Source organism: Bradyrhizobium sp. ma5 (assembly GCF_042258955.1).
GTDB lineage: Bacteria > Pseudomonadota > Alphaproteobacteria > Rhizobiales > Xanthobacteraceae > Bradyrhizobium.
In genome coordinates this window covers 2,785,737-2,901,079 of the sequence record NZ_CP170156.1, presented here as the reverse complement: position 1 = coordinate 2,901,079, position 115,343 = coordinate 2,785,737, and the positions used below count along the sequence as shown (strand labels likewise).

Sequence of the window (115,343 nt, the reverse complement as noted above, 5' to 3'; positions counted from 1 at the left end):
GAGCGCTTGCTGCGCTTCCGTTTGTTTGTGCCATACGACACTGTTGCCGCTGATCGGTCAACTGCGCGGCGCGCCCGGCGACATCGGCGCTCTTCTGCGCTGCGTCAATCCGTGGCAGCATGGAGGTTCCTGACCGCGAATCCAGGAGAGGACGCCCGTGACCACGCTCGCCCATCAGCCACCGCAGCTCGCCCGCGCCAATGGCATCGACATCTGCTACGAGGTTTTTGGCGATGCGAACGCCGAGCCGCTGCTCCTGATCATGGGCCTCGGCGCCCAGATGATCCATTGGGACGACGAGTTCTGCCGCCAGCTCGCGGCGCGCGGGTTTCGCGTGATCCGGTTCGACAACAGGGATATCGGCAAATCCTCCCGGATGAGCGGCGGCAAGCGGCTGACCGCGCTCGAGCTGCTCAAGCTGCGCTTCCTGAAGATCCCGGTCGCAGCGCCCTACCGGCTGGCCGACATGGCGCGCGACACCATCGGCTTGATGGACACGCTCGGCATCCGCACCGCGCATCTGGTCGGCGCCTCGATGGGCGGCATGATCGCGCAGGAGGTTGCGATCACCTTCCCCGAGCGCGTGCGATCGCTGACCTCGATCATGTCGACCACCGGCAATCCGAAGGTGCCGGGGCCGACCCGCGAGGCGACCGCGGTGCTGATGGCGCCGCCGCCGAAGAGCAAGGAGGAGTACTTCGTGCGCTTCGGCCAGACCTGGAAGGTGCTGCGCAACGGGTCGTTCCCCGAGGACGAGGCGCTCGACCCCGAGCGCGCGCGGCGCACCTTTGAGCGCGGTCTCAATCCGGAGGGCGTCGGCCGCCAGCTGCGCGCCATCCTCGCCTCCGGCAGCCGCAAGGAGCGGCTGCGCAGCGTCAAGGCACCGACGCTGGTGATCCACGGCACGGTCGATCCGCTGGTGCATCCGGAAGGCGGCAAGGACACCGCAGTCTCGATCCCCGGTGCAAAGCTCCTGATGGTCGAGGGCATGGGGCACGCATTGCCGATCCCGATGTGGCCGCAGATCATCGACGCGATCGACAAGCATGCGCATGGGGCGGCAGTGAAGGCGGCGTAAGGCAGGTATCTTCCGGTGACCATGTGAGCCAGGAGTGCGTTCTTCCGGGCACGACATGGAGGCTGTAGAGAGCGCTATCCACCGCGCGGGTCGCGCGCCATCAGCCTCGGAGTCCCCAGATGAAGACCATCCTCCGGCCGCGGACAGCGGTCGCCGCTCTCCTCCTCGCGCTTGCGTCTTCCGCCGCGATGGCCGCCACCAGCGACGCGCAGCAGGAAGCCAACCGCAAGGCGGTGCTGGCCTTCTACGAGAAGGGGCTGAACCAGAAGGATGCCGACGCGGCGCTCGCCTATGTCGGCAACCGCTATGTGCAGCACAATCCCGGCGCGGCCGATGGCCCCGAAGGCTTCCGCAAGTTCATCGGCTTCCTGCGCGAGAAGTTTCCGAACTCGCATAGCGAGATCAAGCGCTCCTTCGTCGATGGCGACTACGTGATCCTGCACGTCCACGCCGTGCGCGAGCCCGGCACCCGCGGCAATGCGATCGTCGACATCTTCAAGCTCGAGGATGGCAAGATCGTCGAGCATTGGGACGTGGTGCAGCCGGTGCCGGAAAATCCGGCGAACAGCAACACGATGTTCTGAGGCTCCAAGAGCACAGGCGCTAGCGAGACAAAAGTCCGACGTCGCCCTGGCGAAATCCAAAGACGACGCGTCGCCGTCAATCCCGTCATCCTTGTAAGTCTCGAATCGCCGGATCGGATAGAATGTCCGGTGCGGTAGCGGACGGGAGACCGCTTCATCCAAGGGCTTTGAAGCCCGTGCCTCAGCGCGGCGCCCCGTCCGTTGTTCCATTGAACCCGAACAGTCGCGAGGGCCGCCTGGCGAGCCCGGTTGCGCAAGGAGGGGTGCAGATGGACGCGATCTACGTTGGCATTGATGTGTCGAAGGACCGGCTGGACGTGCATGTGCGTCCGAGCGGGGAAGTCTTTGCCGTGGCGCGTGACGGCAAAGGCTTGGAAGAGCTCGTTGCGCGCTTGCAGGTGATCTCGCCGGCGCTGATTGCGGTGGAGGCAACCGGCGGCTTCGAGACCATCGTCGCTGCTGCGCTGGCGGGCGCCCAGCTGCCGCTGGTGGTGGTCAATCCGGCCCAGATCCGGCACTTCGCGCAGGCGGTTGGTCAGCGTGCCAAGACGGACCCGATCGATGCGGCAGTCATCGCGCGGTTTGTCGAGGCCGTAAAGCCGGAGCCACGTGCCATGCCGGATCAGGAAGCTCGGCTGCTGGCTGAACTGGTCAGTCGCCGACGGCAGATCATCGAGATGATCGTTGCCGAGCGTCAGCGCGAGGCGGGCCGAGAACGTCCGCGTCCGCAAGAGCCTTGCCCGCCATATCAAGGTCCTCGAGAAGGAGCTGCCGGAGATCGACAACGACATCGACACGCTGGTGCGCGGCTCGCCAGTCTGGCGCGCCAAGGAGGAACTGCTGGTCAGCTTTCCTGGCGTGAGCAACACCCTCGCGCGGACCTTCCTTGCCGAGGTGCCGGAGCTCGGCGCACTCAATCGGCGCCAGATCGCGAGCCTCGCCGGTCTTGCCCCGTTCACCCGCCAGTCGGGCCGCTGGAAGGGCAAGAGCATGATCGGCGGCGGAAGAGCCAAGCTGCGCGCCGGGCTCTACATGGCCGCTCTGTCGGCCAGCCGGTACCATCCGCAGCTCAAGGTCTTCTATCGGCGCCTGGTGACCGCTGGAAAGCCCAAGATGGTCGCCCTCATCGCCGTTGCGCGCAAAGTTCTCACCACCCTCAACGCCATGCTCAGGGACCAAAAACCATGGCAACCCGCTTGACGAAGAACACAGTCGCTGAGGAGCGCGAAGCGCGTCTCGAAGGATCGACGGCCCGGCTGGTGGCCGTCGACCCTTCGAGACGCGCGCAAGGGCGCGCTCCTCAGGGTGACGGTGTGAGGACGTGGGATCGCGGAGCCGGACCTACCGGCTGCGGCCGAGCCAGCGCTGTGTCGGGAATAGTTGCATCTGCCAGCGCCGCGCCGCGGCACCCCACACGCCCCTTGGCATGAACAGCATGATCAGGATGGCGAGCGTGCCGAGCACGACCAGATACAGGCTGCCATACTGGGCGAGATACGTAACGAGCCCCCACAGCAGGAGCACACCGACCATCGGGCCTTCGATGGTGCGCACCCCGCCGATCACGACGATGAAGATCACATAGGCGGTCCAGTCGGTGACGCTGAAGGCGGCGTCAGGCGAGATGCGCGCCTTCTGCAGATAGACCACCGCGCCGACCATGCCGGTAGCGAAGGCGACCGCGATCCAAAGAACATGGCGAATCCTAGCGGTCCGCACGCCAACGCTACGCGCCGCGGCCGCGTTGTCGCGGCTTGCCGCCAGCGCGAGGCCGTGGCGCGAACGGATGAAGGCGTAGATGCCGAGCGTGACCAGCACGGCGAGCAGCAGCGCCAGCCAGTAGACCAGCACGTCGCGCGCGGCCGCCGGACGCAATCCGAGCAGTGCCTGCACCGCCTTGAGCCCGAACATCTGCGACAATTCGCCCGGCGAGATCGACATCCCGGTGCCGCCGCCGAGCGACTTGAACTGGGCGCAGATCAGCCGCAGCGCTTCGGCCGCGACCCAGCTGCCGATGGCGAAATACGGCCCTTCCAGCCGGAACAGCAGCGGCCCGAGCACCGCCGCGATCAGTGCGGCGAACAGGCCGGCGAGCGGGATCGCCGCAACGGGATCGAGCCCGGCCATCACGATGCCGGCGAACAGCGCATAGGCGCCGAGCCCGACAAACGCCTGCTGCCCGACCGACACCAGCCCGCCCCAGCCGGCCAGCACGTTCCAGAGCTGCGCCAGCGTCAGCATGGTGAGGACGAAGATCAGATCCTGGATCAAATTGCGCGAAGCGATCGCCGGCAGCGCCGCAAGCACCACGACCAGCACGATGCCGGCGACGGCCGCACCGCGCGACAAGCGCGTGCCGACGCGAACTTGCCACACCGGCGCGCCCGCCGCGCGCTGCTCCCGGCTTGTCGGGATATCGATGCTCTCGACGCTCATGTCCGCCTCGCCGGAAACAGACCGCGCGGCCGCACCATCAGCACCGCAAGGAAGGCGAGATGGCCGGCCAGGATCTGCCACTCCGGATTGATCCGCCCGCCGATCGCCTGGGCGAGCCCGAGCACGATGCCGCCCGCCAGCGTCCCCCACAGGCTGCCGAGGCCGCCGATGATCACGGCCTCGAACGCATAGAGCAGCCGCGCCGGGCCGATCGACGGATCGAAGCTGGCGCGGATGCCGAACACGACAGCGGCGATCACCGACACCGCGAGCGAGAGCCCGACTGCAATCGCATAGACATTGCGCTCGTTGACGCCCATCAACTGCGCAATCGCGGGATTGTCGGCGGTTGCGCGGAAGGCGCGGCCGAGCGAGGTGCGATAGAAGATGAGCTGCAACAGCGCGACGGCGGCGATCGCCGTCACCAGTGCCGTCAGCGGCGCGAGGCCAACGCTCAGGCCGGGGACCAGCGTCACCGACGAGGATTCGAAGGCGCCTGCCTGCAGCCGGCGGCTGTCCGCGCCGTAGCCGAGCAGCAGTCCGTTCTGGATCACGATCGACAGGCCGAAGGTGACGAGCAGCGGCGGCAGGATGTCGTCGCCGAGCACCCGCTCCAGCACCAGCCGCTGCAACACGAAGCCGAGCACGAACATCGTTACGACCACCAGCAGGGCTGCGGCCGCAAGCGGCAAGCCGAGCGCCGTGGTCGCGCTCAGCACCAGATAGGCCGCAAGCAGGATCAGGTCGCCATGGGCCAGATTGACCAGGCGCATGATGCCGAAGATCAGCGACAGGCCGAGCGCGAACAGCGCATAGACGCCGCCGAGCAGCACACCTTCGATGATGGTATCGAACCCGCTCATGGCTCCCTCATGCTCCGAAATAGGCTGCGCGGATCGTGTTCTGATCCACATCCTTGGGCCGTCCGCCCAGCGTCACCCGACCCTCCTGCAAACAGTAGAACCGATCGGCGGCGCGCAGTGCGCGGGCGATGTCCTGCTCGACCAGCACGACCGCGGTGCCGCCCGAGCGAATCTGCGGCAGCATGCGGTAGATGTCCTCCACCACGATCGGCGCGAGGCCGAGGCTGATCTCGTCGCACAGCAGGACCTGTGGGTTCGACATCAGCGCGCGGCCGATCGCGACCATCTGTTGCTGACCGCCCGACAGCGCCGTGACGGCACCGCGCCGCCGCTCCTTCAGCACCGGGAACATCCGGTAGACCGCCGCGAGATCCCACGGAGTTGTTCGTTCGCCGCCATAGGCGCCGATCAGCAGGTTCTCCTCGACGCTCAGAGAAGGAAACAGCTGGCGGCCTTCGGGGACCAGCGCAAGGCCGAGCCGCACGATGCTGGCGGCGGATGCATCACCGATTGTCCGCCCGCCGAGGCGAATCGCATCGGAACGGTTCTTCACGAGCCCGGCTAGCGACTTCAGCATGGTCGACTTGCCGGCGCCGTTGGCGCCGATCACCGCGACCGCCTCGCCCTCCGCCAGTTCGAAATCGATGCCGAACAGCGCCTGGAAGTCGCCATAGAACGCATCGAGCGCGGTGACATTGAGCAGCGCGGTCATGCCGGCACTCCCATGTAGATGGTCTCGACCTCACGCGAGCGCATCACCTCTGATGGCACGCCTTGCGCGACGATCTTGCCGAAGTTCAGCACCACCAGCCGCTGCACCACCGCGAGCAGCGCATGCACCACATGCTCGATCCAGATGATGCCGACACCTTCGGCATGGATGGTGCGGATGGTCTCGACCAGTTCATGACATTCGGCATCGGTGAGACCGCCTGCGATCTCGTCGAGCAGCAGCGTGCGCGGCCTGGTGGCGAGCGCCCGCGCCAGCTCGAGCCGCTTGCGATCGAGCAGCGGCAGGCTTCCCGCCAGTCGATTGGCCTTGGCCTCGAGGCCGGTCAGATCAAGCATGCGGCCGCAATGCTGGATCGCATCGGCCTCCGAGAGGCCGCCGCCGAATTGGGCGGCGACCGCAAGGTTCTCGAACACCGAGAGGTGATCGAACGGTTGCGGGATCTGGAACGAGCGTCCGATGCCGGCGCGGCAGCGTGCCTCGGGCGAGAGAGCCGTGATGTCGACGCCATCGAGGACGATGCGGCCGGCATCCGGCCGCAGCAGTCCGGTGATCAGGTTGAACAGCGTCGATTTGCCGGCGCCGTTCGGCCCGATCACGCCCAGCGCCTCGCCGGAGGACAGCGTCAGATCGATCGCGTCGGCAACGACGATGGCGCCGAACCTCTTCGAGACGGCATGGAGTTCGAGCATGGTCGCTCACCGCATCCATTTGCTTCGAGGAGATGCGCGGGTGGCCCGCGCATCTCCGATGAACAATTCGTCCGGAACGCGCTTGCTAGCTCAGCGCCTGCATGTCGCCGCCGAGCGGGATCTGCGGCGCCAGCTTGTTGTCCGTGATCACCATGCTGTACTTGTCGCCGTTGAGCCGCCATTGGCCGCCGACCAGCGGCGTCTTGGCGATGTTCTTCGCCGCGAACGGCGGCACCGCGCTGGAGCCGAACGCGACCTGGCCCACGATGGTGTCGAGCTTGGTGGCGCCGATCGCTTTCGCCAGCGCCGCGCCATCGGCCGGATCGCCGGAGCGCTTGATCGCATCGATCGCGACCTCGAACAGCGAATGCACGAAGCCGATCGGCTGGGTCCATTGCTTGCCGGAGGCCTGCTCATATCCCTTGGCGAGATCGGCTGCGCTGACGCCGCTGAGACTCGATTTGTAGGGATGCGTCGGGGTCCACCACACCTCGGTCGAGATGTTGTTGCCGCCCTTGCCGAGCGCCTGCACCGATGCCGGGAACAGCAACGCCTTGGCGACCGAGACGACTTTCGGCTTCAGCCCCTTCTGCCGCGCCTGATTCCAGAACGTGGTGAAATCGGGCGGAATGATCACGCCGGTGATGATCTCGGCGTCGGCCCCTCGAAATGCAGCGATCTGCGAGCTGAAATCATCGGTGAGATTCTGGAAGCGGCCGGGATCGGTCAGCTTGAAGCCCTGCTTGGCCATGACCGGCGGGAAGCCGATCGTGGTGTCGCCCCATGCGTTGCCGTCGGCATCGTTCGGAAACAGCGCGCCGACCGATTTGTTGGTCGCGACCTGGCTCCACATGCTGGTGAAGACGCCGATCACGTCCTCTAGCCCCCAGAAATAGTGGAAGGTGTAGTCGAATGGCTTCCAGCTCTTCGGATCGCCCGGATTGGCCTGGCGGCCGATGAAATTGGTCTGCCACGGTGCGACGGTGGAGATGCACGGCACCTGCTCGAGTTCGCACTGCGTCGCCACGGGGTTGTTGGTCTCAGGCGTGGCGCCGACCACGATCAGGCTGACATTGTCGCGGGTGATCAGTTCCTTGGCGACTTCAGCGGCGCGGTTCGGATTCGACTGGCTGTCCTTGGTCACCACCTCGACCGGATAGGTCTGCGATCCGACCTTGACGCCATCCTTGATGAATTTTCGGAATTCGCCGAGCACGAAATCGTCGGCTTCGGCGAAGGCAGCCAATGGTCCGCTCTTGGGCGAGACATAGCCGATCCTGATCGGCTTGTTGGCCGCGCGCACGGCCGGCGCGAGCAACGTCGTCGTGCCTGCGGCAGCGAAACCGCCGGCGATGCCCTGCAGCACACGGCGGCGATCGCAAGACATGACGTTCAAATGGTCCTTGGTCATTTCCCCTCCCTTGAGGCAAGCCGGTTTCAAGCCGGCTGCCGTTCAGTCCATTTTTAGAAACTGCCGGCGTCGCGCCGCATCACCCGGCGGCGACGGACTTCGTCTGCGCCTTCGCGCTGCGGCCGAGGATCTGGCCGAACACGTCGAGCAGCACATCGGAGGCGTCAGCCGCCGCCTCCCTGGCGCGCCAGGCGACGTACATGTCGGGACGCACCAGCACGCAGCCGTCCTCGTCGACCTCGCTCTGGCGATACCAGTCGGCATAGATGTCGAGCGCATCGCAGCCTTGCGGGCCGATGGTGACGACGTCGACCGGCAAGCCGTAGGCCTTCTCGACCGCGGCGGCAGCCGCCTTCCAGCCGTCGCCGCCGATTCCGGTGAGCAGCGTGAAACGGCCCTTGCCGGTGAGATCGAGCGTCGACTTTCGCTCGCCCTGATGCTCGACCCAGACATGCGGCAAATGCGCACCGGGCCAGGTGGTGGCCTGATAATAGAGCTCGTGGTCGCGGGTGAACGCCGGCATCGGCGTGCCGTCGGACACCACGGCGGTCGAGCCGTAGCGCTGGTTCATCTCGACGCCGTGACAGTTGAACTCGTAGCTCTTGTTGGCGATGGCCTCATAGAGCTTCTTGCGGCGCGCCTTGCCCTCGGCGGTCGGCGCCTTGCGCGCGGCGATCGCCTTGCGTGCTTCGGCCGGATCGGTCGAGGCGACGAGGCCCACCGCCTCGAAGATCGGCGGGAAGTCGCCGATGCTCTCGTTGGCGCGGGTCACGATCTGCTTGCCGACCGGCTGGCGCTCGGCCGAATAGGTTTCGAGCAGCGACGGTGCCGCCTGACCTTCGAGCACCAGCTTCAGCTTCCAGCACAGATTGAAGGAATCCTGGATCGAGGTGTTGGAGCCGAGGCCGTTGGTCGGCGGATGGCGGTGCACGGCGTCGCCGACGCAGAACACGCGGCCCGACGCGTAGTGGCCGGCATACATCTCGTTCACTGTCCAGGTCGAGGTGGAGCGCACCTTGACCTCGAGCGTCTCGTCGCCGACCAGATTGCGGACGATCGAGATCGCCTCGTCATCAGAGAGCTTGCGCTCGCCCTGCTCGATGTCGTAGCCCCAGATGATCAGCCATTCGCTCCACGGCCGCACCATTCGGATCAGGCCGGCACCGATGCCGCCGATCTCGGCTCCGGGCTGCAGCACCCAGTACAGCACGCTCGGCCGGTGCGCGACGTACTTGCTCAAATCCGCCTGCACGATGATGTTCATGCTGCCGGCGCGGCCCATCTGGCCCTCCATCGGCAGCCCGATCACTTCGGCAACCCGGCTGCGGCCACCGTCGGCGCCGATCAGGTATTTGGCGCGGATCTGAGTGGTCTCACCGGACAGGCGATCCTTCACCGTCGCGGTGACGCCGTCGGCATCCTGCACCAGGTCGACGAACTCGGTGTTGAAGCACAGCGAGGTGCCGCGCTGGCCGGCGGCCTCGATCAGGATCGGCTCGAGGAAATTCTGCGGCAGATCGCAGATGCGCGCGGGACTGGCGAGATCGTAATCCGCCTTGCGCGAGGGATGATTGCCCCAGGAATACAGCCGGCCGAACTCCTCGCCGGCGAGGCTCTCGCAGAACACGTTGTTGGCCATCAGATGCTGCGGCACGGCCTGCGCCACGGCCTTCTCCTCGAGGCCGAGATCGCGCAGCACCTCCATCGCGCGCTGGTTGGTGATATGGGCGCGCGGCGTATCGGCCAGCCAGCTATATTTGGTCACCAGGATGTGCTTGACGCCGTACATGCCGAGCAGCGCCGCCGCCGTCGCGCCGGCCGGGCCACTGCCGACGACAAGGACGTCGGTCTCAATCGGTTTGCTGGTCATGGTCCTCTCCCTGGTCGTCTTGTCGGTTGCGATCGTCATTCCGCGGCCATCATCGGCTTCGGCACCAGGCCTGCGCCGGGCCGCATCTGGAAGTCGTAGGACATCAGGTGCCACGGGCCGGAGACCCGCTCGCCGTTGGGCAGCGCCGGCTCGCTGCGCGGCTCGACGCGCGCGATGAGCTCGTCCTTGACGCCGAACACCACGTCGCTGCGCAGATATTCGTCGCCATCGAGGAAGACGTGGGTGATCAGCGGCTCGTAGCCTTCGGCCTTGACCAGGAAGTGCACATGCGCCGGCCGCATCGGATGACGTTTCGTCGCGGCGATGAGATCGCCGACCGGGCCGTCGGTCGGGATCGGATAGCTGCACGGCAGAATGGTGCGGAACGAGAAGCGGCCGTCCGCATCCGTCACGAAACGCGCGCGCAGCGACGGGCCGTGCGCCGCATAGTCCGCCTTCTGCGAATCGTAGAAGCCGTCGTCGTCGGCGTGCCAGACATCGATCTCGGCACCGGCGAGCGGCTTGCCGGCCAAATCTGTCACGCGGCTCTGCACGAACATCACTTCGCCGTCGATGCCTTCCGAGATGTTGGCGTCGTGCGGCGTGACGCGGTGCTCGCCGACATAGAACGGGCCGAGCACCGTGGTCTCGGTGGCGCCCTCGCGCTCACGGTGATTGACCGCGTCGACCAGCATCGAAACGCCGAGCACGTCGGAGAGCAGGATGAATTCCTGGCGCCGCGGGGTGCAGGTCTGGCCGGTGCGGGTCAGGAATTCGATCGCCTGATTCCATTCCTCGAAAGTGAGCTCGGTGCGACGCACCAGATCGTGCAGCGACTTGACCGTCTCCTCGATGAGGAACTTGAGCCGCGTGTTCGGCGTGTTGGCGAAGCTGCTGATCACCTCGTCGGTGAGGTCGTGCTCGTTGAAATTGGCCATCGTGTTGTCCTTTGATTTGGAGATGTCAGTGCTGCACGGGCGCATCGCCGCGCCAGGCTGCCGCGATCAGGTCCTGGATTGCGGCGCGCTCCACAGGTCTTGGGTTGGCATAGGGGTTGCGCACCGCCATCTCGGCGGCGCGGGCGATGCCGTCCTCGGGCATCCCGATGTCGGAGAGCCGGCGCGGCAGCGCGAGCTGCCGGGCAAGATCAAATAGGCCCTGCGGGGCGTTGGCGCTGTGCAACGCTCGTGCGACACGGCTCATCGCTTCCGGCGCCGCGGCGGCGTTGTAGGCGGCCGCGTGGGGCAGCACGATCGCGTGGGTTTCGGCATGCGGCAGGTTGAACATGCCGCCGAGCACGTGGCAGAGCTTATGGTGCAGCGACATCCCGACCGCGCCGAGGCAGGCACCGCACAGCCAGGCGCCATAGAGCGCGTCGCGCCGAGCGCCGGGATCGTCCGGCACCGTCATGATGCGCGGCAGCGCGCGGGCGAGCGCGGCGATGCCGTCCTCCGCCATCAGCGAGGTCAGCGGATTGGCGTCGGGCGCATAGAGCGCCTCGACGGCGTGGGCGATCGCATTCATGCCGCTGGCGGCGGAGATGTGCGGCGGCAGGCTCACGGTGAGATCGACGTCGTAGATGACGGTGTCCGGCACCAGGTCCTGGGAATGCTGCGTGGTCTTTATGCCGTTGCTGGTCTCGCCAAGGATCGGCGTCATTTCGGAGCCGGCATAGGTGGTCGGCATCGCGATGTGCGGCAGCCCCGTGCGCAGCGACAGCGCCTTGCCGAGCCCGACTGTCGAGCCGCCGCCGATCGCGACCAGCCCGTCGATGTCGCGGGACTCGACGATGCGAAGCGCCTCGTTGGTGACCTCGACCGGCGTATGCATGCGTGCGCCGGAAAACAGCCCTGCGAGCCGGTCGCCGAGGCCTGCGCCGAGCCGTCGCCCGAGATCCTGCTGCTCGCTTGTGGTCAGCACCAGCGCCCGCTTGATACCAAGGCGCTCGCTCTCCTCGCCAAGCCGCGCCGAGGTGCCGGCGCCGAACACCACGCGATATTGCTGCGAGCAATAGGCAAATGTGCCGCTGCCGGCATCTCCGGCCGCCACGACGGGCGGGCGTACGGCATCAGGCACTGCGATGCTCATGGCATTTCTCCCAAGCCGGCGAACCGGCAGTCTCGTCTTGTTGGGAGAAAGCTAGCGGCGGGCGGCCCCGGCGGGCCTGCACGAAACCGGAGAAAATCTGCACGAAACCGGAAAAATTATCCGTAGGCTCGGGCTAGCGCCCCTGCCCGTCCGAACCGCCGGCCGCGCGCTAGTGGCTGCGGCGGTAGCGCCCCGGCGTCACGCCGGTGAAGCGGCGGAACATGCGGGTGAAATGCTCCTGATGGGAGAAGCCGCAGGCCAGCGCGATGTCGGCGAGGCTTTGCGTCTCGTCGGCGAGCAGCGCCCGGGCGCGCTCGATGCGCAGATTGAGCACGTACTGGTAGGGCGAGATGCCGCTGGTCGCCTTGAACAGGCGCACGAAATATTCGGTGCTGCGGCCGCATAGTTCTGCAAGCTGGTCGAGCCGGATATCGGTATCCAGGTTGGTGTCGACGAATTCGCGGATCCGGGCCATCTGCCGGTTGCTAAGCAGGTTCGGATGCTTGCCGGCCTCCACGCTCGGCTTGTGGAAATTGATTGCGACGAAGCGATTGGCGATCGCCTGCGCGATCGGATCGACGAACAGCGACGAGGCCGGCAGGCCGCTGGTGATGGTGTCGCCGATCGCCGCGGCGAGATGCTCCAGCACAGAATCCTGATCGCCCAGCATCGGCGCGAGCCCGCCGATCAGGCTCGGCGCCCCGTCCCGGCCCGCGAACAGGTCGGAGCGCAGATAGATATGCGTGGATTCCAGCGCCTCGCGCAGCACCACGTTGCAGGCGTGTCCCGCCGGCAGGAAGAACACCCCGCCGCGCGGAATCTGCCGGGCAACCGACTTGCCGTCCATCACATAGGTGATCTCGACCGGGCCACCCCGGTGCAGCACCATCAGATTGTCGGACAGCGCGTGGAAGTGCCCGTCAAACGGCCGCTCGCGCTGGACCGAGGCATACGCGGACGACCAGCCGAGCCCCTCGCTCGAGCCGCGGAATTCGGCCTGGAAGCGGTCCAGGATCCCGTGCGTCTCCTGCACCCCAAAATTCGACGTCGGCTGCATCAGACAGACCAAGGGCTCGAGGCTTCGGTGCCGCGAGTGAAACCCAACGGCACTCGCTTTTCAACACAATCGAACCGAATGGTGCTCCCGGCGGCCTTGCTGCGCCGCAATAGCGCCGCCTGCTAATCCTTGACCGCGATCCAGATCACGTGGCGCACGCCGCGGCCGCGGCCCGTGGCGCGGACGGCAATCTCGTTGACGGCGAACCCGGCGCGGGACAGCGATTTCGGGAACTTGGCATTTGGACCGGACGACCAGACGGCGAGCACGCCGCCGTGCCGCAAGGCGGCGTGTGCGATCCTGAGCCCGGAGATGTCATACAGCGCGTCATTGGCCTTGCGGGTCAGACCTTCCGGGCCGTTATCGACGTCGAGGAGAATGGCATCGTAGGTGCGCGGATTGCGCTCGATCACATCAGCGACATCCACCTCCTGGACGCTGACGCGCGGATCGTTCAGGCTGTCGCCGAAGATCTCCGCCATCGGACCCCTCGCCCATGCAACGACCGACGGCACCAGCTCGGCCACCACGATTTGTGCCTCGGCTCCAAGCACGGCGAGCGCGGCCCGCAGCGTAAAGCCCATGCCGAGGCCGCCGATCAGAAAACGCGGCCGTGTGACCTTCTCGATCTTCTTCGCGGCGAGCGTCGCCAGCGCAGCTTCCGAGCCCGACAGGCGGCTGTTCATCAGCTCGTTGGTGCCGAGCATGATCGAGAACTCGCGGCCGCGCCGCATCAGGCGCAATTCACCTTCGGTGCCGGGAATGCGCGCGGTATCGATCTTTTCCCAGGGAATCATGCGGCGGCTTGTAGCATGGCCCGCACCTTTGCCGAAGGCGCCGAGCCTACCCGCCGGCCCAGACGTCGAGCACGTAGCGGTTCCTGGTGCCCATCTCCTCGATCCAGCGCGCGGCGGCGTCAGCGTCGGCACCGCTGCGCTCGCGATAGATCGACATCAGGGTCGCCTTGACGTCGGGCTCCATCTTGCCGCCGTCGCCGCAGACATAGACGATCGCGCCCTTCTCGATCAGCTCCCAGACCCGATCCTTCTGCGCGGCGACGAGATGCTGCACATAGGTCTTCGGCCCGTCGGCGCGCGAGAAGGCGGTATGGAGTTCACTGACGCCATCGGCTGCAAACGCCTTCAGCTCATCCGCATAGATGAAGTCCTGCTCCGGATGGCGGCAGCCGAAGAACAGCATCGCGGGACCCAGCGTCGCGCCCTGGGCCTTGCGCGCGGCGCGCTCCTGCAGGAAGCCGCGGAACGGCGCGAGTCCGGTGCCCGGCCCGATCATGATGATCGGCACGGCGCTGTCGTCAGGCAGGCGGAAGCCGGCCTTGGTCTCCTTGATGGTGGCGTGGACGGTATCGCCGGCGCGGCGACGCGCCAGATAGTTCGAGCAGATCCCCTTGTAGATGCCGCGTCCCGAGCTCGCAGGCGCCTCCACCACGCCGACGGTGACGCTGCAACGCTGCGCCTCGCCGGCCGGAGACGACGAGATCGAGTAATAGCGCGGCGCCAGCAGCGACAGCATTTCGAGGTAGAGGTGGAACGGCAGCTCGCAGGCCGGATATTCCTCGAGCAGGTCGAACACCGATTTGCGCGTGGCCAGCACCTCGGTGCGGTAGCGCCCGGCGGAAGCCTCGTCGTCGCCGACATAGGCCATCAGCTTCGGCTTGGTCACCGGGCAGCGGGTGTGCTCGGCCATGATCTGGATCTGCTTGCGGGTCGCGACCTGCTGCAATTCGACGAACTCGGTGAGCAGCCGCCCGACCGACACCGCGTTGCCGACCGGCAGTTGCGCGCGGCGGCCTTCCGAGACCTGCAGCCGGATCTGATCGGCCGGCAGGAAGCCGAACCGGCGCGCTACGGAATCGACCAGGGTCGGATCGTTGCGCGGCACCACGCTGAGATGATCGCCGACGCGATATTTCAGGTTCGCCGGCAGCTCGACCTCGATGTGCCGGGTCGAGCGCTCCGACGGATGCGCTCCTTCCTTGTTCTGCAGCTCGTCGTTGGCGAGCACCTTCATCGGCACCGCGCCACCCTGCGTCACGATGGTGTTGACCGCACCCTGCGCCACCGGCTCGATCGCATAAAGCGGCTCGTCCTCGGCGGTGCGGGTGAAATTCCAGTCGATGCCGAATTCCTTGGTCGCGACCTTCGCAGCCTCCGGGAACCATTTCTGGAACTGGCCGTCGAGATCGCTGCGCGCATCGCCCTCGCCGCGCGGATAGACGGCGCGGGCGCCATGCTTGGTCAATTGCTCGTCGATGAAGCGCGGCACCGACTGGTAGGTCGCGGCCCAATCGCTGTTGCCGCAGCCGAACACCGCGTAGCGCACCTTGGCGAAGGCATCCTTCGGCAGATCGGTCTCAAGCCATTTGACGAACTGCGTCGCATTGTCGGGCGCCGCGCCGTTATAGGAGGCGCAGATGATCAGGACGCCGCCCTCCTCCGGCAGCTTGCCGACATAGTCGTCCAGCGGCCCAAGCCGCACCGAGAAGCCATTGATCTCCGACAGATCGGCCATCCGGGTCGCCAGCTCCTCGGCCGAGCCGAGGTTGGAGCCATACAGCACCAGCATCGGCGTGTTGTGGCCGGGGCGCGTGGTCGGCGCGCGCGGTGCCTTCGGCGCGGCCGCAACCGCGCCGGTGCTGCCGGCGAACGCGCCACGCTCCCTGTCGTCGCGCGGCCGCACCTTGATCCTGAAGCCGTCGGGCTTGACGGTCAGCGTCTCCTTCAGATGCATCTGGTAGCGATGCACGTCGAGCAGCTTGAAGCGTTGCAGGATCATCCCGATCGCGAGCGCCGCCTCGTGCATGGCAAAGCCGCGGCCGATGCAGGCGCGCTGGCCGTTGCCGAACGGCTTCCAGGCATTGATCGGGCGTTTGGCCTCCGCCTCGCGGCTGAAATTCTCGGGATCGAACACGTCGGGGTTGGGGCCCCAGACCGAGGGATCGCGATGCAGCGCCATCACCAGCACGGTGATGAAGGTGTTCTTCTTCAGCTTGTACTTGCCGCCGATCGTCTCGTCGTTGAGCGGCGCGATACCGTAGGCCGGCGCCGGCGGCCACAGTCGCAGCGCCTCCTTCAGACATTGGGTGATGTAGGTGAGCTGCGTCACCTGCTGATAGGTCGGCCGCGCATCGATGTCGGGACCAAGGACGCGGTCGACCTCCTCATAGGCCTTCTTGAGCACCTCGGGATGCTTCAGCAGCGCATAGATCGTGCACGACAGCAGGCCACTGGTGGTCTCGTGGCCGGCGATCAGGAAGGTATTGATCTGGTAGCGGATGTTGACGTCGTCGAGCTGCTCGCCGGTGGCGCGATCGACGCCGGTCATCATCGCGGCCAGCATGTCCTTCTTGTCACTGGTCACATCGGTGTTGCCGCGCCGCTCGGCGATGATCTCGTCGACCATCTTGTTCATGAAGCCGACGTCGTCGGTCAGCGTCTTGCGCCGCTTCTGCATCCACAGACCCTCGAGCGGCAGGCCGCGGGTCATCATGATGGTCTCGAGCGAGCGCACCAGCGATTCCACGAAAGGGTGGTAGTCGCGGCGGTAGAACGAATTGAAGCGGTAGTCGAAGCCGCACAGCCCGATGGTGTCGAGGGTCAGCGCCGTCATGTCGTGGACGACCTCGATCTCCTCGTCGGCGTTGAGGCGCTCCCATTTCTTGACCAGTTGCTCGGCGATATCGACCATGCTCGGGTGATACGACTGCATGGCGCGGTTGCCGAACGGCTGCATCAGGATGTTGTGCGCCTTGCTCCAGTTCGGCTCCTTGGTATCGGCGGTGAACAGCCCGTCGCCGCCGACCGCGCGCACCCGGCGCAGCGAGCCGCGCACGGCCTTGTCGAAGCGCTTCTCGTCGGAAAGCTCGTCGACCAGATCGTGACCGGAGACGATGACGATCGGCGCGCCCATCATGTCGAGCCAGAAGATCGGTCCGAGCTCCTTGGAGAGCTTGACCAGATGCTGCACCGGCGCGTTCGAATCCAGCGACAGCATGTTGCCGACCACCGGCTTCGTCGGCGGATGCGGGATCGGACTCAGTCTGTTGCCGGATGCCATTGTCGAAGTGCCCCCTGTCCTCTATTCGTCATTGCGAGGAGCGAAGCGACGAAGCAATCCATTTGTCCTCGCATGCGGACCAATGGATTGCTTCGCTTCGCTCGCAATGACAGCGTTAGTGTCCCGTCGTCACCCAAACCGTTTTCTACGCCACTCGATCAGCTTGGCGCTGACCTCGTCCGGCTTTTCCTGCTGCGTCCAGTGACCGCTGTCGTGGACCAGATACTTTTCGAGGTCCGGCACCAGCTTCTCCATGCCATCGGCAGCCGAGGGCGGCAGCACCGCGTCGTTCTCGGCCATGATCATCAGCGACGGCACCCGCACATTGTGGTCCAGCCCCGCCGAACGTTCCCAGTTGCGGGTGAAGTTGCGATACCAGTTGATGCCGCCGGTGAAGCCGGTCCTTGTGAAGGTGTCGACGAACACCTTCTTCTCCTCAGCCGACAGAATCGGCGTCCGCGGATCGTGCTTGGCGTCGTAGTTCGCGATCATCTGCGGGAACGCCAGGTTGAGCCGCGCCGAGGCGCCGACGCCGGCAATCGGCTGCTCCTCCGGTGCGCCCGGCGGGCGCGCCGCCGGCTTGCGCATGAAGGCATCGAAGGTCTGCTCCACGCGGCTGCCGAAGATCCGATCGGGCTCACGCGCCGGATCCTGGAACTGGACGATGTACATCTGGTCGCCGAAGCGCTGGCGGAACAGCGCGATCGGGTCCATCGGCGCGCGGTTCAAATGCGGCGTGTTGACGCCGACGACGCCGGCCACCCGCGACGGATGTCTGAGCGGCATCTGCCAGACGACAAAGCCGCCCCAGTCGTGACCGACGAAGATCGCCTTGTCGATCTTGAGATGGTCGAGCAGGCCGACCAGGTCGCCGGTCAGGTGTTCCATGTCGTAGGATTCGACCGGCTCCGGCCGGTCGGTCGCGCCATAGCCGCGCTGATCCGGCGCAATCACCCGGATGCCGGCCTCGCTCAGCGCCTTGATCTGGTGGCGCCAGGAGAACGCCAGTTCGGGCCAGCCGTGGCACAGCACCACGGGCGGCGTGTCGGTCTTGGGGCCTGCTTCGTAAAACCCCATGCGAATGCCGTTCGTCTCGGCGAACTGCAGCGGTGGCATGTCGATCATTGCAGGAATTCCTATTCTGCCGCGCCCTTGATGTCGGCAGGCGGAGGCGCGAACGCCGCCTCGAGTACATCGAATTCGAGCGGCAGCATGTCGCACATCACCTGCACATGCGGAATGATGTTGGCACCGACGATGAAGCCGAAATCGAGTTGATCGCGGTAGCTCTGCACGGTGATGTTGAGCGCCACGCCGTGGGTCGAGATCGAAACCGGGAAGATATGCAGCAGCTCCGCGCCGGCCGCGTACAGCGTCTGCCGCGGCCCCGGCACGTTCGACACCGTGATGTTGGTCGCCGGCGGCAGCACGTTGGACAGGTCAGACCGGCTGTAGAGCAACGCCAGAATCTGCACCACGATCGGCGCGCCCAAGAGCGAGATGTTGGAGACCTGCGGCACCAGGGCGCGCAGCGGATGCGACATCTCCTTGGACTTGGTCGACTGCGCGATGATGGTTTCCAGCCGCTTCTTCGGATCCTCGACGTCGGTCGCGATCGAGCAGATCATGCCGAACACCTGGTTGTTGGATTCGGCGTTGCCTTCCTCGCGCAGCGAGATCGGCACGCCGGCGGTCAGCGACTTGTTCGGCAGCGCACCCTGGCTGATCAGATAGCGCCGCACCACGCCCGAGGCGAGCGCCAGCACCACGTCGTTGAGCTTGCCGCCCGAGACCTTCGCCAGCGCCTTGGCGCGCGACAGCGAGATCGAGGTGCCGGCAAAGCTGCGCTCCGACGAGATCGCCTTGTTGAGGATGGTCGGCGGCGAAGCCATCGCCTGCAGGCTCTCGCGCGACCTCGGATCGGCGACCTTGGCGACGACGTCGGAGAGGCTCTTGAGCACGGTCGGCATCGAGCCTGCGAACTTCACCGCACTCTCGATCTGGAACATGGCGTTGTCGAACAGGATCGAGCCGAGGTCGCTCTTGCCCGAGCGCGGCAGCTCCAGGCTCTTTTGCGCGGCGGCGGCCGCCTCGAACGGCTGGGTCCAGAGCTGCTGATAGGCGTCGATCAAATTGGCCGCGATGTCACGCGGCTCCTGCGCGACCTTTTTCGCACTCGGCGGCTCGATCTGCCGCGGCACCGGCGTCAGGTCGTAGATCATGCTGGTCAGCGCCGCGCCGGCGCCGCCGTCGATGCAGGCGTGGTGCATCTTGGAATAGAGCCCGATCTCGTTGTCCTTCATGCCCTCGAAGACGTAGAACTCCCAGAGCGGGCGGGCGCGGTTCAACAGCTTGGCGTGCATCCAGCCGACGATGCGCTCCAGCGTCGCGCGGTCGCGTGGCGCGGGCAGGCTGGCGCGGAAGATGTGGCGGTCGATATCGAACTGGTCATCCTCGACCCAGGACGGGTGGTCGATGTCGAGCGGCGCCTTCTGCAGGCGCGCCTTGAGGATCGGCGCGACATGCAGCCGCGAGGCGATCATCGCCTTGAACTCCTCGAAGAAGTCGCCCTTGTAGCCGTCGGGCAGCCGGAAGATCGCCATGCTGCCGACATGCATCGGCATTTCCGGCGTTTCCAGATACAGAAACGATGCGTCCAGCGAGGACAGCTTCTTGGCGTCGCTCATGATTTCCTCCCGAGAGCCAACTCACGCGGGCGCCTTGGCGGCGCTTCTCGTCGTTCAGTCAGGATAGTGCCTGTTCTGCCGGCCCGTAGGCAATGGCAAAGGGGCCCGAGCGGTCAAAATGCCGGAACTCCCCTTCCGGCTGTGCCAGCCGGTCCGCGATCGCCCACAAGGCTGCGGGGTTGACGCCGAGGCCGAGATGGCTGGCGAAATGCACCTCGATGTTCTCGGCGGTCGCCGACGGCCGCACCCGCGAGGTCCGCCAGTTCACGATGCCGTCGGTGCGGGAATAGATCGAGGTTGCCGGCACCGGCATGTCGCCGGCGATCGCGGCGCGGATTTCAGGAATGGCATCCACCCCCTCGCCGGACAGCAGCTCGTACAGCCGGGTCGCGTTGGTGGCGCGGATGTCGTCGGCGAACGGGCTGCCCAGCGTGATGATGGATCGCACCAGCTCCGGCATCTGCGACGCCAGGTCGCGCGCATAGACGCCGCCGAGGCTCCAGCCGATGATCGAGACCTTTCGCCCCGACGCCTCATGGACCCGCTTCAGCAGGTCGCGCAGCGCAGTCCGCCTGCTGGAGATGCCGCCGAAATTGCGGCCCATGTTCCAGGCGTAGGCGTCATAGCCGAGCTCCTTCAGATAGCGCCGCATCGGCGCCATCGACAGGTCGCTGGCGAGGAAGCCGGGCAGCGCCAGCACCGGATGACCGTCGCCCTTCGGCGCCTGCATCAGCAGCGGCGACAGCAGCAGGCTCGAATTCAGCTCGAGCACGCCGCGCGCTTCCGCCAGCATCAGGAACAGGCTGGGCGGGCGCAATCGGCGTTCGGCCGCATCAACGCTCCCTTTCGCGGCCGCCACTATTTCTTGTCCTTCTTGGCCAAGCCGCCGAGGCCGGCCATCGTCACGAACATGTCCTGGAAGCGCTCGGCGAGCTTGGGATCAAAGGTGAACCAGCTTTGCATCAACGCTTCCGGCGAAACCTTCTCGATGTTCGACAGCATCTGCTGCTGCAGCCTGTCCATCACCGCGTTCTGCATCGGTGCCACGTCCGGCAGGCCGAAGAACTGGCGCGCTTCAAGGGGCGTACAATCTATCTCGACGTTGACCTTCATATCCGCCTCCTCAAATGCGCCTGGCCCGCCTCAGTATCGCCGGGACCGGGCCGGTCACGCAAGCGAGCCGTACCTGCCCCGATGTCTAGTCGGCCTCAATCATCCGTTATGGTCAACCAAACCGTTTGGAACGACAGGCTCCAAACCGTTTGGAACGGCGGCTCCGTTTGGCGCGACCGGCATCAGCCTGGCTCGTCGGCGATCAATTCCCGTGACCGGCAAGCGGCACTCCGAAAGTCGAATGTCACGCGCCTGTACCAACCGCCTACTCTCATGTCGCATTCATTGCGCTGCACCCGCGCGAACCGATTAACCCTTTGGGAAATCGCGCTTGCGCGGCCGGTAAACTCTGGCAACATGCATCAATAATACCAGCCGGACAAAGCAGCCGGCGGACAAAAACGGGGACGCGGGATCACATGTCGGTACGTTGGAGTTTGTTTGCGGCGACTGCCGTCGCGCTGGTCGCCTTTGCCTTGCCGGCATCGGCCCAGACGCTGAAATACGCCAATCAGGGCGAGCTGAAGTCGCTGGATCCGTACACGCTGAAGGAAACCACGACGATCGCGCACCACGCGCACGTCTATGAAGGCCTCACCGCGCGCGACAAGGACCTCAAGATCATCCCGGCACTCGCGGAAAGCTGGGAGACGCTGAGCCCGACCAAATGGCGCTTCCATCTGCGCAAGGGCGTGAAATTCCACAATGGCGATCCCTTCACCGCCGACGACGTGCTGTTCTCCGCCGACCGCGTCCGCGCCAAGGGCTCCAACTTCCTCAGCAACGTCCCGGCCGACGCCAAGTTCACCAAGGTCGACGACTACACGGTCGACGTGACGCTGGACTCGCCCAATCCCATCCTGACCTCGCAGTGGGATAGCTGGTACATCATGGACAAGAAGTGGAGCGAGGAGAACAACGCCGTCGCACCGACGCCGGCCTCCGCGACCACGCCGAGCTACGCCGCGCTGCACGAGAACGGCACCGGTCCCTTCACGATCGAGAGCCACCAGCCCGGCGTGAAGACCGTGTTCAAGGCGTTTCCGGGCTATTGGCGCAAGCCCGAGCATAATCTCCAGGAGATCATCTTCACCCCGATCGGCTCCGACGCCACCCGCGTCGCCGCGCTGCTCTCGGGCGAGGTCGATGTCATCGAACCGGTTCCGCTCCAGGACATCCAGCGCGTCAATTCCAGCGGCGTCGCCACCGTCATGACCGCGCCGGAGATCCGCACCATCTTCATCGGCATGGATATGGCGCGCGACGAGCTGCTGTACTCCAACATCAAGGGCAAGAATCCGTTCAAGGACATCAAGGTCCGCGAAGCCTTCTACAAGACGATCGACGTCGACCTGATCAAGACCCGCGTGATGCGCGGCATGTCGACGCCCTCGACCCTGATGATCGCGCCCGAGCTCTATCCGCTGTCGAAGGAGTTCACCCGGCCGAAGCTCGACCCGGAAGGCGCCAAGAAGCTCTTGGCCGAGGCCGGCTACCCGAACGGCTTTGAAGTCACGATGGATTGCCCGAACGACCGCTACGTCAACGACGCCGCGATCTGCCAGGCGGTGGTCGGCATGCTGGCCCGGATCGGCATCAAGGTGAACCTGCTGGCGCAGCCGAAGGCACAGTATTTCGGCAAGGTGCTGAAGCCCGGCGGCTACCAGACCTCGTTCTTCATGCTGGGCTGGACGCCCGCGACATCAGACTCGCACAACGTGCTGCACGATATCCTCGGCTGCCGCGACGATCCGAAGGATTCGACCCGGGGCGAAGCCAATCTCGGCGGCTATTGCAACAAGGAAGTCGACGCGCTCACCGACAAGGTCCTGGTCGAGAGCGACACGGCCAAGCGCGACCAGTTGATCAAGCAGGCCTACGAGATCGTCATCAAGGACTACGGCTACATTCCGCTGCATCAGCAACCGCTGGTGTGGGGCGTGTCGAAAAAGGTCAAATTGACCCAGCGCGCAGACAACCAGGTGCTGCTCTACTGGGCGACCAAGCAAGGTGAATAGTGGTTGCAGCGAATTGGGTCCCGGAAGCGCAGGCTTCCGGGACCTCTCGGTTTTCGGCCGCGCAAAGCCGCGCGCGCCGGATGTCAAAAGCAGTGAAAGGTAGAGATGCTCGCTTTCACTCTTCGCCGCGTGCTGCAGGCGATCGGCGTGATGCTCGCCGTCGGCGTTATTGCGTTCGCGATGTTCCGCTTCGCCGGCGATCCGGTGAGCCAGATCGTCTCGATCGACACCTCGGCCGCGCAGCGCGCTGAAATCCGGCGCTCGCTCGGCCTGGATGATTCCGTACTGGTGCAGTTCGGCCGCTACTTCATCAATGCGCTGCAGTTCAAGTTCGGCGTGTCCTACCAGTTCCGTCTGCCGGTCTCCTCGCTGCTGGCGGAGCGCCTGCCGGCGACGCTGGAGCTTGCGATCTGCGCCACGCTGTTCGCCATGGTCGCCGGCATCCTGATGGGGGTCTACTCGGCGCTGCGCCGTGACACCGTGCTCGCCAAATTATTCCAGGCGGTATCGCTGATCGGCATTTCGCTGCCGACCTTCCTGATTGGCATCCTCCTGATCTATCTGTTCGCGGTGACCTTGGGCTGGCTTCCCTCCTTTGGCCGCGGCGAGGTGGTGAAGCTCGGCTGGTGGACCACCGGGCTGCTCACCGTCTCGGGCCTGAAGGCGCTGATCATGCCGGCGATCACGCTCGGACTGTTCCAGATGACCCTGATCATGCGGCTGGTGCGCGCCGAAATGCTGGAAGTGCTGCGAACCGACTATATCCGCTTCGCCCGTGCCCGCGGGCTGACCACGCGCGCGATCCATTTCGGCCATGCGCTGAAGAACACCCTGGTTCCGGTGATCACGGTCGCCGGCCTGCAGTTTGGCTCGGTAATTGCTTTCTCGATCATCACCGAAACCGTGTTCCAATGGCCGGGCATGGGACTTCTGTTCGTGCAGGCCGTGCAAAACGTCGATATCCCGATCATGGCCGCGTATCTGTTGATGGTCTCGCTGATCTTCGTCACCATCAATCTCGTGGTCGACATCCTCTACACCGTGGTCGATCCGCGCTTGCGCTCGACCGTCGGCCGCGCGACGTGAGGGGCTGACCGATGTCCGACGCCGTCGTCCCCCATCGTTCCGAAGCTCACCCGCAGGCATCTGCCGGCTGGTTCAGGCGCGCGCTCGACAGCGACATCGTCTATTCGTTCCGCCGCTCCAGGCTGACGATGGTCGCCGCCGTGATCACGCTGTTGTTCTTCCTGCTGGCGATCTTTGCATCCTGGCTTGCGGTGCAGAACCCGTTCGATCCCGCACAATTGCAGCTGATCAATTCGCGGATCGCACCGCTATGGACCGCCGACGGCCAGAGCCCGTTCCTGCTCGGTACCGACGAGCAGGGCCGCGACGTGCTCTCGGCGATTCTGTACGGCCTGCGCATCTCGCTTGCGGTCGGCGTTGCCGGCGTGGTGTTCGCCGGCGCGCTCGGGATCGCCCTCGGGCTGGTCGCCGGTTATTTCGGCGGCGTGGTCGACAGCGTGATCATGCGGATCGCCGACGTCCAGCTCACCTTCCCGGCGATCTTGATCGCGCTGCTGGTCAACGGTGTCGCCAAATCGCTGCTCGGCAACCGGCTCGACGAGATGAGCACGTTCGGCGTGCTGATCATCGCGATCGGCCTCAGTTTCTGGGTGCAATATGCCCGCACCGTGCGCGGCTCGGTGATGGTAGAGAAGAACAAGGATTACGTGGCGGCGGCGCAGCTGATCGGCCTGCCGGCGCCGAAGATCATGCTGCGGCACGTGCTGCCGAACACGATGGGCCCGATCCTGGTCATCGCCACCATCAACCTCGCGCTCGCGATCATCACCGAGGCGACGCTGTCGTTCCTCGGCGCCGGCATGCCCGACACCATGCCCTCGCTCGGCACCCTGATCCGGATCGGCAACAACTACCTGTTCGCCGGCGAATGGTGGATCGTCGCCTTCCCGGGCATTGCGCTGGCCGGCCTGATCCTCTCCATCAACCTGCTCGGCGACTGGCTGCGCGACGCGCTCAACCCAAAGCTCCGATGACCCAGCCTGTTCTCTCCGTGCGCAATCTCGAGGTGGAATTCGTCACCCGCCGCGCGATCTTGCGCGCCATCAACGGCGTGTCGTTCGACATCGCCAAGGGCGAGGTGCTCGGCGTGGTCGGCGAGTCCGGCGCCGGCAAGTCGGTCACCGGCCTTGCGGTGATCGGGCTGATCGATCCGCCCGGTCGTATCTCCGGCGGCGAGATCGAACTATCGGGCACGCGGATCGACCATCTTCCGCCGGAGGAAATCCGCAGAGTCCGGGGCAAGCGGATCGGCATGATCTTCCAGGATCCGCTGACGAGCCTCAATCCGCTCTACCGGATCGGCGACCAGATCATCGAGACGATACGCACCCACACCAACCTGAGCGAAAGCGCCGCACGCCGGCGCGCCATCGATCTGTTGGCCGAAGTCGGCATCCCCGCGCCGGAAAAGCGCATCGACGGCTACCCGCATGAATTCTCCGGTGGCATGCGCCAGCGCGTCGTGATCGCGCTTGCGATCTGCGCCGAGCCCGAGCTGATCATCGCCGATGAGCCGACCACCGCGCTCGACGTCTCGGTCCAGGCGCAGATCATCACGCTGATCAAGCGGCTCGGCCGCGACCACGGCACCGCCGTGATGCTGGTGACCCACGACATGGGCGTGATCGCCGAGACCTGCGACCGCGTCGCGGTGATGTATTCCGGCCGCATCGCCGAGATCGGCCCGGTGCAGGAAGTGGTGCGCAACCCGCTGCATCCCTACGCCAAGGGCCTGATGGGCGCGATTCCGACGCTCGCAGGCGAGGACAAGCGCCTGGTGCAGATCCCGGGCTCGATGCCGCGGCTGTCGGCGATCCCGGCCGGCTGCCCGTTCAATCCGCGCTGTGCGTTTGTGTTCGATCGCTGCCGCGTCGAACGTCCCGAGCCGATCCGGCATGGCAGCCAATCCGTCGCCTGCCATCTGTTCGAGCCGGCGAAGGAGACGGCGGCATGAGCGGGACATTGATCGAGGTCAAGAACCTGCGCCGCGTCTTCGATGTCTCCAAGCCGTGGCTCAACCGCGTGATCGAAGGCGGCCATCTCGAATTCCTCAAGGCCGTCGACGGTGTCAGCTTTGACATCAAGCGCGGCGAGACGTTTGCGCTGGTTGGCGAATCCGGCTCCGGCAAGACCACGGTTGCGCGCATGGTCGTGGGCCTGTTGCCGCCGAGTTCGGGCGAAGTCGTCATCGACGGCGTCTCGATGACCGATCCGCGGCAGGCCCAGGCGCGCCGCCGGCTGCGCCGGCGCATCCAGATGGTTTTTCAGGACCCTTATGCGAGCCTCAATCCGCGCTACCGGGTCGCCGCTATCGTGGCCGAGCCGATCCGCGCCTTCGACCTGATCGAGGGCGAACGCGACATCAAGGCCCGAGTCGGCGAATTGCTCTCGCTGGTCGGCCTGCACCCCGACGACGGCCAGAAATTCCCGCATGAATTTTCCGGCGGCCAGCGCCAGCGCATCGCGATCGCCCGCGCGCTGGCGTCCGAGGCCGAGTTCATCGTCTGCGACGAGCCGACCTCGGCGCTCGACGTCTCCGTGCAAGCGCAGATCCTCAACCTGATGCGCGACCTGCAGGACAAGTTCGGCCTGACCTATCTCTTCATCAGCCACAATCTCGCGGTTGTCCGCCACATGGCGAGCCGGATCGGCGTGATGTATCTCGGCCGCATCGTCGAGATCGCCGAGGGCCGGAAACTGTTCGAGAACCCGCGGATGCCCTATACCAAGATGCTGCTCGGCGCGGTTCCGGATCTTGCGATGTCTGGCCGCCAGCGCATCCCGGTCAAGGGCGAGATCCCGAACCCGATCGATCCGCCGCGTGGCTGCGCGTTCAACCCGCGCTGTCCCCTCGCCTTCGATCTCTGCCGCGAAAAAGCGCCGGAACTGATTGACGGCGTCGCCTGCCACGCCGTCAACAGCCCGGCCGCCGCCGTTCCGGCATGATCACGCGGATGGGAGCGGCCATGTCCACCAAGCGGTTGGCATGCCAGCCCGCCTGTGATCAAGTGCGCGCGCCACAAGACCCAGCCGGAAGCGCAGCCCCATGAGCAACGTCAACCCCGATCCGTTCACCACAAGGCCTGAGATCGAAGGCACCTTCGGTGTCGTCACCTCGACCCACTGGATCGCGACCGCGGTCGGCATGGCAGCGCTTGAGAAAGGCGGCAACGCCTTCGACGCCGGCGTTGCTGCGGCGTTCACGTTGCAGGTGGTCGAGCCGCATCTGAACGGCCCCGGCGGCGACGTCCCGCTCATCGTGCACGACGTCAAGCGCGGCAAAACCGAAGTGATCTGCGGCCAGGGACCGGCGCCGGCGAAGGCGACGATCGCGCATTACCGCAGCGAAGGCCTCGAAATGGTGCCCGGCACCGGCCTGCTCGCGGCTTGTGTGCCCGGCACGTTCGAAACCTGGATGCTGCTGCTGCGCGACTACGGCACGATGAAGCTGCGCGACGTGCTGGAGCCCGCGATCGCCTATGCCCGCGACGGCCATCCGCTGGTCGAGCGCGCGTCGGCTACCATCAAGACCGTCGAGCAGCTGTTCCGGAAATACTGGTCCACGTCGGCCGACGTCTATCTGCCCAACGGCGAAGTGCCGAAGCCCGGCACTCTCTTCACCAACAAGAAGCTCGCCGAGACCTATGCACGCATCCTGACCGAGGCGGAGAGCGCCGGTAGCGATCGCGTCGCACAGATCGAGCGCGCGCGGCAGGCCTGGTCGAAGGGCTTCGTCGCGGAGGCGATCGACAAGTTCTGCCGCACCCAGGAGGTGATGGACGTCTCCGGCTCGCCGCATCGCGGCGTGCTGTCGGCCGACGACGTGGCGCGCTGGCAGCCGACCATCGAAGCGCCGCTGACCTACGATTACGGCCGCTACACCGTGCAGAAGTGCGGCGTCTGGAGCCAGGGTCCGGTGATGCTGCAGCAGCTCGCGCTGCTGAAGGGTTTCGAGCTCGACGGGCTCGATCCCGCCGGCCCCGACTTCATCCATTTGCAGATCGAAGCCGCCAAGCTTGCCTATGCCGATCGCGAAACATTCTACGGCGATCCGAAGTTCGCCGACATCCCGATCGAAACGCTGCTGTCCGATGCCTACAACAACGAACGGCGCAAGCTGATCTCGAAGGACAAGGCTTCGCTCGACTTCCGCCCCGGCTCGGTCGCAGGTTTCGGCGGCGTCGTGAAGCTGCGGCACGCCGAAGGGCATCGCGAAGCGGTCGGCGCCATGGGCGCGGGCGAACCGACGGTCGGCCGGTTCGGCGAGGTGCGCGGCGACACCGTGCATTTCGACATCATCGACAAGGCCGGCAACATGATCTCGGCGACGCCGTCCGGCGGCTGGCTGCAATCCTCGCCTGTCATTCCCGAGATCGGCTTCTGCCTCGGCAGCCGCGCCCAGATGTTCTGGCTGGAGGAAAACCACCCTGCCTCGCTGGCGCCGGGCAAGCGGCCGCGCACCACGCTGTCACCGACCATGGCGCTGCGCGACGGCGAGCCGTATCTCTCCTGGGGCTCGCCGGGCGGCGACCAGCAGGATCAGTGGATCACGCAATTCTTCCTGCGCCATGTTCACGCTAAGCTCAATCTGCAGGAGGCGATCGACGCGCCGGCCTGGCACTCCGAGCATTTCCCGATCTCGTTCTGGCCGCGCACTTCGCGGCCCGGCGTGCTAGTGCTGGAAAATCGCGTGCCAAAACCGACCATCGACGAATTGAAACGTCGCGGCCATGTGGTGGAGATTGGGCCGGATTGGTCGGAAGGCCGCCTCACCGCGGCCTCGAAGGTCGGCCCTCGCCGCCGCGCCGCCGCCAACCCGCGCGGCATGCAGGGTTACGCCGCGGGCCGCTAGAGGTTTGGGATGACCTGGTCGATCATCGCCCGCGACAGCGCCACCGGCCAGCTCGGCATCGCCGTCGCGACGCGGTTCTTCGCGGTCGGCGCGCTGGTGCCGCACATTGCACCCGGGATCGGCGCCATCGCGACGCAGGCGCTGGTCAATCCCTATTACGGCATCGACGGCCTCGCGCTGCTGCGCGATGGCAACAGCCCGCATGAGACGATCGCGGCGCTGCTCGCGCCCGACGGCGGCCGCGAGAGTCGGCAGGTGCATGTCATGGACAGCAAGGGCCGGATCGCCGCGCATTCCGGCAAGGATTGCATCGACTGGTTCGGCCATGTCGCCGGCGACGGCTTCTCGATCGCCGGCAACATGCTGGCCGGGGCCGCCGTGCTCGATGAGACCGCGCGCATCTATGCCGCGAACGAGAAGCTGCCGTTCGCGGAGCGGCTGATCAAGGCGATGTTCGCCGGCGAGGCGGCCGGCGGTGACAAGCGCGGCAAGCAGTCGGCGGCGCTTCTGATCCACGGAACGGAGCAATGGCCGTTGCTCGATCTGCGGGTCGACGACCACGCCGATCCCTTGCGTGAGCTGGAACGGCTGGAAGCGGTCAGCCGTGAGCATTGGGTGCCGTTCCGGGACTTCATGCCGACGCGCGACAACCCGGCCGGAATCAGCGACCGCGCCAGGATCGAGGCCGGCATCGCAGCGGCAACCAAGAGCCGCGAATGACCGCCGGCCCGCTGATCGAGATCGAGGGCTTGCGCGTCACCTTCCACGGCGACGATGGCCGCACGACGCATGCCGTCGACAGCGTCGACCTTTCCGTCGCCAACGGCGCCACGCTCGGCCTGGTCGGCGAGTCCGGCTGCGGCAAGAGCGTCACCTCGCTCGCGATCATGGGGCTGTTGCCGAAGCAGTCCGCCGCGGTTTCCGGCGCGATCCGCTTCGACGGCTTCGACCTGCTCGACTTGCCGGATGCGACGCTGCGCGACCTGCGCGGCAATCGGCTCGCGATGATCTTCCAGGAGCCGATGACGTCGCTCAATCCGAGCTTCACGATCGGCGACCAGATCGCCGAGACGATATTGCGCCACCGCGGCGGCTCCCGGCGCGCGGCACGCGAGCGCACCATCGAGCTGCTGCGCCGCGTGCACATCCCCTCGCCCGAGAAGCGCATCGACGAATATCCGCACAAGCTGTCCGGCGGCATGCGCCAGCGCGTGATGATCGCGATGGCGCTGGCCTGCGATCCGCAGCTCTTGATCGCCGACGAGCCGACCACCGCGCTCGACGTCACGCTGCAGGCGCAAATCCTCGATCTGATGCGCGAGCTGAAGGCCGCCAGCGGGGCTGCGATCATCCTGATCACCCACGATCTCGGCGTCGTCGCCGAAGTCTGCGACGAGGTCGCGGTGATGTATGCCGGTGAGATCGTCGAGCGTGCGCCGGTCGACGAGCTGTTTGCCAATCCGCAGCATCCCTATACGGTCGGCCTGCTCGGCTCGATCCCGCGGCTCGACCGCCGCACCAGCCATCTCGTCACCATCGAGGGCATGGTGCCGAACATGGCGAACCCGCCGGCTGGCTGCCGTTTCGCCGCGCGCTGTCCGTTCGTCGAGGATGCCTGCACCCGATCGCCGCCGCCGCTCGCGCTGCTGAGCGCGACCCACGCCTCGCGCTGCCTCCGCGCGCCCTTGGAGCGGCTGGTATCATGACTGCGCTGCTCGAGGTCGAAGGGCTGGTGAAGCATTTCGTCGCCGAACGCTCGGTGTTCGGACGGCCGACCGCATATGTGAAGGCGGTCGATGGCGTCAGCTTCACGGTCGAGGCCGGCAAGACGCTGGCGCTGGTCGGCGAATCCGGCTGCGGCAAATCAACCGTCAGCCGCCTGGTGCTGCGGCTGATCGAGCTGGACGCCGGACGGATCCGCTTCGAGGGCCGCGACCTCGGCGCGCTCAACGCCGAGCAATTGCGCGCGTTCCGCCGCGATGCGCAGCTGATCTTCCAGGACCCCTACGCTTCGCTCAACCCGCGCATGACGGTGAGCCAGATCCTGACCGAGCCGCTGGCGCTGCACAACCTCGTCCCGGCAGCGGGCCGCCGCGAGCGGGTCGAGGAGCTGTTGCGTCTGGTCGGGCTCGAGCCGCGCTTTGCGCGCCGCTATCCCCACGAATTCTCCGGCGGCCAGCGCCAGCGCATCGCGATTGCCCGCGCGCTCGCGGTCGAGCCGAAGCTGATCATCTGCGACGAGCCGGTGTCGGCGCTCGACGTCTCGATCCGCTCGCAGATCTTGAATTTGCTGCGCGACCTGCAGGACCGCCTGAAGCTCGCTTACATCTTCGTCTCGCACGATCTGGCCGTCGTGAAGCACATCGCCGACCGGGTCGCCGTGATGAATCTCGGCACCATCGTCGAGACGGCGGAGGCGCAGGCGCTGTTCGCCGCGCCGCGCCATCCCTACAGCCGCGCGCTGCTGTCGGCGATCCCGGTGCCGAAGCCGCGCGCCAGGCGCAGCCGCATCGTGCTGGAGGGCGAGCTGCCGAGCGCGCTCAATCCGCCCTCGGGCTGCCGTTTCCATACCCGCTGTCCCTATGTGATCGCGCGCTGCCGCAGCGAAGTGCCGCTGTTGCGCGAAGATGGCACCGGATATGCGACGGCCTGTCACCGAACGGGCGAGCTGCCCGGCGCGGAGGCGATCGTGCCGTCCGATGGCGGGTTCTCACCGACACTGGAAAAGCTGGTGGCGGCGTTCAATACGGCGGAAGCTCCGGGGCGGCCCGGGGTTATTTCGTAAGGAACAAATGCGCAGGGGATTAAGGGGTTGGCGATGAGATTTTGGCGCTTGGCGATCCTGATGGCGGCCCTCGTGGCCTGGTGCGGAACGAGCGCGCGTGCCGAGACCACGCTTCGCATCGGGCTCGCAGAGGATCCCGACATCCTAGATCCTTCAATCGGACGCACCTATGTCGGCCGCATCGTTTTTTCGGCCTTCTGCGACAAGCTGTTCGACATTGACGAGAAGCTGAATATCGTTCCGCAGCTCGCGCTGTCCTACGAGAACTCGGCCGACGGCAAGGAGATGACGATCAAGCTCCGGCCGGGCGTCAAGTTCCACGACGGTGAGCCGTTCGACGCCGAAGCCGCCAAATTCTCGCTGGAGCGCCATCTGACGCTGCCGACCTCGTTTCGCAAACCCGAACTGGCCGCGCTCGACCATGTGGACGTCGTCGATCCCCTGACCATCAAACTGGTACTCAAGACGCCCTACTCGCCGCTGATCGCCCAGTTGACCGATCGCGCCGGCATGATGGTCTCGCCGAAGGCGGTGAAGGAAGCGGGCGACAAATTCGGCCTGCATCCGGTCTGCGCCGGCCCCTACAAGTTCGTCGAACGCGTGCAGCAGGACCGCATGGTGTTCGAGAAGTTCGGGGATTACTGGAACAAGGACAACGTCTTCATCGATCGCATCGTGTTCCTTCCTATCGTCGATGCTACGGTGCGGCTCGCCAATCTGAAATCCGGCGGGCTCGATCTGATCGAGCGCGTGCTCGCCACCGACATCAAGGACGTCCGCGCCGACAAGCGGCTCGTGCTGTCGACCGCGCCCGAACTCGGCTATCTCGGCCTCACCATCAACATCGGCAACGACAAGAGCAAGGGGCCGCTCAGCCAGTCGGAAAAGGTGCGCCAGGCGCTCGACCTGTCGATTGACCGCGAGGCGCTCAACCAGGTCGTCTTCAACGGAGAGTTCACGCCGGGCAATCAATGGGTCAGCCCGGTCCATCCCTACTATCAGAAGGCGTTTCCGGTTCGGGGACGCGACATTGCCAAGGCCAAGGCGCTGCTGAAGGAGGCCGGTGTCGCGCTGCCTGTCGCCATCGACTACATGGTCCCCAAAGGCGCCGAGAACGAAGCCGTGGCCCAGGTCGTGCAGTCGATGGCGGCCGAAGCGGGCTTCGACATCAAGATCCGCGTGGTCGAATTTGCGACGACTTTCAAGCAGGCCCAGGCCGGCGAGTTTCAGGTGTTTCAGATCAACTGGAGCGGAAGGATCGATCCCGACGGCAATTCCTATGTATTCCTGCACACCAAGGCGCCGCAGAACGACGGCGGCTATTCCAACGCGGAAGCCGACAAGTTGATGGAAGATGCGCGGCTGATCAACGATCCCGCCCAGCGCAAGGCGATCTACGAGAAGATGACCAAGATCGTGCTCAATGACGAGCCCATCATCTACATCTATCACCGCACGCTTTTGATCGCGCACACCGCCAGGGTCGAGGGTTACCGGCAGATGCCGGATGGATTGGTGCGCGTGGTCGGGCTGAAATTGAAATGATCGCGACAGCGCTGGGCACGCGGGGCCGACCATGCTGAACTTCCTCGCCAAGCGGCTGGTTCAGCTGGTCCCGACGCTGTTCTTCGTCTCGCTCCTGATCTTCTCGCTGCAACACCTGCTGCCCGGCGATCCGGCACTCGTGATGGCCGGCGAGGAGCGCGATCCGGCCGTGATCGAACAGATCCGGCAGCAATACCACCTGGATCAACCGATCCCGGTGCAATACGCTTATTGGGTCAAGGGCGTGCTGATGGGTGACCTCGGCGAATCCCTGCGCAACAAGATGCCGGTGTCGAGCCTGATCGCGAAGAAGCTGCCGGTGACGATGCAGATCGCCGGCATGGCGATCGTGGTCGCCTTTCTGATCGGGATTCCCGCCGGCATCATCTCGGCGGTGAAGAAAGGCACCGCCTGGGATTACGGCGCCAACCTGTTCGCGCTGTGGGGTATCTCGACGCCGAATTTCTGGCTCGGCATCATGCTGATCTTCCTGTTCTCCGTCGAACTCGGCTGGCTGCCGGCCTCCGGCTACGTGCCGCTCAGTGAAAACTGGCGCGCCAGCCTCGCCGCATCCGTCATGCCGGCCTTCGTGCTCGGCAACGCGATCGCGGCGGTCCTGATGCGGCACACACGAAGCGCGATGTTGCAGGTGCTGGAGAGCGACTATGTCCGCACCGCACGCGCCAAGGGCCTGTCCGAGCGCACGGTGATCCTCAAGCATGCGATGCGCAACGCGCTGACGCCGATCATCACCCTCGGCGCGCTCGAGCTCGGCACGCTGCTATCGGGTGCGGTGCTCACCGAGCAGATCTTCTCGATCCCGGGCTTCGGCAAGCTGATCGTCGATGCCGTGTTCAACCGCGACTATGCGGTCGTGCAGGGCGTGGTGCTGACAACGGCGACGATCTACATCACGCTCAACCTGATCGCCGACATCGCCTACATCCTGGTCAACCCGCGGCTAAGGGGCTGATCGGATGACCGACGCTGTACTCAGGACATCAGCTTCGCTTGCCGCCGCCGAGACGCTGGAAAGCCCGGCACGGCGTGCCGGGCGGCGGTTGATCCGGCGCAAGGGTGCCGTGCTCGGGCTCGCTGTGATTGTGCTCTTTATCCTGCTTGCCGCCTTCGCGCCGCTGATCGTGCCCTATGATCCGATCGCGACCAGCTGGTCGCTGGTCCGCAAAGCGCCGTCGATGCAGCACTGGTTCGGCACCGACGAGCTCGGCCGCGACGTGCTCGCGCGCGTCGTGTTCGGCGCCCGCGCCTCGCTGCTTGCCGGCGTGATCTCGGTCAGCATCGCGGTTGCGATCGGCGTGCCGCTCGGCCTGCTCGCCGGCTATCGCGGCGGCTTCATCGACGCGCTGATCAGCCGCATCACCGACGCGATGCTGGCCTGCCCGTTCCTGATCCTGGCGATCGCGCTCGCAGCGTTCCTCGGCCCGAGCCTCGGCAATGCGATGATCGCGATCGGCGTCTCGGCGACACCCATTTTCGTCCGCCTGACCCGCGGCCAGGTGATGAGCGTCAAGGTCGAGGACTATGTCGAGGCGGCGCGCGCCATGGGCAATCCGCGCTGGCGCATCGCGCTGGTCCACATCCTGCCGAACATCCTGCCGGCGCTGCTGGTGCAGGCGACGCTGTCGATCGCCGCCGCGATCATCGCCGAGGCCGCACTGTCCTTCCTCGGCCTCGGCCAGCAGCCGCCGGCGCCGTCCTGGGGCAGCATGCTCAACGCCGCGCAACGCTTCCTGACCAGCGCGCCATGGATGGCGATCTGGCCGGGGCTTGCGATCTTCCTGGTCGTGCTGTCGTTCAACCTGGTCGGCGACGGCCTGCGCGACGCGCTCGATCCGAAGGCGCGGTAAATATCTCACCGTCATGCTGAGGAGGCCGCGCAGCGGCCGTCTCGAAGCACGACGGCCCGACTGTGGCCGTGCATCCTTCGAGACGCCGCTTCGCGGCTCCTCAGGATGATGGGTCTTACAGACCGCATCTCTCGATCTAAATCACCACCTCGCGCAACACCCTCCGGCAATCCATCTCGTATTCGAGATCGACCACCGGCGGGCGGCAGAAGTGCCAGGTCAGGCCCGAGCGCGTCGCGCCGCGGCGGACCAGTTCGTCGACGAGCACGGGATGGATGTCGTGCACGGTGTAGGCCTGCACCGCGGTCGTCTCCTGCCAGCCGAAGCTGAACTCCGCAAGACGGCGCTCCATCTCGCCGGTGGTGAAACGGACCTTCTCCCGCCACGCGCCGGGGCTGAGATCGCGGTAGCAAACGATGCGGTCGGGATAGCTGGCAGTGCCACTGCGGGCCTCGGCGCCGCCCGCGATCACGAAGGATGGCGACACGCTCGTGCTCGGCCGCGTGAACGAGAAGGCATGGAACGACGGCTCGGCCGGCGGATCGATCTCGGGACAGACATTGCTACGCGCCACCGGATTGATGGTGCCGTCGAACAGGCTCCATTCGGCGAGCGTCTTGACGTAGTGCTGGTTAAAGGCGCGGAAGCCGTCCTCGGTGAAAGCCGCCGGCGAACGCAATTCGCAGGCGCAGAACGCGGTCAGCGGCCGGCCGGCGTCCTTGATGTAGGCCGCAATGCGCGCAAAACCTTCCGCGAGCGGCACCAGGCGATCGAAGCGCACCCGCTCGATCTCATAGCCGGCGTTCGCCTGCGCACCGCTTGAATATTGGAACACGGCCGGAATGAACCGGTAATTGCCCGCCGCAAATTCGCTCGCCATGCCTGTTTCCTCCAGATCTTGTGTGGCGAGCATAGCGTTTTCGAGCGAAGTGGTCTTCCGGTTCGCGTGAAGAAAACGCGTCAAACCAAAGGGTCTTCGGCCCGCCCATCAGTGAAGGCTATCACGAGACAAAGAAAAGGCGGCAGTGGCTTTCGCCAAGTGCCGCCTTTCCTGCGAGCATGAGCTTGGAGGGCTCAGGTCGGTTTCAATGCGCCGTCGCGGGCATCGAGTTCGTAGTCGGCGATCTGCTTGGCGCGCTCGGACCGGGCCGCGGCCTGGTGGTCGGTCGCGATCACCGTGTAGACCATCGGCAGCACGAACAGCGTGAACAGCGTGCCGATCGTCATGCCGGTGACAACGACGAGCCCGATCGAGAAGCGGCTGGCAGCGCCGGCGCCCGAGGCGGTCAGCAGCGGCAACAGGCCGGTGACCATGGCCGCCGTCGTCATCAGGATCGGACGCAGACGAATCCGGGCCGCCATTTCGATCGCCGAGCGACGGTCCAGTCCCTCCTTGAGCTGCAGTTCGTTGGCGAACTCCACCATCAGGATGCCGTGCTTGGTGATCAGTCCGACCAGCGTCAGCAGGCCCACCTGGGTGTAGATGTTCATGGTGGCGACGCCGAAGAACAGCGGGATCAGGGCGCCGACGATCGCCATCGGCACGGAGATCATGATCACGAACGGATCGCGCAGGCTCTCGAACTGCGCCGCCAACACCAGGAAGATGATGATGATGGCGAACGCGAAGGTGACCAGCAACTGGTTGCCTTCATGGACGTACTGGCGGGAGTCGGCCAGGAAGTCGTAGCTGAAGCCCGACGGCAGCTTCTTGGCTTCGCCCTGCAGGAACTCCACCGCCTGGCCCATCGAGACGCCGGGCATCGGCACGGCCTGGAAGGTCGACGAATTGAGCTGGTTGTAGTGGGTCAGCGCGTTCGGATCGACGCCGGTCTCGACCGTCACCACGGTCGACAGCCGGACCAGCTGCCCGGTCGCGGTCGGGACGTAGTAGTTGTCGAATGATTCCGGCGCGAGCCGGCTGGCGCGCGGCACCTGCGGAATCACCTGATAGGAGCGTCCTTCGAGGTTGAAGCGGTTGACGTAGTTGCCGCCGAGCAGCGTCGCCAGCGCTCCGCCGATCGACTGCATGGTGATGCCGAGGTCGCTCGCCTTGGAGCGATCGACCTTCACGCGGACCACCGGCTGGTTGAAGTCGAGGTCGCTGTCGGAGACAATGAACAGGCCGCTCTTGCGCGCAGCGTCCTTCAGCTTGTTCATCTGGTCGAACACCTGCTGGAATCCGGCCGTCGACGAGATCACCATCTGCACCGGCAGACCGCCGGGTCCGCCGGGCAACGGCGGCAGGCTGAACGCGAACGCGCTGACGCCCTCGATCTTGGACAGCTCGGCCTGCACCAGCGGCTGCAGCGCCTGGGCCGAGCGCTTGCGCTCATCCCACGGCTTGAGCAGCATGCCGGCGAAGCCGCCCTGCGGACCGGTGATGCCGTTCAGGATGAACCGCAGGTCGGTCTCCGGGAACTTCTGGAACTCCTTGTCCATCTTGTCGCCGTAGAAATCGATGTAGTCGATGTTGGCGTATTTCGGCGCCTTGGTCACCGCGAACACGATGCCCTGGTCTTCCTGCGGCGCCAGCTCCTTCTGGATGTGCATGTAGAGGAAGCCGACCAGACCGAGGATGGTCACGGCGAACAGCGCCGTGATCGGGCGGTAGTCGAGCGAACGGTCGAGCTGGCGGCCATAGGCGCGCGTCAACGCGCCGAACACGCGATTGACCAGCCTGGCGAAACGCCCCTCTTCCGCGCTCTTCAGGAACACCGAGCACATCATCGGCGACAGCGTCAGCGCGATCACGCCCGACACGATCACCGAGCCGGCCAGCGTAAAGGCGAATTCGCGGAACAGCGTGCCGGTCACGCCGCCGAGGAAGCCGATCGGCGCGTACACCGCCGCGAGCGTGATCGTCATCGAGACGACCGGGCCCACGATCTCGCGTGCACCTTTCAGCGATGCCTGCACGGGTGGCAGGCCCTCCTCGAGATGTCGATGGATGTTCTCCACCACCACGATGGCGTCGTCGACCACGAGACCGATCGCCAGCACCATCGCCAGCAGCGTCAGCAGGTTGAAGCTGAAGCCTGCGGCCAGCATCAGGATGCAGACGCCGATCAGCGACAGCGGAATGGTGACGACGGGGATGATCACCGAGCGCAGCGACGCCAGGAACAGGAAGATGACGACGACGACGATCAAGACGGCTTCGGTGAGCGTCTTCTGGACCTCGTCGATCGACGATTGGATGAACTTGGTGGAGTCGTAAGCCACCTTCATCTTCATCGACGGCGGCAAATTGCGCTCGAGGTCGGGGAACAGCGCGCGCACACCCTTCACCAGGGTCAGCGGGTTGCCTTGCGGGGTCGCCTTGATGCCGATGAAGATCGCATGCTCGCCGTTGAAGGCGACGCTGGCGTCGGTCGACTGCGCCGCGAGCTCCACCGTCGCGATGTCCTCGATACGCACGAAGCCACCGTCCTTCGCCTTCACGATCATTCGCTTGAACTGATCGATGTTCTGAAGGTCGGTATTGGCCGAGACGTTGGAGACGATGAAGAAGCCCTTGGTCTGGCCGGCGGCCGCCTGGAAGTTGTTGGCGGCGATCGCAGCCGCAACGTCGTTGGGTGACACGCCGCGTCCGGCCATCCGGTTCGGATCGAGCCAGACGCGCATCGCAAAGGTCTGGCCGCCCAGGATGTCGGCCGAGGCGACGCCGTCGACCGTCGAGAGCACCGGCTGCACGACGCGGGTCAGATAGTCCGAGATCGCCGATCCGGTCAGCTCTTCGCTGGAGAAGCCGAGATACATCACGGCGATGGTGTCGCCGGTCGCCTTGCTCACGACCGGATCGAAGGCTTCCTTCGGGATCAGATATTTGACCGAATTGACCTTGGCGAGCACTTCGGTCAGCGCCTGGTTCGGATCGTGATTGAGCTTGACGTAGACCTGGATCGTCGAGGTGCCGAGCACCGAGTTCGACGTCATGTAGTCGACGCCTTCAGCCGAAGCGACGGCCTGCTCGATCGGCGTGGTGATGAAGCCGTTGATCAGCTCGGGCGACGCGCCGGGATATGACGTCGTGATCGTCACGACGGTATTCGACAGGTTCGGATATTGCCGGATCGGCAGCACCATCGCCGCGCGCAAGCCGATCAACAGGATCAGCAGGCTGACGACGACCGACAGCACCGGGCGCTTGATGAAAATATCAGTGAAGGCCATCGCCAACTCGATTCGTGTTGTCTGCCGGTTGCGGCAACATGTGGCGGAGGGCCAATCGGCCCTCCGAGTTCAGATGATGAAGATCAGTAGCGCGGCGGCTCGGCCGGAACCGGCGGCTGCGGATCGTTCGAGATCGCAACAGCCATGCCCGATTGCAGCTTGATCTGGCCGACGGCCACGACCCTGTCCCCGGCCTTCAGGCCCTTGAGGATTTGGACGCGGCCTTCGACACGGTTGCCCGTCTTCACGAAGGTGCGGTCCGCGGTCAGGCTGGTCTTGCCGTCCTCACCCTTCTTCTCGGTGATCAGGAACACCGAGTCGCCGTACAGCGTGTAGTCGACGGCGGTTTCGGGAATGGTCACGACCGGCGGCTTCTCGGGCAGCACGATCGTGGTGGTCGCGAACATGCCGGGCTTGAGGATGCTTTCCGGATTCTGGATCGTCGCCTGCACCCGGATGTTGCGGGTCTCGGTCGCGATCTGCGGCTCGATGGTGGTGATCTTGCCCTCGAAGGTGCGGCCCGGATAGGCATCGACCGCGACCCGCACGGCCTGGCCGACCTTGATCTGCGAGCTCTGCTTCTCGGTCACGGTCAGGTTGGCGTACAGCACCGACAGATCGGTGAGCGACACGATCTGCGTGCCCGCCGTCAGATACTGGCCGACTTCGACCTGGCGAACGCCGAGATCGCCTTCGAATGGTGCGCGCACCAGCTTCTGCGAGATCAGCGCTTCGGTCTTGGCGATGCCCGCCTTGGCCTGGTCGTAGGTCGCCTGCGCCGTATCAACGGTCGACTGCGGCCCGAACTGGCGCGACGCAAGCTGCTTGGCGCGGTCGAGCTGCTGCTCACCCACGGTCGCCTGCGCCTTGAAGCTGGCGAGGTCGCCCTGCTCCGGCGCGTCGAACAGCTGCACCAGCGGCGTGCCCGCCTTCACATGGCTACCGGCGGTGAAATGGATCTCGGTGATGCGGCCCGGCACGTCGGTCGTGACATTGACCTGGTGCACGGCGACGAGATCGCCGACGGCGGTCAGCAGATTCGGAATCACCTCGGTCTTCGCCTCGGCGACCGAGACGTTCGACGGCGGCGGCTTATTGTTAGCGAAGAACTGCGCGATCATGTGGCTGCGGAAGGCGTTGAAGCCGACCAGCGCGCCGACCAGCAGCGCCAGCAACAATCCCACGATGATGAACCAACGCACCAGGCGGACGGGACGCTTGGCTTGCTTCTCCTTGAGCGGTTGCCCCGAGATGTGGCTTTCGGTCTGGATATTCATATCATGCACTTTCTGCAGTTACCGACGGTCCTGCGCTCGGCGACGGCTGGCGGCCCAAATGAGTTGAAATTGCGGCTTCGGTAAGTCCGATGCCGCGAAGAATGAACTGGCAAAGCTGCCGCTCGGCCGCAGCGGCATCCCCATAGGGGAGACAAGGTGTCGCAGGCAGCTGCGTCAGTGCGCCCATAAGCACGGTATGGTGCGCAAACCAGAACAGGTTGAGCGGCTCGTCACCGATCCGCGTCGCTTCGCCGGCGGCGATCGCACGCTCAAGCGAGGCAGCGAAGGTCGGACCGATCAGCTTGCCGACCTTGTCGTAGAGCAGGCGCGCAAACTCGCCGTCGTCGAGATGGCTCGTCACCATCAGCCGCATCCGCTGCGCCTCTTCCTGGTCCGGCGCGTCGCGCAGCTGCATGAAGTGGCCGACCATGCCCTGCACCAGCTCGATCAGCGTCGCGGTGGAGGGCTCCTGGCCGAGCAGATGCGCGAGATCGGGATCCGCCTCGCACTCTTCGGCAAGGATTTCGGCGTAGAGCGCCGCCTTCGACGGGAAGTGCTTGAACAGCAGCCCTTCCGAAATGGCAGCCGCGGCCGCCACGCTCTTTGTCGTGGTGCCGGCAAAGCCGTTGCGGGCGAAACACCGCTTGGCAGCGCTCAGGATCAACTGACGCCGCAAGTCACTCGTCATGCGTAAGGTAGACATTTGGGTCGTGAGTAATCACTCACTTTACCAAAAGTCAAGGTTCTATTGCACCGCGAAAGTCACTTTATATCGGAGTGTGTCCGATCGACCCTCTGATGCGGTTGACGATGTAAGTGCCGTCGCGGCTGGACAGCACGCGCTCCAGATTGGCGCCGTCAATCTTCGCGCTGGCGAACCGTGGCCCTGCCGTAACATCTTGCAAAGACGACGCAAAAGCCTCCACCTCAGCCATCGTGCTGATCGAGCGGCTATCTCCGATTCCGCAGGCTTTGGCAACACCCACGAGATCGGCGGGCCCGCCGGTATGGCTGGTCTGGCCGCCGGTCTCGCCATAGGCCTCGTTGTCGAGCACGATGATCGAGAGGTTTTTCGGCTGCTGCCATGCGACGGTTGCGAGGCTGCCCATGCCCATCAGCATCTCGCCGTCGCCGGTGATCACGACCACCGGCAGCGTCGGCTGGGCCAGCGCGAGACCAAGCCCGATCATCACGGCGCCGCCCATGCCGCCCCAGAGATAGAAATTGCGGTCGTGGTCGCCGGCGGCGGCGATGTCATAGGTGGAGGCACCGAGGCCGCCGACGGCGAAGGCGCCCTTGCGATCCCTCAGCAGTTCGGCAACCACCGCGCGGCGGTCGAGGAGATTGGCTTTGCTCATTTGGTGAAGACCTTTGCCCCGATCAGGCGCTGCGACAGCAGCACGGCGGTTGGCGTGCAGGCGTTGTAGGCTTGCGCCGCACCGGCTTCGACGACCTCGCGCACCTCGTCCGGACGCGAGGCGCGCAGCACCTTGACCCCCGCCAATTCGAGAATCCCTTGCGTGTTCGAGCCCATCGGCACCTGCCAGGGATTGAACTCGCCCCATTCGCCGCGCATCGTCACCAGCGTGAGGAACGGCAAGCGGAAGATCTGCACCAGCGACAGCATGTTGATGCAATTGCCGACCCCACTCGACTGCATCAGCAGCACGCCGCGCTGGCCGCCGGCCCAGGCGCCCGCGAGCAGCGCCACGCCCTCCTCCTCGGTGGTCAGCGCAATGCCGCGCATCGCGGACGATCCCAGCACGCGCTCGATCAGCTCGGAATGCCCGGCGTCCGGCACGTAGGGCACCTGACGCACCTCGAAGCGCTGCAGAATCGAAAAGATCTCCTCGGGCCAGGAGGCGGCGGTGTCGGCACGGGCATGCATCGGCGTTTCCGGTCTTGATTATTTGGCCGCGACTGTAGAGGGGCGCGCGCGCTTCATCAAAGCGCAATACCGCATATGGCTCTGCGATTTGCTCGCATCGCGCGGCGCGCAGCAGGCTGTTCCCGGTTGCTGTAAATGATGTTGCGCGGCCGCCGCCTGCGGCTTACGATAGTTGCAAATGAAACCAATTGAGCTGGATCGCCATGAACGGGCACGCGCGAGAGCTGGCTGACGGCTTCGATCTGGAAAAGCTGACGGCGGACTTCTACGCGGATCCCTACCCGACCTATCGCGCGCTGCGCGAGCACGCGCCGGTCAAGCGGCTGCCGAACGGCTGCTATTTCCTCACCCGCTACGACGACCTCATCGCCGCCTACAAGAACACCAAGACCTTCTCCTCTGACAAGAAGAAGGAGTTCTTGCCGAAATACGGCAACTCGCTGCTCTACGAGCACCATACGACGAGCCTCGTCTTCAACGACCCGCCGGCGCACACCCGCGTGCGGCGCCTGATCATGGGCGCCTTGTCGCCGCGGGCGATCGCCGGCATGGAGCCGGACCTGATCGCGCTGGTCGACAGCCTGCTCGACCGCATCGCCACGAAAGACCGCTTCGAGCTGATCGGCGACTTCGCCTCCGCAATCCCGGTCGAGGTGATCGGCAATCTGCTCGACGTGCCGCACGACGAGCGCGAGCCGCTGCGCGACTGGTCGCTGGCGATTTTGGGTGCGCTGGAGCCTGTGATCGCCAAGGACGCATTCGACCGCGGCAACGACGCAGTGAAGGATTTCCTCGCCTATCTCGAAACCCTGGTCGAACGCCGCCGCGCCAAGCCGGGCAATCCCGAGCGCGATGTGCTGACGCGGTTGATCCGAGGAGAAGGTAATGGTGAGGACAATGGCGAGCGGTTGACCGCGAAGGAATTGCTGCACAATTGCATCTTCCTGCTCAACGCCGGCCACGAGACCACGACCAACCTGATCGGCAACGGGCTGGTGACGCTCACCCAATATCCCGAAGAGAAGCAGCGGCTGATCGCGCAGCCCGAGCTGATCAAGACCGCAGTCGAGGAGATGCTGCGCTACGAAAGCTCGAACCAGCTCGGCAACCGGATGATCGTGGAGGAGACCGAGCTCGGCGGCATCAAGATGCCCCCCGGCACGCTGGTCACGCTGTGCATCGGCGCTGCCAACCGCGACCCCGCGCAATTCCCCAACGCTGAAGGCTTCGACGTCGCACGCACGCCGAACCGCCACCTTGCCTTCGGCACCGGCGCGCATCAATGCGCCGGCATGGCGCTGGCGCGCCTCGAAGGCGCCATCGCGATCTCGCGCTTCCTTAAGCGCTTCCCGAACTATGCACTCGACGGCGAGCCGGTGCGCGGCGGCCGGGTACGCTTCCGCGGCTTCCTCAGCGTGCCATGCCGGCGCGGCGCGTGATCCGATGAGCATAGAGCAATTGCGCAAGCGCTGGGGCGATTCGCTGCTGACGGTGCTGACCGTGCTGCTCGTGATCATGATGTTCGTGGTGGCGCCGCTGCAGGCGCTCGGCCTGTTCGAGTTTCAGGTGTTCGAGCTGTTGCTCGCCATCTTCCTGGTCGGCGGCGTGTTCGTGATGTCGGGCAGCGCGATCGCCGTCGTCACCATGCTGATCGCGCTGGCGATGATCGTGACCGGCGCGATCCTGCGCTTGCGCTCGCCCTCGATCCTCGACCTCAATCTGTTCGCGGGCTCCTGGCTGCTGGTCGGCATCACGATGGCGGTGACGGTCGCACGCGCGACCTTCGCGCCCGGACGCGTCACCTATCACCGGGTGATCGGCGCGGTCCTGCTCTACCTCACGGTGGCGGTGATCTTCGCCGCGCTCTACACCTTCATCGGCACGCTGGTGCCGGATGCGTTTGCCGGCATGAAGGTCGAGGACCGCCCGTCGCTCGCGAGCCAGCTGATCTATTTCTCCTTCGCCACGCTCACGACAACCGGCTATGGCGACGTCGCGCCGCTGCATCCGCTTGCGCGCAGCCTCTGCAATGTCGAGGCGATCTTCGGCCAGCTGTACCCGGCGACACTGCTCGCCCGGCTCGTCACGCTCGAGATCGCACACCGCGATCAGGATTCGTAGCGCAGCGCCACCGGGATGGACCGAATTTGGTCCACAGCAATCCTTTAAGCCGCGCGGGCCGATACCCAAATCAGTGATAATGTGCAGGACGGCATCCTTGGTGCCGACATCACTGGAGTGACGAAACATGCGTCCGCCAGTCACCGATTTCATCGCAAGGGAAGCGCAGTTCGGCGCCCAGAACTACGCGCCGCTCGGCGTCGTGCTGTCGCGCGGCGAAGGCGTCTGGGTTTGGGATACCGATGGCAAGCGCTACCTCGATTGCCTGTCCGCCTATTCGGCGGTCAATCAGGGCCACTGCCATCCAAAGATCCTTGCCGCCATGGTGGAGCAGGCCGGCCGGCTGACGCTGACCTCGCGGGCCTTCCACAACGATCAGCTCGCCCCGTTCTACGAGGAACTCGCCGAGCTGACCGGATCGCACAAGGTGCTGCCGATGAACAGCGGCGCGGAGGCGGTGGAAAGCGCAATCAAGTCGGTGCGCAAATGGGGCTACGAGGTCAAGGGCGTGCCTGACGGCAAGGCCGAGATCATCGTCTGTGCCGACAATTTCCACGGGCGCACGCTTGCGATTGTCGGCTTCAGCACCGACCCGGACACACGCGCGCATTTCGGGCCGTTCGCGCCGGGCTTCAAGATCATTCCGTTCGGCGACGCCAGGGCGCTGGAGGATGCGATCACGCCGAACACCGTTGCCTTCCTGGTCGAGCCGATCCAGGGGGAGGCCGGCGTTGTCATTCCGCCTGCGGGCTATTTCGCTGAAGTCCGCGCGCTCTGCACCCGCAACAACATCATGCTGATCCTCGACGAGATCCAGACCGGTCTCGGCCGCACCGGCAAGCTGCTCGCGGAACAGCACGAAGGCATCGAGGCCGACGTGACGCTGCTCGGCAAGGCGCTGTCCGGCGGCTTCTATCCGGTCTCGGCGGTGCTTTCCAACAACGAGGTGCTCGGCACGCTGAAGCCCGGCCAGCACGGCTCGACCTTCGGCGGCAATCCGCTCGCCTGCGCGATCGCACGCGCGGCGCTGCGCGCGCTCGTCGACGAAGGCATGATCGAGAACGCGGCCATCGAAGGCGCACGCTTCCTCGCCGGCTTGCGCGGCATCCGCGCCAACACGGTTCGCGAAGTACGTGGACGCGGGCTGATGCTCGCGGTCGAGCTTCACCCCGAGGCTGGTCCCGCCCGCCGCTATTGCGAGCTGCTGCGCGAGAAGGGCATCCTCGCCAAGGACACCCATGACCACACCATCCGGATCGCCCCGCCGCTGGTGATTACGCCCGATCAGGTCGATTGGGCGCTGGAGCAGATCGGCCCCGCGCTGACGCAGGACCTTTCATGACGGCGAGATAGCGGGCGGCTACCTGAACCGCAGGTTTGCGCGGGAGAGCTGGCTGATCGAGGAACACCCCATCAGCCGCATGTCCCGCACCAGCTCCGCCTGCAGCAGACCAAGTGCCCGCTCGACTCCGGCCTGGCCGGCCGACGCCAGCGGATAGAGATAGAAGCGTCCGAGGCCGACGGCCTTGGCACCCAGCGACAGCGCCTTCAGCACATGGCTGCCCCGTTTGATACCGCCGTCCATCATCACATCGATCCGGTCGCCCACGGCATCGACGATCTCGGCCAGCTGATCGAACGCGGCCCGCGAGCCATCGAGCTGCCGGCCGCCGTGATTGGACAGGATGATGCCGGTGCAGCCGATCTCAACCGCACGCTTGGCATCATCAACCGACATGACGCCCTTCAAACAGAACTGGCCGTTCCACTGCCGGACCATTTGCGCGACGTCGTCCCATGTCATGGCGGGATCGAGCATTTCGGTGAAATAGCGCCCGATCGACATCGCACCGCCGCTCATATCGACATGCTCGTCGAGCTGCGGCAGCTTGAAGCTCTCATGCGTGACGTAGTTGATGGCCCAGGCCGGCTTGATGGCGAATTGCAGCATGCCGCCGAGCGTGAGCCTGAACGGAATTGAAAACCCGGTCCGCAGGTCGCGCTCGCGGTTGCCGCCGGTGATGCTGTCGACCGTCAACATCATCACGTTGACGCCGGCCTGCTTGGCGCGCTGCATCATCGCCGTGTTCAGGCCCCGATCCCGGTGGAAATAGAACTGATAGACCTGCGGCGTAGCGTAGGCCTTGCGCAATTCCTCCAGGCTCACGGTCCCGAGCGAGGACACGCCGAACATCGTTCCGTATTTCGCCGCGGCAGCGGCGACGGCCCGTTCGCCCTGATGATGAAACAGGCGCTGCAGCGCGGTTGGCGAACAATAGAACGGCGTCGCCAGCTTCTGGCCCATTACGGTGACCGAGAGATCGACGTTCTCCACGCCGCGCAGGACATTGGGCACCAGATCGCAACGCTCGAAGCTCGCGGTATTCTGCCGAAGCGTCGCCTCATCATCCGCCCCGCCATCGATATAGTCGAAGATCGGCCCCGGAAGGCGGCGCCTTGCCAGTTCGCGGAAGTCATGGAAATTGTGGCAATCGCTCAAACGCATGTCGTGCTCCGAAGGTCCGGACCGCGGAGTTCAACGGCCCCCAGTGCCGTTCACACCACAGCATTCGGAATAACGGGCACGCCTCGCCTTGTCCACCGAACTGGTCGTTGGGTCAGGCCACCGTCCGATGCCGCTCGATGCAGGTCCGCAGCACGTCGTCCAAGGGCCGGCTCCACCAGTCATTCGAGAAAATCTCGATCTCCGAATAGCCGGCAAAGCCCTGCGCTTCGACCATTGCGCGCACCGATCTGATGTCGATGACGCCGTCACCCATCATGCCGCGGTCGTTGAGGATGTCCCTGGTCGGCACCAGCCAGTCGCAGACGTGGAACGCGAGCAGCCGGTCCTTGCCGGCGCGCGCGATCTGGCTCTTCAGTTCGGGGTCCCACCAGATGTGATAGACGTCGAGCGCGACCCCGATCGTGCCGGTGCGGCCGGGATCGAGCGCGTCGCAGATGTCGAGCGCATGTTTCGTGGTGTTTACACAGGCGCGATCGGCCGCATAGGCCGGATGCAACGGTTCGATCGCAAGCGGCAGCTTTGCCTGTTTTGCATACTCCAGCATCTCGGCGATGCCGTCATGCACCTGCGACCGGGCCGTCGCGATATCCTTGGACGCCGCGCTGCCCGGCCGCGAATATTGCGGCAGGCCGCCGGCGACGAGCACGATGCAGGACGCGCCGAGCGCCGCCGCCTCGTCGACCGCGCGGTGATTGTCGTCGCGCGCCTCGCTGCGATGCGCGCTGTCAGCCGTGAACATGCCGCCGCGGCAATAGCCCGAGAGATCGAGGCCGGCGTCCTTCACCGCGCGCACGGCACGGTCGAGGCCCACGCCGGCGACCTGGTCGCGCCAGGGATCGATCGCGCGGATGCCGTGGCGCGCGCAGGCCTCGATGATGGCCGTGAGATCGCCCTGCTTGCGGACGGTCGCCGTGTTCAGCGACAGCCAGCGGTGATCGTTGGAAAAATCGCGCATCAGGCGTCGATACCACGGGTGGCCATGATCGCCGCCATTCGGCGCGTAGCTAGCTCCGGATTGGCGAGCAGCCCCGCCTGGTCAGCGAGCCGGAACAGCTCGGCAAGATGCAGGGTCGAGCGCGCGCTCTCCTGTCCGCCGACCATCGTGAACTGATCCTGGTGCCCGTTGAGATAGGCCATGAACACGATGCCGGTCTTGTAGAAGCGAGTGGGCGCCTTGAAGATGTGGCGCGACAGCGGCACGGTTGGCCCAAGCACGTCGCGGAAGCCGGCCTCGTCGCCCGCAGCCAGCCGCGACAGCGCATAAGACGCAGCGGGCGCGATCGCATCGAAGATGCCGAGTAGTGCGTGGGAGAAGCCCTTGTCGTCGCCGGCGATCAGCTCCGCATAGTTGAAGTCGTCGCCGGTGTACATCTTGACGCGCGGGTCGAGCCGCCGCCGCATGTCGATCTCGCGCTGCTTGTCGAGCAGCGAGACCTTGACGCCATCGACCTTGGCGGCATTGGCGTTGATGATCGCAACCGCAATGTCCATCGCCTTGTCGAGGTCGGCCGTGCCCCAGTAGCCTGACAGAGCCGGATCGAACATGTCGCCGAGCCAGTGGATGATCACGGGCTCGCGGACTTGCGACAGCACGCGGTCATAAACCTTCGCGTAATCGTCCGCATTCCTGCCGAGCTTTGCCAGCGCGCGCGAGGCCATCAGGATGATGCGGCCGCCGGCCTTCTCCACAGCAGTGATCTGCTCCTCATAGGCGTGGATCACATCATCGATCGACCTGGCGTCCTCCACCGCGAGATGATCGGTGCCGGCGCCCGAGAACACCAGCGCATTACCCCTGGCCTTCGCGGCCTTCACCGAACGCTGGATCAATTCGAGCGAAGTCGCCCAATCGAGGCCCATGCCGCGCTGCGCAGTGTCCATGGCCTCGGCAACGCCAAGGCCGAGGTCCCAGACGTGCTCGCGGAACGCGATCGTCTTGTCCCAGTCGATCGCGGCCGTCAGCCAGGGATCGACGTCGGCGCGCGGATCAGCGACCACATGGGCGGCCGAGAACGCGACGCGATTCAGCGTGCCCTCGAGCTTCGCCGGAAAGGTCCGCGACGCCGCTAGGCGATAGGTCTCGAGGCCGCCGCCATCGGTCGGCAGCTTCAGCGACAACGACGACATCGGCAAGATCGGCTTGTTCATGACAAAGTCCTCTTTCAGACGACGATCGGCGCGACGTCGATCCAGCACCGCTCCTTCCAGCTCTTCAGCGCGCATTCGGCGAGTTGCACGCCCTTGGCGCCCTCGAGCAGCGTGTATTTGTAGGGCGCATCCTCGCAGACGTGGCGGATGAACATCTCCCATTGCTCCTTGAAGCCGTTGTCGTAGACGACGTTCTCAGGGAGCTTCTGCCAGTCGGCATAGAAATCGTGCATGCGCTTCTCGTCCGGATTCCACACCGGCCGCGGCGTCGCCTGGCGCGCCTGGATCACGCAGTCGGTCAGGCCCGCCACCGCCGAACCGTGGGTGCCGTCGACCTGGAAGGTGACGAGGTCGTCGCGGTAGACCCGCGTCACCCAGCTCATGTTGATATGCGCGATCACGCCGCCCTTCAGCTTGAAGGTGGCGTAAGCGGAATCGTCGGCCGTCGCCTGGTACTGCTTGCCCTTCTCGTCGTAGCGCTCGGGTATATCGGTCGACCCGATGCAGACCACGCTCTCGACCTCGCCGAACAGATTGTCGAGCACGTAGCGCCAGTGGCAGACCATATCCAGGATGATACCGCCGCCATCCTCGGCGCGGTAGTTCCAGGACGGTCGCTGCGCCTCCTGCCAGCCGCCCTCGAACACCCAATAGCCGAATTCGCCACGCACCGAGAGCATGCGACCGAAGAAGCCGGAGTCGCGCAGGAAGGCGAGCTTCTTCAGGCCCGGCAGGAACAGCTTGTCCTGCACCGTGCCGTGCTTCAATCCCTTGGCATTGGCGAGCTTCACGACCGCAACGGCTTCCTCTAGATTGGTCGCGATCGGTTTCTCGCAATAGACATGCTTGCCGGCGTTGATCGCCTTGGTCAGCAGCGAGGGCCGCGCCTGCGTGGTCGCGGCATCGAAGAACACGGTGTCATTCTTGTCGGCGAGTGCGCAATCGAGATCGGTGGTGTGGCGCTCGATGTTGTAGCGCTTGGCCAGGCTAGCGACCTTCTCGGCATCGCGGCCGACCAGGATCGGATCGGGCATGATGCGGTCGCCATTCGCGAGCAGCACGCCGCCCTGCTCGCGGATCGCGACGATCGAGCGGATCAGATGCTGGTTGAGACCCATCCGGCCCGTAATGCCGTTCATGATCAGGCCGAGGCGTTTGGTCGTCATACTGTCTGCTCCTGCGAAACGCGTGGTGTTGGCCGCTTCAGCGGCTGCATGGTGGACCAGTCCGGATGGACGAAACTGGCAAAGCCCGGCGCCGCGGCGATCGATCCTGTCAGCAGATCGCCGTCATGGATCGCAAGGCGGACCTTGCCGCCGGCGCGCGCGTAGAGATCGGGATGTGCAGTGAGAAAGGCATCGGCCTCATCGGCCGGGGTGTCAGCAAAGCCGTCGACGTAATGGTGGCCGTTGCGTTCGGCATGGGTGACGCCGATCAGCGCTCCGAGCCCGAGATCCTGCTGCACGCCGAGCCCGGCCTGACAGGTCAGGTCCTCGCCGCTGATGAAAAACGGGCCGCCATCGACGCTCCACGCCGCCGCGCGGGTCGCATTGATGATCGACTTGTAGATGCCCTTGCACGATTTCGAGGAGATGCCGCGATAGCCGAGCGCCCGCGCCTGCGGGAATGCATCGTAGCAATCGTCGGCCTCGTCGATGATGAAGTTCCGCGCCGCCAATCCGCCGAGCGGCGAAGCCTTGGTGATATCGCGCGGCATCGGCTGCTCGATATAGAGCAGGTTTGCCGCGATCGGCTTAAGCGCCGCGTCATGGTCGAGCCGGTCGACCAGCGCGTTCAGAGCCGCCAGGTCGGCATACTGCTCGTTGGCGTCGAGCGTGACCCGGCTGGCGTAAGGCAGCCTTGTGAGCTCGCTGCCGATCCGCGCCAGCCGCGCCGCGTCATGGGCGGGATCGCCGTTGAGCTTGAGCTTGAAATAGCGCGCTCCGGCGTTCTCGCCTGCGTCGGCGACGCCGCCCTCGCCTTCAACCGTGTCGTCCATCCCGACCGTATGCCTGACGGCCACGCGGTCGATCCGCTTGCGTGTTGAAAGGAATCGCGCGATGGCAGCGTCGTCGATATCCGGCGTCAGCCGCGCGTCGATTTCGGCGATATTGCCGGTCATGCCGTCGAAGAAGTTGACACCCACCGCGCGCAGCAATCCATCGAGGATCGCCTTGTCGATCTCGGCAGGGCCAAAGCCTGCGGCGAGCGGCGGAATATCCTCCGCAGCGCAGGCGGCGGCAACCTGCGGGCCGATACAGCTGGCATGCAGGCCGAACGCGGTCTCGAAACTCCGGTTCGCCAGATAGAGCTCGCGTGCAATCGCAAGCGAGCGGCGCAGGCCGTCGAGCGACTGCGCCTCCGTCAGATGTGGCCGCTTGTCGAACCATTTCGGCGCCAGCATTTCGGCGCTGGCGCCGGTCGCGCGCCCGTTGCCCTCCACCTCGATCTCGACCCGCACGAACAGCTGCGTCGACGCGGTGATCGTCACCGCGCCGAAACGGAACGGCCGCGCGAACACCAGCGGTCGTTCGAAGAAGGCGATATCGTTGACTTTGAGGCGAAGCGGCATTGAAGGCTCGGGTGTTAGTCCAGCGACCCCTGCGTGAAGAAATGCTTCCGGATCCGCTGCACCAGCTCGGTGAAGACAGGATCGGACATGGTCTCGAGCGAGCGCGGCCGCGGCATCGGCACGTCGTAGATCGCGGCGATCGCGCCGGGCCGCTCGGTCATCACGAGCACGCGGTCGGCGAGGAACACGGCTTCCGGGATCGAGTGCGTGATCAGCAGCACCGTCTTGCCGGTCTCGCGCTGGATCCGCATCAACTCGACATTCATCCGCTCGCGCGTCATGGCGTCGAGCGCGCCGAACGGCTCGTCCATCAGCATGATCTTGGGATCGTGGACCAGCGCGCGGCAGATCGAGGCGCGCTGCTGCATGCCGCCTGACAGCTGCCACGGCAGCTTCTTCTCGAAACCCTCGAGCCCGACCAGCTTCAGCAGCGCCTTGGCGCGGGCGAGATATTTGTCCCGGGCGAGCTGCTTCATGTCGATCGGCAGCATCACGTTGGAGAGGATGTTGCGCCACGGCAGCAGCAGCGCGTTCTGGAACACGATGCCGACATTGCCGTGCGGCTTGGTCACCGGCTCGCCGTCGACCAGCACCTCGCCGGTCGTCGGCGGCAGCAGGCCCGAGATCATCTTGAGCAGCGTGGACTTGCCGCAGCCGGAGGGCCCGACCACGACAAAGAACTCGCCGTCATTGATGGTGAAGTCGAGCGGCCGCAGCGACGGCACGTCTCCGTCGCGCGACCGGTAGGTCTTCGATACGCCTGAGAGCTTGATGCCAGGCGCAGCGCCGGCCGCGCGGTCGGACACCAAGCGCAGATGGGCGGCGGGCTGCTCGGCAGCGCTCTTGATTGCCGATTTCATGGCTTACGAGTCACCCTTCGGCAGATAGTCGTTGGTGTAGAACGCCTTCGGATTGGCTTTCGCCTTGGCGTCGAGGCCGCCATATTCGACCATCAGATTGACCGACTCCGTCATGTTCTGGTCGGTGACCTGAAACGGCCGCTTGGCCTTGGTCTCCGGCGTGCGATAGAGCGGGATCGTCAGCTCGAAGCCCTGCGTCAGCGTGTCGATCTTGCCGCCCTTCGGGTTGGCATCGAGGATCGACTGCGCGGCGGCCTTCGGGTCCTTCTCGGCGGCTTCCACCGCCTTTGTCGTCGCCGACATGAAGCGGCGGACCAAGTCGGCATTGGCCTTCACATAGTCGGAGTTCGCGATGATGCCCGACGACACCATGTTGATGCCATAGTCGGCGAACTTGATCGGATAGACGTCCTTAGCCGTGGCGTCCTTGATCTTCATCGACTGGTCCATCACGTAGCCGAGCAGCAGATCGGCCTGGCCGTTGATGACGGCGTTCAGCTTGGTCTGGCCGTCGCCGGCGACGGTGTTGAAGTCGCTTTCCTTCAGGCCGGTCTTCTTCAGGAACAGCGGCCAGATCTGCGTCATCGAATCCGCGGGCGTAATCGCGACCGTCTTGCCCTTGATGTCCTCCGGCTTCCTGATGTTCTTGTCGACGAAGCCCATCGCCGACATCGGGCTGGTCTGCAGCAGCACGCCGGTGGCGATCACCGGCGCACCCTTCACCGCGGCACGCATCATCGTCGGCACGTCGACATAGCCGAAATCGGCGGTCTTGGCCGCCACCGCCTGCGTGGTCGCGGCCGAGCCGCGGCCTTCCTGGATCTCGAGGTCGATGCCCTCAGCGGCATAGATGCCCTTGGCCTTGCCGTAATAGAACGGCGCGTGCTCGCCATAGACGTACCAGTTCAGCATCAGCACGACCTTGTCGGCCGCGGACGCCGGCGCCACCGCAAGCGCGGTCCAGGCCAGTGCGGCAATAACGGCAGTGAGCAATCGCATCAGATAATCCTCCCGTTGTTCTTTTTCGTCATTGCGAGCCACCCGGTCGGCGCGAAGCGCCGCCGGATGACAGGCTCCGCGAAGCAATCCATCGTGCAGCAAGTGGAGAAATGGATTGCTTCGTCGCTATCGCTGCTCGCAATGACGCTTGCTGTTGTTTCTGTGCACAAATCCTAGGATGCGAAGATGATGTCGTCGCGCTGGCTGACGTGCCAGGGGATCACCAGCCGCTCGATGCGGTCGACGATCCAGAACAGGATGACGCCGAGCAGCGCCAGGATCACCAGCGCCGCAAACATCGTCGGCAGGTCGAAGGTGCCGATCGAGCGCTGCATCACATAGCCGATGCCGGAATTGGAGCCGACGAACTCGCCGACCACGGCGCCGACCACGGCGAGCGTCACCGAGACCTTGAGGCCGGAGAAGATCGCGGGCATCGCGTGCGGCAGGTTGACCGCGCAGAACACCTTGAAGCGACTGCCCTGCATCGCGCGCGCGAGGTCAACCATGTCGGGATCGACCGACTTGAAGCCCTGCACCGCCGAGACCACCACGGGGAAGAAGCCGAGCAGGAATGCGGAGATCACCTTGGGGATGATGCCGAAGCCGAACCACACCACGAACAGCGGCGCGATCGCGATCTTCGGCACCGATTGCGAGAACACCAGCAGCGGATAGACGTAGCTCTCGACCGTCCTCGAGCCCGCGATCAGCATCGCTGTGGGAATGCCGAACAGCGCCGAGAGCAGGAAACCGCAGATCGTCGCATAGGTGGTCGGCCAGGACTGCCGCAGCAAGTCCGGCCAGTCGCTCCACAGCACCGCGACGACGTCGCCGGGCGACGGGATCTGATAGGCCGGGATGCGGAACAGGCGGATCGCGAGGTCCCACGCCACCACGATGACCACCAGGAACAGGAACGGGCGCACCCACGCCGCGTTCAGCACCTTCGACACGCCCGAAGGGCTCTTTGCCTCCGCCACGTCACGCTCCCTTGCCGTCTCTGTGTTCGTGCAGAAATTAACCCGTTGGATAAATACTGTCCAGCCCTCGCACACAGCAAAATCGCGCCGTAGCACGCGACTTTCGTCAGGCGAGATTTTTTTGGGAGGTTCGCCGCAGCCCGGATGAGCACAGCGATATCAGGGAAAATCCGTCCGCGCGGATGGTCTGTTCCGGATGTCGCTTCGCGCATCCGGGCTACGGGGCCACTGGCGTTCACACCACCCGGTGTTCCGCCGCGCGCAGCGGCGGCATCGCGTTGCCAAACGCGGCGGTGGACTTGCCGGTCAGCGCCGCCAGCACCAGCGCGGTCATGTGCTCGAGGCGCTCGTCGCGGGCGTCCTTCTTGAGCAGGTCGCGGCCGAAGATCACGCTCAGCGTGGCGCTGTTGGAGAGATAGAAGAACGCGAGCCCCGCGATCGAGATATAGAGCTGCACCGGATCGACCACGTCGCGGAAGTCGCCGCTCTCGACCCCGCGCGTCACCACGGTGCGGATCATCTCGACAAAGGGCGAGTGCATCGACTTGACCTTGGTCGAGCGCTTCAGGTGCTTTGCCTTGGCGAGGTTTTCCGTGTTCAGCAACGCCAGGAACTCGGGGTTGCGCAGAAAATAGTTCCAGGTGAAGGCGATCAGGCGCCCGATCGCCTCGGGCGGGTCGAGATGCTCGAGATCGAGCGTGCGCTCCTCGGCGCGGATCTTCTCGTAGGCGCCCTCAAGCACCTCGAGATAGAGATCCTCCTTGTTGCCGACATGGTAGTACAGCATGCGCTTGTTGGCGTCGGCATTGGCCGCGATGCGGTCGACGCGCGCGCCGGCGAGGCCATGGGCGGCGAATTCCTGCTTGGCCGCCTCGAGAATCCGCAGCCGCATCCCCTGAGGGTCGCGCTGCCATCTCTGTATCCGCTTTGCTTTCGCCAAATCGATCGCCCGTGATGCTGAACTGTCGAATGTAGCATGACGCGCGGCGTTTGAGAACGAATGTTGTCGTGACCGCCATGCGGGAATATTTTTCGCAAGTGCGGCGGCTTTCGTCATTCCCCGGTGCGCAATTGCGCACCTGAGGGCGTGCGCAGCACGAACCCGGAATCCATCGACCCGCACGTACCGGTGATGAATGGATTCCGGGTTCTCGCTTCGCGAGCCCCGGAATGACGAATAAAACTCAATTACCCGGGGTGCACGCTGTCGGGACGACGCGCGGATGCAACGCGGCCTAGTCTGGCTTTCCCTGTGAGGGCTGCACCAGAAGCGTCGGCACGCCGCACGTGCCGTTGCGCACCGTCATCACGCGCGTGCCGGGCTTGCGGCCGGTGCGAACCTCGGAGACGTCGACGCCGGCGGCAACCAGCCGCGCACGTGTGGCATCGGCGTCGGCGACGCGCCAGCAGATGCCGCGCAGCCGGTCCGGCGCGTCCGTCTCCGCCTTGACGTTTTCCTTGGCCGGCCGGTGCGTGACCTCGACCACGAGGTCGCCGCAGCGGAAGAACATCAGCCGGCCCCATTCGGGATGTGACCGGTCGAGCGCCATGTCGAGCCCGAGCCGCGCACCATAGAGTGCCGCCGCGCGCTCCGGGTCGGCGGTCGAGACCACCACATGATCCATCGCGGTGATCGAGGCCGGCGTGGTGCGCACCGATAGCGGCCGCTCCTGCTCGCGCTCCAGGAAGAACATGCGCACACCCCGTGTCGCATCGGTCGCCGCACGCGTCCGCTTCCACGCCAGCGTGGCGCCGCTGATCTCGTCGCGGCTCTCGACCTCGGCGACGGGCTCGGGCTTCAGGGTCAGCCTGTCGAGCTTGCGGTGTGTCCTGGCGATATCGCTGGTGCGGAAACAGAGGCTCGCAAGCCCCTCGCCTTGCGTGACGAGCGCGCTGCGGACGCGCTGGGCGGCATCATCGTCGCCGCGCGGCGCCATCAATTCCAGCGTCGTGTTGTCGAGCGTGAACAGCACACGGTCGGCGCCGTCGCCGCTGTTGCGCCAGGCCGGCGCCCGCGCGAAAAGCGTCTCGTAGGCGGCGCTGGCGGCGGCAATGTCGCCGGTGAGGACGACGACATGATCGAGACCGGTAATCATGGCTCTGGCCTCCTCGAATCTGCCGTCATTGTGCTTCTCCTTACGATCTCGGAACTGCGGCCTGCCACCGGCCGTTATGCCGCATACCAGAACGGCCCGGCACATCCATCATCTCTACCTGTAAACCAAGCAGGGATGCGAATAATTTCAGCGATATCGGCCGATCAGCGGTGCTAGTCTGATCGTCGGCCGGGACCACACCAAGCGATCACGGGAAGCGAATGCAGGCTCTCTTCATTGGACAGACCTATATCGACGTCACCTTCATCACGGATCACATGCCGGTCGGCGACGAGAAGCACGTTGCAGACGCCTATGCGGTGTCGTTCGGCGGCAACGCGGTGACCGCGGCGTTCTGCTGCGCCAAGCTCGGCGTCGAGCCGGACCTGATCGCCACCATGGCCAATGACTGGCTGGGACGGATGTTCTGGGACATGGCCGACAGGTACGGCATCTCGTTCCATCCCCGCAAGGTGAACTCCTCCTCGCTGTCCTTCATCATGCCCAACGACGGCAAGCGCGCCATCGTCCGCTGCCGCGACGACCAGCACATCCATCCCTTTCCGCTGCTGAACATCAAGGGCTGCCGCGCGCTGCACATCGACGGCCACCAGCCGGACGCCGCGATCCATTACGCAAAGCTCTGCCGTGAAGACGGCATCCTGACCTCGCTCGACGGCGGCGGCCTGCGCACCAACACCCACGAGCTGCTCGCATTCATCGACGTCGCGATCGTCGCCGAACGGCTGTGCGAGCAGATGGACAAGACGCCGGAGCAGATGCTCGATTATCTCAAGAGCCGCGGCTGCCGGGTCGGCGGCATCACCATGGGTGAGCGCGGCCTGCTCTGGTACGACGAGGCGGGCACGGTGCAAACGCTGCCGGCATTTCCGATTCCACGCAAGCGCGTGATCGACACCAACGGCGCCGGCGACGTCTTCCATGGCGCTTACATCTATTCCTATCTCGCCAATCCCGGCAAAGCCTGGCATGACCACTTTGAGTTTGCGCGCGCGGCGTCGACCTACAAGATTCAGAAGCTCGGCAACGAAGCCGGCCTGCCGACGCTCGCCGACATCGCGGCCGTCAAGCAGGAGTTCGGCGCCGCGGTCTGACAGGACGGAGTGGGGTAAGGCATGGGGCGCGTCTTCGTCGCCGGCAGCATCAATATGGACGTGGTGGCGACCGCCGAGCGCCATCCGAAGATAGGCGAGACGGTCGCGGGCGAGGCCGTGCTGTATTTTCCCGGCGGCAAGGGCGCCAACCAGGCGGTGGCATCGGCCAAGCAGGGCGTGCCGACCACGCTGGTCGGCCGGCTCGGCACCGACGCGTTCGGCAAGGAGCTTCGCGCCTTCCTTGCCGCGCAAGGCGTCGATCTCAGCTTTGTCAAGGACACCGGCGGCACGCATTCGGGCACCGCGATCATCACGCTCGCCAATGCCGATAACACCATCGTGGTCGTGCCCGGCGCCAACGGGCTGGTCGATACCGACGATGTCGCAGCACCCGTGCTTGCCAGGGGTGACGTCGCGGTCAGCCAGTTCGAGATCCCGCTGCCGACGATCGCCGCATTCTTCAGCCGCGCCCGCGTCGCCGGCGCCACCACGATCCTCAATCCGGCACCGGCGAAACAGGCCGACAAGGCGCTGCTCGATCTCGTCGATGTCCTGATCCTCAACGAGACCGAACTCGGCCTGCTGACGGGAGCAGAGCTGCGCGACAGCGATGATCCCTCCCGCTTCGCCGAGGCAGCACGGAGCCTGGGGCGTGGCAAGATCGTCTGCGTCACGCTCGGCAGGCGCGGCGTGCTGGCGCTGGTCGAGGACCAACCGCTGCTCGTGCCGGGACGCGAGGTCAAGGCCGTCGACACCACAGGCGCCGGCGATTGCTTCGTCGGTGCCCTCGCCTCGCAGCTCGCCATCGACAAGCCGCTTGGTGACGCGCTGACCTACGCCAACATTGCCGCCTCGATCTGCGTGCAACGGATGGGGGCCGCGCCGTCGATGCCGACGGCGCAGGAGGTGACCGCTATTCTCTCCCCGAGTCGTCCCGGCGAAGGCCGGGACCCATAACCACAAATCTCAATGTTGTGAGGCGCTGGAACGACGATCCCGTTCACAACATAGGCCGCGGAGTATGGATCCCGGCTCCGTGCGCAATCGCGCACTCGGCCGGGACGACGCTTGCTTACATTTGTGCCAGCGCGCTCTTCAAATCGAAGCTCGCATCCGCCGCCTGTTCCGGCGTGATCGAACCGCCCGCGCCGAGCAGCCGGCGGCCGAACATGTGATCGCCGGCACGGTTGACCGACTCGATGCCGAGCAACTTGTCGCCGCGGTAGCAGAACGCCGAGAACGCCCCCTGCGCGCGGTCGCCGCGCACCACGACGCGGTCGTAGCCGGTCGTGAGACCCGCCATCTGCAGCTTGTCGGGGCCCTGGTCGCTCCAGAACCACGGCAGGCCGTCATAGACCTCGGTCTTGCCGGTCAGCCGCGACGCCACGCAGCGCGCATGGTCGGTCGCATTCTGCACCGACTCGAGCCGCAGCGATCCGCCGAAGCGCTTGCTGGTATAGAGCGCGCAATCGCCGATCGCGGAGATATTCGGATCGGCGGTCGAGAGATGCTCGTCGACGATGATGCCCGATGCGACCGGCAGGCCGGCCTCCGCAGCGAGCTCGACATTCGGCAGCACGCCGACGCCGACCACGACGAGATCGGCCGGGATGTGCGTCCCATTGCTCAGGCTGACGCCGGTGACCTTGGCGCCATCGGCCTCGATCGCCGTGACCTGCACCCCGAGGTGGATTCGGATGCCGGCCGCGCCGTGGCGCGACTGCGAGAACTCGGAAATCTCCGCGGTCACCGCGCGCGCCATCACGCGCGAGGCGAGCTCGACCACGTCGACCTCGAGGCCCTTGGCTCGCGCGGTGGCCGCGAATTCGAGCCCGATGAAGCCCGCGCCGATCACGACGACGCGCATGCCGGGTGCGAGCAGATCGCGCAGCGCCTGGCTCTCGTCGAGGATGCGCAGGTAGCGGACGGCGTCGAGCTTTGCGTTGGGAATATCGAGCAGCCGGTTCCGCGCGCCGGTCGCGAACACCAGATGGCCGTAGTCGAGCGACGTGCCGGAGGCGAGAGTCACCTTCCGCACATGGCGGTCGACCGCATGGGCGCGATCGGTGATCAACTCGATCTTGTTGTCCTGGTAGAATCTGTCGGGCCGGAACATCAGGGTCTCGGGCCCGCCGGTCCCTTTCAGATAGGCCTTCGACAAAGGCGGCCGCTGGTACGGCAAATGACCTTCGTCATTGAGCAGGGCGATGCGCTCGGCAAAGCCGGCCTGGCGCAACGACGCCGCGAGCTGGAAGCCGGCATGTCCGGCGCCGACGATGATGACCGAGCCTGTCATCGGAACAACCCAAATACGCGCGAGCAGGAGTGACCCATCCCGTTTCCTCTTGTCGATGTTAGCTTGCGTGCCCCGTCACCACAGCGCTCGTGTCTGCGTACCGAAGGCGCGCGCTATTTGGCCCCATGGCTCGCGCTGATGCAAGGGGGTCTCGGGCAAATCTGGGCCCCCGAAAGCCGCGTCCGGACCCCTGCCGGATTGCCACGGCTCCCGGCAAGGCCTTAAATGTCCGGAAATAACAAGCCCAAGGTCTTCAAAATGCCAGCACCCGCCTCCGCCAACGACCCTGCCCTGCTCCGCATCGACGGCGCCATCGCGACCATCACGCTGAACCGGCCGGCCGCGTTCAACGCGATCGACATGACGATCGCCAAAAAGCTCGAAGAGCTCGGCGCCGAGGTCGAAGCCAACAAGGACGTCCGCGTGCTGGTCATCGAGGGCGAAGGCCGCGCCTTCTGCGCCGGCGGCGATCTGCAAACCATCGGTGCTGCGACCGAAGCCAAAAACATCGCGCCCGTGGTCGGCGAGATGCTGCATCACTACCATGCCTTCATCGAGACGGTTCGGCGGATGCCGAAGATCGTGCTGTCCAGCGTGCACGGATCGGCAGCCGGCGCCGGCATGGGCCTCGCCTTCGTGACCGACCTGTGCATCGCCGCGGAGGATGCCCGCTTCACGCCCGCCTATGCCAAGATCGGCGTATCGCCCGACGGCGGCAGCACGGTCGGCATCGTCGGCACGGTCGGGACCCGCCGCGCGCTGCAAATTTTCCTGGCTGAGGACGGCTTCACCGCTCAGCAGGCCTATGAATGGGGACTGGTCGTCAAGACCGTCCCCGCGGCCGAGTTGAAGGCCGCCACCCGGCAGCTCGCCGAGCGCCTGGCGAAAAATCCGCCCGCCGCGATCGCTGGGACCAAGTCGTTGGTCTATCAGGCCGCCACCACGCCGACCAAGCAGCAGCTCGATGCCGAGGAACACAAGATTATCACGTCGATGCACACCGAGGATTTCCGCGTCGCGGTGAAGAAGTTCACCAGCAAGTCGAAGTGACCGCGTGGCGCTTCCCTCGCGCTCGTTCCTGTGCCTCCGGCACGGGACCACCGACTGGAACAGGCAAGGCCGCTTTCAGGGCCTGACCGACAATGCCCTGAACGAGGCCGGCATAGCGCAGGCGCGCGTCGCCGTTGAGCGGCTAGCGGGCGTTGCGTTGGCCGCGATCGTTGCAAGCCCGCTGCGCCGCGCCGTCCAGACGGCGGAGGTCGTGGCGGCAACGCTGGGCAAAGAGGTGAGCATCGATGCCGGCATCATCGAGTGCGATTTCGGAAGCCTCGAGGGCCAGTCGATCCGTGAGACGATGCAACAGCATGGCATCACCGCGATGGATGACCTCACCTCGGTCCTTCCTGCGGATGGCGAACCATGGCCCGCGGTGTCCGAACGCGCGCTGCGTTGCGTAGCGACGTGGCAGGATCGGCATCCGCGCACGGACATCTTGTTCGTCTGCCATGACGGCGTGATGCAGGCGATGGCGCAGGTGCTGTGCGGAGGCTTCTTCGAGAACCGTCACGGGACGCCGTTCCGCTATGCACGGAACGGCGATGGCTGGAAGGTGGAGCAGATCGATTAGTTCGGGCAGATGTATCCGGTGCCGCCGGGTGCCTTGAAGCAGCCGACCGATTCCGGGATCACCTGCTTGGGCAGCCACAGCACGACCTTCGGAAAATAGATCGTGAAGCAGATCGTGACCAGGAACACGACGTAGATCGGCAGCGCCGCCCGCAACGCTTTTGCAAAGCTGATGCCGACGAATTTCGAGGCCATCAGCAGCACGAGCCCGTAGGGCGGCGTGATCAGGCCGAAAGCGAGTGTCGCGATCAGCACCACGCCCATATGCACGCCATTGATGTCCCCGGCCTGGGTCAGCGCGTTCACCAGCGGCATGAAGATGATGATCGTCGGCACCGGCTCGATGAAGTCGCCGACCACGGTGAACAGCAGCACCATCAAGAGCATGATGAGGTGCGGATCGTTGCCCGCGATCGAGGTAATCCAGTCGGCGATGTAGATCGCGCCGCGCAGATAGGCCAGCATCCAGCCGAACGCGTTCGCCGCGCCGATCGTGATCAGCGGCAGCGAGAAGATCAGGCCGGCCAGGCAGAAGTCGTACGGAATCTTTTTCAGGTGCCCGCGGTTCAGCGCCGGGATCACGACGAGGATGATGTAGGCGACCGCGACCACGCCGGCCTCGGTCGGCGTGAACCAGCCGGTCAGGATGCCGCCGAGCAGGATCACCGGGATCATCAGCGGCAGCGCGGCGTCGCCGGCAGCGAATGCGATCTGGCGCAGCGGCGCGCGCGGCTTGCGCAGGCCTGACGGACCGAAGAAATAGCAATAGATCATCAGCCCGAAGCCGATCATCAGCCCGGGCACCACGCCCGCCATGAACAGGCCGGCGATCGAGACGTTGCCGACCGCGCCATAGACCACCGCCGTGATGCTCGGCGGCACCAGCGCCGCAATCGTCGAGGCCGAGGCGATGATCGCGGCGATGAAGGCCGGCTCGTAGCCTTCCCGCCGCATAGGCCCGCCGAGCGCCCGGCTCATGACAGCGACATCGGCGGTGGTCGAGCCGGACATTTCCGAGAAAAACATGCTGAACACGACGACGACCTGCGACAGCCCGCCCCTGATATGCCCGACCAGCGAGACCGACAGGTTGGCGATGCGGACCACGACATTCGCCGAGCTCATGAGCTCACCGACCAGAAGGAAGAACGGGATCGCCAGCAGCGCCTCGGAATCGACGCCGTCGAATATTTTCTGAATGATCGCGGCAAGCGAGACATCCGACAGCATTGCGCCGACGAACACACCGGCCATCAGCGAGAACGGCACGGGCACGCCGAGATAACCGAAGAACAGGAAGCAGGACGACATCAACACCAGCACGACCGGTGCGCTCACGGCTGCACTCCCGTGGTGGCACTGGTGTTGATCGCAGGAATCGCAAGATCCTCGTCCGGCGGCTCCGGATGGTCAAAGCCGTTGCGGATGCCGTTGACGAGCTGCTCGATCGTGAACAGGCCGATCAGGATGCCGGACAGGGGAATCACCGCATAAAGCGACGCGATCGGCGTGCCGGACGGCAGCCGGAAACTGCCGAAGCCGCGGAGGTAATTTTGATAACCGTACCAGACCAGGCAAAAGGCGACGCCGAGCACCACCAGGCGGATGACGATCTCGACGGCCAGCCGCGACCGGCCGTGCATCGCCTCCGACAGCGCGGTGAGATAGAGATGATCGTTGCGCCGTGTCGCGACCGCAGCGCCAATGAAGATCGCGTAGATGAACAGCGTCGAGGTCACCTCCTGCAGCCACAGCCAGGGATGACCGATGGTGCGGGTGACGATGTCGGCGGTGACCGAGAGCGAGAAGCCGAAGCACAACAGGCCGCACAACATCATCAGGACCAGCTCGAGCCGATCCAGCGCCCGCCATTTCAGATGCCGCTGCCGTTGCAGCACCAGTCTGTCGGCGATGGCCATGCTTCAAACTCCGTCGTCCCGGCGAAGGCCGGGACCCATAACCCCCGGCTCGAGTTGCTTGCAGAAAGTTGGCGACCTAATCGCTCAACTGAAGGGCCGCGGCGGATGGGTCCCGGCCTTCGCCGGGACGACGTGGGGCGTCCGTTCAGTTGATCGCGCGGATCAAATTCTTGATCTTCTCCGCGTGCGGGCCAAGCTCCTTGGCGAGCTTGTCGAGATAGGGATCGGCGATCGCGGTAAAACTCTTCTTGTCCACGTCATCGACCACTTTGACGCCGAACGACTTCAGCTTGGTCAGCGCATTCCGCTCGAGCTCGAAGGCCTTCTGCGGCTCCTTGGCGCTGACCTCGTTGGCGGCCGCCTGCACCCATTGCTTCTGCTCGGCGGACAGGCTCTGCCACAGCTTGTCGGAGACGAACAGCAGCGCATTGTTGGCCTCGTGCTCGGTGATCGACAGCACCGGCGCGACCTCATAGTGCTTGTTGACGAGATAGACGTTGATGCTGTTCTCGGCGGCGTCGACCACGCCGGTTTGCAGCGAGGTGTAGACGCTGCCGAACGGCATATGAACCGTCTGCGCGCCATAGGCCGGGAACATGGTGTCCTCGGTCGCGGTCGCCTGCACCCGGACCTTCACGCCCTTGAGGTCGCCGACGTTGTGGATTTCCTTCTTGCTGTAGATGTGGCGGACGCCCTGCGAACCGGTGCCGATCACATGCAGGCCCTGCGCAGTCTCGTCGATCATCGTCCGGATGGCGTCGAACACCTGCGGGTCCGCCAGCGCCTTGATCACATGGGCGTCGTTGCGGAACAGGAAGTGCAGCGACATCACGCCGGCCTGCGGCGAGATCGTCGCCGTGTTGGCGGAGGAGACGATCGCGAACTCGATATCGCCTGATTTCACGAGCTGCAGCAGCTGCGGCTCCTGGCCGAGTTGCGCGCCGGGATATTGGTCGACGATCATCGTCCCCTTGCTCAATTCCTTGAGCTTCTCGGCGAACAGATCACCGGCGACCGAATAGCCGGTGTTGCGCGGCTGGTCATAGGCGAAGCGGAAGTGCTTGACCTCCTGCGCGCCGGCGCGCGCCGTCAGCAGCAGCGTTGCCGCGGCCATGGCGATCCCGACGATCCTGGCTGAATAGCCCATCGCGACGTTCCCCCTGTTTTTGATTGACGCGATCATCCCACCAGTCCCGCGGGATTGTCAATAAAACAGAAGGAATTAGACGACTGCAGCCGCTATCGTGCACTGCATCGCCAAAATTATCGACAATTCGGCAATTTCGCCGAACGACGCGCGCTACTTCCCCTTAGCGCGCATGAAGTCGAAGTCGCAGCCCTCGTCGGCCTGCAGGATCGTCTCGTTGAAGAGGTGCGCGTAGCCGCGCCTGGCCCAGTCCGGCGTGCCGGCAGGGGTCAGCGCGGCGCGACGCTTCTGCAACTCGGCTTCGTCGACCAGCAGATCGATGCTGCGCTTGGCAACATCGAGCCGGATCATGTCGCCGTTGCGCACCAGGCCGAGCGGACCGCCGACGGCGGACTCCGGCGTGATGTGCAGCACGATGGTGCCGAACGCCGTGCCGCTCATCCGCGCATCGGAGATACGGACCATGTCCTTCACGCCGGTGCGCGCGAGCTTCTTCGGGATCGGCAGGTAGCCCGCCTCCGGCATGCCCGGCGCGCCCTTGGGGCCGGCGTTGCGCAGCACCAGCACGTCGTCGGCGGTCACGTCGAGCGCGGGGTCGTCGACCCGCAGCGTCATGTCCTCGACCGACTCGAACACCACGGCACGGCCGGTGTGCTGCAAGAGCTTTGGGCTCGCCGCCGACTGCTTGATGACGGCACCGCGCGGCGCGAGATTGCCGTGCAGGATCGCCATCGCGCCTTCGGATTTGATCGGGTTGGTCTTGGGGCGGATCGCATCCTGCCCCGGCACGTCCTCGGCATTGGCGACGACCTCGCGCAGGGTCTGGCCGGTAATCGTCCTGGCATCGAGATCGATGAGGTCGCCAAGCTGGGCCATCAGCTTCGGCACGCCACCGGCATGATGGAAATGCTCCATGTAATGCTCACCCGAGGGCTTGAGGTCGACCAGCACTGGGACCTCGCGGCCAAGCTTGTCGAACGCCTCGAGGTCGATCTTGTACGGCGAGCGGTTGGCGATCGCCGTGAGGTGAATGAGCCCGTTGGTCGAGCCGCCGATCGCCTGCAGGACCACCTGGGCGTTGCGGAACGACGACGGCGTCAGTATCTCGCTCGGCTTCGGCCCCTTGGTCTTGGCCATTTCGGCGGCGACGCGTCCGCTGGCCTCTGCGGAGCGGAAACGTTCGGCATGCGGCGCCGGGACCGTCGCACTCATCGGCAGCGACAGGCCGAGCGCCTCGGTGATGCAGGCCATGGTGGAGGCCGTACCCATCACCATGCAGGTGCCGACCGACGGCGCGAGACGGCCGTTCACCGCCTCGATCTCGACATCGTCGATCTCCCCGGCGCGATACTTGCCCCACAGCCGGCGGCAATCGGTGCAGGCGCCCAGCACCTCGCCCCTGTGATGGCCGACCACCATCGGCCCGACCGGGATCACAACGGTCGGCAGATCGGCGCTGATGGCAGCCATGAGCTGCGCCGGCAAGGTCTTGTCGCAGCCGCCGATCACGATCACGGAATCCATCGGCTGGGCGCGGATCATCTCCTCGGTATCCATCGCCATCAGGTTGCGCAGGTACATCGAGGTCGGATGCGCAAAACTTTCGGCAATCGAGATGGTCGGAAACACGAACGGCATCGCGCCCGACAGCATCACGCCGCGCTTCACCGCTTCGATGATCTGCGGCACGTTGCCGTGGCAGGGATTGTAGTCGCTGTAGGTGTTGGTGATGCCGACGATCGGGCGGTTGAGCGCATCATCCGAATAGCCCATCGCCTTGATGAAGGCCTTGCGCAGGAACAGCGAGAAGCCGGCGTCACCATAGCTGGTCAGTCCCTTGCGAAGTCCGTCGGCCATTTTCTTCTCTTCCCGTGGTTGTTCGGCCGCACTTAAGGAGCGGCGAGAATTATTGTCAATATGAGATAATCTGGCGGTAGAGCGCGGCTGGTCTGCGGTAAAATCGCCCCCATTATTGACAATAGCCATGGCGTCATGCTGACCTCCGGCGCGTCGACCCGAAACCGAGAGCGCATGACAGCCGAACCCATCTTGCCCGAACTCCAGGCCCCCTCGCGGGAGGAGGAGCAGGCGGAAGTGATCCGCCGGCTGGAGGAGGACATCATCTTCGGCCGCTTCGCGCCCGGCCTGCGGCTGGTCGAGGATACCCTGATGCAGCGCTACGGCGCGAGCCGGCATTTCGTGCGCCAGGCGCTATTCCAGCTCGAACGCCAAGGCATCGTGCTGCGCGAGAAGAATGTCGGCGCCACGGTGCGGTTCTATTCCGCCGAAGAGGTGCGGCAGATCTACGAGGTGCGCGAGATGCTCACGCGCCAGGCCGCGCTAATGATCACCCTCCCCGCGCCTGACAGCCTGATCGACCAATTGAGCGAGCTGCAACGGCATTACTGTATCAAGGCCGACGCGCAGGACATGCGCGGAATCCATGAGACCAACGATGCGTTCCACCTCGCGCTGTTCTCCGCCTGCGGGAATCCCTACTTGGTGCGCTCGCTGCAGGACTACATGAACCTGACGCTGCCGATGCGCGCCAAGAACCTCGCCGACAGCGAGGGTCTTGCGCTGTCGCGCCGCCAGCACGAATTGATGATCGAGCTCCTGAAAGGCCGTGACAGCTGGGCGCTGGCGCAGCTCTGCGTCGATCACATGCAGTACAGCAAAGCGGATTATCTCGTCCGCATCTCCAACGACAAAAAGCCGCAATAGCGCGATACGCGGCCTTCCTCGCGAAGGAGACGGCGATGCGTTACGTGGCTTTGTTGATGGGATCGTTCGCCGTGCAGCTCGCACTCGGTGGAATTGCCGACGCGGCCGATCCGCGCGCGACCGAGCTCACCTATGAGCCCTGGACCAAAACCTGCCTGACCGAGGCGAGCTGCTTCGTCGCCGCCGCCGCACGCGGCCAGTGCGCGCCGTCGGGCGGCTCCATCAGCGTCTCGCCACAGACCAGCACGCGCGCGCTGCTCACCGCGAATGTCGGCACGCGGACCATGCTGGAAGGCACGATCAGCCTGCGGATCGATCAGGACGAGCCGATGCAGGTCGCCAGGACGCACTGCTACACGCTCGGCTGCGGCGGCACGCTGGAGGCCAATGGCGAGCTGATCGAGCGGCTGAAGCACGCGCAAGCGATCGTGGTGGAAGCGAAGAACCTGACCGGGCAGAAGATCAGCCTCAACTTCCCGCTTGCGCATTTTTCCCAGACCTATGACGGGCCCGGAAGCGCACCAAAGGCATCCGGGCAAGGCTCGAATGAGCCGCAACGGGAGCACACCGAGGCGGTCAAGCAGCTGCCGCAGTGCGACGACTGATCATTTCTTCCAGTCGATCACCCTCGTCCTGTCGCCGTCGAACTCCATGCTGCAGAACGTGCCGCCCTGGTAGAAGTCGCCGACCGGATCGGGCGGCAGCTTGGCCTGCTCGGCCATCGCATGCTCGCGGAAGTCTTCGCCGCGGCCACTCGGACGATAGCCGAGATCGTAGGCGCGGTGATTGTCCCACCACGAGCGCTCGTTGTACGACGCGCCGTACAGCACCTCGAAATGGATGTCGGGATGTTCGAGCCCGATGCAGCAGAGCTGAACCAGATCCTCAGGCTTGAGCCAGATCGAGAGCCGGCGGTGATCGAGCGGCGCCTCGCCGAAATTGCCGATCCGGATGCAGGTCACCTTGATGCCGTGCTTGTCGGCATAGAGCGCGCCGACGCCCTCGCCGAACACCTTGCTCACCCCGTAACGACTGTCCGGCCGCGCGGTAACGTCGGTGCCGATACGGTGATGGCGCGGATAGAAGCCGACCGCGTGATTGGATGAGGCGAAGATCACGCGCTTGACGCCCTGCTTGCGCGCCGCCTCGAACAGATTGTAGCCGCCGATGATGTTGGCCTGCAGGATCGCATCCCAGGAACCTTCGACCGAATAGCCGCCGAAATGCAGGATGCCGTCGACGCCCTCGCAGACCGCCTCGACCTGTGCGAGGTCGGCAAGATCCGCAGCCCTGAATTTCTCGTTGCTGCCGAGATCGGACGGCGGCTTGATGTCGCTCAACAGGAGATCCGGATAGATCGGCGGCAGCAGCTTGCGCAGGCTCGTGCCGATTCCCCCCGATGCGCCGGTCATCAATATGCGTGGCATGCCGTCCCTCGTCTTTCCTGTTTGCTGCAGCCGAATTGCGGCCGCAGGCCGACAATGATAGCAAACCATGCGCTCAAGGAAACACCATCGAAACACAACAACGAGAACAGCAAATGTCCGATGTTCATTCCGCCGGCTGGCGTCCCGCGACCTGTTATCCCGATCCCGCGATCCATGCGCTCGACCCGCGCTTCGAGAAGTACTGGCTGAAGCTCTCCGCCGTTGAGCGCATCGCCACCGGCCTGCGCTGGGCCGAAGGGCCGGTGTGGTTCGGCGACGGCCGCTACCTGTTGTGCAGCGACATCCCGAACCAGCGCATCCTCAAATGGGAGGAAGAGACCGGCGCGGTCAGCATCTTCCGCAAGCCGTCGAACTTCGCCAACGGCAACACCCGCGACCGCCAGGGCCGGCTGATCACCTGCGAGCATGGCGGCCGCCGCGTGGTGCGCACCGAATATGACGGATCGATCACAGTGTTGATCGACTCCTTCGGCGGCAAGCGACTGAACTCGCCGAACGACGTCGTGGTGAAATCCGACGGCGCGATCTGGTTCACCGATCCGATCTTCGGCCTGCTCGGCAATTACGAGGGCTACAAGGCCGATCCGGAGATCGAACCCAATGTCTACCGGCTCGATCCCGAGACCGGCAAGGCCAGCATCGTCGCCGAGGGCGTGCTCGGGCCGAACGGGCTGTGCTTCTCGCCGGACGAGAAGATGCTCTACGTCGTGGAATCCCGCGGCGAGCCGAACCGCAAGATCCTCGCCTATGACGTCTCCGCCGACGGCAAGACAATCTCCAACAAGCGCGTGTTCATCGACGCCGGCCCCGGCACGCCCGACGGGATGCGCTGCGACATCGATGGCAATCTGTGGTGCGGCTGGGGCATGGGCGATCCCGAACTCGACGGCGTCGTGGTGTTCGCGCCCGACGGCGTCATGATCGGCCGCATCGCGCTGCCGGAGCGCTGCGCCAATCTCTGCTTCGGCGGACTGAAGCGCAACCGCCTGTTCATGGCGGCGAGCCAGTCGATCTATGCGCTCTACGTCAACACCCAAGGCGCGCTCGGCGGCTAGGTCTCTGTGTCGTCCCGGCGAAGGCCGGGACCCATTACCACAGACCTTCGTTTTGCAAACAATGCGGCCCGAGCCTGCTCAACCAAATGCATCGGTGGTTATGGGTCCCGGCCTTCGCCGGGACGACGATGAAAACTTCTACCTTCCATAACGTCTGACGCCGGAGCAGTTGCCTGCCCCGGCGCCAAAATCGTGTCTCTCGTGGCTCGGCTTACGCGGCGTTGTAGCCGGCGACGGCCTTGGCCTCGAGATACTCTTCCAGACCGTAACGGCCCCACTCGCGGCCGTTGCCGGACTGCTTGTAGCCGCCGAACGGCGCGGAGCGCTCGTTCGGCACGCCCTGCAGGTTGACGTTGCCGGCGCGGATCTGGCGGCCGACGCGGCGCGCGGTTTCCACGGTGTCGGCCGAGACGTAACCGGCGAGACCATACGGCGTGTCGTTGGCGATCTTCACCGCCTCAGCCTCGTCCTTGGCGCCGAGGATGGTCAGCACCGGTCCGAAGATTTCCTCGCGGGCGATCGTCATGTCGTTGGTGACGTCGGCGAAGATGGTCGGGCGGACATAGAAGCCCTTGTTGACGCCCTCGGGCAGGCCCGGGCCACCGGCGACGAGCGTTGCGCCCTCGTCGATGCCCTTCTGGATCAGCGCCTGGATCTTGTCCCACTGGCCGCGGTTGACCACGGGACCGATCGTGGTGCCGTCGGCGCGCGGATCACCGGCCTTGGTCTTGTCGGCGACGCCCTTCGCGATCGCGGCCACTTCCTTCATCTTGGAGAGCGGCACGATCATGCGCGACGGCGCGTTGCAGGACTGGCCCGAGTTGTTGAACATGTGCATCACGCCGCCGGTCACCGCCTTGGCGAGGTCGGCACCCTCGAGGATCACGTTCGGCGACTTGCCGCCGAGCTCCTGGCTGACACGCTTCACGGTCGGCGCCGCACGCTTGGCGACATCGACGCCGGCGCGGGTCGAGCCGGTGAACGAGATCATGTCGATGTCCGGATGCTCGCTCATCGCAGCACCCACCTCCGGGCCGAGGCCGTTGAGGAGGTTGAACACGCCCTTCGGCACGCCGGCTTCATGGAGGATTTCCGCGAAGATCAGCGCCGAGGTCGGGGTGAACTCGGAGGGCTTCAGGATCATGGTGCAGCCGGCGGCAAGCGCAGGCGCGACCTTGCAGGCGATCTGGTTGAGCGGCCAGTTCCAGGGGGTGATCATGCCGATCACGCCGACCGGCTCGCGCACGATCACGGCGGTGCCCATGGTCTCCTCGAACTCGTACTTCTTGAGCACTTCGAGGGTGTTCATGAGATGGCCGAGGCCGGCGCCGGCCTGCAGCTTCTCGGCCATCGGCAGCGGAGCGCCCATCTCGTCGGAGACGGCGGCGCCGATCTCCTTCATGCGGCCCTTGTAGACCTCGACGACCTTGGTGAGCAGCGCGACGCGCTCCTCACGGCTGGTCTGGGAATAGGTCTCGAACGCGCGCTTGGCGGCGGCGACTGCCTTGTCGACATCGGCTTTGGAGCCGAGCGCAATCTCATACATCGCTTCTTCAGTCGCCGGATTGACGACGGGGGTGGACTTGCCTTTGACGACCGGATCGACCCAGGCGCCATCGATGTAGAATTGCATACGATTGACCATCGGAAACCTCTTGTAGGGGGCGTATGGATAAGGGGAACGGAAAGCGTTCGGCAGGCATCCTTGCACGAAAGCAGGGCGAATTGAACCCGCCATATGCGGGGCGCGGCTCGTGCACGCCCACGGCATATAATGTCGCTGCCGCACCGGTGGCAAGGTTGGCTTCGTCGCCCCGGCGAAGGTTGGGGCCCATAACCACCGACGGCAATTGGTAATGGGTCCTGTTAGAACGAGTCGCGCTTACTTACTACCACTTGTGGTTATGGATCCCGGCCTGCGCCGGGATGACGATGAGGAGAGATCCCTCGTCACACCGCCATCTTGCGATGCCGCACCGGGGCGCCGATCGACACGCTTTCCGCCGCGTCGATGATGGCGTTGGCGTCGATGCCATAGTGCCGGTAGAGGTCGCCGATCGTCCCGGTCTGGCCGAAATGCTCGACGCCGAGCGCCTCGACCCGGTGGCCGCGCACGCTGCCGAGCCAGCCGAGCGAGGCCGGATGGCCGTCGATCACGGTCACGATGCCGCAGTCGCGGCCGAGCGGCGCCAGCATGCGCTCGATATGACTCAAATGCTGCGTGCCGCGGCGGTCGCGGCGCAAATTCCGTGCGGCGGACCAACCCGCATAGAGCCGGTCGGCAGAGGTTACCGCCAGGAGACCGACATCGCGGTGGCTCTCGCCGATAAGGCCGACCGCCTCGATCGCCTCAGGCGCGACGGTGCCGGTGTACGCAACAACGATATCGCAGTTCGGGCCCGGCTTGCGCATCCAATAGGCGCCATCGGTGATGTCGCGCTGCAGGTCCGGCGTCATGATCCGCTGCGGTTGCTCCAGCGTCCGGGTCGAGAGTCGCAAGTAAACCGAACCTCCCTCGGCACCCTCGCGCTGCATGTGGCCAAACCCCCAGCCCATGATCACGGCAAGTTCATCGACGAAGGCCGGATCGAACGAGGCGAGCCCGTCCTGTCCCATCCCGATCAAGGGCGTCTTGATCGACTGATGCGCGCCGCCTTCCGGCGCCAGCGAAATGCCCGACGGCGTCGCCGCCACCATGAAGCGGGCATCCTGGTAGCAGGCGTAGTTCAAGGCATCGAGGCCGCGCTCGATGAAGGGGTCGTACAGTGTGCCGACCGGCAGCAGCCGCGCACCGTTGATCTGCTGCGACAGGCCGAGCGCCGAGAGCATGATGAACAGATTCATCTCGGCGATGCCGAGCTCGAGGTGCTGGCCCTTCGGCGAATATTCCCAGGTGTAAGCGGACGGGATCTTCTCCTGCCGGAACAGGTCGTGGTTCTCCGCCTTCGCGAACAGGCCGCGGCGGTTGACCCAGGCGCCGAGGTTGGTCGACACCGTGACGTCGGGCGAAACGGTGACGATGCGCGACGCAAGCTCGCTGTCGCCGCGCGCGAGCTCATGCAGCACGAGGCCAAAACCCTGCTGCGTCGACATCTGCGCGGAGGCCTTGAAGGCCAGTCGCTCCGGCACGTCGATTTCAGGCGCCGAGAGACGGCGACGTCCCTCGCGGTTGAACGGCGCCGCGGCGAGGTAAGCCTCGAGCTTCGCGGGCTCTTGCGACAGGCCCTCGTACTTGTCCCACTCATGGCCGGTGCGGATGTTCTGCGCGGCGCGCCACTTCTCCATCTGCGCCACCGTCATCAGGCCGGCGTGGTTGTCCTTGTGGCCCTGCATCGGCAGGCCGACACCCTTGATGGTGTAGGCGATGAAGCAGACCGGCCGATCATGATCGATTGCCTCGAAGGCCTCGATCATGCTCGCCATGTCGTGACCGCCGAGGTTCGACATCAGCGCCAGCAACTCGTCGTCACTACGGCGATCGATCAGCGCCGACACCTCGCCCTGGTCGCCGATATCGTCGCGCAGATGCTTGCGGAACGCAGCTCCCCCTTGGAAGCAGAGCGCCGCGTACATCTGGTTCGGGCAATTGTCGATCCAGCGCCGCAGCGCCTCGCCGCCCGGCTCGGCAAACGCCTCGAGCATCAGCTTGCCGTATTTCACGATCACCACGTCCCAGCCGAAATTGCGGAACATGGTTTCGAACTTGGCCCAGAGCCCCTCGCGCACCACCGCGTCGAGCGATTGCCTGTTGTAGTCGACCACCCACCAGGTGTTGCGCAAACCGTGCTTCCAGCCCTCGAGCAGCGCCTCGAAGATGTTGCCCTCGTCCATCTCGGCGTCGCCGACCAGCGCGATCATGCGCCCTTCGGCTCGGTCCTGCATCCAGCCATGCGCCTTGACGTAGTCCTGCACCAGCGAGGCGAACAGCGTCTGCGCCACGCCGAGCCCGACCGAACCGGTGGAGAAGTCGACGTCGTCGACATCCTTGGTGCGCGACGGATAGGACTGCGCGCCCTTGTAGCCGCGGAAGTTTTCCAGCTTGTCGCGGGTCTGGTGGCCGAACAGATACTGGATCGCATGGAACACCGGGCTCGCATGCGGCTTCACCGCGACGCGGTCCTGCGGACGCAGCACCGAGAAATACAGCGCCGACATGATGTTGGCGAGCGAGGCCGACGAGGCCTGATGGCCCCCGACTTTCAGCCCGTCGGCAGATGGCCGCACATGGTTGGCATGGTGGATGGTCCACGACGACAGCCACAGCACCTTTCGGGCCAGGGCTGTGAGCATGTCGAGGCGTTCAGGCGCGATTCCCATGGCAATACTCCGGGCGAATATGTCGGATGTTACTGCCGCGGGGACCGCCGAAAATCTCAATTCCGCGCGACAGCACAGGAAAAATTGGGATAAATTCCCACGATCCAGCCTCAACTAACGAGTTCATCCCAATGCCTGCCCTCGACGCCATCGACCGCAAGATCCTGAGTCTGCTCCAGACCGACAGCCGCATGACCATGCAGGAGCTCGCCGACAAGGTCGGGCTGTCGGTGTCGCCGTGCCACCGCCGGGTCAAGCTGCTCGAGGAGCGCGGCGTGATCTCTCGCTACATCGCGACCGTCGACCAGAAATCGCTCGGGCTGCACGTCTCGGTCTTCATCTCGATCAAGCTCGCTCGCCAGAAGGAGGAAGACCTCAACCGCTTCGCGCGCGCGATCTCGAAATGGGATGAGGTGCTCGAGTGCTATTTGATGACCGGCAACCGCGACTACCTGCTGCGCGTGGTCGCCGCCGACCTCTCCTCCTATGAAGCGTTCCTGAAGAACAAGCTGACCCGGCTCGACGGCATCGCTTCGATCGAGTCGAGCTTTGCACTGAGCCAGGTGAAGTATTCGACGGCATTGCCGGTGTGAGGGCGTTGGTTGGTAACTCCAATCGGGCCAACACCACCGCGTCGTCCTGGCGAAAGCCAGGACCCATAACCACCGAATTTGGTTGTGAAGGGAAACTGGCCCCAGCGTCATGCAACGACGAACAATTGGGGTAATGGGTCCTGGCCTTCGCCAGGACGACGATGCTGCAAATTAAATCGTCGCGACCGGATCGCCCGCGGGAACCCGGCGGCGGCGTTCGATGTTGATGTCAGGCATCACTGACTATCCGAAGGGTGAGGACAGATGCTGAGGGCTGCCCGCTGCAAACATACCGTGCTGGCGCTCGCCGCGATCCTCGCAGTCGCGGCATCGGCCGCGCTGTTCGCGGGCAGCGCCTATGCCGCTCGCGGTGGCGGCGGTGGCCACGGTGGTGGAGGTCATGGCGGTGGCGGCTTTCATGGTGGTGGGGGCGGATTTCATGGCGGCGGTGGCGGCTTCCATGGCGGCGGTTTCCACGGCGGTGGATTTCATGCCGGCGGCGCGCGTGGCGGCGGCTTTCACACCATCCATCCCGCTGCAAGGGGAGGCATGAGGCTCGGCGGTGGCTCCGGCGCGCGTCATAACCAATTCCGGCCCGCCGCTCATGCCGCGCGCGGCGCGCCGAGCGTAGCCGCCGGTCGTCATGCCGCCTCGCCCGCCGCGATGCGCCACAATGCGAACGCCGTGGGCCACTCGTTGGCCTCGCATCAGATCCGCACCGCGATGCAGAGGCCGGGCGGTTTGCGGAATCCGATGGCGCGCGCCGCGATCATGACGGCCGCCGCCGGGGCGACCTGGGGATATCACAACCGCAATGGCGGCTGGTGGTGGCGCCATCCGCATGGCGGGTTCGGCTGGGTCGGTCCGGTATTCTGGCCCTATGCCTATTACGATCTCTATGACTATGCCTGGTGGGGCGATGACTACGACCCATACTTCTGGGACTATGGCTATGGCGACATCTATACCGGTCTGTTCGGCCCGTACGATTACAATGCGCTGAGCGGCTATGCCGATTACCTGCCGAGCCGCGGCAGCTCGCGACAGCCGACCGCGTCCAACAGCGACCGCGCGGCTGCGACGACGACGCTCGCCGACATGTGCGGCAGCGACAGAAGCGACATCGCGGGCTTCCCGATCGAGCAATTCCGCAGCGCCATTCAGCCCAATGCGGAGCAGAGCGCAGCGCTCGACGAACTCGCCAGCGCCTCGCAGAAGGCGTCGGAGACCATTCTCAATTCATGTCCCAGGGACGTGCCGCTGACCGCGCCGAGCCGCCTCGTCGCGATGCAGCAGCGCCTCCAGGCCATGCGCGACGCGGTCGGCATTCTTCAGCCGGCGCTGCAGAAGTTCTACGGGCTGCTCAGCGACGACCAGAAAGCTAAGGTGACGGCGCTGGCAGCGGATCAGCGCCGCACCAGGCGTGAGGCGACGGCGGACAACGGAAACTGCAATACGGCGCAGCCCGCGACCATCGTTTGGCCGGGCGAGGTCATCGAACGCGACGTCAAGCCGACCGACGCGCAGCGGGCGAGCCTCGATGCCTTGCGCGATGCGGCGACAAAAGCCGAGGACACCCTGAAATCGTCCTGCCCGCCCACCGACGCACGCACGCCGCCGGCACGCCTTGCCGCGGCCGAAGCCAGATTGGATTCGATGCTGCAGGCGATCGGCACGGTGCGTCCGGCGCTGGACAGCTTCTACAGCGCGCTCAGCGACGAGCAGAAGGCCGCGTTCGACGCTGTTGGCCCCGAGCGGGACGGCGGCAGGATCGCCAACGCCGCAATGACCGCCGCAGGCGGCGACGAGCCGGCGCGAGGTCATCATCGCCGCCATCACCGTCATGGCCCGAACATCGGCGGCATGATCTTCCGGATGATCGGCTTGTAGGGCTCGCCATCGCCTCGCGCGTATGGCGGTGACACCACCCCGCGATATCCCAGCGGGGCAACCAGCCGGAGGCTACGGCGCAATCCACATGCCAACCACGATGATGGCCAGTGCAACGGCAATCACCAGCATGTCGGTCGTGAGCCAATCAGGCATTCCATTCGATGGCTGCTCGCTCATGTCCGCGACTCCTTCTGTTCGCGCCGAGCCAGTATGCTGAAGCGAAGCAGCGCAAATGAGGATGAACTGGATCACATAAGGGCGCGACAAGCGGTCGCTGCGAATTTCATGCATCCGCGCGCCCTCAAGTTGCAGCACGCGATTGATCTGCCGCGCAGGTTTCTGAACATGTTCGACAACGCCGGCGGCGACGGCAAGCACGATAGCACTTTAGCCGAAGGCGTAACCCACCGTGTCGCACGGCAAGATAGTGGGTTACGCGGAGTTTATCATCGGGCCGCCCTTCGGGCGGACCCGTTGGCTAACCCACCCTACGCGCTGCGCTCATCCTCACAGCACCTTGCGCTGCGCCAAGTTCTTCATCAGCGCGCCAACGCCGAAGGTCCAGGGCTCGCATTCGTCGCTGCCCCGCATGCGGTTGACGAGCTTGCCGAGCTGCGGCGCGGCAATGGTTACGATGTCGTCGCGCTTGTGGGTGAAGCCTTCGCCCTTGGCGTCGCGGTCCTTCACCGGTGCGAACATTGTGCCGAGGAACAGCGCAAATCCATCGGGATACTGATGCACGGGGCCGATGGTCTGGGCGACCAGATCGGTGGGGTCGCGGCTGATCTTGCTGATCGAGGAATGGCCCTCGAGCACGAAGCCGTCGGCGCCCTTCACGGTGAGGCCGACATCCATCTTCCTGACGTCGTCGAGCGAGAAGGTCCCGTCGAACAACCGGAGCAGCGGGCCGATCGCGCAGGAGGCGTTGTTGTCCTTGGCCTTCGACAGCAACAGCGCCGAGCGGCCTTCGAAATCGCGCAGGTTGACGTCGTTGCCGAGCGCGGCGCCGACGATCTTGCCGGCGCCGGATACGATGAGCACGACCTCCGGCTCCGGATTGTTCCAGGTCGATTTCGGATGCAGCCCGGCATCCATGCCCGTGCCGACCGAGGACAGCGTCGGCGCCTTGGTGAACACTTCGGCATCGGGACCGATGCCGACCTCGAGATACTGGCTCCAGGCGTTCTGGTCGATCAGCACCTGCTTCAACCGCATCGCCGGCTCGGAGCCCGGCTTCAACTTGGACAGATCGTCACCGACGAGGCGCACCACCTCCTTGCGGATGGCCTCCGCCGATGACGGGTTGCCGCGTGCGCGCTCCTCGATCACGCGTTCCAGCATCGAGATCGCAAAGGTGACGCCGGCGGCCTTCAGCACCTGCAGGTCGACTGGCGCCAGCAGATGCGGTTTTGTCACGTCGCGTCCGTCGGGCGGTGTGTTGGCGAGGATCGTCTCGAAATCGCCGATCCGCTCGCCGCGCGTGGCACGCAACGCGGCGGCGGGATCGGCCTCCTCGCACAGCGCGCTTACGGTGGGGAAACGCGCGGTGACGTCGAACACGCCGTCACCCCGCACCGCGACCACGGCGGGTCCGCCGGCCTGCGGCAGCCAGACCCGTCCGACCAGCGTGCCGGCGGTGCCGTCCTCCGGCAGGACGTCTTTTGGCGCGAGCGAAATCATCGGCGTCTCCTTTTTTGATCTTGTCAGCGCTTGTTAGCACAGTCCGCGCGCTTGCGTGAAACAGCGGTCATGCCGTTGTCATAGAGGGGTAACATCGCCCGTCAATGCTCCCGTCGATCCATCTAACATACTGAAAGACGGACCTTCATGACCGCCTCCGACCTCACCGACGACGCCACCCGAGATGAAGCCTTGCGCGACGAAGCCTCCCGCGACGAAGCCTTGCGCGCCCGCATCCATCAGGAGATGGCCGACAGCCTCGACGAGGAACTCGAGCTCGAGCTCGACGACATGAGGCTTGACGAGCTCGACCACGACGGCGTCGCCGGACAGCCGACGATCGACCGTAAGCTCTACTTCCGCGAACTGCTGCGGTTGCAGGGCGAGCTCGTCAAGCTGCAGGACTGGGTGCAGCACGAGAAGCAGAAGGTCGTGGTGCTGTTCGAGGGCCGCGATTCCGCCGGCAAGGGCGGCGTCATCAAGCGCATCACCCAGCGGCTCAACCCGCGCATCTGCCGCGTTGCGGCTCTGCCGGCGCCGAACGAGCGCGAACGCACGCAATGGTACTTCCAGCGCTATGTTTCGCACTTGCCGGCCGGCGGTGAGATCGTGCTGTTCGACCGCAGCTGGTACAACCGCGCCGGCGTCGAGAAGGTGATGGGGTTCTGTAACGACGAGCAGTATGAGGAATTCTTCAAGTCGGTGCCGGAATTCGAGCGCATGCTGATCCGCTCCGGCACGATCCTCTTGAAATACTGGTTCTCGATCACCGACGAGGAACAGGCGTTTCGCTTCTCGATGCGGATCCACGATCCGCTGAAGCAGTGGAAGCTGAGCCCGATGGATGTCGAGGCGCGGACCCGCTGGGAGCTCTACACCAAGGCCAAGGAGACCATGCTGGAGCGCACCCATCTGCGGGACTCGCCGTGGTGGATCGTCGATGCCGTCGACAAGAAGCGCGCCCGGCTCAACTGCATCTCGCATTTGTTGACCCAGATCCCCTATCAGCAGGTCACCCACCAACCGGTGGTGCTGCCGCCGCGGGTGCGCAACCCCGACTATCACCGCGGCCCGATCCCGCCCGAGATGTACGTGCCGGGACGGTATTGATGCTGGTCGTTTCTCTCTCCCCGTTCCTACGGGGAGAGAGAAACACGTCCGCGCAATTTCGGAATAATAGAATAGTGCCACTGATTTGCCCGACATGTCAAGTTGACGTGTCGAATGCAGGTACGCCTCCGGCTACTGTGCATGGGGTTGTTTTCGATATTTTGGCAGGGCGCCCCTGCGGAGGCGGGCTAGATGCGATTAGCCTGCCGCAAGCTGGGCGAGCTGAAGAGATAGGCATCTCCCCTTCGCCACGCCTACCAATGGCGCAGGTGTGCGCCCTTGCTGGCACCGGAACCCGACGCTAGGCTTCCTCAATCTGGTGCAGGGAGGCCCGCTTGACTCAATCCGACGACATCGCAATTTCCGAAGATCGCCGCGACGCGCTGCGCTATGCGCTCGGGATCGGCAGCGGCGCGGCACTCGCGGCCGCCATGGCAACCCCGGCTGCGGCGCAGACCCAGGCCGACAACACGCTCGACCGCATCAGGGCCAACAAGGTGCTGCGGATTGCGGTGCTGCCGGGCGAGTTGCCCTATTTCAACAAGGACCTCGCCACCGGCACCTGGTCCGGCTTCTCCATCGAGATGGCCAACGACCTTGCCAAGCTGCTCGACGTCAAGCTGGAATATGTCGAGTCGACCTACGGCAATTCAATTCTCGATTTGCAGGCCAACAAGATCGATCTCGGCTTTGCGCTCAACCCGACCCCGCAGCGGGCGCTGGTGGTGGACTTCACCAGCCTGGTGTTCCCGCATCCGTTCGGCGCGATGCTGAAGAAGGGGCTGGAGGCCAAGACCTGGGCCGACATCAACAAGCCCGAGGTCAAGATCGCGGTTGACGTCGGCTCGGCCAACGAGGCGGTGGCCCGGCGCTTCGCGCCGAACGCCACCATCAAGTCGCTGAAGTCGCGCGACGAGGTGATGCTGGAAATGTCGTCGGGCCGCGTCGATTGCGTCGTCAACGCACTGGTGCTCGGGCTGACCGCGATCGCCAAGAACCCGAACCTCGGCACCTACAAGATCCTGGCCTCGCCCTCGGTGACGATCGCAAGCGGCACAGCGGTGCGGCGCGAACAGGACAAGCGCTGGCGCGATTTCCTGTCGGTGTGGATCGACTACAACCGCGGCATCGGCCAGATGCGCGAATGGTTCGTCAAAGGCCTCGGCCTCGCCGGCGTCAAGCCGGAGGACGTGCCGGTGGAGCTGAGTATTTAGAGCGCGTCTTTATCGATCACATTGCGGCTTCTTCACCTCTCCTCGCTCTTTCGCGGGGAGAGGTCGGATCGCATCGCAGATGCGGTCCGGGTGAGGGGCAAGGCACACTGCTCAACAAGTCGCGAATTGCTCACCGGATGGAGGCTCCTCACCCCAACCCTCTCCCCGCGAAGAGCGGGGAGAGGGAGAAGAGGCAGCCTCACACCTTGTCGTACGTCAGCCCGCGCTCTAGCCGCCGCGCCACCAGCGTCGACGGAAACAGGATCGCAAAATAGATCAGCGCCACGATGGTGTAGACCTCGAGCGGCCGGTAAGTGTCGGCGTTGATCAAGGTGGCGTTGTAGACGAGATCGGGCACCGCGATGATCGAGACCAGCGAGGTGTTCTTGAGCTGCGTCACCGACTGGTTGACGTAGGGCGCCATCATCGGCTTCAGCGCCTGCGGCAGGATCACGAGCCGCATCAGCCGCCAGCCGCGGAAGCCGAGCGCCTTCGCCGCGTCCCACTGCCCGACCGGCACGCTCTCGATCGAGCCGCGCACGATCTCGGCATAGAACGCGCCGCCATAGAGCGACAGCACGCTGACGGCTGCGACATGCGCCGGGATGTTGACGCCGATCACGACCGGAAACGCGTAGTAGAACCAGATGATCTGCACCAGCAGCGGCGTGCAGCGGAACAGCTCGATATAGGCGATCAGCAGCCAGTCGATCACCGGAATCCGCCGCAGCCGCAGCATGCCGACGATCAGGCCGATCAAGGTGCCGAGGATGATGGTGCCGATCGTGTAGGCCATGGTCCAGCCGAGCCCGAGCCAGAACAGATGGCTGTACTTGGCGAGGATCCCGAAATCCCAGACGTAGTTCATCCAGCCCCTCGGTTGACTCTAGTTTTGACGCGTTTTCTTCACGCGAACCGGTGCCCACTTCGCTCGAAAACGCTTTGCGTACTCGCCTTGATGCCCCAGCATCGCAGGCGGCCTCGCGCGAGTCACGCGATATACCGGCCCGGCGAAAAGGCCTTCACGTCGAACGGCGGCGCCGCGCCCGCGATCATCGCCGCAACCGCGGCGCCCGTTCCGGGACCGGTGGTGAAGCCGATATGCTGGTTGCCGAAGGCGAGCCAGAGGCCACGATGCCGCGGCGCCTCGCCGATCATCGGCAGGCTGTCGGGCAGCGTCGGCCGCGCGCCGCGCCAGCGCTCGCCGACTGCATCGCCGAATTCGACCACGCTGCGCGCCATCGGCACCACCGCCTCGAGCTGCGCATAGTTCGACGGCGCATCGCGCGCGGTCAGCTCGACGCCGCTGGTGACGCGAACGCCCTGCTCCATCGGCGTCATCAGAAAGGCACCCTCCGCATCATGAATCGGCCGCAGCAATTTGCGTGCCGGGTTCGGCACGAAATGCTGGTGATAGCCGCGCTCGAATGCCAGCGGCACGCGATAGCCGAGCGGCCGCAGCAGCTCGGCCGACCACGGCCCGAGCGCGACCACGACATGGCGCGCGGCGATCTCACCGTCGGCAAGCTGCACGCGCCAGCCTTCGCCTTGTTGTGCGATCCGCCGGATCTCGGATTGCCGCACGGTGCCGCCGCTGGCGGCGAGCATCTGCGCATAGGCCTTGACCACCGCGCCGGGTGAATCGACCGATGCCGTCTGGCTGTGCAGCAGGCCGACGCTGTAGGCAGGGATGATGTTCGGCTCGAGCGCGGAGATGGCCTGCCGGTCGAGCACCTCGCTCTTGATACCGAATTCGGCGAGCGCCGCCTGCTCGGCTTTGGCGGTCGCGAGCCCGTCGCCGCGCCAGGCCTTGAGCCAGCCGGTCTCACGGATGCGATGGCCGGCGCCCGCCTGCACGATCCAGTCGCGATGCAACCTCATCGACGCCCCGATCAGGCCGTGCAGCGCGGCGGCGCGCGGTTTGGTCTGCGACGGTGTCGCCGCGGCGAGGAAGCGGATCACCCAGCCGGCATTGGCGACCGCCCACGGAAGATTCCAGCGCAGCGCCGGGTGGGTGTTGGTCAGGTATTTCGGCAGGTTCTTTAAAAGCGATGGCGTGTTGAGCGGCAGGATCGAGCCGGACGAGATGATGCCGGCATTGCCGTAGGAGGTCTCGCTGCCCGGCTCGCGACGATCGACGATGACGACGGACAGACCACGCTGCCGTGCGGCAAGGCCGGCGGAGACGCCGACCATGCCGGCGCCGAGCACGACGACGTCAACCTGATGTGCGGACGTGTCGTCGGTCATGCCGTCACATCAAGGTCAGGCCGCCATCGACCGGCAGCGTGGCGCCGGTGATGTGGCCTGCTTCCGGCGACAGCAGGAAGGCGACGACGGCGGCGACCTCGTCGGCCTCGGCCAGCCGCTGCATCGGATTGGCCATTGCCACCCGCTCCCAGGTCGCGGTGTCCAGCGCGCCGAACAGGCCCGGATCCTTGCGCGTATAGCCGGGCATCACGGCATTTGAGGTGGCGCCTGATGCCGCGAGCTCGATTGCGAGCGACTTCACCAACACTTCGAGCGCGGCCTTCGCGGCGGCCGATCCCGGATAGGTGGCGCCGGGCACGAAGCGATGCGGCCCGAAACTGGAAACCGCGACGACGCGACTCTGCGCGCTGCGCGCGAGGTCGGGCAGCGCCGCAGCCGCGATCTCGTGGAATGCCGCCGCCATCACGGCAAAGGCACGCTCCAGCGCCGCGCGCGGCAGGCTGGCGAACTCGCGGCGGTCGGCAAAGCCCGCGGCATGCACGATGCTGTCGATCGGCCCGAATGCGGCGCGCGCAGCCTCGACCAGCGACGCGCCCGCGCCGGCCATGGCGAGATCGCCGGTGGAGACCGCGACCTTGGCGCCCTTGCTGCGGCATTCCTCCGCAACCGAATTCAGCCGCGCGAGCCCGCTAGCTTCGGCGCCCTGGCCATGCAGCATCAGCCCCTGATCGGGGCCCGCGAGCCGGCGTGCAACCGCAGCCCCGATGCCGGAGCCGCCTCCCGTGATGATTGAAACGCGCATGAGGTGCGTGCTGTCAGTGCGATAAGAGACGACGAACTATAGGTTCGGCGTCGCGAAATGCAAACCGCCGCCGTCAGTTCAACGCCACGGCTCGACCAGTATCTTGGTGTGCGCCTCGGGATTGGCGAGATCGGCAAACGCCTGCGCAACGCCGTCGATGCCGACGCGGCCGGTGACCAGCGATGCGGCATCGACCTGGCCTTCCGCGATCAGCCGCAGCGAATAGGCGAACTCCTCCGGCGTGTAGCCGAGCACGTACTGGACGTTGAGCTCCTTGATGATGCCGAGCATCGGCTCGGACTTGTCGGTCTCCATGCAGACGCCGACCACGACGACACGGGCGCTGCGCGGCGCGCCCTCGAACACCTGCTGCAACACGCCGGGCACGCCGACGCATTCGAAGATCAGCGCCGGCTTCAGCGGCGGCAGCAACGCCTGCAGCGGCGGCCGCGCCGCCTTCTCCGCTTCGCTCATCTGGGCGTGCTCGGCCCAGCTCGCGTAAGGCTGCGTCTTGGCGGGATCGACCACGACATCGGCGCCCATCTTCTCGGCGAGCAAGCGTCGCGCCGGCGAGTAGTCGGCGGCGACGATCGGGCCGAGCCCCTTGATCTTGAGCGCCGCGATCACCGCAAGGCCCACCGGCCCGCAACCGATCACCAGCGGCACCTCGCCGCCTTTGATGTTGGCCATCGCCACCGCATGGACGCCGACCGCAAGCGGCTCGGTGAGCGCGGCGTGCTCGGCGGCAAGTCCGTTCGGCACTTCGAGCAGCAGCGGCTCGCTGAGCAGCATCTGCTCGGCATAGGCGCCGAGATAATCGTTGGAATAGCCGATGCCCTTCGGGCCCTCCGGCGTCAGCAGCGCCGGCAGCGAGCAGACCCGTGTGCCGGGCTTCAGCTTGCGCGTGGTGCCCGGGCCGTAATCGAGGATCTCGCAGCAGAACTCGTGGCCGAACACGACGTCGCGCGACAGATCCATCGGCGTGCGGCCGGGCAGGAACTTGCTCAACTCGACCATGCGGTGGGCGTGCTTGCGCGCATGCAGATCGGAACCGCAGATGCCGCAGGCGAGCGATTTGACCAGCACCTGGCCGGCGCCCGGCTTCGGCTCCGGCATCTGGTCGACGACAATCTCGCCATTTCTGAAGATCGCTGCGCGCATGTTTCCTCCCGCGTGGGTTTCTTCCCACTCATTTTGATGCGTATTTCGTCCCGCGAAATACACTGTCGCGGATCAAGTCCGGGACAGGCTTTCGCTGCGGGAGGCTATAGCACGGAGGGTCACCACGTATAGCGCATAACGCCTTTGCCGGCGTAGGACCGGGTGACGTTGGAGAACTCACCCTCGAAGGTCGCAGCCGCCGACCAGCCGTTGCGCCACTTGATCTCCGCCGAGGCCGTGGTCAGCGCGGACTCGCTGGCCTGCGCCGCACCGTTGACCACAAAGACCGCACCCGGCAGCGCCTCGAACACGGCCGCCGCGCTGCGGTTCGGGTTGAAGTCATGCGCCCAGGCGACGCGGCCGCGTAGCGTCACGATGCCGCCATCGACCGCAAACGACTTGTCGCTGCGCAGACCGAGCTCGCTCCCGACATCGGTGACGCTCTTCGCCGCATAGTTCAGCGCGAAGGCGCCGCCACCGGAAACCACGCTCTCCGCATAGTTCGGCAACTCGAAGCTGTTAAACTGGGCCGCCGCGTAAGGCGTCAGCCCGATCCAGGGCGTGGCAGTGCGATAGCCGCCCTCGAGCCGACCCGACCACGCATTGGCATTGAAGTTGGCGCGCAAATGATCGACGCCCGCAGCAGTAACGATGCGGTCGGTGGTGATGTCCTGCCAGCCATAGGCGAGCGCCGCGCTCAGATACGCCGCACCGACGTTGTGACGAACGAACGCACCGGCCTGGAACAGGTCCGAGCGGCCCCAACCGAGACCATTGGTGCTGAAGCTGGTGGCACCGCCGGCGAGCGCAAGACCGGCAATGGTGTTCGGTGAGAAGCGGTAGTCGGCGCCGACCGCGGTGCCGTAGACGCTGCTGCTGGTGCTGTTGGAGCCCAGCACCGCATTGCCGTTGGTGGTCTGCGCACCGCCATAGCCTGCCGCCCAAATGCTCCAGCGCTGTTCGAAGTCGAGTTGCTGCGGCGGCGCCTTGGCGTATATCGCGGCCAGCGCATCGCGCGGCTCGGTGGTGCGTGCCGCAGTGGCCAGCGACGCGCTCTCCTCGGCAAACGGGGTGGCGCCCGCGCCACCACCAAAACCGCCATCGCGTCCGGCGACGAACGGATCGGTCAGGAGGCCGAGGAACTGGTTCATCGCGTTGAACGTCGCCTGCTGCGATCCAGCCGCCCCCTCGCCCGAGGCCTGCGTCAGGCCGTTCGGCGACAGTCCAGCAAACACCACGTTGATGCCGCCATTGGCGTTGAAGAAGTTCTGCAGCGTGGTGGCAACATTGCCTTGGTTGACGTTGAGCTTCGATGCTGCACCATAATCAAGCGCGAGATTGAGATAGGCATGGTTCGCGTCATAGCCGAGCGTCGCGATCAATCCCGACGGCACCCCGGTTGAATCGATGCCGGCGAACGTTCCGGCGCGACCGCCGGCCGCCGACAGGATGGTGTATTGCCTGGCGATCGTGCTGCCGGCGGCGATGCTGACGCCGACCGATCCGGCGAGCGTCGCGGTACCGGTCACCTTGGCTGATGTCGAAGCGGTGGAGTTGAGTCCAACGACATACAGCGCGCCAGACTGGAAGGCGAGATTGCCCGCCACGTTGAGGAATGTGCCCGGTGTCGCATTGCCTGGCAGCAGGATGCCTCCGCTCGCAATCGTCGTGTTGCCGACGGTGCCGATACCGGAGAGCGCGCCACCTGAATTCACCGTGACTGAACTCGACGACACGATAGAGCCATCGACTTGCAGGATGCCGCCATTGACGACGGTGGTGCCGGTATAGGAGTTGACGCCCGACAGGGTCAGCATGCCGCTGCCGGTCTTTTCCAGATTGCCAGGCCCGGCCGGGCCGCAACCGCAGGGATTGGAATCGGCGATCACGCCGCTGACGACGGTCGAGAGATTGTTGCCGCCGACCGCGAGCGTGTTGCCGCCACCGATGTAGTAGGTGCCCGAGCCTGCGATCGAGCCTGCTGTGATGCGACCGTCGCCGTTCGGCCCAAGGCTGCTGCCGAAGTCGACATAGCCGGTTCCCTGGGTGATGAACTGCGCGGTGCCGCCGGTCGTGTTGTCGACGAACTTGACGCTCGCGCCGCTCTCAGTGGTGATTGTGGCGTTTCCGGCCGTCGCATATGCGGCGAAGATCAGCGCGCCGCCGGAGCGGTTGGTGATCGTCGCGTTGCCTGCGGTCGGCGCCTCGGTCGCCCCGCCGGACGTGCCGAAATAGGTCAAGCCGCTGTTGTCGATCGTCGCGTTCGCCGCGGTGCTGCTCTGGAAGAAGCCGATATAGCCGGTGGCGGACGTCGTCATCATCGCCGACGCAGCCGACGAGAACTCGAAGAACTGCGTCGAGCCGCCGTTGTTACCATTGGTAATGGTGGCCTGCCCCGCGTTGGTGTGGCCGAGGAACACAACGCCGCCGCCGTCATGGTTGTTGAACACGGCCTTCCCGGCCGTGCTGGTGTCCGAGCCGCCGGGAGGGCCAAGCGCGTCGCCGAACACCACGGTGCCGCGGCTGCTGTTGTCGAACGTGGCGTTGCCGGCCGAGCTGCCGTCGCGGAAAATCGTGAGGGCGCTGTTGCTATTGCTCACGCTCGCATTGCCCGCGGTGCTGTTGTCGCGGAACTCCGTAATACCGAAGTTCTGGTTGATGATCGTCGCCGTCGACGCCGTCGTGGAATTGTAGAACGTCGTGGTGGCGACCCCGTTGAAGCCGTCGTTGACGATCGTGGTGATGCCCGCCGTGTTGGCGTTGACGATGTCGAACTTGCCGTCGACGACGACCTCGCCGACGATCGAGGCGGTGTGGCTTGCGTCGCCGAGTTGCAGCGTCGCGCAATTGCAGATCGTGGTGCCACCGGTATAGGTGTTGGTGCCTGTCAGCACCACGCGGCCAAGGCCACCTGAAGCGTCCAGCACCAATAGTCCGCCGGTGCCGGCGATGTTGCCCGAATAGGTGAAAGTGTATCCGTTGGCGTCGATGCTGCCCCCGGCGGCATTGATCTGTGCGTTGTTCGCAATCGTGTAGTTGCCGCCGGCCTGCAGCGTTCCGCCGTCGAAGGTCAGCAAGCCTGTGCCGATCGCCGACGAAACAATCGCGCCCGGCGTACCCACCGTGTCGACGTCGACTTGCAGTACGCTGCTGCCGCCAGCAACGCCACAAGCGGTGCCGCAGATCGTGGTGCCGCCCCTGTATGTATTTGTACCGGACAGCACCAGCGTGCCACCCCCGTTGAGCACGATATCGCCGGCACCGCTGATGGCCCCCGACATCGTGTTGGTGGTACCGGCTGCGACGGTGATGACGGGATCGCTGTTGATGACGATGGTGTTGGCGATGTTGAAGCCGTTGCCGTCCAACACCAGCTTGGTGAGGCCGGCGAGCGTCTCGCCCATCGTCAGCGTGCCGCTGCCGAGTGCGTTGCTGTTGCGGATGACGAGCGTCGATCCGTCGCTCACCGACGTGCCGCCGGTGTAGGTGCTGGCACCGGTGACGATCAGCGAGCGCGCGCCATCCAGCTTGACGGCAACCGAGGCGTCGGTGGCCAGGCCGTCGAGGCCGGTGATGCCGGAGATGGTGACATCGCCCGAGGCGCCGGCCGCGCTGGTTTGCAGGAACGTCAAGCTGGCGCCGACGCCATTTGCAATCGCAAGATTGCCGCTGAGCGTTCCGCCAATCGACGTCAGCGTATTGGCTCCGCCGGTGAAGCCGATCGCGTTGCCCTGCGCACCCGGGCCGCCGCCACCGGTGATCGTCCCGCTGTTGATGATGGTCCAGCCGCCGCCGACGATCCCGGTACCGCCGGTGCCTGCCGCACCTGGCCGCCCCCGCGTGCCGCCGGTGGTCGGTTCGCCTTGATTCGAATAGATATCGGACACCTGCGCGCCGCCAACGCCGCCCGTGCCACCGGAGATCGAGCCGGAATTCCTGATCGTTGCGCCTGACGCACTGACGACGATGCCGGCGCCGCCGTCACCGCCGCTGCCACCGACATCGCCGGCGCCGCCCGCGCCGCCATTGCCGCCCGTGATGCTGCCGCTGTTCGAATGCATCCCGGCGCCGGTGATGGTGAATGCAGTACCGCCCGCACCACCACCTCCGCCGCCGCCCGCAACTTGAGCTGAAGGGTTCGAGGCGTTGACGCCACCGTCGCCGCCCTTGCCGCCGTTGCCGGCCGACAATATCCCGGTGTTGTTCAGCGTCGCACTGGACGTTCCGCTGAGACCGCCGCCGCCGCCACCGCCGCCGCTGGCCGAGTCTGCGCGGGGCGTTCCAGCAATGCCGTCCTGCCCGGCCGCGCCACCGGCGCCGCCGCTCCTGAGATTGCCGTCGGGACCGCCGGCGCCTCCGGCAGCGCCCGCGGCACCGCCACCGCCGCCACCGCCGGTGCAGATGCACGACCGGTTCGGCGCGCCGCCGTCGCCGCCGACCCCGCCATTGACGCCCGGAACGCCGCCGACACCGCCATATTGTCCCGTCGACTGATAATCACCCTCGCCGCCGACGCCGCCGTTTTGCGCGAGGACCGGCCCGGCCAATAGACTCACTGAAAGGATGATCGCGGCCGCCAGCCAGCCCTGCAGGCGCATTCGCGCGTAACCCCACTCCGGCATTGCCCCAGCCTCAAATCGACAGTGCCGCGCGAGCGCGGCTTGACCCGAATGGGCTATCTTGCAATTCGCGGGGGAAGCGTCTTCTCAGGCCGTGCACGGTCATCGCGCCGACCCGGATTCAGGCCGGCTGTTGTAAAATGGATACGCGATGTCAGGCGTTTGGCGACGGCTCGCTGGCCACCGCCACCAATTGCGAGCGGCGCATGCGCTCGCGGTGCGCGGTGTAGAGGCCCGAGGCGACGATGAAGCCGGCGCCGAGGATGGTCCAGCGGTCGGGCACTTCGCCGAAGATCAGGATGCCGAGGATGCTGACCCAGAGCAACTGCGTGTAGGAGAAGGGCGCCAGCACCGAGGCATCGCCGTAGCGGAACGCAAGCACCACGATCCACTGTCCGACGGTGGACGCAACGCCGATCAGGATGCCGAACATGATGTCGTGCCAGCTCGGCGTGACCCAAACGAACGGCACCAGCGCGCTGACGATGGCGACGCCGACGATCGACGAATAGGTCATCACGGTGATCGGACGTTCGCTGCCGCTCATCATGCGAGTCAGGATCAGCGTGCCGGCCCAGGCCAGCGCCGAGACGATCGGAAAGACCGCCGCGGGATGGAAGGCGCTGGTGCCCGGCCGCAGGATGATGAACACACCAGCGAGGCCGACCGCGGTTGCGATCCAGCGGCGCATGCCGACCTTCTCACCGAGGAAAGCGATCGACAGTGCGGTGACGAACAGCGGCGAGACGAAGCTGGTGGCTGAGGCCTCGGCGATCGGCAGGAAGCCGAGCCCCGTGATGAAGATCAGGGACGAGCCGAGCAGCGCGGCGCCGCGCAGCACATGCAGGCCGGGACGGCTGCTGCGCAACGCGAACAGCGGCGTTCCCGGCAGCATCGCCGGCGTCATGATCAGCGCGAACACCAGGAAGCGGATCCAGGCGATCTCGATCGAGGGCAGCGAGGACGACAGATATTTCGCGGTGACGTCGGAGGTGCCCAAAAACACCGTCGACAGCAGAATCAGCGCAATGCCCTTGAACGGCCGGTCGGTGCGGGCCGGCGCCTTGCGGGCAACAGATGTTTTCGCGGGCAATGCAAGAGGAACGCTGTCCAGCCTGGCGGCTACGGCGGGGGGCGGTGTCACGGCAATCTCGAAGGCGAAATAAGGGGAATCGCTGTTCGTACAGAACGCCAATTCCGCCGTAAGAACAATGCCCGAAAACGGGACTCCGATATGCAGCAGCGTGCGCGACCGCCCGCCGCAGCCTGCGCGCGGCCGCAACTGCAACAGTTTGTTAAGAACTGTGTGGAGCCGAGCTTCCAGTGAATCCCGCGAATTACAGCATCGGCAGCGAGCGCGGCTTCGGCCCGCGCGGGAACGCCGCGTCGAGCGCGGCGATCTCGTCGCTGGTGAGCTTGAGCGTTCCCGCCGCGGCATTCTCCGCCGCGTGGTCCGCATTCGACGCCTTCGGAATCGCGAGCACCGACGGCAGCCGCGTGAGAAAGCTCAGCGCGACCTGGCGCGGCGTCGCCTGGTGCGCCTGCGCGATCGATTGCAGTACCGCGCCTGATTTGCTCGATAGCGCGGGAAAATCATTGTGGCCGAACGGCGAGTAGGCGACCACGGCCACGCCATGCTGCTCGCACCACGGGATCACGGCGTGCTCGATGGCGCGCTCGCGCAGATGGTAGAGCACCTGGTTGCAGGCGATCTTGCCCTCACCCACGACATCGAGCAGTTCATCGAGATCGTCTGCGTCGAAATTGCTGACGCCCCAGGAGCGGATCTTGCCGGCCGCGATCAATTCGTCGAACGCTGCGACCGTCTCGGCGAGCGGGGTGGTTCCGCGCCAGTGGAGCAGATAGCAATCGAGGCGATCGGTCTTCAGCCGCTTCAGCGAGCGCTCGCAGGCGATGATGGTGCCGCGACGCGAGGCGTTGCTCGGCAGCACCTTCGAGACCAGGAACAGCTCGTCGCGGCGGCCGGCGATGGCATCCGCGATCACGAGCTCGGCGTCGCCATACATCTCGGCCGTGTCGACATGCGTCATGCCGGCGTCGATGCCGCGCTTCAGCGCAGCGATCGCCGCCTTGCGGTCACCGCGATCGAGATACCAGGTGCCCTGCCCGATCACCGAGACCTGCGGGCCGTTGTAGCCGAATTTTCTTGTCTGCACGATCGCCTCGTTCTAGCTCGCCCCACGCCGAACGATAGTGCAAACGAGTGACAATGTCTCTTCATCGTCGTCCCGGCGAAGGCCGGGACCCATTACCACAAAAGTCAGTTGTGAAGGTTGCTGCGGCCCCAGCGTAGTCCAACAACGTAGATTTGGGGTTATGGGTCCCGGCCTTCGCCGGGCCGACGGCGAATATGTTGCGCCCTCTCGCGCAATCCCAACGGCGCGGATCCTCCGATCCGCGCCCGTGTTGCTCGCGTTACGCGCGGTCACACGTTGAGATTCATCCACACCGCCTTCGGCTCGGTGAAATTGTCGAGCGCGGCGGTGCCGTGCTCGCGGCCGAGGCCGGAGTCGCGTTCGCCGCCCCACGGCAACCGCACGTCGGTGTAGCCGTAGGTGTTGATCCACACCGTGCCGGCGCAGGCCTTCTTGGCGAAGCGCTGCACGCGGCCCATATCGGCGCTCCAGACGCCGGCAGCGAGGCTGTAGGCGGTGCCGTTGGCGATGCGCAGCGCATCGGCCTCGTCCTTGAACTTGATCACGCTGACGACGGGACCGAAGATTTCCTCCTGCGAGATCCGCATCTCGTGTGCGACATTGGCGAACACCGCGGGGCTGATGAAATAGCCGCGGTCGCCGACGCGTTCGCCGCCAGTGGCGAGATGCGCGCCCTCGTTCTTGCCGATCTCGACATAATCGAGGATCGAGCGCATCTGCTTCTCGGAGATCACAGGCCCGAGCGCCGTGGCGCGGTCCGCGGGATCGCCGATGCGCAAGGCTTCGGCACGAGCGACCAGCCGTTCGACCACCTCATCATAGGCGTTCTCCTGCACCAGCACGCGGGAGCCGGCCGAGCAGACCTGCCCGGCATTGAAGAAGATGCCGGCCGCCGCCGCCTTGGCGGCGGCCTCGAGATTGGCGTCGTCGAAGATCACATTGGCCGACTTGCCGCCGAGCTCGAGCGAGACCCGTTTGAAGTTGCCTGCGGCGCCCTTCATGATGCCGCGGCCGACGCCGGGCGAGCCGGTGAACGTCACCTTGTCGACATCGGGATGATTGACCAGCGCGTCGCCGACGACGCGGCCGGGGCCGGTCACGATGTTGAGCACGCCCTTCGGCAGCCCCGCTTCGAGCGCAAGCTCGCCGATCCGCAGCGCCGACAGCGAGGTCAGCTCGGCCGGCTTCATCACCACCGTGCAGCCGCAAGCCAGTGCCGGCGCGAGCTTCCACATGCCGATCATCAGCGGAAAATTCCACGGCACGATCGCCGCGACCACGCCGACCGGCTCGCGCACGGTGTAGGTCAGCGCGTCGTCGCGCGTCGAGACCACATCGCCGCTGATCTTGTCGGCCCAGCCGGCGTAATAGGTCAGCGTATCAATGGCGGCGGGAAAATCCTGCCGCAGTACCCCCGCGATCGGCTTGCCGGCATCGAGGCTTTCCAGCGCTGCGATCTCATCGGCATGCTGCTTCAGCAGCTCGGCCCATTTCAAGAGGATGTGGCCGCGCTCGGCAGCGCGCATGGTGCGCCACGGACCTTCGAAGGCGCGGCGTGCAGCGGCGACCGCGCGGTCGACATCCGCCTCATTGCCTTCGGCGACGACAGCGATCACCCGCTCGGTGGCGGGATTGAGGGACTTGAAGGTCTTTCCTGACAGCGAGCGGACGCGGGCGCCATCGATCAGCAGCAATTCGTCCCGAACGGTCGGGGCGCGGGCGTCGCGTTCATAGTCATATGCAACTGACATCATATTTCCTCCTGGTGTTGTGGCTCAACGTAGGAGGCTTTGATGCGCAGTAAATATGATATCTTGTGCCTATTGGTATACCAGGATATGAAATCCACTTCATAAGTGGTGACCACGATGCTGCAGATCGAGATCGAAACCGTCTGGCGCTTTCGGAAAGAGAATTCACCGCAGACCGCGGTCGTGATGCTCGGCATCCTCAACGAGATCAGGAAGACCGGGAAGATCACCAGCGCCGCCAGCGATGCGCAGCTGTCCTATCGCCATGTCTGGAATCTGATCGAGCAATGGTCCGGATTCTTCGGCGTGCCGCTGGTGGAGACCCAGCGCGGCAAGGGCTCGAAGCTGACACCATTCGGCGAGAGGCTGGTGTGGGCCGGCGAGCGCATGCAGGCGCGGCTCGGGTTGCAGCTCGAGAACCTCGCGCAGGAACTGGTCACCGAGATCAAGCCGTTCCTCGAGCAACGGCCGCAGGTCATCCGCGTCCATGCCAGCCACGGCTTTGCCGTGTCCAAGCTGCGCGAATTCCTCGATCGCGAAGGCGGCGTGGGCGTCGATCTCCGCTACGTCAGCAACCAGAACTCGCTGGTCTCGCTGGCGCAAGGCGCCTGCGATCTTTCCGGCGTGCATCTGCCGCACGGCGAACTCCGCGCGCGGGGCATCAAGGCCTGCCGGGAATGGCTCGACCCGCGCGAGGACCGTGTGATCAATTTCGTCACGCGCGAGATGGGCCTGATGGTCAAGCGCGGCAACCCGCTGAAGATCACGTCGCTGAAGGACCTGGTCGAGCGCAAGGCCCGCTTCGTCAACCGCGACCATGATTCCGGCACAAGGCTGCTGTTCGATCAATTGCTGACGCTGCACAAGATCCCGCAAAGCCGGATTAACGGCGCCCAGCACATGGAGTTCACTCATGCCGCGGTCGCCGCCTATGTCGCAAGCGGCATGGCGGATGCGAGTTTTGGCGTCGAGGCCGCCGCACGGCAGTTCGGCCTCGATTTCATCCGCCTGCTCACGGAAGATTACTTCTTCGTCTGCAAGCGCGCATTCCTCGAGACCGAGCCGATGCAGCGGGTGCTCGACATCATGAAGAGCAGCGAGTTTCACAAGGCCGTGGGCGCACTCCCCGGCTATGTCGCCTCGAATACCGGCGCCGTCAGCGGCGTGAAGGATTTTCTCGAGAAGATGCATTCCGATCGCTGATCAGCCCTGTGCCGCGGCGGCTGGACTCGTCGCGATCCGCCGCGCTATATTTGAGATTATATAGCGAAATGACTGGACGTTGCCGATGCGACCACCCCGCTCCGCCATTGCCATCCGCCATGTGGCGTTCGAGGACCTCGGGCTGCTGGCCCCGATCATGGAGCGTGCCGGCTGGAGCGTGTCGTTCTGCGACGCGCCGGTCGACGACCTCTCCGATCGCGCGATTCGCGACGCAGACCTCCTGATCGTGCTGGGCGGGCCGATCGGGGTCTATGAGACCGACATTTATCCGTTCCTTTCGACCGAGCTTGCGCTGCTGGAGCACCGGTTGCGCCGCGGACTGCCGACGCTCGGCATCTGCCTCGGTGCGCAACTGATGGCGCAGGCGCTGGGCGGCCGCGTGTTCCCGGGCAGGGTCAAGGAAATCGGCTGGGGCCCGATCGACCTAACGGCTGACGGCAAATCATCCTGCCTGCGCAACCTCCACAGCAAGGTGCTGCACTGGCACGGCGACACCTTCGACCTGCCCATGGATGCCGTGCGGCTGGCCTCGAACGGCAACTACGAGAACCAGGCCTTCGCCTGGGGCCGCAACGCACTCGCACTGCAATTCCATCTCGAGGCCGATCCGCGGCAGCTCGAGGAATGGTATGTCGGCCACGCCGTCGAGTTGTCGGCAGTGAAAATCTCGATTCCCGAGCTGCGCGCGACGACGCTGGCGCTGGCAAGGCCGATTGCCGTGCAAGCCGAGCAGGTGTTCGGCGACTGGCTGCTGTCCATCGCGCCAAGCGACGGCGTGCTTCGCTCCAGCGCAGGTGCGTGAACCGGCGCAAGCTTTGCCGCTGTGACGATCACAACCAGGAACTTGCCCCCGGTCGCGCGCCCGCACTGACGGCATAGCTGCCGGGCCCGTAGACCGCGATCATCGCGAGTGCGCCGAGCAAGCCAAGGTTCTTCAGGAAGTTGATGGTCTGGGTGACGACCTGCGCTTCCGGCGCGGCCCAGAAATTGTGGAACATCAGCGTCGCGCCGATCGTGAACAGGAACAGGATGGCGGCCGCCCGGCGCGCGTACAGGCCGAGCACGAGCGCGATGCCACAGCCGAGCTCGACCGCGGTCGCACCGGCCGCAAGGACCGCACCGATGCCGTCGGCGCCGCCGAGGCGTCCGGCGGTGACGGAAAAGGCCGTCATCTTGCCGATGCCGCTGTAGAGGAACAGCGGCGCGATCGCCAGCCGGGCAAACAGCAGCACCAGGGATTCCGGCAGTCGTGCTGCGCCGGCATTCGCGACCGTATGGGTAGAATTGGACATCAGAGGTTTCCTTTCGTGTCGATCGTTACTCCGCGGGTGCCGTGTCGATGACCGCGGGCCGGGCCGCCGCGGCCCATCCAAGCGAGCCGATCGCGAAGGCGCCGACGATCGCCGCACCGCCGATCACCCAGAACACGATGTCCGGACCGCCGGTCACCTGCTGCAGCAGTCCGATCACATAAGGCCCGAGGATCGCGCCGACCCGGCCGACACCCAATTCCATGCCGACGCCGCTGGCGCGCAGCAACGTCTCATACGAGCCCGCGGTGAAGTTGTTGAGCACGTGCTGCGCGCCGATGATGCAGAACCCGGCGATGGCGACGATCGCAAGATTGACGCCGTGACCGCTGACGAACACCAGCGCCAGCACGGCAATGCCGCCGGTCAGCCACCATGTTGCGAGGTAGCGCGGCGTCAGCGACATCTTGCGGTCGGCCAGCATCGCAAGCGTCAGCCCGCCGACGAACGACATCGCCTGCATCAGCGCGCCGAAGCCGAACGATGCGGCAAAGGTCTCGCCGCGCTTCTGCATGACGGTCGGGATCCAGCCGGTCAGGCCGAAGATCGCGAACAGGCTGAGGAACGCGGTGATCCAGATCGTCAGCGAGACGCGGCGATAGCGCGGTCTCAGCAGCGCTGCAATCGGGTTCGGCACGCTGCCGGCATCGCCGGAGACGAAGCTCGCGCTGCGATAGACCGCGGCCCGTTCCGGGCGAAGCCGCGCCAGCAATGCGCGCAACTCCTCGGTGCGGCGCCGCGCCGCCAGGAATTGCGGACTTTCAGGCAGCACCGCGTGCGCGACCAAGGTCAGCGGGATCGATAGCGCGCCGAGGTAATAGAGGATCTGCCAGCCGTAATGCGGCGTCAGATAGACACCGACGAGCCCGGCACAGACACCGCCCAGCGACCAGCCCAGCGTGACGCCCCACAATGAAAATGCGTTGCTGACGCGGCGCGGCGCCAGCTCGTTGACGAAGGTCGTGCCCAGCGGCAACAGCACGCCGAGACCGAGGCCGGTCGCAAAGCGCAGCGCGCAGAAGCTCCAGAAATCGCTGCCGATCGTTGCGGTCAGCAACGTGAAGACGTTGACGATCCACAGGCCCGCCAGCAGCGTGCCGCGCCGGCCGAGCCGGTCGGCGACCGTGCCGTGACCGACCGCCCCGAACAGGAATCCGACGAGGCCCGAACTCACCAGCAGTCCCGCCTGGCTCGGCGACAGTCCCCAGGGCTTTGCCACGTAGTGGATGACATAGGCCGGATTGAACGTGTCATAACCATCGAACAGCGTGATGAGCGTGATCAGGATGCCGAGGAGGATGTGCAGCCGGCCGACGGCCGCACCGGACAACTCCTCATGCACGTCGATGTCTGGCGAAGTGCTCACGGTTTCCTCCATTGCAACTGATGCTGCGCCCTGCTCTGCGGCAGGTTGAAATCACGCGTCTTAGAGCTTGAACAGGCTGCGGGCGTTGTCGCGGCCGATCTTGGTGCGGTCGCCTTCGGCGATGGTCGCGGTGTCGAACCACTCGGCGGCATGGTCGATGTTCTCGAACGGCCAGTCGGCCGAGAACAGGATACGGTCGGCGCCGATCTCGAGCATCGCGTCGATCAGCGCCTGGGTGCGGAAATTGCCTGACGTCGTGATGTAGAAATTCTCCCGGAAGTAATCCGCGATCTTGCGTTTGGCCGGATAGACGTTCTGGGCGCGCATCCACTTGTTGTGGTTGTCGACGCGCCACATCGAATACGGCAGGCCCTCGCCCATGTGGCCGAGGATGATCTGCAGCCGCGGATAGGCATCGAACAATCCCGAACCCATCAGGCGCAGCGCGTGCACCGCGGTTTCCTGGCCGAACGCCCAGGTCGGCCCTATCAACCATCGATGCCCCTCGTAGATCGCGGCGTCCTTCGCCAGCGGATTGCGCGGATGCAGGTAGAACGGAACGTCGAGACGCTCGACCTCGGACCAGAACGGCCAGAACTCTTTGCGGTCGTAATAGACAGCGCCGTCGTGGCCTTCGACCTCGCTGAAGCCGTTGACGAGGGCACCGCGGAATTTCAATGCGCTCACGCAGCGGTCGAGCTCGCGTGCGGCGGCTTCCGGGTCCTGCATCGGCAGCGCGGCCAGGCCCTGGAAGCGCTGCGGCCGCCGCGCGACCTGCTCGGCCAGAAAGTCATTGGCGCGGCGCGACAGTTCGAGCGCGCGGTTGCGGTCGGGAATGGCCTGGATCGCCGGCGCGTTGAGCGACAGCAGCATCAGTTCGATGCCGTGCGCATCCATCTCGGCAAGACGGCGGTCCTGGATGTCGAGCAGCCGGGCCTTGAGCTCGACCCAGTCGTCGGCGGGCGAGAAGCCTGCGCTGTCGCGAACCGTCTCCTCGATGGCGAAGTGCTCTTCCAGCGCGATCTTTCCCTGCATGGCGTCGTCCTTTCCGGCTCGTGCCTCGTTTCCGTGTTGACAGGACAAAACATCCGGTCCAAATATTTGTCAATGATAAAGTTGCACATGCAAATGATTGAGATGCAACTGTTGTCGGTGCGAAGACCGGCGGCTATTCCGGGCGGACGTCTGCTGCCAGGAACTAAGCCCGGACCTAAGCCCATGTACCGATTTTCAAATTCGCTGCCCTATCTGCTCGCCCGGCTCGGCGTGCGGATGGGAGACCTCTTCGTCCGCGTCATCCGTCACGAGAAGTTGACGCTGCCGATGTACCGCGTGCTCGCCGCGCTTTCTGAGCAAGGACACCCGCTGCGGCTCGGCGAGATCGCCGAGCTGACGTCGGCCGACGTCTCGACGCTGTCGCGCATCGTGGCCGAGATGAGCCGCGCCGGGCTGCTGACGCGCGACCGACCGGAGAACGACCAGCGCAGCCTTCAGGTCGCGCTGACGCCCAAGGGCGCCGAGCTGGCCTCCCGGCTGATGCCGATCGCCCAACACTATGAGGAAGTCGCAACCGGCGCGATGTCGGCGAAGGAAGCGGCCGAGCTCAAGCAGGTGCTGGTCGAACTCTACAAGAATCTCGATCGGCTCGAGCAAGAGGTCGAGGCCGGCCTGATCGAGGTACCTGCAGCGGCCATGCAGAAAGAAACGCACGAGCCCAAGGTCGACGTCAAGCGCGACGCCAAAGGCAGCGCGGGCCGCCAGCGCAAGATACCGAGGAAATAGAGCCACAAACTCAGGGAGAGGACATGCGCAGGGATCCGATCATCATTGCAGGCGGCGGCATCGGCGGACTGGCCGCGGCGGTCGCGCTGGCCCGCAGGGGATTCCAGGTCACCGTGCTGGAGCGCGCGCCGCGCTATCAGGAGATCGGCGCCGGCATCCAGCTCGGACCGAACGCCTTCCACGCCTTCGACCATCTCGATCTCGGCGATGCCGCCCGCTCGATTGCGGTGTTCATCGATCAGTTGCGACTGATGGACGCGATCTCCGCCGAGGAGATCACCAGCATCGATCTCACCAGCTATTTCCGCCAGCGCTTCGGCAATCCCTATGCGGTGGTGCATCGCGGCGATTTGCATGGCATCTTCCTGCGCGCCTGCGAGGCGCATCCAGGCATCACCTTGCGTAGCGATTGCGACGTGGTCGGATACGACCAGGACGGCGAGACGGTCGTCGCGCGGCTCAAATCCGGCGAGCGCATCGAAGGCTGCCTGCTGATCGGCGCCGACGGGCTCAGGTCACGCATTCGCCAGCAGATGGTCGACGACGGCCCACCGCGCATCGCCGGCCACACCACCTATCGATCGGTGATTCCGACCGAACAGATGCCGGAGGATCTGCGCTGGAATGCCGCGACCCTATGGGCCGGCGCCAAGTGCCATCTGGTGCACTACCCGTTGTCGGGCTGGAAGGTGTTCAACCTCGCAATCACCTGCCACAACGATCCAGCGGAAGCGTTTGCCGCCAGGCCCGTGACCCATGAGGAGGTGCTGGAGGGCTTTCGCGATGTCCATCCCCGCGCCAAGGCAATCATCCACCACGGCAAGGACTGGAAGGCCTGGGTGACCTGCGATCGCGATCCCACCGAGCGCTGGGTCGACGGGCGCGCGGTGCTGCTCGGCGACGCCGCGCATCCAATGCTGCAATACTTTGCCCAAGGCGCCTGCATGGCGCTGGAGGACGCGGTCTGGCTCGCCGAGCTGCTGGGCGAGATGCCGGATCGCTTCGAACAGGCTCTGGAGAAATACCGACAGGTTCGGCTGATGCGTACGGCGCGGGTGCAGCTTCAGGCCCGCGAGCTCGGCACTCACGTCTATCATCCGGCCGGCGTACACGCACTGCTGCGCAATCAACTCATCCGCGAGACCAACCTCGAGAAGTTCTGCGACAAGCTGGCTTGGCTGTACGAATCGCCATTCCCGGAAAGGCCGCGTGTCGCAGCCTAGCCGAGCCCGCTGATATCGGCGACCAGCACCGTGCCCGTCACCGATTCCGTGATGTAGAGCCGGTCGCGGTTGGCGCCGCCGATTGCGACATTGGTGCAGCTTTGCCCGGCGCAGGACTTGATCCGCGCGATGCACTCGCCGTTCGGCGCGAACACGAAGACGTGGCCGAGCGAGGCGTGGGCGACGAACAGCCGCCCCGCTCTGTCCATCGTCATGCCGTCGGGCCCACTCGGGCCGAACAGCGAGCAGAAGCGGCCGACCTTGGAGATGCTGCCGTCCTTCATGAAAGGCGCGCGCCACACCGCATTGTCGCGCGTCATGGCGACGAACAGCACCGCCTCGTGCGGATCGAGCACCAGCCCGTTCGGGCTGATGCCGGTGTCGATCAGGCAGTCGAGCTGCCCGCTGGTTTTCAAACGATAGACCCGGCCGGTCGGATCGTGCAGCCCGGTCTGGCCCTGATCGGTGAAATAGATGTCGCCGTTCGAGGCCATGTGCAGATCGTTGCAGCCGCGGAACGATTCCGAATTGCGCGAACGCAGCAGCGGCGTGACCTCGCCCGATCTGGCATCGAGCTCCATCAACCCGTGCCGGTAGTCGGCGATCAGGATGCGACCCATCGGATCGATCTTCAGACCGTTCGGCCAGCCGTCATATTCGGCGACCTGCGTCCATGACTTGTCCGGCGCGATCCTGAAGATGCGGCCGAACGGAATGTCGACGATGTAGAGATTGCCAGCGACATCGAACGACGGTCCCTCGATGAAGCAGTCGGTCACCACGCCGGGCCGGTTGGCGTCGGCCCATTCGCTCGCCACCTTGCGGCGGAATTCGGCCGGCACGGCGGAGAAGATCTCGGTCGGGACGAGTTTCGGCGGCGTTTCCAGGAACATCATTTTTTTGGGTTCACCCGTTGGCGGAACGGTGGGACCATAGAGGAAATCAACTGAGCGGCCAAACGTCCCCATCGTCATTGCGAGGAGCGAAGCGACGAAGCAATCCATCTCTCGACAAATCGAGGTATGGATTGCTTCGCTTCGCTCGCAATGACGCGGATAGAGCTTGCGCTCAAAGCGGAGCCAGCCGCCTTACTCCGCCGCCTGCGCGCTGCCGTAGGCTTCGGAAATCATGTAGCCGGACAGCGTGCCGTAGGCTGCGGTCCATGCGGCGGCGACGTCGGGCGTCCAGGCTTCGCCGAGGCCTTTCTCCAGGGTCCACAGCAATGCGCCGCCGACCACCGGATAATGCTCGGGCTTGGCGCCATAGCCGGCATGGCGCTTGGCGAGCGCGCTCGCGGCGGGAAGCACCGACGGCAGATTGCTCAATCCATTGACGACGACGGCAAGCGTTCCCATCAGCTTCTTGCGCTGTTCGGTCATATCTGAGGGAAACATCGCCTTGACGCCGGGTGCGACCTCGAACAGACGGTCATAGAAGATGACCGCCGCCTGCTCCGAGATTGGTGCGACCTTGGCGAAGGTCTCCTGGACGAGCTTGACCTGGTCTTCCGTCATGTGTGCCTCCGTGCACGCAGCTTCCTCGCCGCGCCATTGCGGCGAGGAAGAAAAAGGTCTCACGTGAGCGAGGCGCTACTCATGCCGCCTCGACGAAGCTGTGGCGCTCATAGAGGAATTCGAGCACGCGCTGCCGGCACTTCAGGTAGCCGGGATTGGTCGCGAGCTCGAGCCGCTTGCGCGGACGCCCCAGCGGCACCTCGAGCACCTCGCCGATCCGTGCGCTCGGGCCGTTGGTCATCATGACGATGCGGTCCGACAGCAGCACGGCCTCGTCGACGTCGTGGGTGATCATCAGGATGGTGTTGCCGAGCTTCTGGTGCAGCGCCATCACCGAATCCTGCAGATGCGCCCGGGTCAGCGCGTCGAGCGCGCCGAACGGCTCGTCGAGCAGCAGCACCTTCGGCTCCATCGCGAGCGCACGCGCGATGCCGACGCGCTGCTTCATGCCGCCCGAGATTTCGCTCGGCCGCTTGTCCTTGGCATGCGCCATCTGCACGAGACTCAGATTGTGCATCACCCAGGCGTCGCGCTCGGCCGGGCTCTTGGTCCTGGCAAACACCTTGTCGACGCCGAGCTTGACGTTCTCGTAGACGGTCAGCCACGGCAGCAGGCTGTGGTTCTGGAACACCACGGCGCGATCCGGCCCCGGCGCGTTGACCTCGCGGTTCTCCAACAGCACGCCACCATTGGTGGCGCCGGTAAGGCCGGCGACGATGTTGAGCAGGGTCGACTTGCCGCAGCCGGAATGGCCGATGATCGAGACGTATTCGCCCTTCTCGATGGTCAGGTTGATGTTCTTCAACACCTCCGTAGTGGCGCTGCCGCGGGTGAAAATCTTGTCGATGTGATCGAGCTTCAGATAGGCCTGCATGACTGGTCCTCCTCAGTTCGCAGCCGTGCCGCGGGTCACGATCTTGCCGAGCCCAGCAATGAGCCGGTCGAGCACGAAGCCGATGATGCCGACATAGAACAGCGCCAGGATGATTTCGCTGATGTGCGAGGAATTCCACGCATCCCAGATGAAGAAGCCGATGCCGACGCCGCCGATCAGCATTTCCGCGGCGACGATCGCGAGCCACGACAGCCCGATGCCGATGCGCAGGCCGGTGAATATGTAGGGCGCAGCCGCCGGGATCATGATCTTGGTGAAGAACTCCAGCGGATTGAGCTGCACCACGGCGGCGACGTTGCGGTAGTCCTGCGGAATGTTGCGGATGCCGACCGCGGTGTTGATGATGATCGGCCACACCGAGGTGATGAAGATGACGAAGATCGCCGAGGGCTGGCCGTCGCGGAATGCCGCGAGCGACAGCGGCAGCCAGGCCAGCGGCGGAATCGTGCGCAGCACCTGGAACAGCGGATCGAGCCCGCGCATCGCCCAGACCGATTGGCCGACCAGCGTGCCGAGCGCGATGCCCGCGATCGCCGCCAGCGAATAGCCGTAGGCGACGCGCTGAAGGCTGGCGGAGAGATGCCAGAACAGACCCTTGTCGATGCCGCCATGGTCGAAGAACGGATCGAGGATCAGCTCCCTGGTGTCCTTGAACACTTTTGAAGGCGGCGGCAGGCTGGAGCCGGCGCGCCGGCAGATCAGCTCCCACACCACCAGCAGCAACGCGACCACGATCAGCGGCGGCACCACGCGCGCCGCGGCCTCCTTCGCCATCTTTGCGTAGGTTTCGGCACGCGGCGCGCGCTTCGGCGTCATGGTCACGACCGGCGCCGCGGCAGCGGCCGGCGGAATCGCCACCGCCGACATATCGGTCTTCATGGCAGGCATCGACATTGACAGACTATCTCCGTGGTCGAAGAACGGGCCGCGCAACGTGCGGCCCTATGGGCTCAACTCAGACGTCGACACGCTTGATGGACAGCGACTTCAGGTACGCGGCGGGATCGGCGGGATCGAACACCTTGCCGTCGAAGAAGATCTCCTTGCCGCGCGAGGTCGAAGTTGGAATCTCCGATGCCGGCACGCCGAGCTCCTTGGCGGCCTCCTTCCAGAGATCCTCGCGGTTGACCTTGGCGATCAGCGCCTTGGTGTCGAAGCCCGCCTCATACTTGCCCCAGCGGATGTCCTCGGTGAGGAACCAGAGGTCGTGGCTCTGGTAGGGGTAAGATGCGTTATCCTTCCAGAACCGCATCTGCTGCGGCGAGTTCTCGACCACCCGGCCGGTGCCGTAGTCGAACTTGCCCTTCATGCGATCGGTGATGTCCTCGACCGGGCAGTTGATCCACTGCCGCTTGGCGCAGATCGCGGCGGTCTCCTCGCGGTTCTCCGCCTTCTCGCACCATTGCTGGGCTTCCATCACCGCCATCAGCAGCGCCTTCGCGGCCTTCGGATTCTTGTCGACCCAGGCGGCGCGCAGGCCGAACGATTTCTCCGGATGCTTGTCCCAGAGCTCGCCTGTCGTGATCGCGGTGTAGCCGATCTCCTGATGGATCAGCTGCAGATTCCACGGCTCGCAGACGCAGAAGCAATCCATCGTGCCGACCTTCATGTTCGCCACCATCTGCGGCGGCGGCACCACGATGGTCTCGATGTCCTTGTCGGGATCGATGCCGCCGGCGGCGAGCCAGTAGCGAATCCACAGATCATGCGTGCCGCCGGGGAAGGTCATCGCGGCCTTCACCGACTTGCCGGAGGCCTTCTTCTTCTCCAGCGCCGTCTTGAACGGCGCGGTGTCGATGCCGACCTTGAGATCGGCATATTCCTTGGCGACCGAGATGCACTGACCGTTCAGATTGAGCCGCGCCATGACGTACATCGGCGTCGGCTGATTGTTCTGCGTCACCTTGCCGGCCGAGATCAGATACGGCATAGGGGTCAGGATATGCGCACCGTCGATGCCGTTGCCCTCGGAGCCGAGCACGAGATTGTCGCGCGTGGTGCCCCAGGAGGCCTGCTTCTGCACCTCGACATCGGGCATGCCGTATTTGGCGAAGATGCCCTTCTCCTTGGCGACGAACAGCGGCGAAGCATCGGTGAGCGCGATGAAGCCGAGTTTGGCTCCCTTCACTTCCGGGCCGGCGCCTTGCGCGAATGCGCCGGCGGGAAAGTTGAGCTTGGCTGCGGCGAGCAGCGCGGCGGCGCCGCTGGTGGCCTTCAGGAGCTGGCGACGGCTGATCGCGCGGCCTGGGGGCTTGTTGCTGGGCTTGGTCATCGGTCGTCCTTTGCGTCGTTGCATTACGGTGTTGCGTCTTTGCGTCGAGCACCGTCCGTCGGGTGGCGACGCGCGCAGGGCGCAAAAGGGCATGCACCGGGGATGCCCCGGACTGGCGGCGTCAGAAATCCGATGGGGTGGCCTCGAGGGACGGCTTCAATGGCGTCGGCACATGACTATTCAAGCCTTGTGCCAAGCTACCGCAGTGCAAAAATCGATTTTATCGCAATGTTTTGCGCAGCTTGTCGCATCGCGCGCGGAGTCTCCGTGCGCTGCCAAAAAATGCGATCCGCCCAATTCTTGTGCGCCGCACATGAATTGGGCAGAGCGCTTGAACGACGGTGATCAGGCGTTTTCGGCGACCTTGGTGCCGAGCGGCGCAGGCGCCATTCCGCCGCCAGGCTTCACGCGAAATTCGTAGGTCATCAGGCTCCACGGGCCATCCGACCGCTGGCCATCGGGCATCACGGGATCGGTGCGCTGCTCGACCTTGGCGATCAGTTCGTCCTTCACGCCGAACACGACATCTGAATCGATGTATTTGTCGCCTTCCATAAACACGTGCGTGATCAGCGGCTCATAGCCCTTGGCGTTGACCAGGAAGTGGATATGCGCCGGCCGCATCGGATGACGGTTGGTCTGCGTGATCATCTGCCCGACCGGACCGTCAGTCGGGATCGGATAGCTGCACGGCACGATGGTGCGGAAGAAGAAGCGGCCGTCCGCGTCGGTGATGAAGCGCGCCCGCGACGACGGACCTTCGGTGGCATAGCTCGGCTTCTGCGAGTCATAGAACCCGTCGTCGTCCGCGTGCCAGATATCGACCGGCACATTGGCCAGCGGCTTGCCGTCGAGATCGGTGACGCGGCTCTGCACGAACATGCGCTCGCCGGACAGGCTTGCCGAAACGTCGGTGCCGTGCGGCGTCACCTTGTGCTCGCCGACATAGAACGGGCCGAGCACGGTGGTCTCGGTCGCGCCGTCGCGATCCCTGTGGTTGACCGCATCGACCAGCATCGACACGCCGAGCACGTCGGACAGCAGGATGAATTCCTGGCGGATGTCGGTGCACTTCTGCCCGGTGCGGGTCAGGAAGCCGATGGCGTGGTCCCATTCCTCGAAGGTGAGATCGGTCTTGCGCACATAATCATGCAGCGACTTCACCAGTTCCTGCAGCAGGAACTTGGCCCGCGGATCGGGCGTCTGGTCGAAGCTACGGATGACGGCTGTGGTGAGCTCGGTTTCGTTGAACTGGGTCATCTCGGCGTTTCCCGTATCCCTTGAGGGCGTGATTGCAGGGCGACCGTACACTACCGGCCCGGTGCCGGTAAGCGGCGGCCGATTGCTGCAGCGGACACTTTTCGGCTATCAAGGCTGCCTCGCCAGCCGGAGAAAATGCCCGATGTTAGCTCCCACGCCTGCCTCGCCCGAATCCGCGGGAATGTCGACCACCGCCCTCAACCGCCTCGAAGCGCATTTGAAGAGCCGCTACATCGATTCCGGCCGCTTTCCCGGCACCCAGGTCCTGGTCTACCGCCGCGGCAAGATCGTGCATTCCACCGTCCAGGGTTTTGCCGATCTCGAACGCAAGGTGCCGGTGAAGGACGACACTATTTTCCGCATCTATTCGATGACCAAGCCGATCACCTCGGTCGCGTTCATGATGCTGGTCGAGGAAGGCAAGGTGGCGCTCGACGAGCCGGTCGCCAAATACATTCCGGAGTGGAAGAACCTCGGCGTGTTCGTCGCCGGCACCGCGCCCGCCTTCCTGACCCGCCCACCGACCCGGCCGATGCTGATCGTCGACCTGCTGCGCCACACGTCGGGCCTCACCTACGGCTTCCAGCAGCGCTCCAATGTCGACGCCGCCTATCGCGAGAAGAAGATCGGCGAGGTCATCAAGGCCGGCACGCTCGACAGCATGATCGAGGACCTGGCGAAGATCCCGCTGGAGTTCTCGCCGGGTGAAGCCTGGAATTACTCGGTCTCCACCGACGTGCTCGGCTATCTCGTCGGCAAGATTTCAGGGATGCCGTTCGAGCAGTTCCTGAAGGAGCGCATCTTCAAACCGCTCGGCATGAACGACACCGACTTCTTCGTGCCGGCCGACAAGGCGCACCGCTTTGCCGCCTGCTATTCCGCCGACCCGCAAGGCGGCTTCAACCCGCTCGCGGCCGAGCGCAAGGGCACGCTGACGCTGCAGGACGATCCGGCCTCCAGCTCGTTCCTGTCGCCGCCCTCGCTGGTCTCGGGCGGCGGCGGGCTGTGCTCGACCGCGGCCGACTATCTGACCTTCTGCCGCGCGCTGCTCAACGGCGGCGAGCTCGGCGGCGTCAGGCTGCTCGGCCCGAAGACGCTGAAGCTGATGGCCAGCAACCATTTGCCCGGCGGCGTCGACCTGCCGGCGATGTCGCGCTCGATGTTCGCCGAGGCCGCCTATAACGGCATCGGCTTCGGCCTCGGTTTCGCCGTCACCATGCACCCGGCGCAGACGCTGATCGCGGGCAGCCCGGGCGAATTCAACTGGGGCGGCGCCGCGACGACGTCGTTCTTCATCGATCCGGCCGAAGAGCTGATCACGATCTTCATGACCCAGGTGCTGCCCTCGAGCGCCTATCCGCTGCGGCGCGAGCTGCGCACCATGGTCTACGCCGCGATCACCGAGAGCAATCTCTGACCAAAAGTTCTTCCGCGGCGTACGGTGTGCGCCGCGGAATTTTTCCGATTGCCGGCCATTTCCTTTGGCGGACTTTTCCCGCTTCCCCTAAGCTCACCGCAAACGGGCACCGACCCGGGGACCTCGTGCCGAAACTGACATTGCCAGTGCGTCTCGCGCTTCTGGTCGCGGGGACGATGTTGCCGCTGATCGTTTTCGCGGTCGGGATCGTCTTCCACAACTACCAGCGAGATCGTCAGGCGGCTACGCAGCGCGTGCTGGAGACGGCGCGCAGCATCCGCCTGCTGCTCGATGCGGAAATGCAGCGCATGACCGGCGGGCTGCAGGTGCTGGCGCTGACCAACTCGCTGCGCAACAGCGACTTCGACAACTTCCGCCGCGTCGCGGCCGGCTTCCTCGACCAGTACGGCAAGGACGGCGTGGTGCTGGTGGCCGACCGCAGCGGACGCCAGGCGTTCTCCTCGCTGACGCCGGACACCGCGAGCCTGCCGCCGCGCAACAATCTCGAGATCGTCGAGAAGGTGTTTACGACGCGGCAGCCGCAATACTCCAACCTGTTCTTCGGCGAGGTGAAGCAGCAACTGATCATCACGGTCGAGGTGCCGGTGATCCGCGACGGCGAAGTGCTGTACGACATCTCCTTCAGCCCGCCGATCGAGGTCTTCCAGGCCATGATCGAGCGGCAGCGCCTGAACCAGGACTGGACCATCTCGATCTTCGACGGCGACGGCGTCAACCTCGCTCGCGTGCCGAATCCGCAGGCAACCATCGGACAGCGCGCCTCGCCAACGTTGTTTGCCGAGATGTTCCGCCGCAGCGAGGCGACACTGCCGACCGTCTCGCTCGAAGGTGTGGCGCTGATCACGGGCTTCACCCGGTCGCGCGTCACCGGCTGGACCGTCGCCGCTGGGATCGCCGAGAACTCGCTGGTGGCGCCGCTGTGGCGTTCGCTTGCGATCACCAGCGTGATCGGCGGCGTCCTGCTGCTGGTCGGCCTCGGCTTTGCGGTGCGGATGGCGACCACGATCGCGCGCGGCGAGATGCTGCACGACCTGCTGATCGAGGAGCTCAACCACCGCGTCAAGAACACGCTGGCGATCCTGCAATCGATCGCCACGCAGACCTTCCGCAGCGCGAGCCGCGCCGAGCGCGACAAGTTCGAGGGACGGCTCGGCGCACTCGCCGAGGCGCACAATTTGCTCTCCACCGACAAATGGCAGGGCTCCGACCTGCAGGATGTGGTCAGCCGCGTGCTGCGGCCCTATCTGCTGAACGCCTCCGAACGGGTCAGGATGTTCGGGCCGCGCGTGCCGCTGTCGCCCCGGCTTGCCTTGGTGCTGTCGATGCTGCTGCATGAGATGGCGACCAACGCCGCCAAATATGGCGCACTGTCCAACGACACCGGCACGGTGACCCTGGATTGGGAGATCCTCGCGGACGGCCCCGGACCGATGCTCCGGTTGATCTGGACGGAGGCCGGCGGCCCACCGGTCGCGGCGCCGGTGCAGCGCGGCTTCGGCTCCCGGCTGATCGAGCGCAGCGCCCGCGACCAGCTCGGCGGCGAGGCCACGGTGGATTTCCTGCCCCACGGCGTCGTCTACACGGTGACCTGCACCCTCGAAACCGGCGAATGACCGGGCAAATGGCCCCAATCCTGCGACATCTTGGCACGCAAGTTGCTAAGATGGGGCGGGATCGGCCGGCAAGAACACCGGCCAAAAACAGGGGGAGTTCATGTCGACCATCGCCGCGGACGCTACAGTTGCACGCAAGCCGCTCTACACATCGCTGTTCGTGCAGGTGCTCGTCGCGCTACTGCTCGGCATCATCATCGGCATGGCCGCACCCGATTTCGCGATCGGGCTGAAGATCTTCAGCGATGCCTTCCTGAAACTGATCTCGATGATCGTGGCGCCGATTGTGTTCTGCGTGGTGGTGCACGGCATCGCGGGCGCCGGCGACCTCAAGAAGGTCGGACGCGTCGGCGTCAAGGCGCTGGTGTATTTCGAGGCGATGACGACGGTCGCGCTCGTGGTCGGCTTGATCCTGGCCTACTTGTTCGGACCCGGTCACGGCATGAACATCGATACCTCGACGCTGGATGCCAAGGCGCTCGGCAGCTATGCCAGCAATGCGCAGAAGCTGAAGGGCGAAGGCATCGGCAGCTTCCTGCTCAACATCATCCCGAGCACCTCGTTCGACGCGCTGTCGCGCAACGACGTGCTGCAGGTGTTGTTCTTCGCCATCATCTTCGGCGTCAGCCTGGCGCTGGTCGGCGGCGAGAAGGGCGAGAAAATCTCCTCGTTCATCGACGCGGTCTCCACCGTGCTGTTCCGCGCCATGGGCCTGATCGTGCGCTTCGCGCCGATCGGCGTGCTCGGCGCCGTCGCCTACACGGTCGGCAAATACGGCGTCGGCTCGCTGAAACAGCTGCTGTCGCTGGTGGCGCTGTTCTACGTCTCGGTCGCGATCTTCGTGCTCGGCGTGCTCGGCGGGGTGATGGCGCTTGCCGGCATCAATATCCTCAAGTTCCTCGGCTACCTGCGCGAGGAGCTGATGATCGTGGTCGCCACCGCATCCTCCGACGCGGTGCTGCCGCAGGTGATGCGCAAGCTGGAGCATTTCGGCGTCAAGGATTCGGTGGTCGGCCTCGTGATTCCGACCGGCTATTCGTTCAACCTCGACGCGTTCTCGATTTATCTGACGCTGGCAGTGGTCTTCATCGCGCAGGCGACCAACACGCCGCTGTCGTTCGGCGACCTGCTGCTCGTGCTCGGCGTGTCGCTGATCACCTCGAAGGGCGCGCATGGCGTGCCGGGCTCGGCGATCGTCATCCTGGCGGCGACGCTCAACGCCGTGCCGAGCATCCCGGCGATCGGCCTCGTGCTGGTGCTCTCGGTTGACTGGTTCATCGGCATGGCGCGCGCCGTCGGCAATCTGATCGGCAACTGCGTCGCCACCGTCGTGGTCGCAGCATGGGAAGGCGACCTGGACCGGGACAAGGCCCGTCGCGTGCTCGAAGGCGCTGATGCGGTCGACGTCACCGCGGGCTGAGCCACGCGATGCTGGGCGGCGGCGTCCCGCGCATGGCGCGGGGCGCCGGCTTACTTGATCAGCCGCAGATACGGCGGCAACTGCCTGGTTGCCGGTTCCTGTACCGGCTCGTCCGACGCGATCATGTCACACAGCGCCTTCAACTCGGAATCCGTCACCTTGTGCAGCTCCATCCGCAGCTCGAGGATGGCAAGGGACAACAGCCGCGCCGTTTCCGTGTTCGCCCGGTCAGTCAGAAATGCCTGACATTCTTCCAGGGTTGCCAGCAGCGCCAGCAACCGTTCTTCCGTATTTGCGACCGGCATATCTTCCACTCCCGAAGCCGCGAGGTAGAGTCGAGGTGTTCCCCTCTTCCGCTTCATTTGGCCTCTCCTGCCAGAGTTCGCCGGCTTTCCGTAGGCGCACAATTGTTCCCGATGATTCAGAACTTTTAGGCAATTGTCCAGCAACATTCCGAAAGCCTGACTTGGACTTACGTCAAACTTTTCGCATTGGCGGCGCTTCCGTCAAGCAACCGCAGACCGTCGCCGCGACCTCAGGATGCACTAGCTGGGGTTGCATCCATACTAGGACGCTCGTACAATATTGGCTGCCCGTAGAACTACGGGCGAGTGCAATGCCGCCCAGTAAGCATGCGCGCAAAATCTGTGTCGATCAAACTCGCGCTAGTTGTGGTTTGGTCAATATTTTGCCAAATGTAGAGGGCGGGGTGTCGATAGACACCTTGGCGCGGTCGACTTCAGGTAGTCGACCGAGTCGGTACTTGGGTGCTTCCGATGCACATCTGCGTTTGGATACCATCCCGCGATCTTCTTGGATTTCGTCGTTCAGACGAACTGACGATCCACTCGAGCTTAACGCGGTACATCATGAACGTGTCCCTGACCCGACCGGGCCAGGGATTCTCGATTTGAAGGACGGGTCACAAGAATGAACAGATCAGCAGCAAAGAAGATGAAGCAGCGCAGCGCCGGCAAGCCGGACATTGAGTTGGGCAAGCGGATTCGTCTGCGCCGTGTCGAGCAGAAGATCTCGCAGGCGGAACTCGGCGACAAGCTGGGCGTCAGCTTCCAGCAGGTCCAGAAGTACGAGAAGGGCGTGAACCGCGTCGGCGCCGCCCGCCTTCAGCAGATCGCGACCGCGCTGGACGTGCCGGTGACCTTCTTCTACGACGGCGACAACAAGGCCCGCGAAGTTGAGAGCCTGCTGTTCCTCGACAGCGCGTTCAGCCTCCGGTTGCTGCGCGCCTACAGCAAGATCAAGGATCAGACCGTGCAGCGCCAGCTGGTGTCGCTGATGGAATCGATCGCCGCCAACGAAGACTGAACGGTAGCACAGGTACGATCGCGATACCGCGAACGCGATCGACCAAGGCGAGCGGATCGGCCGCGACCGGTCATTGGGATCGCCACGCGCCGGTCGAACCGGGAAGATATCGAAGCGCTGCCATCGGCGATGGCAGCGCTTTTTCTTTGACCGTTCGGCACCTCTCAAGGCTTCGTGATCCAGGCGCCCGGTTGCACATCTGCGCCGGCCTTTCCAGCTCACGCTCAGGCTGTAGATCTCATGCAGCGCATGCGAGCGCGACCCGTCGCCATTCTGTCGCGCGGCCAATTGTCGCCCGCGCACCGAGCGACCTCACAACTCCCGCATTTGCTGCGTTGAACCGGCGTCGCCAGAACCGAGTGCATGTGCCTGGCTTTTTTGTCGCAGCAACGAAGCGGCCACACGGACGTTTTCAGGCTTCAACCAAGGAGATCTCAATGAATATCAAGCTTGCAATTATTGGACTGGCCGCGCTCGGAAGCGCAGCGTTGACGTCCGGTGCGGCATCGGCGATGCCGAACGGGCTTCCGCAGGCCAGCCACATCGCAGGCGAAACGTCCAATGTCGACAAGGTGCGCCAGGTCTGCGATCGCTGGGGCCGCTGCTACTGGCAACCGGGCTATGGCTACGGACCGCGCCATCACGGATGGCATCATCGTCCGCACGTCTATCCCCGCCATCATCACGGGTACCGTCACCACGGCGGACATCATGGTGGCGGCCATCACGGCGGTGGACATCACGGTGGCGGACATCACGGCGGACACCGGCGCTAATCATCCGCGAGGGGGCTTCGGCCCCCTCACCTATTCGCGCCAGTGCCGGCTACCTCTGTCCCACGCGGCGGACGAGCACGTTCTCGAGGAAGAGATACTCGATGCCGGTGCCGAGGAACGTGTCGATGGCTTCGCGCGGTGTGTTGACGATCGGCTGCCCCTTCACGTTGAAGCTCGTGTTCAGCACCATTTCGCGGCCGGTCGCCCGGCCGACCGCCCGCAGCAACGCGTGGAATTCCGGATTGTCCCTGACGCCGACCGTCTGCACGCGGGCCGAGCCGTTGACATGCGTGATCGCCGGCAGCGCGGCGCGATGTTCGGGGCGCACGTCGGCGGTCATGATCATGTAGGGAAGCTCAAGCCCCTTCGGCACCTCGAACCAGTCTTGCACCTGCTCGAGGCTGACCGCCGGCGCGAACGGGCGGAAAGCCTCGCGCATCTTGACCATCGCGTTGATGCGGTCGCGCATGTCAGGATGACCGGGATCGGCCAGGATGCTGCGGTGTCCGAGCGCGCGGGGGCCGAACTCCATGCGTCCGCGGTACCAGCCGAGCACGCGTCCGGCGGCGATCAGCCTGGCCGCCGCCGCGCAGGTCTCGTCGAGATCCGGAAAGCGCGTGATCTCGATGCGGCCGGCAGTGTCGGCCAGCGCCCTGTAAATCTCGGTTTGCGCGGGTGCGGGGCCGAGGAAGGGGACCGGCATCCGCACGTTCTTTACGCCGCTGTCGCGCGATGCCGACCAGAGCGCGGCGCCGAGCGCGGAACCATCGTCGCCTGCTGCCGGCTGAACGTAGATCTCGTCGAACAGGCCGGACTGCAGCAGGCGGCCGTTGGCGGTGCAGTTAAGCGCGACGCCGCCCGCCATTGCGAGCCTGCGCAGGCCGGTGCTGCGGCCGAAATGGCCGCAGATGTGGAGCATGACACTGTCGAGGCATTCCTGCAGCGCCGCGGCGACGTCGCGATGGTCGTCGGCGACGTCGCCGTCGGGCGCGCGAGCGGGGATCAGATGCTCTTCGAGATGGCGTCGCGTCGCGCCGTAGGTTTCGCGATCATGGCGCTCGGTATTGAGGCGGAGCAGCGGAATCCTGATCAGGCCGTCGTCGCGCAGCTCTACGGTCCGCTCGAAGAAAGCACGGTGACGGGCGGGATCGCCGTAGGGAGCGAGTCCCATGATCTTGTATTCGTCGGAGTTGAAATCGAAGCCGAGATGCAGCGTCAGCGTGGAATAGAGAATGCCGATCGAATCCTGGGCGGTGATTTCTGCAAGCTTGTCGATCGCGTTGTCGTGCGCGTGATAGACGGTGACGGCGTGGACCTCGCCCATGCCGTCGAGCACCACCACCAGGCATTCGTCCCAACCGGAGGTGTAGTAGGCGCTGGCGGCGTGGGACAGATGATGGTTGATGTGGTGGACCTTGCTAGCCGGAAATCCGGGCAGGTGCTGATCGACCTGCGCGAGCAGTTTTTCGCGCGAGAACACCTCCCTGTATTGTCGGGCGGAGGTCGGATCCAGCATGAAGGCGGCCTTGTAGGGCGCATAGTCGAAGCCGTGAGAGATCACGTCGATGTCGGATGGCTTCAGGCCGGCGGTCTCCAGGCAGTAGCTGATCGCGCCGATCGGAAAATCACCGCTGTGTTTCTTGCGGTTGAAGCGCTCTTCGGCAGCACCGGCGACGATCCTGCCGCCGACCACCAGCACCGCAGCGGAATCGTGGCCCTGTGAGATCCGATATTCGCGCTCCTCCAGGCCCGGCCAATGCTTCTTCTTGAAGGGAATCGAGCTCTCGAATCCACTGATGCCGATTATTTTTGCCATGTTCAACACCCCCTGAACGGATCACGCTCAAGGGAAATTCGAGCAGGTGCCGCGGCATCGTTGCAGAGAGGCCGCGGAAATCAAGGTCCGCATAAGTGCAGTGCCCGCCCCCGAATAGTTGGCCGAGCATCCGTTCCCCGCTTGACGGAGTACCACCTTTGCGTCGGGGGAGCTCACGAACGCATCTGCTACGATGGCGATTCTCCACCAGCCACGGTGTTTCGACGCCTTTTGGACGGAGGTGGATGATGGATACGTTTTCCGACATTCGGTTCGAAGTCTTCAGCACGTGCCCGCAATCCGGCGCGGTGCAAGCGGCGGACTATGTCGAGCGGGTGAAGGCCGTCGCCCGCTGGAGCGAAGAGGCGGGCTGCAAGGGAATCCTGGTCTATACGGAAAACTCCCTGGTCGATCCCTGGCTCGTCTCGCAGGTGATCCTGCAGAACACCAAGGAACTCTGTCCTCTGGTGGCGGTGCAGCCGGTCTACATGCACCCGTACAGCGTCGCCAAGATGGTGAGTTCGTTCGCGCATATGTACGGACGCCGGCTCTATCTGAACATGGTCGCGGGCGGCTACACGACCGAGCTTGCGGCGCTCGGCGATGCGACGGCGCACGACAAGCGGTACGCGAGGCTCGTCGAATACACCGGCATCATCAAGCTGCTGCTGGAGAACGCCGGGCCGGTGACGCTCGAAGGCGAATTCCATGCCGTCCGCAATTTGAGGATGACGCCACCGCTGCCGCGTGAATTGCTGCCCGG

General features: G+C 65.1%; 99 protein-coding genes and 1 pseudogene (1 of these 100 only partly in view). 40 read left to right on the top strand and 60 right to left on the bottom strand.

Going from position 1 to position 115,343, the window contains the following annotated elements:
- Positions 1-157: 157 nt before the first annotated feature.
- The 3 genes and pseudogenes from ACE103_RS13320 to ACE103_RS13310 all read left to right on the top strand — a co-directional run bounded on the left by ACE103_RS13320 (position 158) and on the right by ACE103_RS13310 (position 2,862).
- Complete coding sequence (locus ACE103_RS13320) at positions 158-1,078, top strand: alpha/beta fold hydrolase (RefSeq protein ID WP_375779791.1); 921 nt, start codon at positions 158-160, stop codon at positions 1,076-1,078.
- A gap of 188 nt (positions 1,079-1,266) precedes the next feature.
- Positions 1,267-1,662 carry a nuclear transport factor 2 family protein gene (locus ACE103_RS13315; protein ID WP_223970779.1) on the top strand — a complete coding sequence of 132 codons (396 nt, stop codon included), beginning with the start codon at positions 1,267-1,269 and terminating at the stop codon, positions 1,660-1,662.
- A 269-nt stretch (positions 1,663-1,931) separates the two neighbouring features.
- Positions 1,932-2,862 (top strand): annotated as a pseudogene (locus tag ACE103_RS13310) (IS110 family transposase).
- Between the two features lie 141 nt (positions 2,863-3,003).
- Here the strand turns inward: ACE103_RS13310 and ACE103_RS13305 are convergent.
- The 15 genes from ACE103_RS13305 to ACE103_RS13235 all read right to left on the bottom strand — a co-directional run bounded on the left by ACE103_RS13305 (position 3,004) and on the right by ACE103_RS13235 (position 20,686).
- Positions 3,004-4,098, bottom strand: a complete 1,095-nt coding sequence (locus ACE103_RS13305; protein WP_375779790.1) for a branched-chain amino acid ABC transporter permease — start codon at positions 4,096-4,098, stop codon at positions 3,004-3,006.
- Complete coding sequence (locus ACE103_RS13300) at positions 4,095-4,961, bottom strand: branched-chain amino acid ABC transporter permease (RefSeq protein WP_375779789.1); 867 nt, start codon at positions 4,959-4,961, stop codon at positions 4,095-4,097. The genes ACE103_RS13305 and ACE103_RS13300 overlap by 4 nt, the downstream gene beginning before the upstream one ends.
- Before the next feature lie 7 nt (positions 4,962-4,968).
- Positions 4,969-5,673, bottom strand: a complete 705-nt coding sequence (locus tag ACE103_RS13295; protein ID WP_375779788.1) for an ABC transporter ATP-binding protein — start codon at positions 5,671-5,673, stop codon at positions 4,969-4,971.
- A complete protein-coding gene (locus ACE103_RS13290) occupies positions 5,670-6,383 on the bottom strand; it encodes an ABC transporter ATP-binding protein (protein WP_375779787.1) in 714 nt (237 codons plus the stop codon). The genes ACE103_RS13295 and ACE103_RS13290 overlap by 4 nt, the downstream gene beginning before the upstream one ends.
- A gap of 85 nt (positions 6,384-6,468) precedes the next feature.
- Entirely contained in the window at positions 6,469-7,794 is a 1,326-nt protein-coding gene (locus tag ACE103_RS13285) for an ABC transporter substrate-binding protein (RefSeq protein WP_375779786.1), read from the bottom strand.
- 79 nt (positions 7,795-7,873) lie between these two features.
- Positions 7,874-9,664 carry an FAD-dependent oxidoreductase gene (locus ACE103_RS13280; protein WP_375779785.1) on the bottom strand — a complete coding sequence of 597 codons (1,791 nt, stop codon included), beginning with the start codon at positions 9,662-9,664 and terminating at the stop codon, positions 7,874-7,876.
- Between the two features lie 35 nt (positions 9,665-9,699).
- Positions 9,700-10,602, bottom strand: coding sequence for an intradiol ring-cleavage dioxygenase (locus ACE103_RS13275; protein WP_375779784.1), 903 nt, complete (start codon positions 10,600-10,602; stop codon positions 9,700-9,702).
- 25 nt (positions 10,603-10,627) lie between these two features.
- Positions 10,628-11,752 carry a maleylacetate reductase gene (locus ACE103_RS13270; RefSeq protein ID WP_375779783.1) on the bottom strand — a complete coding sequence of 375 codons (1,125 nt, stop codon included), beginning with the start codon at positions 11,750-11,752 and terminating at the stop codon, positions 10,628-10,630.
- Positions 11,753-11,921: 169 nt separating this feature from the next.
- Positions 11,922-12,809, bottom strand: coding sequence for a helix-turn-helix domain-containing protein (locus ACE103_RS13265; protein WP_375779782.1), 888 nt, complete (start codon positions 12,807-12,809; stop codon positions 11,922-11,924).
- Positions 12,810-12,931: 122 nt separating this feature from the next.
- Complete coding sequence (locus tag ACE103_RS13260; protein ID WP_375779781.1) at positions 12,932-13,606, bottom strand: spermidine synthase; 675 nt, start codon at positions 13,604-13,606, stop codon at positions 12,932-12,934.
- 46 nt (positions 13,607-13,652) lie between these two features.
- Entirely contained in the window at positions 13,653-16,886 is a 3,234-nt protein-coding gene (locus tag ACE103_RS13255; RefSeq protein ID WP_375779780.1) for a bifunctional cytochrome P450/NADPH--P450 reductase, read from the bottom strand.
- Between the two features lie 129 nt (positions 16,887-17,015).
- A complete protein-coding gene (locus tag ACE103_RS13250; protein ID WP_375779779.1) occupies positions 17,016-18,011 on the bottom strand; it encodes an alpha/beta fold hydrolase in 996 nt (331 codons plus the stop codon).
- A gap of 11 nt (positions 18,012-18,022) precedes the next feature.
- On the bottom strand, positions 18,023-19,573 hold the full coding sequence (locus ACE103_RS13245) for a wax ester/triacylglycerol synthase family O-acyltransferase (protein WP_375779778.1): 1,551 nt from the start codon (positions 19,571-19,573) through the stop codon (positions 18,023-18,025).
- A gap of 58 nt (positions 19,574-19,631) precedes the next feature.
- Entirely contained in the window at positions 19,632-20,366 is a 735-nt protein-coding gene (locus ACE103_RS13240) for a triacylglycerol lipase (protein ID WP_223970775.1), read from the bottom strand.
- A gap of 65 nt (positions 20,367-20,431) precedes the next feature.
- Positions 20,432-20,686, bottom strand: coding sequence for a DUF6489 family protein (locus ACE103_RS13235; RefSeq protein WP_223970661.1), 255 nt, complete (start codon positions 20,684-20,686; stop codon positions 20,432-20,434).
- 419 nt (positions 20,687-21,105) lie between these two features.
- Between ACE103_RS13235 and ACE103_RS13230 the strand changes: the two genes are divergently transcribed.
- The 12 genes from ACE103_RS13230 to ACE103_RS13175 all read left to right on the top strand — a co-directional run bounded on the left by ACE103_RS13230 (position 21,106) and on the right by ACE103_RS13175 (position 34,840).
- Entirely contained in the window at positions 21,106-22,704 is a 1,599-nt protein-coding gene (locus ACE103_RS13230; protein ID WP_375779777.1) for an ABC transporter substrate-binding protein, read from the top strand.
- Between the two features lie 105 nt (positions 22,705-22,809).
- Entirely contained in the window at positions 22,810-23,790 is a 981-nt protein-coding gene (locus tag ACE103_RS13225) for an ABC transporter permease (RefSeq protein ID WP_375779776.1), read from the top strand.
- Between the two features lie 11 nt (positions 23,791-23,801).
- The gene (locus ACE103_RS13220) at positions 23,802-24,764 is read left to right on the top strand and encodes an ABC transporter permease (RefSeq protein WP_375779775.1); all 963 of its coding nucleotides are present in this window, start codon (positions 23,802-23,804) and stop codon (positions 24,762-24,764) included.
- Entirely contained in the window at positions 24,761-25,744 is a 984-nt protein-coding gene (locus tag ACE103_RS13215) for an ABC transporter ATP-binding protein (RefSeq protein ID WP_375779774.1), read from the top strand. Before ACE103_RS13220 ends, ACE103_RS13215 begins: the two co-directional genes overlap by 4 nt.
- Positions 25,741-26,736, top strand: coding sequence for an ABC transporter ATP-binding protein (locus ACE103_RS13210; protein WP_223970653.1), 996 nt, complete (start codon positions 25,741-25,743; stop codon positions 26,734-26,736). The genes ACE103_RS13215 and ACE103_RS13210 overlap by 4 nt, the downstream gene beginning before the upstream one ends.
- A 100-nt stretch (positions 26,737-26,836) precedes the next feature.
- The gene (locus tag ACE103_RS13205) at positions 26,837-28,642 is read left to right on the top strand and encodes a gamma-glutamyltransferase family protein (protein WP_375779773.1); all 1,806 of its coding nucleotides are present in this window, start codon (positions 26,837-26,839) and stop codon (positions 28,640-28,642) included.
- A gap of 9 nt (positions 28,643-28,651) precedes the next feature.
- Complete coding sequence (locus tag ACE103_RS13200; protein ID WP_375779772.1) at positions 28,652-29,362, top strand: DUF1028 domain-containing protein; 711 nt, start codon at positions 28,652-28,654, stop codon at positions 29,360-29,362.
- Positions 29,359-30,348, top strand: a complete 990-nt coding sequence (locus tag ACE103_RS13195; protein WP_375779771.1) for an ABC transporter ATP-binding protein — start codon at positions 29,359-29,361, stop codon at positions 30,346-30,348. The genes ACE103_RS13200 and ACE103_RS13195 overlap by 4 nt, the downstream gene beginning before the upstream one ends.
- Positions 30,345-31,427 carry an ABC transporter ATP-binding protein gene (locus tag ACE103_RS13190; RefSeq protein WP_375779770.1) on the top strand — a complete coding sequence of 361 codons (1,083 nt, stop codon included), beginning with the start codon at positions 30,345-30,347 and terminating at the stop codon, positions 31,425-31,427. Before ACE103_RS13195 ends, ACE103_RS13190 begins: the two co-directional genes overlap by 4 nt.
- Before the next feature lie 33 nt (positions 31,428-31,460).
- Positions 31,461-32,972: an ABC transporter substrate-binding protein gene (locus ACE103_RS13185; protein ID WP_375779769.1), complete on the top strand. Its 1,512-nt coding sequence runs from the start codon at positions 31,461-31,463 to the stop codon at positions 32,970-32,972.
- A 31-nt stretch (positions 32,973-33,003) separates the two neighbouring features.
- Positions 33,004-33,945 carry an ABC transporter permease gene (locus ACE103_RS13180; RefSeq protein WP_375779768.1) on the top strand — a complete coding sequence of 314 codons (942 nt, stop codon included), beginning with the start codon at positions 33,004-33,006 and terminating at the stop codon, positions 33,943-33,945.
- Positions 33,946-33,949: 4 nt separating this feature from the next.
- The gene (locus ACE103_RS13175) at positions 33,950-34,840 is read left to right on the top strand and encodes an ABC transporter permease (protein WP_375779767.1); all 891 of its coding nucleotides are present in this window, start codon (positions 33,950-33,952) and stop codon (positions 34,838-34,840) included.
- A 136-nt stretch (positions 34,841-34,976) separates the two neighbouring features.
- Here the strand turns inward: ACE103_RS13175 and ACE103_RS13170 are convergent, their stop codons facing one another.
- The 6 genes from ACE103_RS13170 to ACE103_RS13145 all read right to left on the bottom strand — a co-directional run bounded on the left by ACE103_RS13170 (position 34,977) and on the right by ACE103_RS13145 (position 42,181).
- Positions 34,977-35,720 carry a hypothetical protein gene (locus tag ACE103_RS13170; RefSeq protein WP_375779766.1) on the bottom strand — a complete coding sequence of 248 codons (744 nt, stop codon included), beginning with the start codon at positions 35,718-35,720 and terminating at the stop codon, positions 34,977-34,979.
- Positions 35,721-35,914: 194 nt separating this feature from the next.
- Complete coding sequence (locus tag ACE103_RS13165) at positions 35,915-39,016, bottom strand: multidrug efflux RND transporter permease subunit (RefSeq protein WP_223968058.1); 3,102 nt, start codon at positions 39,014-39,016, stop codon at positions 35,915-35,917.
- 83 nt (positions 39,017-39,099) lie between these two features.
- Positions 39,100-40,293: an efflux RND transporter periplasmic adaptor subunit gene (locus tag ACE103_RS13160; RefSeq protein ID WP_223968059.1), complete on the bottom strand. Its 1,194-nt coding sequence runs from the start codon at positions 40,291-40,293 to the stop codon at positions 39,100-39,102.
- Between the two features lies 1 nt (position 40,294).
- On the bottom strand, positions 40,295-40,996 hold the full coding sequence (locus ACE103_RS13155) for a TetR/AcrR family transcriptional regulator (RefSeq protein ID WP_173641598.1): 702 nt from the start codon (positions 40,994-40,996) through the stop codon (positions 40,295-40,297).
- Between the two features lie 64 nt (positions 40,997-41,060).
- Entirely contained in the window at positions 41,061-41,651 is a 591-nt protein-coding gene (locus ACE103_RS13150) for a thiamine pyrophosphate-dependent enzyme (protein ID WP_375779765.1), read from the bottom strand.
- Positions 41,648-42,181, bottom strand: coding sequence for a phosphonopyruvate decarboxylase (locus tag ACE103_RS13145; protein ID WP_375779764.1), 534 nt, complete (start codon positions 42,179-42,181; stop codon positions 41,648-41,650). Before ACE103_RS13145 ends, ACE103_RS13150 begins: the two co-directional genes overlap by 4 nt.
- Before the next feature lie 203 nt (positions 42,182-42,384).
- On the opposite strand from ACE103_RS13145, the gene ACE103_RS13140 reads away from it, so the two are divergent.
- The 3 genes from ACE103_RS13140 (at position 42,385) to rocD (ending at position 45,644) form a co-directional block, all read left to right on the top strand.
- The gene (locus ACE103_RS13140; protein WP_375781101.1) at positions 42,385-43,620 is read left to right on the top strand and encodes a cytochrome P450; all 1,236 of its coding nucleotides are present in this window, start codon (positions 42,385-42,387) and stop codon (positions 43,618-43,620) included.
- A 4-nt stretch (positions 43,621-43,624) separates the two neighbouring features.
- A complete protein-coding gene (locus tag ACE103_RS13135; protein WP_223968062.1) occupies positions 43,625-44,302 on the top strand; it encodes a potassium channel family protein in 678 nt (225 codons plus the stop codon).
- A 127-nt stretch (positions 44,303-44,429) separates the two neighbouring features.
- The gene (gene rocD / locus ACE103_RS13130; protein ID WP_375779763.1) at positions 44,430-45,644 is read left to right on the top strand and encodes an ornithine--oxo-acid transaminase; all 1,215 of its coding nucleotides are present in this window, start codon (positions 44,430-44,432) and stop codon (positions 45,642-45,644) included.
- An 18-nt stretch (positions 45,645-45,662) separates the two neighbouring features.
- Here the strand turns inward: rocD and ACE103_RS13125 are convergent, their stop codons facing one another.
- The 7 genes from ACE103_RS13125 to ACE103_RS13095 form a co-directional block, all read right to left on the bottom strand.
- On the bottom strand, positions 45,663-46,808 hold the full coding sequence (locus ACE103_RS13125; RefSeq protein ID WP_375779762.1) for an alpha-hydroxy acid oxidase: 1,146 nt from the start codon (positions 46,806-46,808) through the stop codon (positions 45,663-45,665).
- A gap of 112 nt (positions 46,809-46,920) precedes the next feature.
- A complete protein-coding gene (locus ACE103_RS13120; protein ID WP_375779761.1) occupies positions 46,921-47,784 on the bottom strand; it encodes a sugar phosphate isomerase/epimerase family protein in 864 nt (287 codons plus the stop codon).
- Positions 47,784-48,977, bottom strand: coding sequence for a dihydrodipicolinate synthase family protein (locus ACE103_RS13115; protein ID WP_375779760.1), 1,194 nt, complete (start codon positions 48,975-48,977; stop codon positions 47,784-47,786). The genes ACE103_RS13120 and ACE103_RS13115 overlap by 1 nt, the downstream gene beginning before the upstream one ends.
- A gap of 14 nt (positions 48,978-48,991) precedes the next feature.
- Positions 48,992-50,143, bottom strand: coding sequence for a Gfo/Idh/MocA family protein (locus ACE103_RS13110; protein WP_375779759.1), 1,152 nt, complete (start codon positions 50,141-50,143; stop codon positions 48,992-48,994).
- Positions 50,140-51,549 (bottom strand): hypothetical protein, encoded by a 1,410-nt coding sequence (locus ACE103_RS13105; protein WP_375779758.1) that lies wholly within the window; start codon positions 51,547-51,549, stop codon positions 50,140-50,142. Before ACE103_RS13105 ends, ACE103_RS13110 begins: the two co-directional genes overlap by 4 nt.
- A 14-nt stretch (positions 51,550-51,563) precedes the next feature.
- A complete protein-coding gene (locus tag ACE103_RS13100; protein WP_223968069.1) occupies positions 51,564-52,409 on the bottom strand; it encodes an ABC transporter ATP-binding protein in 846 nt (281 codons plus the stop codon).
- A 3-nt stretch (positions 52,410-52,412) separates the two neighbouring features.
- Positions 52,413-53,408 (bottom strand): ABC transporter substrate-binding protein, encoded by a 996-nt coding sequence (locus tag ACE103_RS13095; RefSeq protein ID WP_375779757.1) that lies wholly within the window; start codon positions 53,406-53,408, stop codon positions 52,413-52,415.
- Positions 53,409-53,423: 15 nt separating this feature from the next.
- Between ACE103_RS13095 and ACE103_RS13090 the strand changes: the two genes are divergently transcribed.
- Positions 53,424-53,585 (top strand): hypothetical protein, encoded by a 162-nt coding sequence (locus ACE103_RS13090; protein ID WP_223968071.1) that lies wholly within the window; start codon positions 53,424-53,426, stop codon positions 53,583-53,585.
- On the opposite strand, the gene ACE103_RS13085 is transcribed toward ACE103_RS13090, so the two are convergent.
- The 3 genes from ACE103_RS13085 to ACE103_RS13075 form a co-directional block, all read right to left on the bottom strand.
- On the bottom strand, positions 53,582-54,391 hold the full coding sequence (locus ACE103_RS13085) for an ABC transporter permease (protein ID WP_375779756.1): 810 nt from the start codon (positions 54,389-54,391) through the stop codon (positions 53,582-53,584). The two genes, ACE103_RS13090 and ACE103_RS13085, sit on opposite strands and share 4 nt — an antisense overlap.
- A 235-nt stretch (positions 54,392-54,626) precedes the next feature.
- Entirely contained in the window at positions 54,627-55,283 is a 657-nt protein-coding gene (locus tag ACE103_RS13080) for a TetR/AcrR family transcriptional regulator (RefSeq protein ID WP_375779755.1), read from the bottom strand.
- Between the two features lie 343 nt (positions 55,284-55,626).
- Positions 55,627-56,487: a VOC family protein gene (locus tag ACE103_RS13075; RefSeq protein WP_375779754.1), complete on the bottom strand. Its 861-nt coding sequence runs from the start codon at positions 56,485-56,487 to the stop codon at positions 55,627-55,629.
- 221 nt (positions 56,488-56,708) lie between these two features.
- Here ACE103_RS13075 and ACE103_RS13070 point away from each other — a divergent pair, with 221 nt between their 5' ends.
- A complete protein-coding gene (locus ACE103_RS13070; RefSeq protein WP_223968075.1) occupies positions 56,709-57,602 on the top strand; it encodes a sugar kinase in 894 nt (297 codons plus the stop codon).
- A gap of 21 nt (positions 57,603-57,623) precedes the next feature.
- A complete protein-coding gene (locus ACE103_RS13065) occupies positions 57,624-58,559 on the top strand; it encodes a ribokinase (RefSeq protein WP_375779753.1) in 936 nt (311 codons plus the stop codon).
- A gap of 115 nt (positions 58,560-58,674) precedes the next feature.
- Here the strand turns inward: ACE103_RS13065 and ACE103_RS13060 are convergent, their stop codons facing one another.
- Complete coding sequence (locus tag ACE103_RS13060) at positions 58,675-59,898, bottom strand: NAD(P)/FAD-dependent oxidoreductase (protein ID WP_375779752.1); 1,224 nt, start codon at positions 59,896-59,898, stop codon at positions 58,675-58,677.
- A gap of 258 nt (positions 59,899-60,156) precedes the next feature.
- On the opposite strand from ACE103_RS13060, the gene ACE103_RS13055 reads away from it, so the two are divergent.
- Together ACE103_RS13055 and ACE103_RS13050 are read left to right on the top strand one after the other, a co-directional pair.
- Positions 60,157-60,948: an enoyl-CoA hydratase/isomerase family protein gene (locus tag ACE103_RS13055; protein ID WP_375779751.1), complete on the top strand. Its 792-nt coding sequence runs from the start codon at positions 60,157-60,159 to the stop codon at positions 60,946-60,948.
- Positions 60,949-60,952: 4 nt separating this feature from the next.
- A complete protein-coding gene (locus tag ACE103_RS13050) occupies positions 60,953-61,525 on the top strand; it encodes a histidine phosphatase family protein (RefSeq protein WP_223968079.1) in 573 nt (190 codons plus the stop codon).
- On the opposite strand, the gene ACE103_RS13045 is transcribed toward ACE103_RS13050, so the two are convergent.
- The 4 genes from ACE103_RS13045 to ACE103_RS13030 form a co-directional block, all read right to left on the bottom strand.
- On the bottom strand, positions 61,522-62,862 hold the full coding sequence (locus ACE103_RS13045) for a TRAP transporter large permease (protein ID WP_176532731.1): 1,341 nt from the start codon (positions 62,860-62,862) through the stop codon (positions 61,522-61,524). The genes ACE103_RS13050 and ACE103_RS13045 overlap by 4 nt on opposite strands.
- Positions 62,859-63,443, bottom strand: a complete 585-nt coding sequence (locus ACE103_RS13040) for a TRAP transporter small permease (protein ID WP_375779750.1) — start codon at positions 63,441-63,443, stop codon at positions 62,859-62,861. Before ACE103_RS13040 ends, ACE103_RS13045 begins: the two co-directional genes overlap by 4 nt.
- Before the next feature lie 145 nt (positions 63,444-63,588).
- Positions 63,589-64,557, bottom strand: a complete 969-nt coding sequence (locus ACE103_RS13035) for a TRAP transporter substrate-binding protein (protein WP_375781100.1) — start codon at positions 64,555-64,557, stop codon at positions 63,589-63,591.
- A gap of 186 nt (positions 64,558-64,743) precedes the next feature.
- Positions 64,744-66,447 carry an IlvD/Edd family dehydratase gene (locus ACE103_RS13030; RefSeq protein WP_375779749.1) on the bottom strand — a complete coding sequence of 568 codons (1,704 nt, stop codon included), beginning with the start codon at positions 66,445-66,447 and terminating at the stop codon, positions 64,744-64,746.
- A gap of 174 nt (positions 66,448-66,621) precedes the next feature.
- Between ACE103_RS13030 and ACE103_RS13025 the strand changes: the two genes are divergently transcribed.
- A complete protein-coding gene (locus ACE103_RS13025; protein ID WP_375779748.1) occupies positions 66,622-67,314 on the top strand; it encodes a GntR family transcriptional regulator in 693 nt (230 codons plus the stop codon).
- A gap of 35 nt (positions 67,315-67,349) precedes the next feature.
- Positions 67,350-67,919, top strand: coding sequence for an invasion associated locus B family protein (locus tag ACE103_RS13020; protein ID WP_375779747.1), 570 nt, complete (start codon positions 67,350-67,352; stop codon positions 67,917-67,919).
- Here ACE103_RS13020 and ACE103_RS13015 read toward each other — a convergent pair whose 3' ends face one another.
- Positions 67,920-68,741 carry an NAD-dependent epimerase/dehydratase family protein gene (locus ACE103_RS13015; RefSeq protein ID WP_375779746.1) on the bottom strand — a complete coding sequence of 274 codons (822 nt, stop codon included), beginning with the start codon at positions 68,739-68,741 and terminating at the stop codon, positions 67,920-67,922. It lies immediately after the preceding gene.
- Positions 68,742-68,854: 113 nt separating this feature from the next.
- Here ACE103_RS13015 and ACE103_RS13010 point away from each other — a divergent pair, with 113 nt between their 5' ends.
- Complete coding sequence (locus ACE103_RS13010) at positions 68,855-69,817, top strand: SMP-30/gluconolactonase/LRE family protein (RefSeq protein ID WP_375779745.1); 963 nt, start codon at positions 68,855-68,857, stop codon at positions 69,815-69,817.
- A gap of 211 nt (positions 69,818-70,028) precedes the next feature.
- Here ACE103_RS13010 and ACE103_RS13005 read toward each other — a convergent pair whose 3' ends face one another.
- Together ACE103_RS13005 and ACE103_RS13000 are read right to left on the bottom strand one after the other, a co-directional pair.
- A complete protein-coding gene (locus ACE103_RS13005) occupies positions 70,029-71,462 on the bottom strand; it encodes an aldehyde dehydrogenase family protein (protein WP_223968086.1) in 1,434 nt (477 codons plus the stop codon).
- A 305-nt stretch (positions 71,463-71,767) separates the two neighbouring features.
- On the bottom strand, positions 71,768-74,134 hold the full coding sequence (locus ACE103_RS13000; protein ID WP_375779744.1) for a transketolase: 2,367 nt from the start codon (positions 74,132-74,134) through the stop codon (positions 71,768-71,770).
- 131 nt (positions 74,135-74,265) lie between these two features.
- Between ACE103_RS13000 and ACE103_RS12995 the strand changes: the two genes are divergently transcribed.
- Together ACE103_RS12995 and ACE103_RS12990 are read left to right on the top strand one after the other, a co-directional pair.
- Positions 74,266-74,727: an Lrp/AsnC family transcriptional regulator gene (locus ACE103_RS12995; RefSeq protein WP_024579268.1), complete on the top strand. Its 462-nt coding sequence runs from the start codon at positions 74,266-74,268 to the stop codon at positions 74,725-74,727.
- Positions 74,728-74,991: 264 nt separating this feature from the next.
- Entirely contained in the window at positions 74,992-76,617 is a 1,626-nt protein-coding gene (locus tag ACE103_RS12990) for a Spy/CpxP family protein refolding chaperone (protein WP_375779743.1), read from the top strand.
- 72 nt (positions 76,618-76,689) lie between these two features.
- Here the strand turns inward: ACE103_RS12990 and ACE103_RS12985 are convergent, their stop codons facing one another.
- Both ACE103_RS12985 and ACE103_RS12980 read right to left on the bottom strand, forming a co-directional pair.
- On the bottom strand, positions 76,690-76,998 hold the full coding sequence (locus tag ACE103_RS12985; protein WP_375779742.1) for a hypothetical protein: 309 nt from the start codon (positions 76,996-76,998) through the stop codon (positions 76,690-76,692).
- 129 nt (positions 76,999-77,127) lie between these two features.
- Positions 77,128-78,300 (bottom strand): fumarylacetoacetate hydrolase family protein, encoded by a 1,173-nt coding sequence (locus ACE103_RS12980; protein ID WP_375779741.1) that lies wholly within the window; start codon positions 78,298-78,300, stop codon positions 77,128-77,130.
- A 147-nt stretch (positions 78,301-78,447) separates the two neighbouring features.
- Between ACE103_RS12980 and ppk2 the strand changes: the two genes are divergently transcribed.
- Together ppk2 and ACE103_RS12970 are read left to right on the top strand one after the other, a co-directional pair.
- Positions 78,448-79,410, top strand: coding sequence for a polyphosphate kinase 2 (ppk2, locus tag ACE103_RS12975; RefSeq protein WP_375779740.1), 963 nt, complete (start codon positions 78,448-78,450; stop codon positions 79,408-79,410).
- A gap of 335 nt (positions 79,411-79,745) precedes the next feature.
- A complete protein-coding gene (locus ACE103_RS12970) occupies positions 79,746-80,624 on the top strand; it encodes a transporter substrate-binding domain-containing protein (RefSeq protein ID WP_375779739.1) in 879 nt (292 codons plus the stop codon).
- A 199-nt stretch (positions 80,625-80,823) separates the two neighbouring features.
- On the opposite strand, the gene ACE103_RS12965 is transcribed toward ACE103_RS12970, so the two are convergent.
- The 8 genes from ACE103_RS12965 to ACE103_RS12930 form a co-directional block, all read right to left on the bottom strand.
- A complete protein-coding gene (locus tag ACE103_RS12965; RefSeq protein WP_097670409.1) occupies positions 80,824-81,492 on the bottom strand; it encodes an amino acid ABC transporter permease in 669 nt (222 codons plus the stop codon).
- Between the two features lie 122 nt (positions 81,493-81,614).
- The gene (locus ACE103_RS12960; protein WP_375779738.1) at positions 81,615-82,874 is read right to left on the bottom strand and encodes an NAD(P)/FAD-dependent oxidoreductase; all 1,260 of its coding nucleotides are present in this window, start codon (positions 82,872-82,874) and stop codon (positions 81,615-81,617) included.
- 4 nt (positions 82,875-82,878) lie between these two features.
- Positions 82,879-83,637: an SDR family NAD(P)-dependent oxidoreductase gene (locus ACE103_RS12955; protein WP_223968094.1), complete on the bottom strand. Its 759-nt coding sequence runs from the start codon at positions 83,635-83,637 to the stop codon at positions 82,879-82,881.
- Between the two features lie 78 nt (positions 83,638-83,715).
- Positions 83,716-84,798, bottom strand: coding sequence for a zinc-binding dehydrogenase (locus ACE103_RS12950; protein ID WP_223968095.1), 1,083 nt, complete (start codon positions 84,796-84,798; stop codon positions 83,716-83,718).
- Between the two features lie 119 nt (positions 84,799-84,917).
- Entirely contained in the window at positions 84,918-89,420 is a 4,503-nt protein-coding gene (locus tag ACE103_RS12945) for an autotransporter domain-containing protein (protein WP_375779737.1), read from the bottom strand.
- A gap of 151 nt (positions 89,421-89,571) precedes the next feature.
- A complete protein-coding gene (locus ACE103_RS12940) occupies positions 89,572-90,561 on the bottom strand; it encodes a DMT family transporter (RefSeq protein WP_375779736.1) in 990 nt (329 codons plus the stop codon).
- A gap of 193 nt (positions 90,562-90,754) precedes the next feature.
- Entirely contained in the window at positions 90,755-91,594 is an 840-nt protein-coding gene (locus ACE103_RS12935; protein WP_375779735.1) for an aldo/keto reductase, read from the bottom strand.
- A 269-nt stretch (positions 91,595-91,863) separates the two neighbouring features.
- On the bottom strand, positions 91,864-93,345 hold the full coding sequence (locus ACE103_RS12930) for an aldehyde dehydrogenase family protein (RefSeq protein ID WP_375779734.1): 1,482 nt from the start codon (positions 93,343-93,345) through the stop codon (positions 91,864-91,866).
- Between the two features lie 117 nt (positions 93,346-93,462).
- On the opposite strand from ACE103_RS12930, the gene ACE103_RS12925 reads away from it, so the two are divergent.
- On the top strand, positions 93,463-94,548 hold the full coding sequence (locus ACE103_RS12925) for a substrate-binding domain-containing protein (protein WP_223968251.1): 1,086 nt from the start codon (positions 93,463-93,465) through the stop codon (positions 94,546-94,548).
- 85 nt (positions 94,549-94,633) lie between these two features.
- Entirely contained in the window at positions 94,634-95,371 is a 738-nt protein-coding gene (locus tag ACE103_RS12920) for a glutamine amidotransferase (RefSeq protein ID WP_375779733.1), read from the top strand.
- 28 nt (positions 95,372-95,399) lie between these two features.
- Here ACE103_RS12920 and ACE103_RS12915 read toward each other — a convergent pair whose 3' ends face one another.
- The 3 genes from ACE103_RS12915 to ACE103_RS12905 are packed head-to-tail and all read right to left on the bottom strand — an operon-like array spanning position 95,400 to position 98,280.
- Positions 95,400-95,861 (bottom strand): DoxX family protein, encoded by a 462-nt coding sequence (locus tag ACE103_RS12915; protein ID WP_375779732.1) that lies wholly within the window; start codon positions 95,859-95,861, stop codon positions 95,400-95,402.
- 25 nt (positions 95,862-95,886) lie between these two features.
- Positions 95,887-97,245 (bottom strand): MFS transporter, encoded by a 1,359-nt coding sequence (locus tag ACE103_RS12910; protein ID WP_375779731.1) that lies wholly within the window; start codon positions 97,243-97,245, stop codon positions 95,887-95,889.
- A gap of 60 nt (positions 97,246-97,305) precedes the next feature.
- A complete protein-coding gene (locus tag ACE103_RS12905) occupies positions 97,306-98,280 on the bottom strand; it encodes an amidohydrolase family protein (protein ID WP_375779730.1) in 975 nt (324 codons plus the stop codon).
- 183 nt (positions 98,281-98,463) lie between these two features.
- Here ACE103_RS12905 and ACE103_RS12900 point away from each other — a divergent pair, with 183 nt between their 5' ends.
- Together ACE103_RS12900 and ACE103_RS12895 are read left to right on the top strand one after the other, a co-directional pair.
- Positions 98,464-99,027: a MarR family winged helix-turn-helix transcriptional regulator gene (locus ACE103_RS12900; RefSeq protein ID WP_375779729.1), complete on the top strand. Its 564-nt coding sequence runs from the start codon at positions 98,464-98,466 to the stop codon at positions 99,025-99,027.
- Positions 99,028-99,050: 23 nt separating this feature from the next.
- Positions 99,051-100,250 carry a 3-hydroxybenzoate 6-monooxygenase gene (locus tag ACE103_RS12895; RefSeq protein ID WP_375779728.1) on the top strand — a complete coding sequence of 400 codons (1,200 nt, stop codon included), beginning with the start codon at positions 99,051-99,053 and terminating at the stop codon, positions 100,248-100,250.
- On the opposite strand, the gene ACE103_RS12890 is transcribed toward ACE103_RS12895, so the two are convergent.
- The 6 genes from ACE103_RS12890 to ACE103_RS12865 form a co-directional block, all read right to left on the bottom strand.
- Entirely contained in the window at positions 100,247-101,146 is a 900-nt protein-coding gene (locus ACE103_RS12890; protein WP_375779727.1) for an SMP-30/gluconolactonase/LRE family protein, read from the bottom strand. The two genes, ACE103_RS12895 and ACE103_RS12890, sit on opposite strands and share 4 nt — an antisense overlap.
- A gap of 192 nt (positions 101,147-101,338) precedes the next feature.
- Entirely contained in the window at positions 101,339-101,764 is a 426-nt protein-coding gene (locus ACE103_RS12885) for a globin family protein (protein WP_375779726.1), read from the bottom strand.
- 79 nt (positions 101,765-101,843) lie between these two features.
- A complete protein-coding gene (locus ACE103_RS12880) occupies positions 101,844-102,638 on the bottom strand; it encodes an ABC transporter ATP-binding protein (RefSeq protein WP_375779725.1) in 795 nt (264 codons plus the stop codon).
- A 12-nt stretch (positions 102,639-102,650) separates the two neighbouring features.
- On the bottom strand, positions 102,651-103,553 hold the full coding sequence (gene ntrB / locus ACE103_RS12875) for a nitrate ABC transporter permease (protein ID WP_375779724.1): 903 nt from the start codon (positions 103,551-103,553) through the stop codon (positions 102,651-102,653).
- Positions 103,554-103,614: 61 nt separating this feature from the next.
- Positions 103,615-104,931 carry a CmpA/NrtA family ABC transporter substrate-binding protein gene (locus ACE103_RS12870; protein WP_375779723.1) on the bottom strand — a complete coding sequence of 439 codons (1,317 nt, stop codon included), beginning with the start codon at positions 104,929-104,931 and terminating at the stop codon, positions 103,615-103,617.
- A 345-nt stretch (positions 104,932-105,276) separates the two neighbouring features.
- On the bottom strand, positions 105,277-106,191 hold the full coding sequence (locus tag ACE103_RS12865) for an intradiol ring-cleavage dioxygenase (protein WP_375779722.1): 915 nt from the start codon (positions 106,189-106,191) through the stop codon (positions 105,277-105,279).
- 142 nt (positions 106,192-106,333) lie between these two features.
- On the opposite strand from ACE103_RS12865, the gene ACE103_RS12860 reads away from it, so the two are divergent.
- From ACE103_RS12860 to ACE103_RS12850, 3 genes are all read left to right on the top strand, one after another.
- Entirely contained in the window at positions 106,334-107,608 is a 1,275-nt protein-coding gene (locus ACE103_RS12860; RefSeq protein ID WP_375779721.1) for a serine hydrolase domain-containing protein, read from the top strand.
- A 176-nt stretch (positions 107,609-107,784) separates the two neighbouring features.
- A complete protein-coding gene (locus ACE103_RS12855; RefSeq protein WP_375781099.1) occupies positions 107,785-109,242 on the top strand; it encodes a sensor histidine kinase in 1,458 nt (485 codons plus the stop codon).
- 100 nt (positions 109,243-109,342) lie between these two features.
- Positions 109,343-110,662 carry a dicarboxylate/amino acid:cation symporter gene (locus tag ACE103_RS12850; protein ID WP_223968112.1) on the top strand — a complete coding sequence of 440 codons (1,320 nt, stop codon included), beginning with the start codon at positions 109,343-109,345 and terminating at the stop codon, positions 110,660-110,662.
- 50 nt (positions 110,663-110,712) lie between these two features.
- Here the strand turns inward: ACE103_RS12850 and ACE103_RS12845 are convergent, their stop codons facing one another.
- A complete protein-coding gene (locus tag ACE103_RS12845) occupies positions 110,713-111,024 on the bottom strand; it encodes a hypothetical protein (protein WP_143046883.1) in 312 nt (103 codons plus the stop codon).
- 568 nt (positions 111,025-111,592) lie between these two features.
- On the opposite strand from ACE103_RS12845, the gene ACE103_RS12840 reads away from it, so the two are divergent.
- Positions 111,593-111,988 carry a helix-turn-helix domain-containing protein gene (locus ACE103_RS12840; RefSeq protein ID WP_016844123.1) on the top strand — a complete coding sequence of 132 codons (396 nt, stop codon included), beginning with the start codon at positions 111,593-111,595 and terminating at the stop codon, positions 111,986-111,988.
- 437 nt (positions 111,989-112,425) lie between these two features.
- Positions 112,426-112,764, top strand: coding sequence for a hypothetical protein (locus tag ACE103_RS12835; RefSeq protein ID WP_375779720.1), 339 nt, complete (start codon positions 112,426-112,428; stop codon positions 112,762-112,764).
- Between the two features lie 49 nt (positions 112,765-112,813).
- Here ACE103_RS12835 and ACE103_RS12830 read toward each other — a convergent pair whose 3' ends face one another.
- Positions 112,814-114,580 carry a carbamoyltransferase gene (locus ACE103_RS12830; protein WP_375779719.1) on the bottom strand — a complete coding sequence of 589 codons (1,767 nt, stop codon included), beginning with the start codon at positions 114,578-114,580 and terminating at the stop codon, positions 112,814-112,816.
- Between the two features lie 248 nt (positions 114,581-114,828).
- Here ACE103_RS12830 and ACE103_RS12825 point away from each other — a divergent pair, with 248 nt between their 5' ends.
- A protein-coding gene (locus tag ACE103_RS12825) for an LLM class flavin-dependent oxidoreductase (protein WP_375779718.1) crosses the window boundary here: on the top strand, positions 114,829-115,343 show its beginning. It continues 541 nt past the right edge of the window; the window shows 515 of its 1,056 coding nt (coding positions 1-515); the start codon lies at positions 114,829-114,831; its stop codon lies off the right edge, out of view.

Excerpts from the sequence above, each read along its gene's own strand:
- ACE103_RS13315 (WP_223970779.1), top strand. The coding sequence starts at position 1,267 with ATGGCCGCCACCAGCGACGCGCAGCAGGAAGCCAACCGCAAGGCGGTG.
- ACE103_RS13305 (WP_375779790.1), bottom strand. The coding sequence starts at position 4,098 with ATGAGCGTCGAGAGCATCGATATCCCGACAAGCCGGGAGCAGCGCGCG.
- ACE103_RS13300 (WP_375779789.1), bottom strand. The coding sequence starts at position 4,961 with ATGAGCGGGTTCGATACCATCATCGAAGGTGTGCTGCTCGGCGGCGTC.
- ACE103_RS13295 (WP_375779788.1), bottom strand. The coding sequence starts at position 5,673 with ATGACCGCGCTGCTCAATGTCACCGCGCTCGATGCGTTCTATGGCGAC.
- ACE103_RS13290 (WP_375779787.1), bottom strand. The coding sequence starts at position 6,383 with ATGCTCGAACTCCATGCCGTCTCGAAGAGGTTCGGCGCCATCGTCGTT.
- ACE103_RS13285 (WP_375779786.1), bottom strand. The coding sequence starts at position 7,794 with ATGACCAAGGACCATTTGAACGTCATGTCTTGCGATCGCCGCCGTGTG.
- ACE103_RS13280 (WP_375779785.1), bottom strand. The coding sequence starts at position 9,664 with ATGACCAGCAAACCGATTGAGACCGACGTCCTTGTCGTCGGCAGTGGC.
- ACE103_RS13275 (WP_375779784.1), bottom strand. The coding sequence starts at position 10,602 with ATGGCCAATTTCAACGAGCACGACCTCACCGACGAGGTGATCAGCAGC.
- ACE103_RS13270 (WP_375779783.1), bottom strand. The coding sequence starts at position 11,752 with ATGAGCATCGCAGTGCCTGATGCCGTACGCCCGCCCGTCGTGGCGGCC.
- ACE103_RS13265 (WP_375779782.1), bottom strand. The coding sequence starts at position 12,809 with ATGCAGCCGACGTCGAATTTTGGGGTGCAGGAGACGCACGGGATCCTG.
- ACE103_RS13260 (WP_375779781.1), bottom strand. The coding sequence starts at position 13,606 with ATGATTCCCTGGGAAAAGATCGATACCGCGCGCATTCCCGGCACCGAA.
- ACE103_RS13255 (WP_375779780.1), bottom strand. The coding sequence starts at position 16,886 with ATGGCATCCGGCAACAGACTGAGTCCGATCCCGCATCCGCCGACGAAG.
- ACE103_RS13250 (WP_375779779.1), bottom strand. The coding sequence starts at position 18,011 with ATGATCGACATGCCACCGCTGCAGTTCGCCGAGACGAACGGCATTCGC.
- ACE103_RS13245 (WP_375779778.1), bottom strand. The coding sequence starts at position 19,573 with ATGAGCGACGCCAAGAAGCTGTCCTCGCTGGACGCATCGTTTCTGTAT.
- ACE103_RS13240 (WP_223970775.1), bottom strand. The coding sequence starts at position 20,366 with ATGCTGGCGGAAGCGCGCGGCGTGCTCGAGCTGAATTCGAGCCTGCTG.
- ACE103_RS13235 (WP_223970661.1), bottom strand. The coding sequence starts at position 20,686 with ATGAAGGTCAACGTCGAGATAGATTGTACGCCCCTTGAAGCGCGCCAG.
- ACE103_RS13230 (WP_375779777.1), top strand. The coding sequence starts at position 21,106 with ATGTCGGTACGTTGGAGTTTGTTTGCGGCGACTGCCGTCGCGCTGGTC.
- ACE103_RS13225 (WP_375779776.1), top strand. The coding sequence starts at position 22,810 with ATGCTCGCTTTCACTCTTCGCCGCGTGCTGCAGGCGATCGGCGTGATG.
- ACE103_RS13220 (WP_375779775.1), top strand. The coding sequence starts at position 23,802 with ATGTCCGACGCCGTCGTCCCCCATCGTTCCGAAGCTCACCCGCAGGCA.
- ACE103_RS13215 (WP_375779774.1), top strand. The coding sequence starts at position 24,761 with ATGACCCAGCCTGTTCTCTCCGTGCGCAATCTCGAGGTGGAATTCGTC.
- ACE103_RS13210 (WP_223970653.1), top strand. The coding sequence starts at position 25,741 with ATGAGCGGGACATTGATCGAGGTCAAGAACCTGCGCCGCGTCTTCGAT.
- ACE103_RS13205 (WP_375779773.1), top strand. The coding sequence starts at position 26,837 with ATGAGCAACGTCAACCCCGATCCGTTCACCACAAGGCCTGAGATCGAA.
- ACE103_RS13200 (WP_375779772.1), top strand. The coding sequence starts at position 28,652 with ATGACCTGGTCGATCATCGCCCGCGACAGCGCCACCGGCCAGCTCGGC.
- ACE103_RS13195 (WP_375779771.1), top strand. The coding sequence starts at position 29,359 with ATGACCGCCGGCCCGCTGATCGAGATCGAGGGCTTGCGCGTCACCTTC.
- ACE103_RS13190 (WP_375779770.1), top strand. The coding sequence starts at position 30,345 with ATGACTGCGCTGCTCGAGGTCGAAGGGCTGGTGAAGCATTTCGTCGCC.
- ACE103_RS13185 (WP_375779769.1), top strand. The coding sequence starts at position 31,461 with ATGAGATTTTGGCGCTTGGCGATCCTGATGGCGGCCCTCGTGGCCTGG.
- ACE103_RS13180 (WP_375779768.1), top strand. The coding sequence starts at position 33,004 with ATGCTGAACTTCCTCGCCAAGCGGCTGGTTCAGCTGGTCCCGACGCTG.
- ACE103_RS13175 (WP_375779767.1), top strand. The coding sequence starts at position 33,950 with ATGACCGACGCTGTACTCAGGACATCAGCTTCGCTTGCCGCCGCCGAG.
- ACE103_RS13170 (WP_375779766.1), bottom strand. The coding sequence starts at position 35,720 with ATGGCGAGCGAATTTGCGGCGGGCAATTACCGGTTCATTCCGGCCGTG.
- ACE103_RS13165 (WP_223968058.1), bottom strand. The coding sequence starts at position 39,016 with ATGGCCTTCACTGATATTTTCATCAAGCGCCCGGTGCTGTCGGTCGTC.
- ACE103_RS13160 (WP_223968059.1), bottom strand. The coding sequence starts at position 40,293 with ATGAATATCCAGACCGAAAGCCACATCTCGGGGCAACCGCTCAAGGAG.
- ACE103_RS13155 (WP_173641598.1), bottom strand. The coding sequence starts at position 40,996 with ATGTCTACCTTACGCATGACGAGTGACTTGCGGCGTCAGTTGATCCTG.
- ACE103_RS13150 (WP_375779765.1), bottom strand. The coding sequence starts at position 41,651 with ATGAGCAAAGCCAATCTCCTCGACCGCCGCGCGGTGGTTGCCGAACTG.
- ACE103_RS13145 (WP_375779764.1), bottom strand. The coding sequence starts at position 42,181 with ATGCATGCCCGTGCCGACACCGCCGCCTCCTGGCCCGAGGAGATCTTT.
- ACE103_RS13140 (WP_375781101.1), top strand. The coding sequence starts at position 42,385 with ATGAACGGGCACGCGCGAGAGCTGGCTGACGGCTTCGATCTGGAAAAG.
- ACE103_RS13135 (WP_223968062.1), top strand. The coding sequence starts at position 43,625 with ATGAGCATAGAGCAATTGCGCAAGCGCTGGGGCGATTCGCTGCTGACG.
- rocD (WP_375779763.1), top strand. The coding sequence starts at position 44,430 with ATGCGTCCGCCAGTCACCGATTTCATCGCAAGGGAAGCGCAGTTCGGC.
- ACE103_RS13125 (WP_375779762.1), bottom strand. The coding sequence starts at position 46,808 with ATGCGTTTGAGCGATTGCCACAATTTCCATGACTTCCGCGAACTGGCA.
- ACE103_RS13120 (WP_375779761.1), bottom strand. The coding sequence starts at position 47,784 with ATGCGCGATTTTTCCAACGATCACCGCTGGCTGTCGCTGAACACGGCG.
- ACE103_RS13115 (WP_375779760.1), bottom strand. The coding sequence starts at position 48,977 with ATGAACAAGCCGATCTTGCCGATGTCGTCGTTGTCGCTGAAGCTGCCG.
- ACE103_RS13110 (WP_375779759.1), bottom strand. The coding sequence starts at position 50,143 with ATGACGACCAAACGCCTCGGCCTGATCATGAACGGCATTACGGGCCGG.
- ACE103_RS13105 (WP_375779758.1), bottom strand. The coding sequence starts at position 51,549 with ATGCCGCTTCGCCTCAAAGTCAACGATATCGCCTTCTTCGAACGACCG.
- ACE103_RS13100 (WP_223968069.1), bottom strand. The coding sequence starts at position 52,409 with ATGAAATCGGCAATCAAGAGCGCTGCCGAGCAGCCCGCCGCCCATCTG.
- ACE103_RS13095 (WP_375779757.1), bottom strand. The coding sequence starts at position 53,408 with ATGCGATTGCTCACTGCCGTTATTGCCGCACTGGCCTGGACCGCGCTT.
- ACE103_RS13080 (WP_375779755.1), bottom strand. The coding sequence starts at position 55,283 with ATGCGGCTGCGGATTCTCGAGGCGGCCAAGCAGGAATTCGCCGCCCAT.
- ACE103_RS13075 (WP_375779754.1), bottom strand. The coding sequence starts at position 56,487 with ATGATTACCGGTCTCGATCATGTCGTCGTCCTCACCGGCGACATTGCC.
- ACE103_RS13070 (WP_223968075.1), top strand. The coding sequence starts at position 56,709 with ATGCAGGCTCTCTTCATTGGACAGACCTATATCGACGTCACCTTCATC.
- ACE103_RS13065 (WP_375779753.1), top strand. The coding sequence starts at position 57,624 with ATGGGGCGCGTCTTCGTCGCCGGCAGCATCAATATGGACGTGGTGGCG.
- ACE103_RS13060 (WP_375779752.1), bottom strand. The coding sequence starts at position 59,898 with ATGACAGGCTCGGTCATCATCGTCGGCGCCGGACATGCCGGCTTCCAG.
- ACE103_RS13055 (WP_375779751.1), top strand. The coding sequence starts at position 60,157 with ATGCCAGCACCCGCCTCCGCCAACGACCCTGCCCTGCTCCGCATCGAC.
- ACE103_RS13040 (WP_375779750.1), bottom strand. The coding sequence starts at position 63,443 with ATGGCCATCGCCGACAGACTGGTGCTGCAACGGCAGCGGCATCTGAAA.
- ACE103_RS13035 (WP_375781100.1), bottom strand. The coding sequence starts at position 64,557 with ATGGCCGCGGCAACGCTGCTGCTGACGGCGCGCGCCGGCGCGCAGGAG.
- ACE103_RS13030 (WP_375779749.1), bottom strand. The coding sequence starts at position 66,447 with ATGGCCGACGGACTTCGCAAGGGACTGACCAGCTATGGTGACGCCGGC.
- ACE103_RS13025 (WP_375779748.1), top strand. The coding sequence starts at position 66,622 with ATGACAGCCGAACCCATCTTGCCCGAACTCCAGGCCCCCTCGCGGGAG.
- ACE103_RS13020 (WP_375779747.1), top strand. The coding sequence starts at position 67,350 with ATGCGTTACGTGGCTTTGTTGATGGGATCGTTCGCCGTGCAGCTCGCA.
- ACE103_RS13015 (WP_375779746.1), bottom strand. The coding sequence starts at position 68,741 with ATGCCACGCATATTGATGACCGGCGCATCGGGGGGAATCGGCACGAGC.
- ACE103_RS13010 (WP_375779745.1), top strand. The coding sequence starts at position 68,855 with ATGTCCGATGTTCATTCCGCCGGCTGGCGTCCCGCGACCTGTTATCCC.
- ACE103_RS13005 (WP_223968086.1), bottom strand. The coding sequence starts at position 71,462 with ATGGTCAATCGTATGCAATTCTACATCGATGGCGCCTGGGTCGATCCG.
- ACE103_RS13000 (WP_375779744.1), bottom strand. The coding sequence starts at position 74,134 with ATGGGAATCGCGCCTGAACGCCTCGACATGCTCACAGCCCTGGCCCGA.
- ACE103_RS12995 (WP_024579268.1), top strand. The coding sequence starts at position 74,266 with ATGCCTGCCCTCGACGCCATCGACCGCAAGATCCTGAGTCTGCTCCAG.
- ACE103_RS12990 (WP_375779743.1), top strand. The coding sequence starts at position 74,992 with ATGCTGAGGGCTGCCCGCTGCAAACATACCGTGCTGGCGCTCGCCGCG.
- ACE103_RS12980 (WP_375779741.1), bottom strand. The coding sequence starts at position 78,300 with ATGATTTCGCTCGCGCCAAAAGACGTCCTGCCGGAGGACGGCACCGCC.
- ppk2 (WP_375779740.1), top strand. The coding sequence starts at position 78,448 with ATGACCGCCTCCGACCTCACCGACGACGCCACCCGAGATGAAGCCTTG.
- ACE103_RS12965 (WP_097670409.1), bottom strand. The coding sequence starts at position 81,492 with ATGAACTACGTCTGGGATTTCGGGATCCTCGCCAAGTACAGCCATCTG.
- ACE103_RS12960 (WP_375779738.1), bottom strand. The coding sequence starts at position 82,874 with ATGACCGACGACACGTCCGCACATCAGGTTGACGTCGTCGTGCTCGGC.
- ACE103_RS12955 (WP_223968094.1), bottom strand. The coding sequence starts at position 83,637 with ATGCGCGTTTCAATCATCACGGGAGGCGGCTCCGGCATCGGGGCTGCG.
- ACE103_RS12950 (WP_223968095.1), bottom strand. The coding sequence starts at position 84,798 with ATGCGCGCAGCGATCTTCAGAAATGGCGAGATTGTCGTCGACCAGATG.
- ACE103_RS12945 (WP_375779737.1), bottom strand. The coding sequence starts at position 89,420 with ATGCCGGAGTGGGGTTACGCGCGAATGCGCCTGCAGGGCTGGCTGGCG.
- ACE103_RS12930 (WP_375779734.1), bottom strand. The coding sequence starts at position 93,345 with ATGTCAGTTGCATATGACTATGAACGCGACGCCCGCGCCCCGACCGTT.
- ACE103_RS12925 (WP_223968251.1), top strand. The coding sequence starts at position 93,463 with ATGCTGCAGATCGAGATCGAAACCGTCTGGCGCTTTCGGAAAGAGAAT.
- ACE103_RS12920 (WP_375779733.1), top strand. The coding sequence starts at position 94,634 with ATGCGACCACCCCGCTCCGCCATTGCCATCCGCCATGTGGCGTTCGAG.
- ACE103_RS12915 (WP_375779732.1), bottom strand. The coding sequence starts at position 95,861 with ATGTCCAATTCTACCCATACGGTCGCGAATGCCGGCGCAGCACGACTG.
- ACE103_RS12905 (WP_375779730.1), bottom strand. The coding sequence starts at position 98,280 with ATGCAGGGAAAGATCGCGCTGGAAGAGCACTTCGCCATCGAGGAGACG.
- ACE103_RS12900 (WP_375779729.1), top strand. The coding sequence starts at position 98,464 with ATGTACCGATTTTCAAATTCGCTGCCCTATCTGCTCGCCCGGCTCGGC.
- ACE103_RS12895 (WP_375779728.1), top strand. The coding sequence starts at position 99,051 with ATGCGCAGGGATCCGATCATCATTGCAGGCGGCGGCATCGGCGGACTG.
- ACE103_RS12890 (WP_375779727.1), bottom strand. The coding sequence starts at position 101,146 with ATGATGTTCCTGGAAACGCCGCCGAAACTCGTCCCGACCGAGATCTTC.
- ACE103_RS12885 (WP_375779726.1), bottom strand. The coding sequence starts at position 101,764 with ATGACGGAAGACCAGGTCAAGCTCGTCCAGGAGACCTTCGCCAAGGTC.
- ACE103_RS12880 (WP_375779725.1), bottom strand. The coding sequence starts at position 102,638 with ATGCAGGCCTATCTGAAGCTCGATCACATCGACAAGATTTTCACCCGC.
- ntrB (WP_375779724.1), bottom strand. The coding sequence starts at position 103,553 with ATGTCGATGCCTGCCATGAAGACCGATATGTCGGCGGTGGCGATTCCG.
- ACE103_RS12870 (WP_375779723.1), bottom strand. The coding sequence starts at position 104,931 with ATGACCAAGCCCAGCAACAAGCCCCCAGGCCGCGCGATCAGCCGTCGC.
- ACE103_RS12865 (WP_375779722.1), bottom strand. The coding sequence starts at position 106,191 with ATGACCCAGTTCAACGAAACCGAGCTCACCACAGCCGTCATCCGTAGC.
- ACE103_RS12860 (WP_375779721.1), top strand. The coding sequence starts at position 106,334 with ATGTTAGCTCCCACGCCTGCCTCGCCCGAATCCGCGGGAATGTCGACC.
- ACE103_RS12855 (WP_375781099.1), top strand. The coding sequence starts at position 107,785 with ATGTTGCCGCTGATCGTTTTCGCGGTCGGGATCGTCTTCCACAACTAC.
- ACE103_RS12850 (WP_223968112.1), top strand. The coding sequence starts at position 109,343 with ATGTCGACCATCGCCGCGGACGCTACAGTTGCACGCAAGCCGCTCTAC.
- ACE103_RS12845 (WP_143046883.1), bottom strand. The coding sequence starts at position 111,024 with ATGAAGCGGAAGAGGGGAACACCTCGACTCTACCTCGCGGCTTCGGGA.
- ACE103_RS12840 (WP_016844123.1), top strand. The coding sequence starts at position 111,593 with ATGAACAGATCAGCAGCAAAGAAGATGAAGCAGCGCAGCGCCGGCAAG.
- ACE103_RS12835 (WP_375779720.1), top strand. The coding sequence starts at position 112,426 with ATGAATATCAAGCTTGCAATTATTGGACTGGCCGCGCTCGGAAGCGCA.
- ACE103_RS12830 (WP_375779719.1), bottom strand. The coding sequence starts at position 114,580 with ATGGCAAAAATAATCGGCATCAGTGGATTCGAGAGCTCGATTCCCTTC.